The sequence below is a fragment of the Polynucleobacter sp. AP-Latsch-80-C2 genome (genome assembly GCF_018882185.1).
Taxonomy (GTDB): Bacteria; Pseudomonadota; Gammaproteobacteria; order Burkholderiales; family Burkholderiaceae; genus Polynucleobacter.
The window spans coordinates 1-113,867 of record NZ_JACVOY010000003.1 but is presented as its reverse complement, the minus strand read 5'-3'; the positions used below and the strand labels follow the sequence as shown (position 1 = coordinate 113,867).

123 protein-coding genes, 1 other RNA gene and 2 pseudogenes (1 of these 126 running past the window's edge) are annotated in these 113,867 nt (G+C 46.6%); 41 read left to right on the top strand and 85 right to left on the bottom strand.

Annotation, left to right across the window (positions count from 1 at the left end; translation table 11 throughout):
• The 10 genes from lepA to ICN47_RS04865 form a co-directional block, all read right to left on the bottom strand.
• Positions 1-39, bottom strand: the 5' portion of a protein-coding gene (lepA, locus tag ICN47_RS04910; RefSeq protein ID WP_216218780.1) for a translation elongation factor 4. 1,767 nt of this gene lie to the left of the window's left edge; the window shows 39 of its 1,806 coding nt (coding positions 1-39); its start codon is at positions 37-39; its stop codon lies off the left edge, out of view.
• 136 nt (positions 40-175) lie between these two features.
• Complete coding sequence (locus tag ICN47_RS04905) at positions 176-1,624, bottom strand: DegQ family serine endoprotease (protein ID WP_216218779.1); 1,449 nt, start codon at positions 1,622-1,624, stop codon at positions 176-178.
• Positions 1,625-1,674: 50 nt separating this feature from the next.
• The gene (fabF, locus tag ICN47_RS04900; RefSeq protein ID WP_216218778.1) at positions 1,675-2,922 is read right to left on the bottom strand and encodes a beta-ketoacyl-ACP synthase II; all 1,248 of its coding nucleotides are present in this window, start codon (positions 2,920-2,922) and stop codon (positions 1,675-1,677) included.
• A 21-nt stretch (positions 2,923-2,943) separates the two neighbouring features.
• Positions 2,944-3,183: an acyl carrier protein gene (gene acpP / locus ICN47_RS04895; RefSeq protein WP_028819177.1), complete on the bottom strand. Its 240-nt coding sequence runs from the start codon at positions 3,181-3,183 to the stop codon at positions 2,944-2,946.
• A 101-nt stretch (positions 3,184-3,284) separates the two neighbouring features.
• Entirely contained in the window at positions 3,285-4,028 is a 744-nt protein-coding gene (gene fabG, locus ICN47_RS04890; RefSeq protein WP_216218777.1) for a 3-oxoacyl-ACP reductase FabG, read from the bottom strand.
• Positions 4,029-4,061: 33 nt separating this feature from the next.
• Positions 4,062-4,997: an ACP S-malonyltransferase gene (gene fabD / locus ICN47_RS04885; RefSeq protein ID WP_216218776.1), complete on the bottom strand. Its 936-nt coding sequence runs from the start codon at positions 4,995-4,997 to the stop codon at positions 4,062-4,064.
• 26 nt (positions 4,998-5,023) lie between these two features.
• Positions 5,024-6,010, bottom strand: a complete 987-nt coding sequence (locus tag ICN47_RS04880) for a beta-ketoacyl-ACP synthase III (RefSeq protein WP_216218775.1) — start codon at positions 6,008-6,010, stop codon at positions 5,024-5,026.
• Positions 6,007-7,020 carry a phosphate acyltransferase PlsX gene (plsX, locus tag ICN47_RS04875; protein ID WP_216218774.1) on the bottom strand — a complete coding sequence of 338 codons (1,014 nt, stop codon included), beginning with the start codon at positions 7,018-7,020 and terminating at the stop codon, positions 6,007-6,009. The genes ICN47_RS04880 and plsX overlap by 4 nt, the downstream gene beginning before the upstream one ends.
• Before the next feature lie 83 nt (positions 7,021-7,103).
• Positions 7,104-7,283: a 50S ribosomal protein L32 gene (gene rpmF, locus ICN47_RS04870; RefSeq protein ID WP_011902241.1), complete on the bottom strand. Its 180-nt coding sequence runs from the start codon at positions 7,281-7,283 to the stop codon at positions 7,104-7,106.
• 105 nt (positions 7,284-7,388) lie between these two features.
• Positions 7,389-7,964, bottom strand: coding sequence for a DUF177 domain-containing protein (locus ICN47_RS04865; protein WP_216218773.1), 576 nt, complete (start codon positions 7,962-7,964; stop codon positions 7,389-7,391).
• A gap of 43 nt (positions 7,965-8,007) precedes the next feature.
• Between ICN47_RS04865 and ICN47_RS04860 the strand changes: the two genes are divergently transcribed.
• Positions 8,008-8,610, top strand: coding sequence for a Maf family nucleotide pyrophosphatase (locus ICN47_RS04860; RefSeq protein ID WP_216218772.1), 603 nt, complete (start codon positions 8,008-8,010; stop codon positions 8,608-8,610).
• A gap of 3 nt (positions 8,611-8,613) precedes the next feature.
• The gene (locus ICN47_RS04855; RefSeq protein WP_216218771.1) at positions 8,614-9,384 is read left to right on the top strand and encodes an SAM-dependent methyltransferase; all 771 of its coding nucleotides are present in this window, start codon (positions 8,614-8,616) and stop codon (positions 9,382-9,384) included.
• Between the two features lie 37 nt (positions 9,385-9,421).
• Here the strand turns inward: ICN47_RS04855 and sppA are convergent, their stop codons facing one another.
• The 3 genes from sppA to ICN47_RS04840 are packed head-to-tail and all read right to left on the bottom strand — an operon-like array spanning position 9,422 to position 12,139.
• Positions 9,422-10,369 carry a signal peptide peptidase SppA gene (sppA, locus tag ICN47_RS04850; RefSeq protein ID WP_216218770.1) on the bottom strand — a complete coding sequence of 316 codons (948 nt, stop codon included), beginning with the start codon at positions 10,367-10,369 and terminating at the stop codon, positions 9,422-9,424.
• Between the two features lie 55 nt (positions 10,370-10,424).
• Positions 10,425-11,111: an HAD-IA family hydrolase gene (locus tag ICN47_RS04845; RefSeq protein WP_216218769.1), complete on the bottom strand. Its 687-nt coding sequence runs from the start codon at positions 11,109-11,111 to the stop codon at positions 10,425-10,427.
• Between the two features lie 8 nt (positions 11,112-11,119).
• The gene (locus tag ICN47_RS04840) at positions 11,120-12,139 is read right to left on the bottom strand and encodes an RluA family pseudouridine synthase (protein ID WP_216218884.1); all 1,020 of its coding nucleotides are present in this window, start codon (positions 12,137-12,139) and stop codon (positions 11,120-11,122) included.
• A gap of 454 nt (positions 12,140-12,593) precedes the next feature.
• Here ICN47_RS04840 and ICN47_RS04835 point away from each other — a divergent pair, with 454 nt between their 5' ends.
• The 5 genes from ICN47_RS04835 to ICN47_RS04815 all read left to right on the top strand — a co-directional run bounded on the left by ICN47_RS04835 (position 12,594) and on the right by ICN47_RS04815 (position 18,615).
• Positions 12,594-15,191 (top strand): Rne/Rng family ribonuclease, encoded by a 2,598-nt coding sequence (locus tag ICN47_RS04835; protein WP_216218768.1) that lies wholly within the window; start codon positions 12,594-12,596, stop codon positions 15,189-15,191.
• Between the two features lie 84 nt (positions 15,192-15,275).
• Complete coding sequence (gene moaA, locus ICN47_RS04830; protein WP_216218767.1) at positions 15,276-16,391, top strand: GTP 3',8-cyclase MoaA; 1,116 nt, start codon at positions 15,276-15,278, stop codon at positions 16,389-16,391.
• Positions 16,391-16,996, top strand: coding sequence for a molybdenum cofactor guanylyltransferase MobA (gene mobA / locus ICN47_RS04825; protein WP_216218766.1), 606 nt, complete (start codon positions 16,391-16,393; stop codon positions 16,994-16,996). The genes moaA and mobA overlap by 1 nt, the downstream gene beginning before the upstream one ends.
• 74 nt (positions 16,997-17,070) lie before the next feature.
• Positions 17,071-18,309: a gephyrin-like molybdotransferase Glp gene (glp, locus tag ICN47_RS04820; protein ID WP_370626267.1), complete on the top strand. Its 1,239-nt coding sequence runs from the start codon at positions 17,071-17,073 to the stop codon at positions 18,307-18,309.
• Positions 18,310-18,321: 12 nt separating this feature from the next.
• Positions 18,322-18,615 (top strand): hypothetical protein, encoded by a 294-nt coding sequence (locus ICN47_RS04815; protein WP_216175275.1) that lies wholly within the window; start codon positions 18,322-18,324, stop codon positions 18,613-18,615.
• Positions 18,616-18,709: 94 nt separating this feature from the next.
• On the opposite strand, the gene ICN47_RS04810 is transcribed toward ICN47_RS04815, so the two are convergent.
• On the bottom strand, positions 18,710-19,702 hold the full coding sequence (locus tag ICN47_RS04810) for a D-glycerate dehydrogenase (RefSeq protein ID WP_216218764.1): 993 nt from the start codon (positions 19,700-19,702) through the stop codon (positions 18,710-18,712).
• A gap of 117 nt (positions 19,703-19,819) precedes the next feature.
• On the opposite strand from ICN47_RS04810, the gene fdxA reads away from it, so the two are divergent.
• The 4 genes from fdxA to ICN47_RS04790 are packed head-to-tail and all read left to right on the top strand — an operon-like array spanning position 19,820 to position 22,548.
• Positions 19,820-20,143 carry a ferredoxin FdxA gene (fdxA, locus tag ICN47_RS04805; RefSeq protein WP_216218763.1) on the top strand — a complete coding sequence of 108 codons (324 nt, stop codon included), beginning with the start codon at positions 19,820-19,822 and terminating at the stop codon, positions 20,141-20,143.
• A 26-nt stretch (positions 20,144-20,169) separates the two neighbouring features.
• Positions 20,170-21,216 carry an FAD-dependent oxidoreductase gene (locus ICN47_RS04800; RefSeq protein WP_216218762.1) on the top strand — a complete coding sequence of 349 codons (1,047 nt, stop codon included), beginning with the start codon at positions 20,170-20,172 and terminating at the stop codon, positions 21,214-21,216.
• Positions 21,217-21,253: 37 nt separating this feature from the next.
• On the top strand, positions 21,254-22,048 hold the full coding sequence (locus ICN47_RS04795; protein ID WP_216218761.1) for a thymidylate synthase: 795 nt from the start codon (positions 21,254-21,256) through the stop codon (positions 22,046-22,048).
• Between the two features lie 11 nt (positions 22,049-22,059).
• Positions 22,060-22,548: a dihydrofolate reductase gene (locus tag ICN47_RS04790; protein WP_216218760.1), complete on the top strand. Its 489-nt coding sequence runs from the start codon at positions 22,060-22,062 to the stop codon at positions 22,546-22,548.
• Positions 22,549-22,611: 63 nt separating this feature from the next.
• Here the strand turns inward: ICN47_RS04790 and ICN47_RS04785 are convergent, their stop codons facing one another.
• Positions 22,612-23,694: a TRAP transporter substrate-binding protein gene (locus tag ICN47_RS04785; RefSeq protein WP_216218759.1), complete on the bottom strand. Its 1,083-nt coding sequence runs from the start codon at positions 23,692-23,694 to the stop codon at positions 22,612-22,614.
• Between the two features lie 33 nt (positions 23,695-23,727).
• The gene (gene pmbA, locus ICN47_RS04780; RefSeq protein WP_370626266.1) at positions 23,728-25,029 is read right to left on the bottom strand and encodes a metalloprotease PmbA; all 1,302 of its coding nucleotides are present in this window, start codon (positions 25,027-25,029) and stop codon (positions 23,728-23,730) included.
• A gap of 71 nt (positions 25,030-25,100) precedes the next feature.
• Between pmbA and mog the strand changes: the two genes are divergently transcribed.
• Positions 25,101-25,724 (top strand): molybdopterin adenylyltransferase, encoded by a 624-nt coding sequence (mog, locus tag ICN47_RS04775; RefSeq protein ID WP_216218757.1) that lies wholly within the window; start codon positions 25,101-25,103, stop codon positions 25,722-25,724.
• 8 nt (positions 25,725-25,732) lie between these two features.
• On the opposite strand, the gene orn is transcribed toward mog, so the two are convergent.
• The gene (gene orn, locus ICN47_RS04770) at positions 25,733-26,329 is read right to left on the bottom strand and encodes an oligoribonuclease (protein WP_216218756.1); all 597 of its coding nucleotides are present in this window, start codon (positions 26,327-26,329) and stop codon (positions 25,733-25,735) included.
• A 15-nt stretch (positions 26,330-26,344) separates the two neighbouring features.
• Between orn and ICN47_RS04765 the strand changes: the two genes are divergently transcribed.
• On the top strand, positions 26,345-27,595 hold the full coding sequence (locus ICN47_RS04765) for a M48 family metallopeptidase (protein WP_216218755.1): 1,251 nt from the start codon (positions 26,345-26,347) through the stop codon (positions 27,593-27,595).
• Positions 27,596-27,599: 4 nt separating this feature from the next.
• Positions 27,600-28,613 (top strand): ribosome small subunit-dependent GTPase A, encoded by a 1,014-nt coding sequence (gene rsgA, locus ICN47_RS04760; protein ID WP_216218754.1) that lies wholly within the window; start codon positions 27,600-27,602, stop codon positions 28,611-28,613.
• On the opposite strand, the gene ICN47_RS04755 is transcribed toward rsgA, so the two are convergent.
• From ICN47_RS04755 to rpsP, 6 genes are all read right to left on the bottom strand, one after another.
• Positions 28,558-29,517: a CobD/CbiB family protein gene (locus ICN47_RS04755; RefSeq protein WP_216218753.1), complete on the bottom strand. Its 960-nt coding sequence runs from the start codon at positions 29,515-29,517 to the stop codon at positions 28,558-28,560. The genes rsgA and ICN47_RS04755 overlap by 56 nt on opposite strands.
• Entirely contained in the window at positions 29,514-30,251 is a 738-nt protein-coding gene (locus tag ICN47_RS04750; RefSeq protein ID WP_216218752.1) for a CoA pyrophosphatase, read from the bottom strand. The genes ICN47_RS04755 and ICN47_RS04750 overlap by 4 nt, the downstream gene beginning before the upstream one ends.
• 65 nt (positions 30,252-30,316) lie before the next feature.
• Entirely contained in the window at positions 30,317-30,712 is a 396-nt protein-coding gene (gene rplS / locus ICN47_RS04745) for a 50S ribosomal protein L19 (protein WP_216218751.1), read from the bottom strand.
• Positions 30,713-30,848: 136 nt separating this feature from the next.
• A complete protein-coding gene (gene trmD, locus ICN47_RS04740) occupies positions 30,849-31,595 on the bottom strand; it encodes a tRNA (guanosine(37)-N1)-methyltransferase TrmD (protein WP_216218750.1) in 747 nt (248 codons plus the stop codon).
• Positions 31,596-31,615: 20 nt separating this feature from the next.
• A complete protein-coding gene (rimM, locus tag ICN47_RS04735) occupies positions 31,616-32,182 on the bottom strand; it encodes a ribosome maturation factor RimM (protein WP_216218749.1) in 567 nt (188 codons plus the stop codon).
• A 94-nt stretch (positions 32,183-32,276) separates the two neighbouring features.
• A complete protein-coding gene (rpsP, locus tag ICN47_RS04730; RefSeq protein ID WP_072583652.1) occupies positions 32,277-32,522 on the bottom strand; it encodes a 30S ribosomal protein S16 in 246 nt (81 codons plus the stop codon).
• 221 nt (positions 32,523-32,743) lie between these two features.
• On the opposite strand from rpsP, the gene ICN47_RS04725 reads away from it, so the two are divergent.
• Positions 32,744-33,274, top strand: a complete 531-nt coding sequence (locus tag ICN47_RS04725; RefSeq protein WP_216218748.1) for an META domain-containing protein — start codon at positions 32,744-32,746, stop codon at positions 33,272-33,274.
• Between the two features lie 135 nt (positions 33,275-33,409).
• Positions 33,410-33,748, top strand: coding sequence for a hypothetical protein (locus tag ICN47_RS04720; RefSeq protein WP_255538923.1), 339 nt, complete (start codon positions 33,410-33,412; stop codon positions 33,746-33,748).
• Positions 33,749-33,785: 37 nt separating this feature from the next.
• Here the strand turns inward: ICN47_RS04720 and ICN47_RS04715 are convergent, their stop codons facing one another.
• The 5 genes from ICN47_RS04715 to ICN47_RS04695 form a co-directional block, all read right to left on the bottom strand.
• A complete protein-coding gene (locus ICN47_RS04715; protein ID WP_216218746.1) occupies positions 33,786-35,573 on the bottom strand; it encodes an acyl-CoA dehydrogenase in 1,788 nt (595 codons plus the stop codon).
• Between the two features lie 52 nt (positions 35,574-35,625).
• Positions 35,626-36,561, bottom strand: coding sequence for an electron transfer flavoprotein subunit alpha/FixB family protein (locus ICN47_RS04710; protein WP_216218745.1), 936 nt, complete (start codon positions 36,559-36,561; stop codon positions 35,626-35,628).
• Entirely contained in the window at positions 36,562-37,311 is a 750-nt protein-coding gene (locus tag ICN47_RS04705) for an electron transfer flavoprotein subunit beta/FixA family protein (RefSeq protein ID WP_216218744.1), read from the bottom strand. It abuts the gene before it with no gap.
• Positions 37,312-37,443: 132 nt separating this feature from the next.
• Positions 37,444-39,096, bottom strand: coding sequence for an acyl-CoA synthetase (locus ICN47_RS04700; RefSeq protein ID WP_216218883.1), 1,653 nt, complete (start codon positions 39,094-39,096; stop codon positions 37,444-37,446).
• 23 nt (positions 39,097-39,119) lie between these two features.
• The gene (locus ICN47_RS04695) at positions 39,120-40,040 is read right to left on the bottom strand and encodes a histone deacetylase family protein (RefSeq protein ID WP_216218743.1); all 921 of its coding nucleotides are present in this window, start codon (positions 40,038-40,040) and stop codon (positions 39,120-39,122) included.
• 51 nt (positions 40,041-40,091) lie between these two features.
• Here ICN47_RS04695 and ICN47_RS04690 point away from each other — a divergent pair, with 51 nt between their 5' ends.
• The gene (locus tag ICN47_RS04690) at positions 40,092-41,345 is read left to right on the top strand and encodes a lytic transglycosylase domain-containing protein (RefSeq protein WP_216218742.1); all 1,254 of its coding nucleotides are present in this window, start codon (positions 40,092-40,094) and stop codon (positions 41,343-41,345) included.
• A 4-nt stretch (positions 41,346-41,349) separates the two neighbouring features.
• Here ICN47_RS04690 and cysM read toward each other — a convergent pair whose 3' ends face one another.
• The 16 genes and pseudogenes from cysM to gyrA form a co-directional block, all read right to left on the bottom strand.
• Entirely contained in the window at positions 41,350-42,261 is a 912-nt protein-coding gene (gene cysM / locus ICN47_RS04685) for a cysteine synthase CysM (RefSeq protein WP_216218741.1), read from the bottom strand.
• Positions 42,262-42,302: 41 nt separating this feature from the next.
• Positions 42,303-42,725, bottom strand: coding sequence for a helix-hairpin-helix domain-containing protein (locus ICN47_RS04680; protein ID WP_216218740.1), 423 nt, complete (start codon positions 42,723-42,725; stop codon positions 42,303-42,305).
• A gap of 112 nt (positions 42,726-42,837) precedes the next feature.
• On the bottom strand, positions 42,838-43,581 hold the full coding sequence (locus ICN47_RS04675; RefSeq protein WP_216218739.1) for an alpha/beta hydrolase: 744 nt from the start codon (positions 43,579-43,581) through the stop codon (positions 42,838-42,840).
• 5 nt (positions 43,582-43,586) lie between these two features.
• Positions 43,587-44,615, bottom strand: a complete 1,029-nt coding sequence (gene rfaD, locus ICN47_RS04670; protein WP_216218738.1) for an ADP-glyceromanno-heptose 6-epimerase — start codon at positions 44,613-44,615, stop codon at positions 43,587-43,589.
• Positions 44,612-45,541, bottom strand: coding sequence for a D-glycero-beta-D-manno-heptose-7-phosphate kinase (gene rfaE1 / locus ICN47_RS04665; protein ID WP_216218737.1), 930 nt, complete (start codon positions 45,539-45,541; stop codon positions 44,612-44,614). Before rfaE1 ends, rfaD begins: the two co-directional genes overlap by 4 nt.
• A gap of 43 nt (positions 45,542-45,584) precedes the next feature.
• On the bottom strand, positions 45,585-46,949 hold the full coding sequence (locus tag ICN47_RS04660) for a UDP-glucose/GDP-mannose dehydrogenase family protein (RefSeq protein WP_216218736.1): 1,365 nt from the start codon (positions 46,947-46,949) through the stop codon (positions 45,585-45,587).
• A 36-nt stretch (positions 46,950-46,985) separates the two neighbouring features.
• Positions 46,986-48,197, bottom strand: a complete 1,212-nt coding sequence (gene lapB / locus ICN47_RS04655) for a lipopolysaccharide assembly protein LapB (protein ID WP_216218735.1) — start codon at positions 48,195-48,197, stop codon at positions 46,986-46,988.
• Positions 48,198-48,263: 66 nt separating this feature from the next.
• A pseudogene (locus ICN47_RS04650) lies at positions 48,264-48,602 on the bottom strand (integration host factor subunit beta); the annotation flags it as partial.
• Positions 48,603-48,653: 51 nt separating this feature from the next.
• Positions 48,654-50,327, bottom strand: a complete 1,674-nt coding sequence (gene rpsA / locus ICN47_RS04645) for a 30S ribosomal protein S1 (protein WP_068324328.1) — start codon at positions 50,325-50,327, stop codon at positions 48,654-48,656.
• 142 nt (positions 50,328-50,469) lie between these two features.
• Complete coding sequence (cmk, locus tag ICN47_RS04640; protein WP_216218734.1) at positions 50,470-51,132, bottom strand: (d)CMP kinase; 663 nt, start codon at positions 51,130-51,132, stop codon at positions 50,470-50,472.
• A 22-nt stretch (positions 51,133-51,154) separates the two neighbouring features.
• On the bottom strand, positions 51,155-52,483 hold the full coding sequence (gene aroA, locus ICN47_RS04635; protein ID WP_370626262.1) for a 3-phosphoshikimate 1-carboxyvinyltransferase: 1,329 nt from the start codon (positions 52,481-52,483) through the stop codon (positions 51,155-51,157).
• The gene (locus ICN47_RS04630) at positions 52,483-53,364 is read right to left on the bottom strand and encodes a prephenate dehydrogenase/arogenate dehydrogenase family protein (protein WP_216218733.1); all 882 of its coding nucleotides are present in this window, start codon (positions 53,362-53,364) and stop codon (positions 52,483-52,485) included. Before ICN47_RS04630 ends, aroA begins: the two co-directional genes overlap by 1 nt.
• Before the next feature lie 31 nt (positions 53,365-53,395).
• Positions 53,396-54,523, bottom strand: a complete 1,128-nt coding sequence (gene hisC, locus ICN47_RS04625) for a histidinol-phosphate transaminase (protein ID WP_216218732.1) — start codon at positions 54,521-54,523, stop codon at positions 53,396-53,398.
• A 31-nt stretch (positions 54,524-54,554) separates the two neighbouring features.
• Complete coding sequence (pheA, locus tag ICN47_RS04620) at positions 54,555-55,634, bottom strand: prephenate dehydratase (protein WP_216218731.1); 1,080 nt, start codon at positions 55,632-55,634, stop codon at positions 54,555-54,557.
• The gene (serC, locus tag ICN47_RS04615; protein ID WP_216218730.1) at positions 55,634-56,731 is read right to left on the bottom strand and encodes a 3-phosphoserine/phosphohydroxythreonine transaminase; all 1,098 of its coding nucleotides are present in this window, start codon (positions 56,729-56,731) and stop codon (positions 55,634-55,636) included. Before serC ends, pheA begins: the two co-directional genes overlap by 1 nt.
• Before the next feature lie 30 nt (positions 56,732-56,761).
• Positions 56,762-59,476: a DNA gyrase subunit A gene (gene gyrA, locus ICN47_RS04610; RefSeq protein WP_216218729.1), complete on the bottom strand. Its 2,715-nt coding sequence runs from the start codon at positions 59,474-59,476 to the stop codon at positions 56,762-56,764.
• A gap of 160 nt (positions 59,477-59,636) precedes the next feature.
• Between gyrA and ompA the strand changes: the two genes are divergently transcribed.
• The 4 genes from ompA to ssrA all read left to right on the top strand — a co-directional run bounded on the left by ompA (position 59,637) and on the right by ssrA (position 62,114).
• Positions 59,637-60,209, top strand: coding sequence for an outer membrane protein OmpA (ompA, locus tag ICN47_RS04605; protein WP_216218728.1), 573 nt, complete (start codon positions 59,637-59,639; stop codon positions 60,207-60,209).
• 95 nt (positions 60,210-60,304) lie between these two features.
• Positions 60,305-60,994: a bifunctional 2-polyprenyl-6-hydroxyphenol methylase/3-demethylubiquinol 3-O-methyltransferase UbiG gene (ubiG, locus tag ICN47_RS04600; RefSeq protein WP_216218727.1), complete on the top strand. Its 690-nt coding sequence runs from the start codon at positions 60,305-60,307 to the stop codon at positions 60,992-60,994.
• Positions 60,995-61,002: 8 nt separating this feature from the next.
• Positions 61,003-61,683, top strand: a complete 681-nt coding sequence (locus tag ICN47_RS04595; protein ID WP_370626261.1) for an HAD family hydrolase — start codon at positions 61,003-61,005, stop codon at positions 61,681-61,683.
• A gap of 72 nt (positions 61,684-61,755) precedes the next feature.
• Positions 61,756-62,114, top strand: a transfer-messenger RNA (tmRNA) gene (gene ssrA / locus ICN47_RS04590).
• A gap of 67 nt (positions 62,115-62,181) precedes the next feature.
• Here the strand turns inward: ssrA and ICN47_RS04585 are convergent.
• The 4 genes from ICN47_RS04585 to ICN47_RS04570 are packed head-to-tail and all read right to left on the bottom strand — an operon-like array spanning position 62,182 to position 65,782.
• Positions 62,182-63,339, bottom strand: a complete 1,158-nt coding sequence (locus ICN47_RS04585; protein WP_216218726.1) for a class I SAM-dependent methyltransferase — start codon at positions 63,337-63,339, stop codon at positions 62,182-62,184.
• Positions 63,340-63,342: 3 nt separating this feature from the next.
• The gene (locus tag ICN47_RS04580) at positions 63,343-64,251 is read right to left on the bottom strand and encodes a pirin family protein (RefSeq protein WP_255538922.1); all 909 of its coding nucleotides are present in this window, start codon (positions 64,249-64,251) and stop codon (positions 63,343-63,345) included.
• Positions 64,220-64,771 carry a carboxymuconolactone decarboxylase family protein gene (locus ICN47_RS04575; RefSeq protein ID WP_216218725.1) on the bottom strand — a complete coding sequence of 184 codons (552 nt, stop codon included), beginning with the start codon at positions 64,769-64,771 and terminating at the stop codon, positions 64,220-64,222. The genes ICN47_RS04580 and ICN47_RS04575 overlap by 32 nt, the downstream gene beginning before the upstream one ends.
• A 9-nt stretch (positions 64,772-64,780) precedes the next feature.
• Complete coding sequence (locus tag ICN47_RS04570) at positions 64,781-65,782, bottom strand: tripartite tricarboxylate transporter substrate binding protein (protein ID WP_216218724.1); 1,002 nt, start codon at positions 65,780-65,782, stop codon at positions 64,781-64,783.
• Between the two features lie 72 nt (positions 65,783-65,854).
• Here ICN47_RS04570 and ICN47_RS04565 point away from each other — a divergent pair, with 72 nt between their 5' ends.
• The gene (locus tag ICN47_RS04565) at positions 65,855-66,625 is read left to right on the top strand and encodes a sulfurtransferase (RefSeq protein ID WP_216218723.1); all 771 of its coding nucleotides are present in this window, start codon (positions 65,855-65,857) and stop codon (positions 66,623-66,625) included.
• On the opposite strand, the gene ICN47_RS04560 is transcribed toward ICN47_RS04565, so the two are convergent.
• On the bottom strand, positions 66,622-66,924 hold the full coding sequence (locus ICN47_RS04560) for an antibiotic biosynthesis monooxygenase (protein ID WP_216218722.1): 303 nt from the start codon (positions 66,922-66,924) through the stop codon (positions 66,622-66,624). The two genes, ICN47_RS04565 and ICN47_RS04560, sit on opposite strands and share 4 nt — an antisense overlap.
• An 87-nt stretch (positions 66,925-67,011) precedes the next feature.
• On the opposite strand from ICN47_RS04560, the gene ICN47_RS04555 reads away from it, so the two are divergent.
• From ICN47_RS04555 to ICN47_RS04530, 6 genes are read left to right on the top strand one after another with little or no spacing between them, the layout of a single operon-like run.
• Positions 67,012-68,019, top strand: a complete 1,008-nt coding sequence (locus ICN47_RS04555) for a tripartite tricarboxylate transporter substrate binding protein (RefSeq protein ID WP_216218721.1) — start codon at positions 67,012-67,014, stop codon at positions 68,017-68,019.
• Positions 68,020-68,044: 25 nt separating this feature from the next.
• Positions 68,045-69,418 (top strand): MmgE/PrpD family protein, encoded by a 1,374-nt coding sequence (locus ICN47_RS04550; protein ID WP_216218720.1) that lies wholly within the window; start codon positions 68,045-68,047, stop codon positions 69,416-69,418.
• A gap of 22 nt (positions 69,419-69,440) precedes the next feature.
• On the top strand, positions 69,441-70,415 hold the full coding sequence (locus ICN47_RS04545; RefSeq protein WP_216218719.1) for a D-2-hydroxyacid dehydrogenase family protein: 975 nt from the start codon (positions 69,441-69,443) through the stop codon (positions 70,413-70,415).
• Between the two features lie 15 nt (positions 70,416-70,430).
• Complete coding sequence (locus ICN47_RS04540) at positions 70,431-70,970, top strand: chromate transporter (protein WP_216218718.1); 540 nt, start codon at positions 70,431-70,433, stop codon at positions 70,968-70,970.
• The gene (locus ICN47_RS04535) at positions 70,967-71,488 is read left to right on the top strand and encodes a chromate transporter (protein WP_216218717.1); all 522 of its coding nucleotides are present in this window, start codon (positions 70,967-70,969) and stop codon (positions 71,486-71,488) included. Before ICN47_RS04540 ends, ICN47_RS04535 begins: the two co-directional genes overlap by 4 nt.
• Before the next feature lie 12 nt (positions 71,489-71,500).
• Positions 71,501-72,484, top strand: a complete 984-nt coding sequence (locus tag ICN47_RS04530; protein WP_216218716.1) for a tripartite tricarboxylate transporter substrate binding protein — start codon at positions 71,501-71,503, stop codon at positions 72,482-72,484.
• A 49-nt stretch (positions 72,485-72,533) separates the two neighbouring features.
• Here the strand turns inward: ICN47_RS04530 and crcB are convergent, their stop codons facing one another.
• Genes crcB through ICN47_RS04510 form a run of 4 tightly spaced genes read right to left on the bottom strand, consistent with a single transcriptional unit; the run spans position 72,534 to position 74,060 of the window.
• The gene (gene crcB, locus ICN47_RS04525; RefSeq protein WP_216218715.1) at positions 72,534-72,911 is read right to left on the bottom strand and encodes a fluoride efflux transporter CrcB; all 378 of its coding nucleotides are present in this window, start codon (positions 72,909-72,911) and stop codon (positions 72,534-72,536) included.
• A 10-nt stretch (positions 72,912-72,921) separates the two neighbouring features.
• The gene (gene ygiD, locus ICN47_RS04520) at positions 72,922-73,701 is read right to left on the bottom strand and encodes a 4,5-DOPA dioxygenase extradiol (RefSeq protein WP_216218714.1); all 780 of its coding nucleotides are present in this window, start codon (positions 73,699-73,701) and stop codon (positions 72,922-72,924) included.
• Between the two features lie 9 nt (positions 73,702-73,710).
• On the bottom strand, positions 73,711-73,848 hold the full coding sequence (locus ICN47_RS04515; RefSeq protein WP_216218713.1) for a hypothetical protein: 138 nt from the start codon (positions 73,846-73,848) through the stop codon (positions 73,711-73,713).
• A 44-nt stretch (positions 73,849-73,892) separates the two neighbouring features.
• The gene (locus ICN47_RS04510; protein ID WP_216218712.1) at positions 73,893-74,060 is read right to left on the bottom strand and encodes a hypothetical protein; all 168 of its coding nucleotides are present in this window, start codon (positions 74,058-74,060) and stop codon (positions 73,893-73,895) included.
• Between the two features lie 28 nt (positions 74,061-74,088).
• Here ICN47_RS04510 and ICN47_RS04505 point away from each other — a divergent pair, with 28 nt between their 5' ends.
• Together ICN47_RS04505 and ICN47_RS04500 are read left to right on the top strand one after the other, a co-directional pair.
• A complete protein-coding gene (locus tag ICN47_RS04505; RefSeq protein WP_216218711.1) occupies positions 74,089-74,751 on the top strand; it encodes a site-2 protease family protein in 663 nt (220 codons plus the stop codon).
• Between the two features lie 93 nt (positions 74,752-74,844).
• Positions 74,845-75,297 (top strand): cytochrome c, encoded by a 453-nt coding sequence (locus tag ICN47_RS04500; RefSeq protein ID WP_216218710.1) that lies wholly within the window; start codon positions 74,845-74,847, stop codon positions 75,295-75,297.
• Here the strand turns inward: ICN47_RS04500 and ICN47_RS04495 are convergent.
• Positions 75,284-75,967 (bottom strand): cytochrome b/b6 domain-containing protein, encoded by a 684-nt coding sequence (locus ICN47_RS04495; protein ID WP_216218709.1) that lies wholly within the window; start codon positions 75,965-75,967, stop codon positions 75,284-75,286. The two genes, ICN47_RS04500 and ICN47_RS04495, sit on opposite strands and share 14 nt — an antisense overlap.
• A gap of 44 nt (positions 75,968-76,011) precedes the next feature.
• Between ICN47_RS04495 and ICN47_RS04490 the strand changes: the two genes are divergently transcribed.
• A complete protein-coding gene (locus tag ICN47_RS04490) occupies positions 76,012-77,217 on the top strand; it encodes an MFS transporter (RefSeq protein WP_216218708.1) in 1,206 nt (401 codons plus the stop codon).
• Between the two features lie 11 nt (positions 77,218-77,228).
• On the opposite strand, the gene ICN47_RS04485 is transcribed toward ICN47_RS04490, so the two are convergent.
• Positions 77,229-78,170 (bottom strand): 3-hydroxyacyl-CoA dehydrogenase family protein, encoded by a 942-nt coding sequence (locus tag ICN47_RS04485; RefSeq protein ID WP_216218707.1) that lies wholly within the window; start codon positions 78,168-78,170, stop codon positions 77,229-77,231.
• 84 nt (positions 78,171-78,254) lie between these two features.
• On the opposite strand from ICN47_RS04485, the gene ICN47_RS04480 reads away from it, so the two are divergent.
• The 4 genes from ICN47_RS04480 (at position 78,255) to ICN47_RS04465 (ending at position 83,196) form a co-directional block, all read left to right on the top strand.
• Positions 78,255-79,184 carry a 2-hydroxyacid dehydrogenase gene (locus ICN47_RS04480; RefSeq protein ID WP_216218706.1) on the top strand — a complete coding sequence of 310 codons (930 nt, stop codon included), beginning with the start codon at positions 78,255-78,257 and terminating at the stop codon, positions 79,182-79,184.
• Between the two features lie 12 nt (positions 79,185-79,196).
• On the top strand, positions 79,197-80,123 hold the full coding sequence (locus tag ICN47_RS04475; RefSeq protein WP_216218705.1) for a dihydrodipicolinate synthase family protein: 927 nt from the start codon (positions 79,197-79,199) through the stop codon (positions 80,121-80,123).
• 22 nt (positions 80,124-80,145) lie between these two features.
• A complete protein-coding gene (locus tag ICN47_RS04470) occupies positions 80,146-81,096 on the top strand; it encodes a TAXI family TRAP transporter solute-binding subunit (protein WP_216218704.1) in 951 nt (316 codons plus the stop codon).
• A gap of 84 nt (positions 81,097-81,180) precedes the next feature.
• A complete protein-coding gene (locus ICN47_RS04465; RefSeq protein WP_216218703.1) occupies positions 81,181-83,196 on the top strand; it encodes a TRAP transporter fused permease subunit in 2,016 nt (671 codons plus the stop codon).
• A 77-nt stretch (positions 83,197-83,273) separates the two neighbouring features.
• Here the strand turns inward: ICN47_RS04465 and ICN47_RS04460 are convergent, their stop codons facing one another.
• The gene (locus ICN47_RS04460; protein WP_216218702.1) at positions 83,274-84,407 is read right to left on the bottom strand and encodes a mandelate racemase/muconate lactonizing enzyme family protein; all 1,134 of its coding nucleotides are present in this window, start codon (positions 84,405-84,407) and stop codon (positions 83,274-83,276) included.
• A gap of 82 nt (positions 84,408-84,489) precedes the next feature.
• Here ICN47_RS04460 and ICN47_RS04455 point away from each other — a divergent pair, with 82 nt between their 5' ends.
• The gene (locus ICN47_RS04455) at positions 84,490-86,022 is read left to right on the top strand and encodes a M23 family metallopeptidase (RefSeq protein ID WP_216218701.1); all 1,533 of its coding nucleotides are present in this window, start codon (positions 84,490-84,492) and stop codon (positions 86,020-86,022) included.
• A gap of 59 nt (positions 86,023-86,081) precedes the next feature.
• Here ICN47_RS04455 and ICN47_RS04450 read toward each other — a convergent pair whose 3' ends face one another.
• A complete protein-coding gene (locus tag ICN47_RS04450; RefSeq protein WP_216218700.1) occupies positions 86,082-86,522 on the bottom strand; it encodes a universal stress protein in 441 nt (146 codons plus the stop codon).
• Between the two features lie 87 nt (positions 86,523-86,609).
• Between ICN47_RS04450 and ICN47_RS04445 the strand changes: the two genes are divergently transcribed.
• Positions 86,610-87,014, top strand: a complete 405-nt coding sequence (locus ICN47_RS04445) for a DUF2177 family protein (protein WP_216218699.1) — start codon at positions 86,610-86,612, stop codon at positions 87,012-87,014.
• 26 nt (positions 87,015-87,040) lie between these two features.
• A complete protein-coding gene (locus ICN47_RS04440; protein WP_216218698.1) occupies positions 87,041-88,669 on the top strand; it encodes a SulP family inorganic anion transporter in 1,629 nt (542 codons plus the stop codon).
• Between the two features lie 11 nt (positions 88,670-88,680).
• On the opposite strand, the gene ICN47_RS04435 is transcribed toward ICN47_RS04440, so the two are convergent.
• Positions 88,681-89,400 (bottom strand): sulfite exporter TauE/SafE family protein, encoded by a 720-nt coding sequence (locus tag ICN47_RS04435; RefSeq protein ID WP_216218697.1) that lies wholly within the window; start codon positions 89,398-89,400, stop codon positions 88,681-88,683.
• 78 nt (positions 89,401-89,478) lie between these two features.
• Here ICN47_RS04435 and ICN47_RS04430 point away from each other — a divergent pair, with 78 nt between their 5' ends.
• Positions 89,479-90,246 carry a helix-turn-helix domain-containing protein gene (locus ICN47_RS04430; RefSeq protein WP_216218696.1) on the top strand — a complete coding sequence of 256 codons (768 nt, stop codon included), beginning with the start codon at positions 89,479-89,481 and terminating at the stop codon, positions 90,244-90,246.
• On the opposite strand, the gene ICN47_RS04425 is transcribed toward ICN47_RS04430, so the two are convergent.
• The 10 genes from ICN47_RS04425 to ICN47_RS04380 all read right to left on the bottom strand — a co-directional run bounded on the left by ICN47_RS04425 (position 90,243) and on the right by ICN47_RS04380 (position 99,419).
• On the bottom strand, positions 90,243-90,503 hold the full coding sequence (locus ICN47_RS04425) for a hypothetical protein (protein WP_216218695.1): 261 nt from the start codon (positions 90,501-90,503) through the stop codon (positions 90,243-90,245). The two genes, ICN47_RS04430 and ICN47_RS04425, sit on opposite strands and share 4 nt — an antisense overlap.
• A complete protein-coding gene (locus ICN47_RS04420; RefSeq protein ID WP_216218694.1) occupies positions 90,500-90,703 on the bottom strand; it encodes a FixH family protein in 204 nt (67 codons plus the stop codon). Before ICN47_RS04420 ends, ICN47_RS04425 begins: the two co-directional genes overlap by 4 nt.
• Before the next feature lie 30 nt (positions 90,704-90,733).
• Positions 90,734-92,191: a cytochrome c oxidase accessory protein CcoG gene (ccoG, locus tag ICN47_RS04415; RefSeq protein WP_216218693.1), complete on the bottom strand. Its 1,458-nt coding sequence runs from the start codon at positions 92,189-92,191 to the stop codon at positions 90,734-90,736.
• Positions 92,192-92,194: 3 nt separating this feature from the next.
• Positions 92,195-93,118: a cytochrome-c oxidase, cbb3-type subunit III gene (ccoP, locus tag ICN47_RS04410; RefSeq protein WP_216218692.1), complete on the bottom strand. Its 924-nt coding sequence runs from the start codon at positions 93,116-93,118 to the stop codon at positions 92,195-92,197.
• Positions 93,115-93,282, bottom strand: a complete 168-nt coding sequence (locus ICN47_RS04405) for a cbb3-type cytochrome C oxidase subunit 3 (protein ID WP_072583709.1) — start codon at positions 93,280-93,282, stop codon at positions 93,115-93,117. The genes ccoP and ICN47_RS04405 overlap by 4 nt, the downstream gene beginning before the upstream one ends.
• Before the next feature lie 19 nt (positions 93,283-93,301).
• Positions 93,302-93,949, bottom strand: a complete 648-nt coding sequence (gene ccoO, locus ICN47_RS04400) for a cytochrome-c oxidase, cbb3-type subunit II (protein WP_216218691.1) — start codon at positions 93,947-93,949, stop codon at positions 93,302-93,304.
• 10 nt (positions 93,950-93,959) lie between these two features.
• Positions 93,960-95,402, bottom strand: a complete 1,443-nt coding sequence (gene ccoN, locus ICN47_RS04395; RefSeq protein ID WP_216218690.1) for a cytochrome-c oxidase, cbb3-type subunit I — start codon at positions 95,400-95,402, stop codon at positions 93,960-93,962.
• A 166-nt stretch (positions 95,403-95,568) separates the two neighbouring features.
• Entirely contained in the window at positions 95,569-95,748 is a 180-nt protein-coding gene (ccoS, locus tag ICN47_RS04390) for a cbb3-type cytochrome oxidase assembly protein CcoS (RefSeq protein ID WP_216218689.1), read from the bottom strand.
• A 9-nt stretch (positions 95,749-95,757) separates the two neighbouring features.
• A complete protein-coding gene (locus ICN47_RS04385) occupies positions 95,758-98,187 on the bottom strand; it encodes a heavy metal translocating P-type ATPase (protein WP_216218688.1) in 2,430 nt (809 codons plus the stop codon).
• Positions 98,187-99,419: a nitrate/nitrite transporter gene (locus tag ICN47_RS04380; RefSeq protein WP_216218687.1), complete on the bottom strand. Its 1,233-nt coding sequence runs from the start codon at positions 99,417-99,419 to the stop codon at positions 98,187-98,189. The genes ICN47_RS04385 and ICN47_RS04380 overlap by 1 nt, the downstream gene beginning before the upstream one ends.
• An 84-nt stretch (positions 99,420-99,503) precedes the next feature.
• Here ICN47_RS04380 and ICN47_RS04375 point away from each other — a divergent pair, with 84 nt between their 5' ends.
• Complete coding sequence (locus ICN47_RS04375; RefSeq protein WP_216218686.1) at positions 99,504-100,487, top strand: tripartite tricarboxylate transporter substrate binding protein; 984 nt, start codon at positions 99,504-99,506, stop codon at positions 100,485-100,487.
• Positions 100,488-100,498: 11 nt separating this feature from the next.
• Here ICN47_RS04375 and ICN47_RS04370 read toward each other — a convergent pair whose 3' ends face one another.
• From ICN47_RS04370 to ICN47_RS04360, 3 genes are read right to left on the bottom strand one after another with little or no spacing between them, the layout of a single operon-like run.
• Positions 100,499-101,254 (bottom strand): 2OG-Fe dioxygenase family protein, encoded by a 756-nt coding sequence (locus ICN47_RS04370; RefSeq protein WP_216218685.1) that lies wholly within the window; start codon positions 101,252-101,254, stop codon positions 100,499-100,501.
• 36 nt (positions 101,255-101,290) lie between these two features.
• A complete protein-coding gene (locus ICN47_RS04365) occupies positions 101,291-102,265 on the bottom strand; it encodes a tripartite tricarboxylate transporter substrate binding protein (RefSeq protein ID WP_216218684.1) in 975 nt (324 codons plus the stop codon).
• 10 nt (positions 102,266-102,275) lie between these two features.
• Positions 102,276-103,577 (bottom strand): TAXI family TRAP transporter solute-binding subunit, encoded by a 1,302-nt coding sequence (locus tag ICN47_RS04360; RefSeq protein WP_216218683.1) that lies wholly within the window; start codon positions 103,575-103,577, stop codon positions 102,276-102,278.
• A gap of 113 nt (positions 103,578-103,690) precedes the next feature.
• Between ICN47_RS04360 and ICN47_RS04355 the strand changes: the two genes are divergently transcribed.
• On the top strand, positions 103,691-104,446 hold the full coding sequence (locus ICN47_RS04355) for an SDR family oxidoreductase (RefSeq protein ID WP_216218682.1): 756 nt from the start codon (positions 103,691-103,693) through the stop codon (positions 104,444-104,446).
• Between the two features lie 9 nt (positions 104,447-104,455).
• On the opposite strand, the gene ccmI is transcribed toward ICN47_RS04355, so the two are convergent.
• The 14 genes and pseudogenes from ccmI to ICN47_RS12935 all read right to left on the bottom strand — a co-directional run.
• Positions 104,456-105,646, bottom strand: coding sequence for a c-type cytochrome biogenesis protein CcmI (gene ccmI, locus ICN47_RS04350; RefSeq protein ID WP_216218681.1), 1,191 nt, complete (start codon positions 105,644-105,646; stop codon positions 104,456-104,458).
• Positions 105,643-106,113, bottom strand: coding sequence for a cytochrome c-type biogenesis protein (locus tag ICN47_RS04345; protein ID WP_216218680.1), 471 nt, complete (start codon positions 106,111-106,113; stop codon positions 105,643-105,645). The genes ccmI and ICN47_RS04345 overlap by 4 nt, the downstream gene beginning before the upstream one ends.
• Positions 106,110-106,640 (bottom strand): DsbE family thiol:disulfide interchange protein, encoded by a 531-nt coding sequence (locus ICN47_RS04340; protein ID WP_216218679.1) that lies wholly within the window; start codon positions 106,638-106,640, stop codon positions 106,110-106,112. The genes ICN47_RS04345 and ICN47_RS04340 overlap by 4 nt, the downstream gene beginning before the upstream one ends.
• Positions 106,637-108,556 carry a heme lyase CcmF/NrfE family subunit gene (locus ICN47_RS04335; protein ID WP_216218678.1) on the bottom strand — a complete coding sequence of 640 codons (1,920 nt, stop codon included), beginning with the start codon at positions 108,554-108,556 and terminating at the stop codon, positions 106,637-106,639. The genes ICN47_RS04340 and ICN47_RS04335 overlap by 4 nt, the downstream gene beginning before the upstream one ends.
• On the bottom strand, positions 108,553-108,987 hold the full coding sequence (ccmE, locus tag ICN47_RS04330) for a cytochrome c maturation protein CcmE (protein ID WP_216218677.1): 435 nt from the start codon (positions 108,985-108,987) through the stop codon (positions 108,553-108,555). Before ccmE ends, ICN47_RS04335 begins: the two co-directional genes overlap by 4 nt.
• Positions 108,984-109,172 (bottom strand): heme exporter protein CcmD, encoded by a 189-nt coding sequence (gene ccmD, locus ICN47_RS04325; protein WP_216218676.1) that lies wholly within the window; start codon positions 109,170-109,172, stop codon positions 108,984-108,986. The genes ccmE and ccmD overlap by 4 nt, the downstream gene beginning before the upstream one ends.
• On the bottom strand, positions 109,172-109,948 hold the full coding sequence (locus ICN47_RS04320; RefSeq protein ID WP_216218675.1) for a heme ABC transporter permease: 777 nt from the start codon (positions 109,946-109,948) through the stop codon (positions 109,172-109,174). Before ICN47_RS04320 ends, ccmD begins: the two co-directional genes overlap by 1 nt.
• Entirely contained in the window at positions 109,945-110,610 is a 666-nt protein-coding gene (gene ccmB / locus ICN47_RS04315) for a heme exporter protein CcmB (RefSeq protein ID WP_216218674.1), read from the bottom strand. Before ccmB ends, ICN47_RS04320 begins: the two co-directional genes overlap by 4 nt.
• On the bottom strand, positions 110,607-111,254 hold the full coding sequence (ccmA, locus tag ICN47_RS04310; protein ID WP_216218673.1) for a cytochrome c biogenesis heme-transporting ATPase CcmA: 648 nt from the start codon (positions 111,252-111,254) through the stop codon (positions 110,607-110,609). Before ccmA ends, ccmB begins: the two co-directional genes overlap by 4 nt.
• A 193-nt stretch (positions 111,255-111,447) precedes the next feature.
• Positions 111,448-112,023, bottom strand: coding sequence for a YceI family protein (locus ICN47_RS04305; protein ID WP_216218672.1), 576 nt, complete (start codon positions 112,021-112,023; stop codon positions 111,448-111,450).
• A gap of 19 nt (positions 112,024-112,042) precedes the next feature.
• Positions 112,043-112,615, bottom strand: coding sequence for a YceI family protein (locus ICN47_RS04300; RefSeq protein ID WP_216218671.1), 573 nt, complete (start codon positions 112,613-112,615; stop codon positions 112,043-112,045).
• Between the two features lie 2 nt (positions 112,616-112,617).
• Positions 112,618-113,166 carry a cytochrome b gene (locus ICN47_RS04295; RefSeq protein WP_216218670.1) on the bottom strand — a complete coding sequence of 183 codons (549 nt, stop codon included), beginning with the start codon at positions 113,164-113,166 and terminating at the stop codon, positions 112,618-112,620.
• Positions 113,166-113,720, bottom strand: coding sequence for a flavodoxin family protein (locus ICN47_RS04290; protein WP_216218669.1), 555 nt, complete (start codon positions 113,718-113,720; stop codon positions 113,166-113,168). Before ICN47_RS04290 ends, ICN47_RS04295 begins: the two co-directional genes overlap by 1 nt.
• 27 nt (positions 113,721-113,747) lie before the next feature.
• Positions 113,748-113,867: pseudogene (locus ICN47_RS12935) on the bottom strand (IS30 family transposase); the annotation flags it as partial.

The following is a 113,867-nucleotide window of genomic DNA, read 5'->3' as shown; positions in this document are numbered from 1 at the left end:
GATGTGGGCGATGATAGAAAAATTGCGGATTAAATCCATAGCGTCTTATTAGGTCATTCAAAAAACGCCTTGTCAGAACGCACCACGATGATGCGCTGCAAAAAGTCGTCTTAAAGGGATTGTAATGGGTGGCGCTGTTTTAGCGCCGAACCCCATTTTTAGGCCTAAATTGGCCTTATTTTGGTCTTACTGGGATGACTAGAGTGCTATCTGCCCGGCGAATAAAGACCGGTACAGCCTTATTGGCATCCAAGCCCTTCACCAGGGTCTCAAACTGCTTAACGCCCGTAATATCAGCATCCCCAATACGAATAATGACATCTCCAGGCCGAATACCCGCCCTAGCTAAAGCGCCATCGCCAAGACCGGTAACTTCAATACCCCCTTTGACACTGAGCTCTTTCTTTTTAGCATCGGATAACTCTGTCACGGCTACGCCCAGGACATTAGAGCCGGCTCCATTGGTGGTCGGCGCATCTGCCTTTTTGGCTGCCGCTTGATTTGATTCGCTATCGCCAACAGTCACTGACAGATCTCGAGTAGCGCCCTTACGCCAAACTTGCACAGTAGCGCTGGTACCTGGCTTCATCTCCCCAACCAAACGAGGCAGATCCGTTGACTTGGTAATATCACGGCCATTAAAGCTCAAGATAACATCGCCAGATTCAATTCCACCAATAGCAGCTGGGCCACCTGGATCAACGTTACGCACATATGCGCCACGCGGCTTACCAAGACCCAAACTCTCCGCAACTTCTTTGGTCATCTCACCTAGAGCAACCCCAATACGACCACGCGTCATTTTTCCATTGGTACGTAATTGATCAGCAACTCGCATTGCCTCATCAATTGGAATAGCAAACGAGATTCCCATATAACCACCAGAGCGGCTAAAAATTTGGGAGTTAATGCCAATCACTTGACCAGCAGTATTCAGAAGTGGACCGCCTGAGTTTCCAGGGTTCACTGCAACGTCCGTCTGAATAAAAGGAAGGTAGTCACCGGTATCACGACTCTTGGCAGAAACAATCCCTGCAGTCACGGTGTTCTCAAGGCCAAAAGGCGAGCCAATAGCCAGAACCCACTCACCCACTCTCACGCGTGATGAATCACCTAAAGGCAACTTTGGCAAATCGCGGGCTTCAATTTTCACTACTGCCACATCAGTGCGTTTATCCATTCCCAAGAGTTTGGCTTTGAATTCGCGCTTATCAGTCAGCGTGACATAAATCGTTGTCGCACCTTCGACCACGTGTGCATTAGTCAAAATCAAACCATTCGATTCGATAATGAAACCCGAACCAACGCCCCGATCTGCTTCTTGTGGTTTGCCGGGGTTAGGTTGCGCTTGCTTTGGTGCATTAGGCGCGCTCGGGATAGGCACCCCAAAGAAGCGGCGGAAAAATTCTGCTTGATCTTCAGGCATTCCCGGAATACCGCCTTGAGTCTGTTGAACGGCGACTTTTTCAGTCGTTCGAATATTGACTACTGCGGGACTAGCTCTTTCGACCAAGTCTGCAAAATCAGGAATGGTGACTCTGGGAGCTTGCGCAGAGGCAACCGGAATAAATGAAAGCTGACCCAGGCTCAAAATAGCCAAGAGCGCAATAAAGTACTTTTTCATAATGCTAGGCCTACTTGGTAAAAACCAAAAAAGTGGAGATAAAGAGAATATTAGGTCAACTTGCCAAAAATCAAGGTGCCGTTAGTACCACCAAAGCCAAAGTTGTTTTTAACCGCATGGTCAATCTTCACGTCCCGGGCAGTATTGGCGCAGTAGTCCAAGTCGCATTCTGGGTCTTGATTGAAGATATTGATGGTTGGTGGGGATTTCTGGTTATGTAGCGCCAGAATAGTGAAAACAGATTCCAAGCCGCCCGCACCACCCAAAAGGTGACCGGTCATCGACTTGGTGGAGTTAATTAAGGCCTTTTTAGCGTGATCGCCCAAAGCTGCCTTGATAGCCTCGGTTTCATTCTTGTCGCCCAAAGGTGTAGAAGTGCCATGGGCATTTAAGTACTGAATTTGATCTGGATTTAAGTGCGCATCGCGCATGGCATTAACCATACAACGACGTGGACCATCCATATTCGGCGCCGTCATGTGATACGCATCACCACTCATACCAAAGCCTAGCAATTCACAATAAATTTTTGCGCCACGGGCTTTAGCATGCTCATACTCTTCGAGCACAACAACACCAGCACCCTCACCCAGAACAAAACCATCGCGGTCTTTATCCCAAGGACGTGATGCTGTTGCTGGATCATCATTACGTGTTGAGAGCGCTCTAGCGGATGCAAAGCCACCAACACCTAATGCAGAAATAGTTGACTCAGCACCGCCAGCAACCATGACATCTGCGTCACCGTACTGAATTAAACGTGCAGCCAAACCGATGCTGTGTAGGCCGGTTGTACAAGCAGTCACCGCAGCAACGTTTGGACCTTTGAGTCCAAACAAAATACTGAGATGGCCAGAGATCATATTAATGATCGAGCCTGGGACAAAGAAAGGTGAGATGCGACGAGGGCCGCGAGCTAACAGCTCAGCGCCGGTTTCCTCAATCATTGGCAAGCCACCGATACCGGAACCCACCATCACACCAACTCGCTCGGCGTTTTGCTCAGTAATCTCTAAACCACTGTCACGAATCGCTTGCGTACCAGCAGCAATGCCGTAATGGATAAAAGTATCCATATGGCGCGCTTCTTTGGCAGAAACATATTCTTCGACATTGAAATCTTTCACCTCTCCAGCAAAATGAACGCTAAGCGGAGTGTGGTCAAACTTAGTGATAGTAGCGATGCCTGATTTGCCCGCAAGCAAATTAGACCAAGCTACATCAACTGAGTTACCAACAGGTGAGATGAGGCCAAGGCCGGTGACCACTACCCGGCGTCGGCCATTTGATGCTGACACAGTAATACCTAGGCTAGGGAATTAACCCTGAGCTTTTGATTTAGCGAAATCGATTGCGAGCTGAACGGTAGTGATCTTTTCAGCTTCCTCATCAGGAATTTCAATGCCGAATTCATCCTCCAAAGCCATTACAAGCTCAACAGTGTCAAGAGAGTCAGCGCCCAGGTCGTTCACGAAAGAAGATTCATTCTTGATATCTCCTTCTGCGACGCCCAATTGCTCAGCGACGATTTTCTTAACGCGTTGTTCGATGTTGTCCATTAATTTCCCCAGGGGTTGTAAAAAACGATGGAAGGATTTTATCAGTTTGGCGGATCGAATTAGTAAATTCGCCTAAAAATGACCAAATCCTTGCTTTGCCGTTAGGCTAAATATAGTCCGCCATTGACGTGTAGGGTATTACCCGTAATGTATCCAGCTGCCGGAGAGGCCAAAAAAGCCACTGCCTGAGCCACATCCTCAGGACTGCCAAGGCGAGCCAAAGGAATGTTCACTTTTAGTGCATTTTGCTGCTCTTCACTCAAAGCACGAGTCATATCAGTATCAATAAAGCCTGGTGCAACGCAATTCACGGTGATATTACGGCTACCAATTTCGCGTGCCAAAGCACGTGTCATCCCAGAAACGCCTGCTTTTGCAGCAGCGTAGTTTGCTTGGCCAGCGTTACCCATATGGCCAACGATGGAGGTGATGTTAATAATGCGACCAGCGCGCGCCTTCATCATTGGGCGCAAAACCGCTTGTGACAAACGAAATACTGAACTTAAGTTGGTATCGATCACATCGGTCCACTCGTCACCCTTCATCCGCATTGCTAAGTTATCGCGAGTAATGCCGGCATTGTTTACCAAAATATTGATGCCGTCAAAATCCTTCACGATCAGATCGATGATGTTTTCACAAGCATTGGGTTCAGTAACATTCAATACCAAACCACGACCGCCTGAAGCTTTCAAACGATCATCAATAGCCTTAGCACCATCAGCAGACGTTGCAGTACCAATCACTTTGGCTCCAGATTTCACCAGCTCATCTGCAATTGCTTGGCCAATACCGCGCGAGGCGCCGGTTACTAAGGCAATTTGTCCGCTTAAGTCGAGATTCATATTTGTCTTTCGCTCTTTTCTCTATTGCTATTTTTATTTCACACTAGCCAAGGCTTCATTTAAGCTGGCTTCATCGAATACTGGAATACCAGTTACTTGATCATTGATACGTTTAGTAAGGCCAGCTAAGACCTTGCCTGGTCCGCATTCAACAACCTGCGTAACACCCTGCTGCGCCATTGCCTGAATGGTCTCCTGCCAACGAACAGGCTTTGCTGCTTGACGCACTAAAGCGTCTTTAATGGCGACAGGGTCATTCAAAATTTCAACATCGACATTGTTAATGACGGCAATTGTTGGTGCTTTAAATTCAATGTTGGCTAAATAGCCTTTGAGCTGTTCAGATGCAGGCTGTAATAAAGAAGAGTGAAATGGCGCTGAAACTGGCAAAGGTAAAGCACGTTTAGCGCCAGCCGCTTTGAGTAACTCACAAGCTTTCGTAACAGCATCACTTGCACCAGCAATGACTACCTGGCCAGGTGCATTAAAGTTCACCGCTTCAACAACACCGCCAGATGCAGCACTTGCCTCAGCACAAACCTTGATCACAGTAGCATCATCCAAACCTAGAATTGCAGCCATACCGCCTGTGCCTACTGGGACTGCACTTTGCATGGCCTGCGCACGAAAACGCACTAATGGCACTGCATCCTTAAAAGAAATAACACCGGCAGCAACCAATGCGGAATATTCACCAAGGCTATGGCCAGCCATCACTTTAGGAACAGCGCCACCGGCAGCTAACCAGGCGCGATAGAACGCAACGCCAGCAGTCAGCATCACCGGCTGTGTATTGGTAGTTAATGACAATGCCTCGGCAGGGCCTTCAGCAATTAATTTAGTGACATCCTCGCCCAAGGCATCAGAAGCTTCTTCCAAGGTTGCACGAACTTCGGGACGCTGCGCTACAGAGTTCAACATGCCAACCGATTGGGAGCCTTGACCAGGAAATACAAATGCAAATGTCATGTGATGATTTTTCGAAAGTTAAAGAATTAGTACTTGAGTGCTACTGCACCCCAAGCAAATCCGCCGCCAACACCTTCCAATAAGAGGTATTGACCACGCTGAATTTGACCTGATCGCACACCAGAATCCAAAGCAAGCGGAATCGATGCAGCCGAAGTATTGCCGTGCTCATGCACAGTCACAATGACTTTATCCATGGACATGCCCATCTTCTTGGCAGTGCCTTCCATGATGCGAATGTTGGCCTGATGCGGCACCAACCAGTCAATTTGTTCTGGCTTGAGGTTTGCTTTTTCTAGCGCCTCGTGCGCCACTTGTTCCAATACCTTAACGGCCAATTTAAAGACCGCCTGACCATCCATGGTCATGAAAGGTGAGCCGTGAACCTCACCATTACCTGCGCGACCTGGGACGCACAAAATATCACGTTGACTGCCATCCGCATGCAATGCAGTCGACAAAATACCAGCCTCTGAAGAAGCCTCGAGCACTACCGCGCCTGCACCATCACCAAACAATACGCATGTGCCACGATCTTGAAAATCCAAAATGCGAGAGAAAGTCTCAGCACCAATCACCAATACTTTTTTATAAGTTCCGCAACGGATAAATGCGTCTGCAGTGGCCAAGGCATAAGTAAAGCCCGCGCATACCGCCTGAATATCAAAGGCTGCACAAGCAGTATGAGCGCCTAATTTATCCTGCACAACACAAGCTGTACTAGGAAACCCGCCCAAGTGATCCGGGGTCGAGGTTGCCAAAATAATGAGGTCTAAATCTGCCGAAGTTATGCCAGCACTAGTGAGCGCCGCTTGAGCAGCCTTGACGGCAAGGTCACTAGTAAGTTCATTTTCAGCAGCAAAGTGTCGTGCAGAAATTCCGCTACGGGTGGTGATCCACTCGTCACTAGTCTCTAAGCCATTTTTAGCCAAGCGCTCTACTAAATCTTGATTACTTAAGCGTAGTTCTGGAAGATAACTTCCTGTACCAGCCACTCTTGCAAAAATACTCATTCTTTTGTCTCCGCCACAAAGGCACCAGCAATACGCTCAACCATCCGATTCTTGGCCGCCTCGTATGCGCGATCTAAGGCAAAGCCAAATGCAAAACGATCTGCAGAGCCATGGCTCTTAATGACACATCCACGTAGACCCAACAATACCGCACCGTTGTAACGACGATGGTCAACACGCTTACGTACCCTCAATAAAGGCACCATCGCGCAGACTGCCATTAATTTAGTTAGCCATGAGCGGTTAAATTCTTCGCGAATCATGCCGCTCATCATTTTTGCCAGACCTTCGCTCGCTTTCAAAACGACGTTGCCAACAAATCCATCGCACACTACGATATCGGTAGTGCCTTTGAAAATATCGTTACCCTCTACGTTGCCATAAAAGTTTAAATTGGTTTGACGCAATAGCTCGCTAGTCTGCTTAACGACCTCATTACCTTTAATCACTTCTTCGCCAATATTCAAAAGGCCGATTGAAGGATTTTTTTTGCCATCCACAACCTGAACCATCACATTAGCCATTTGTGCAAACTGCACTAAATGCATAGGCTCGCAGTCAGCATTCGCGCCCAGATCAAGCATGGTTGTACCGCCGCCCAATTCATTGGGGATGGCAGTAGCGATCGCTGGACGATCAACGCCTTCGAGGGTTTTGAGGATGTAGCGTGAAATAGCCATAAGCGCACCAGTATTACCAGAAGAGATCACCGCATCAGCTGCACCCTCTTTTACTTGCTCAATGGCAATACGCATGGAAGAATCTTTTTTCCGACGTAAGGCAATTTCAATGGGATCATCCATTAAAACCACTTCACTAGCGGGAATAATTTGAATGCGCTCAGTTAGCGCTCTAGGAAACTTACTTAAGGTTTTTTGGATGAGATTGGAATCACCCACCAATGCAATTTTGACATCAGCATGTTTTTCCAAAAAATCGCAGGCGGCTGGAACCGTCACAACGACTCCATGATCTCCGCCCATGGCATCAATAGCTAGAGTAACGCTCATAAACTCATTGATTGCTGCAAGTGATTTATCCAAGAAAAAAGCGGCTTTAAATGGAGCCGCTTCGATCTGTTTCGACTAAAAAATTAGTCGTTTTTAGTTTTAACCACTTTACGACCACGATAGTAGCCGTTAGGTGAAATGTGGTGGCGCAAATGAGCCTCACCAGTTGTGGCTTCAACAGCCGTAGCAGGTGCGGTCAGAAAGTCGTGCGCACGGTGCATGCCACGTTTGGAAGGTGATTTTTTGTTTTGTTGAACGGCCATATTGAACTCCTAAGCAAGGCAATATTCTAGCATGGAAAAGCGTCTAAATGCTTGATTTGTCTGTAGAGGGCTCCTAAAACAACAGACCCTAAAATATCGGTCTTTTTAATTTTTCTTCATATTTTTCAATATGTTAAAGGGATTTTCCGGCTTTTCAGAGACGTCCTCACCCCCTTCCGCCCCAAAGGTAGAGGCATGAGGTTCACAAAAACCATCAGGGTGCTTAGGAATGAGGGGGAGGGATAGCAAAATCTCATCCTCAATGGTCTCCAGGAGGTTGAAATGCTGGTCAGCCACCAAGGGCTCCTGCTCTTCATCCTCCATGGGGTAGTCATCCGCCTCGGATTCAGAGGCCAAAAGAACAAAACGGCGGGTCTCAGCCAAATCTACTGCGCAATCTTGCAGGCAGCGCTGACAAACCAGGTGAAGACGCCCTTTTAAGCCCATATCCAGAATTTGGCGGGGCTCGGAGCCTGGGGAATCCTCAAAATGAGTCCTGATTTCCCAATCAAATCCATCACCCGACTGAACTACGGAAGCTTCCTCAGCGAGTCTAGGCAAATCTGAGATGCTTAAAAAACCAGCACCTTGATAGGTCTGGGGAGCGCATAAATCCACCCTTTTTAAAGCACTAGGGTCTGCCGATAACTGAACTTGAGGTAAAACTTGATTACGATTCATGGCATCAGTCTAAATCAAGCCCACTTTGAAAGTACATGCAGCAATGAGTATTTCGACAAATCCCCCGCTCATCTTGGCATCGACCTCGGTCTATCGCCGTGAACTTTTAGAGCGACTGCGCATTCCATTTGAAGTCATTTCTCCCAGGGTGGATGAAACTCCGTTAACCGGGGAAAGTACCCTCGACTTAGCATTGCGACTTGCCTATGCAAAAGCAAAGGCCGTTGCCGATCAACATCCAGAGGCTTGGGTCATTGGTTCAGATCAAGTGGCAGATCTTTGTGGCGCCGCTATTGGTAAGCCTGGTAATTTCGAAAGAGCATTGGCGCAATTACAGCTGATGCGTGGAGCAACGGTTACCTTTCAGACGGCACTTTGCCTGATGAAGGGTGATGTACAAACTACTTTGAATGTGCCCACCGAAGTAACTTTTCGCAAACTATCGGATGAAGCACTAGAAGCATATTTGCTCGCTGAGGAACCTTATGATTGCGCCGGCAGCGCCAAGTCAGAAGGCTTAGGCATCAGCCTGTTGGAGTCCATCAAAAGCGAGGATCCTACCGCCCTGATTGGCTTGCCGCTCATCGCATTAACTGGTTTGTTGCACGACGCAGGTTTTGTCATTCCATCTAAAAGCGGCAAGTAATTTATGAGCAAACTTGGCACTCTTTTTTTAGTTCCCAACACTTTGGGTGATGATGCGCGTACTGCACAGTTGCCATGGGTACTGCCGAACGAAACGATCTCTCAAGCTGCCAAACTCAAACACTGGATTGTTGAGGATGCAAAAACAGCGCGCGCCCTTCTTAAGGCAATCGATAGTGTCTCCCCGTTAATTTGCACTATCCAAGAAATGCAAATGGGCGAATGGCGTGGTGCCGCTCGTAACGCTAAGTATGGCGATGCCATAAAACCAGCCGATCTTCTTAAACCATTGCTAGCAGGCAATGACATGGGGTTGATGTCTGAAGCAGGCGTGCCAGGGGTTGCTGATCCTGGCGCAGAACTGGTATTGGCTGCCCACAAATTAGGAGCCAAGGTAAAACCTTTGATTGGACCGAGCTCCATTCTGTTGGGCTTGATGGCAAGCGGACTCAATGGTCAACGCTTTGCCTTTCAAGGGTATTTGCCGCATGACATGCATGAGCGTAGTGCCAAACTCAAGCAACTTGAAGTGGAGTCTAGAAAGCTTCAGCAGACTCAAATTTGGATTGAGACACCCTATCGCAATACTGCGATGCTCATGGCTTGCATCAACACTTTAGCGCCACAGTCATTGCTTTGTCTCGGAGTGGATTTAAGTTTACCCTCTGAAATGATCGCCACACTCTCAATTGCAGACTGGCGTAAGCGCTACCCGAATGAAGCTGCATGCGTCCCATTACAAAATAGGCCAACAGTATTTCTACTGCTGGCCTAAATAGGTTTTTTAAGTCTTCTTATTAATTGGTATTGTTTTACTTCAAATCGGGAGTCTTAATTAAAGCCTTTCCCGCAGCAGCGCCAGCTTCAGCACCAAAGCGCTTAGCAACACGCTCCGCAAAGTTTTCTTTCATGGTGTAGTCCAAGATATCCGGCGCTTTAAAGACATCACGCGCTACAGAGTCTACGGTGCCGTAGCCATCCACTAGGCCGATCTTAATGGCCTGTTCACCATTCCAAACACGTCCCGAAAATAAGTCTGGTGTTTCTTTTAAGCGAGATCCGCGACCCTCTTTCACCACGGCAATAAATTGCTGATGGATTTCATCGATCATGGTTTTAATCATTTCCACTTGCTGTGGATTTTCTTTACTAAACGGATCCATCATGCCCTTATTGGATCCCGCTGTAATCATGCGACGGGTTACACCCAATTTGTCCATGAGGCCTGTAAATCCAAAGCCTTCCATAATGACGCCAATGGAACCTACCAAGCTTGCTTTATCTACCAAGATTTGATCTGCAGCAACAGCAACGTAATAACCACCCGAAGCGCAAATATCCTCAACCACGACATAAAAAGGCTTCTTCGGATAGAGCTTGCGTAAGCGATGAATCTCATCATTGATCATGCCAGCTTGTACAGGTGATCCGCCAGGGCTATTGATGCGCAAAACTACACCAGCACTATGTTCATTTTCAAAAGCCGACACGAGTGAAGAATTAATATCCATCGCGTTAGCCATTGAGCTGGAAGAAATTTCCCCATCCAAAGTCACCATCGCAGTATGCTTTTCCACTCCCATGCCGCGCCCTGGAAGATGAAAATCGAATACGGCAATGACTACGGCCACAATGACTAATAGCGTCAGTACGCGCAACACTGCTTTCCAACGCCGCGCTTTACGAGTTTCTTTTAGATTCTCGAGCAATAAATGCTCAAGTGCCTGACGTTCCCAATTAGGGTTTGGATTGTTTTCCATTTTTCAAATTCCTTAGTAATTCTTTTTTAAATTCAAAGTCTTTAAAACGCTTGCTTTAAGCGGGTGTAGTGAGATTTTCTTTTAGCCAATGCGATAGCTGAGTAACGTTATCCACATGAGCCAAAGAAGGTGACTCCTTCAATGTCTCGGGAGGATGGGCCCCATAAGTCACTGCTACAGCATCCACACCAGCATTGGCAGCCATATCTAAGTCATGAGTTGTGTCACCAATCATCAAGATTCGGCGTGTAGGCACCTGAGTGACATCAGATAATTCCAGTAGCATGCCAGGATGGGGTTTAGAAAAAGACTCATCAGCAGTGCGCGTTTCATGGAATAAGTGCCCTATTTGGTGATGCTTCAAAGAGCGATCTAAACCAACGCGGGATTTACCAGTAGCGACGCCTAATAAGTATTTATCTGCGCGCAAACTTTCCAGCAATTCACGAATGCCAACAAACAAATCTAGTTCATGATCTTTGACTAAGTAGTGAAAGCGAAAACGATCTGTAAGCTTTTGAAAGTGCGCCGGATCAACCCAGGGAACTGCCCTGCGTAAGGAATCATGAATACCAAGACCAATTACCGAACTGGCTAAAGCATCGTCGGGCACTTTAAAACCTAAGTCACGACACGACTGCTGAATACAGTGAACAATCGTAGGAGTGGAATCCATAATGGTTCCATCCCAGTCCCACACAATCAGGTCATAGCGGCGGTTAGAGTGATTAGCTGAGTTCATCTACAGTGTTATTCGTCTTCTTTAATTATTTTAGGCGCTTGATCAAACGTGTTCATCATCGCCGCAAACTCTGCAGGCAATGGCGATTCAATGCGCATCTTTTCACCTGTACGAGGATGTGTAAAACCTGCCAAGTGGGCATGTAAATACAGACGCTTGGATTTAATTTGCTTGTCTATATCCTCAAATCCATACTTGTCATCACCCAATATAGCGTGGCCCAACTTTAGCAAATGCACGCGGATTTGATGGGTGCGCCCTGTTTTTAACTGTGCCTCCGCCAAGGTGATGGCTGCATCCTCACGCTGAAAGGTTTTGGTCACTCGCAAAGCGGTATGACTTGGCAGGCCATCGGGATCAACGCGTACACGGCGCTCACCATTCGCCAACAAATACTTATGAAGAGGATATTTGAGTTGCATGACTTGGGCGCCCTGAGCGATGGCGCCATGTGCCAGCAAGTAATAGCGCTTATCAGTCTGGCCTTCGCGAATCTGCCGATGCAATTCCACCAGAGCACTACGTTTTTTAGCCAACAGCAATACACCGGAAGTATCGCGGTCTAGGCGGTGCACTAATTCTAAGAATTTGAGTTCAGGGCGCGTAATCCGCAGGGTTTCGATAACCCCTAGCGCAATCCCAGAGCCGCCATGGACTGCCAGACCAGCAGGTTTATCCACAATTAATAAGGCCTCATCCTCAAAGAGAATTGGCATTTTGTCTGAATAGCCTTGCGCCCGAGATTTGGTTTGAGCGGTATTGACTGCCGCCATTTGAGCAGGCTCAGCGATCCTTACGGGTGGGACCCGTACTAAATCTCCCTCAATCAATCGGGTAGTGGGCTCAGCCCGCTTCTTATTCACTCGCACCTCTCCCGAGCGAATAATCCGATAAACGTGACTTTTGGGCACGCCTTTGGCCCAGCGCAGTAAATAGTTATCTAAGCGCTGCCCCGCCTCTTCTGGACCAATGGTCTGCAAATGGACTGTGGGGGCTGCTTTTGGCTTGGATACTGGGTCAGATTTCATCATTTATCTCTCTCGCCACCTCGGCGAGGGACTCAACAATACCCCATTGTCATTCAACTTGTGCCGTATAATCAACGCTCTAGCCAATTTATTGGCCCGAGACCAGCCTGAAGTCAGGTTTGAATCGTGGAGCTTGGAGTCGCCCTTTAAAAGACTCCCGGGGTTGCCCCTCCCCCGTTGTAATGAGGCGCAGGGTTGGTGTGCCGTATGCCGCGACCCGCGATTAGAAGACAGTTTTCAGGCGCGCGCCTGCATTGATGACCTAAAGGAGGTCTCTGCGGCGATCGTCAAGTGTGGCACTGATTTAACTGACCGTTATTTTGGTGAACTAGGCAAAAGAGGCCTAGATTGGCATGATCCACACTCATAAACCGCCTTGGGCTTAGTCCCAAGTGGTATCTAACCTGTCCCCTAACGCAGCGCGCAGCGACGCCCTCCCCCATAGGAGAGTGTTATGAAACGCATGTTGTTTAATGCAACTCAACAAGAAGAGTTGCGAGTTGCCATCGTAGATGGTCAAAAACTCATTGATATCGATATCGAAGCTGCCGGCCGTGAACAACGCAAAGGCAATATCTACAAAGGTGTCATTACCCGCATTGAGCCCTCGCTTGAGGCTTGCTTTGTTAATTACGGCGAAGAGCGTCATGGCTTCCTGCCTTTCAAAGAAGTAGCGCGTACCTATTTCAAAGAAGGCGTAGACGTTCGCAATGCTTCCATTAAAGAAGCTTTGCGTGAAGGCCAAGAAATTATTGTTCAGGTTGAAAAAGAAGAGCGTGGCCAAAAAGGTGCCGCACTCACCTCCTTTATCTCTCTGGCAGGACGTTATTTGGTATTAATGCCAAATAATCCACGCGGAGGCGGTGTTTCTCGTCGCATTGAAGGCGAAGATCGCCAAGAGCTCCGTGAAGCCATGTCCCAATTAGAAGTGCCCGATGGCATGAGCATCATTGCACGTACCGCTGGTATTGGCCGCGATGCTACTGAATTGCAGTGGGACTTAAGCTATTTAATGCAGTTATGGAAGGCGATTGATGAAGCCGCTAAAGGCAATTCAGCGCCATTACTGATCTACCTAGAATCTAGCCTCGTCATTCGCGCAATCCGCGATTACTTCCAGCCAGATATTGGTGAGATCCTCATCGATACCGATGACATTTACGAACAAGCTGCTGCCTTTATGTCAGTGGTGATGCCGGATAACTTGCCAAGAGTAAAGCGCTATCAAGATGATGTGCCTTTGTTCTCCCGTTTCCAAATTGAGCACCAGATTGAAACTGCTTATTCACGCACAGTGCCCTTGCCATCAGGCGGCGCTATCGTGATTGACCATACTGAAGCCTTGGTTTCAGTAGACGTGAACTCTGCACGCGCAACCCGCGGCTCTGATATTGAAGAGACTGCAACTCGTACGAACTTAGAAGCTGCGGATGAAATCGCTCGTCAAGCGCGTTTACGTGACTTGGGTGGCTTGATCGTGATCGACTTTATCGACATGGAATCGAGCAAAGCTCAAAAGGATGTAGAGAATCGTTTGCGCGATGCTTTGCGTCATGATCGTGCTCGCGTACAAATGGGCAAGATCTCGAAGTTTGGCTTAATGGAAATGTCACGCCAACGTTTGCGCCCTGCGCTTTCTGAAGGCAGTCATGTCACTTGCCCACGTTGTAACGGCACAGGCCATATTCGCGATACCGAATCTTCTGCATTGCAAGTGCTTCGTATTATTCAAGAAGAGGCAATGAAAGAGAATACGGCCGCTATTCATACTCAAGTACCGGTTGAAGTAGCCGCATTCCTCTTGAACGAAAAACGTGCTGAAGTAATTAAGATTGAGTCACGCTTCAAAGTGAACGTCTTAATGGTTCCAAACAAGCACTTAGAAACACCACATTACAAACTAGAGCGTTTGCGTCATGACGATCCACGTCTTGATGACCAAAAAGCAAGTTATGTGATGGCTGAAGAAGCAGCTCGTGAACTTGAGACCGACACAACAGTAAGCAAAAAAGATGCTGATGTGAAAGTGCGTCCTGAGGCAGCTGTCAAAGGCATTACACCAACTCAGCCTGCGCCTATTAGCCAACCACGCCCTGCTCGTACTGAAAAAGTGGCTGTAGAAAGCACTGGTGGTTTATTTGGCTTTATTAAGCGCCTCTTCTCCGCTGCGCCTGCAGTAGAAGAGAAACCAGCACCAAGTAATGCTCGTGGTCGCAATCAAGGTCGGACTGGTGATCGCAACAACCGTAACCGCGGTCGTCGCGGCGACAGAGGTGATCGTGCTGAACGTCCAGCAGCGAATGCAGCTGAAGGTGCGCCTACTGAAGGTGGTAATAACAACCGCAATCGCAATAACCGTAACGGCAATCACAATAATCTAAATGGTCCTAAGCCAGAACGCCAAGAAGGCGCTCGCAATCAAGCTACTCCAGCTGCTGTAACGCCGGCAACGGAAGCCGCTCCTGGTAGCGAAGCTGCTGTAGGAGCTGATGGTGAAGAGCGTCGTGGTCGTAGTCGCAATCGTCGTGGTCGTGGTCGCGGTCAACATGGCGAGCGTACCGAGGCAACTGGTGATGCACCTGCAGTTGTAGCGACAAGCACTCCCACTTTCTCAGGACCTCCTGTTGGAATGGCTGGCGCTTCCGCAACAATGCCAATGCAAAATCTTGCTAATAGTTTTGGTAATGCTAAGCCTGCGGCTGAAAAGCAAGAGCGAGCACCACGTGCACCGCGCGCTCCACGCCCTGCTCAATCAGCAACACCAGCTCCAGTAAAAGCTGTTGCTGCAGCGATTGAAGTCATTGCAAAACCGATGCCAGAACTTCCTAAGGTAGCCTTCCAGGCGCTTAAAGAAACACCATTGCATAGCGTGGTGCAATCTGCAGGAATGATTTGGGTAGCAACGGACTCGAGCAAGCATGCAGAAGTTCAAGGCCAGATTCAGGCAGAGCCATTAAAAGAAAACTTGGGCAGAGCCCCAAAACCGGCAGCTAGCCTGCCAGATGGTCCAATGGTTTTAGTTGAAACCGGCGGCCAAGAAAAAACGGTCTAAAGCTTTTTCTCCAGACTGCCATTTATCCCACAAGGATATTTGGCGGTTTGGCAGAAACCCCGTTTCACAGCCATAATTAAGAATATGGTTGAAAAAGTAATCCCCATTCGTATCGATGAAGGCAGAGGCCTTACACCGTCTATTCCTGGACAGTTGATGGCACCTCATGGAAATACCCAAGATTCTCGTGGTCGCAAACTACGCGACCTTCGTATCTCGGTGACTGATCGCTGCAACTTTCGCTGCACTTATTGCATGCCCAAAGAAGTATTTGATAAAAATTATCCGTATCTATCGCATCAAGAACTCCTGAGCTTTGAAGAAATTACTCGCTTAAGTTCAATCTTTGCGAGCATGGGTGTAGAAAAAATCCGGCTGACTGGTGGCGAACCCCTACTTCGTAAAAACTTAGAAGTGCTGATTGGCATGCTGGCGCAACTTCGCACACCAGATGACAAACCTTTAGATCTCACCCTCACTACGAATGGCAGCATCTTGCGCAAGAAAGCTGCTGCTCTCAAAGCTGCTGGTTTACAAAGACTTACTGTGAGTCTGGATGGCCTGGATGATGCAATATTTAAGAAAATGAATGATGTGGATTTTCCGGTTGCCGATGTATTGGATGGCATCTTGGCAGCACATGAAGTTGGCTTTGAAAATATCAAGGTCAATATGGTTGTCAAAAAAGGAACGAATGATCATGAGATTGTTTCCATGGCGAAACATTTCAAGGGTACTGGTGTCATTCTGCGATTTATTGAGTTCATGGATGTAGGTAGCTCGAATGGCTGGAATATGGCTGAAGTTCTCCCTTCTAAAGAAGTCATTGCACGCATCAATGAGGTCTTCCCACTAGAACCTGTAGAGGCAAATTACTCCGGTGAAGTTGCTCAGCGCTGGCGCTATCTTGATGGATCAGGAGAAGTCGGTGTGATCTCCAGCGTGACCCAAACCTTCTGCCACGAATGTACTCGTGCTCGTATCTCTACTGATGGGCAAATGTACCAATGCTTATTTGCTAATCAAGGTTATGACTTTAAAACCATGTTGCGCTCCGGACGCAGTGATTTAGAAATCGCCAATGCCGTTATGAACACTTGGGCAGGGCGAGATGATCACTATTCTGAAATTCGGGGGTCCAATACCGCCAACCTATCGACTGGAAATCGCAAGGTCGAAATGTCTTATATCGGCGGCTAATGATTGCAACAGGCGACATTACTGGACTAATTCTTGCTGGTGGAAGAGCGCAACGCATGGGTGGTATTGATAAGGGACTGATTCCCTTCCTGGAAAAACCACTGATTGCCTCAGCTATTGGGCGCTTACAAAATCAAGTTGGGCCTATCCTGATTAATGCCAATCGGAACATCACTCAATACGCTACTTACGGCTACCCCGTTATCTTGGATGAAACTCCAGATTTTTCTGGGCCGCTAGCCGGTTTTTCCGCCGGACTCAAAGCCTGTAAAACGCCTTATATGCTGACATCCCCTTGCGACTCACCCCTACTTCCACTAGACCTTGCATCGCAACTTGCGAATGAAATGGAACGTGGAAATTTTCAACTTGTCTATGCTTCAAGCCAAGAGGCTGATGGCAAGGTTTGGGCGCAACCTGTTTTCTGCTTAATACGCACCGATTTATTAGGGTCGCTTGAGCGCTTTTTGCAAAAGGGTGATCTGAAAATCGATCGCTGGTTCAAAGAGCTACGTTCGGGTACAGTGATCTTTAATGATGCTAATGCCTTTGCAAACGTCAATACCCCTGAAGAGTTGCAGAACTTAGAGAAAATATCGAGATGAAACAGTCTCCTAATAACCCCATTCTTCTGAGCTCATCTTTGCATGTCGATGAAGCCCGCAAAGCCATTGCAAAAATGGTAGATGAGCTTATTGCAGAATCAAAAGCCCTCAATGATCCTGCTGATATTGAAACCGTTTCCCTCGATCAAGCGATCAACCGAATTTTGGCAGAGGATATCTTATCTCCAATTGACGTTCCATCCGCGGATAATTCTGCGATGGATGGCTTTGCTTTTAATAGCAAATGTCTTGAGACAAATGCTCCTGAAATTACCCTGACGGTTGTTGGCACTGCGTTTGCTGGCAAGCCTTATGAAGGCAGTGTTGGCGAGGGGCAATGCCTGAAAATCATGACTGGTGCACTGATGCCAGCCGACTGCGATACGGTGATACCGCAAGAGTTCACAGAGTCTGGCGATAACATCCTGATTCGCTTTAAACAAAATCAAGTGAAGTCTGGAGAAAATCGTCGCCTGCGTGGTGAAGACTTACAAAAGGGTAAGCCTGCGATTGCTGCTGGACGTCTTTTGCGCCCCTCCGATTTAGGCTTAGCAGCTTCCCTTGGTATTGCAACACTCAAGGTCAACCGCAAACTGAAGGTGGCAATTCTATCTTCAGGAGATGAGCTTCGTTCATTGGGCCAAGCCCTTGAAAATGGCAGCATCTACGATAGCAACCGCTATAGCCTCACGGGACTTTTGAATCGCCTCAACTTAGAGATTATTGATTGCGGCATTGTGCGAGATGACCCTGCCTCACTGAAAGCGGCTTTTTGCGAAGCTGCCAAGCACGCTGACGTACTCATCTCTTCTGGAGGGGTATCGGTAGGCGAGGCGGATTTCACTAAGCAAATCATGCAAGAGTTGGGGGATGTAGGATTTTGGAAAATTGCCATGAGGCCAGGTCGCCCCATGGCATTTGGCATGCTAAGACCCGTCCCTGGAAAATCTCCAGCACGCAAAACACTATTCTTTGGACTACCCGGCAATCCTGTAGCAGTGATGGTGACTTTCTATCAGTTTGTACGGGCAGCCTTATTGCAGCTCAACGGCGCCAAGCAAACCGAGCCCGTTCTGACCCAAGCGATTTCCGAGTTTCCGATTCGGAAAAAGCCTGGTCGCACGGAGTTCCAACGTGCCATCTTGGGGCGCAGTCCAGACGGTAAGCCCGCTGTGAAACTGACGGGTAGCCAAGGTGCAGGCATTTTGCGCTCGATGAGTGAGGCAAATTGCTTTGTTATTCTTCAACATGATCAAGGAAATATTGCTGCTGGTGAATGGGTAGATATAGCGCTTTTTGATGGACTGCTTTAAGATTGCGTCATCATGAAACTTAGCAAAAAAGAACTCGTCTTCCTCGATCCCATGCATACAGCCAAAACCTTAGTGTTGGTTTACCTATGCTTCTCAGTCCCAATCGTTTTATTGGCCCTCTTTGTGGCCTTCATCCGTGATGGTGCAATCCCCGGTTTTACGGTGCTCTCAGCGCTTATTCTGAATGCCTTACTTGGTTTTGGTCTACTGTGGATTGCTTGTAAAGTGTATAACTGGGTAGCCGGTAAATTTGGTGGCATTGAACTGGCGCTGCGTGAACTCCCGGAAGAAATTGAAGCCGAATAAGCTGCTTCTAAAAAACATAAAGCCGAACTCAGTAGTTGCTCAGTTCGGCTTTTTTGTTTTCTGAATTCTGATGTTTTATTTTTAATCTAATATATTAGGCTTTAAACAATTCAGAATTAATTAAGCTCGGTGGTTTCTTACCTGACAATGCAGCACGCAAGTTTTCGACCGCCAGATCCACCATCGCCCTGCGCGTCTTTTCTGTTGCGCTTGCAATATGAGGAGCTAAGACCACATTGCTCAATTTCAGCAGCTCTGAATGAACACCTGGCTCACCCTCAAATACATCGAGACCTGCAGCAAAGATTTTGTTTGCTTTAAGCGCATGCGCTAAAGCGGCATCGTCCACAATACCCCCGCGGGCAATGTTTACCAGGGTTGCCGTCGGTTTCATTAAGGCGATTTCTTTAGCGCCGATGGTGTGATGATTCTCTGCCGTATAAGGCAATACCAACACAACATGGTCCGCAGTTTTTAGCAACTCTTCTTTTGATACATACTTTGCTCCGCAAGCTTTTTCATCCGCTTCAGATAAACGGCTGCGATTGTGATAAATCACATTCATACCAAAACCCAAGGCACGCTTAGCAATACCCTGACCAATACGGCCCATACCAATAATGCCGATCGTAGTGTGATGCAGATCCATACCAAGCGGGTTGTGCACAATCGACCACTTATCCCAGTGACCATTTCTCACCCAATGCTCTGATTCTGTAATACGGCGTGCAGTGGCCATCAATAACGCAAAACCAAAATCTGCCGTGGTATCAGTTAATACATCCGGTGTATTGGTTGCCATGACTCCAGCCGCAGTCATTGCTGGCACATCAAAATTGTTGTAGCCCACAGAAATATTGGCAACGACCTTCAAATCTTTTGCATTCGCTAAGGCATTGGCGTCAATACGTTCGCTACCAGCAACCAATGCCCCCACTACGCTTGCGAGCTCTTTTTGTAGTTCTGCTGAGCTAAAGATCCGATCTTCCTGATTCGAGCGAACCTCGAAAGACTCCTCTAATTTAGCCAAAGCCTCAGGGAATATGGCTCTTGCGACAAGAATTTTAGGTTTTGACTGTGTATTCATAGGGGAGACTTTACCTCAACTAAATTGAGCTATTTGCCTGAAAAATAGGCCATTTAAGCTAAAATTGGGTTTTTATCACTTACCGCCCCATTTCTGGGGCTCTTGAAATAGAACACCATGACTTACGTTGTTACCGAATCTTGTATCCGCTGCAAATACACCGACTGCGTTGACGTTTGCCCAGTAGATTGCTTTCGCGAAGGCCCGAACTTCTTAGTAATCGATCCTGATGAATGTATTGACTGTGCTGTCTGCGTACCAGAGTGCCCAGTAAATGCAATCTACGCTGAGGATGATGTGCCAGGTGACCAACAAGCATTTATCAAATTGAATGCTGAACTTTCTCCTAGCTGGACATCGATCACCAAATCTAAAGCCGCTCTTCCAGATGCTGAAGAATGGAAAGATGTGAAGAGCAAGCTTGATCAGTTGGTGAAGTAAACCTTACTTCACACTTTCGAGAATTTGTGTTGCACACGCCCATCCAAACCGACGCTGTCATTATTGGCGCCGGACCGGTGGGCCTCTTTCAGGTCTTTGAACTAGGTCTACTTGAAATCAAAGCGCACGTGATTGACTCGCTGCCGGAAGTTGGCGGTCAATGTATCGAGCTGTATCCTGATAAACCCATTTATGACATCCCCGCAATACCCGTATGCACCGGGCGGGAGCTGACTAATAATTTACTCAAGCAAATTGAACCGTTTGGCGCTCAGTTTCATTTGGATCAAGAGGTCACGGAACTCAAGCAACAAGCGGATGGGCGCTTTTTAATCAGCACCTCGAAAGATGAACACTTTCTGACTAAGACTGTATTCATTGCCGCCGGAGTAGGCGCCTTTCAGCCACGCATCCTCAATCTTGAGGGCCTATCAGCCTTTGATAACCAACAAGTTTTTTATCGCGTCAAACATCCAGAACAGTTCTCCAATAAAAAATTGGTGATTTGCGGAGGTGGCGATGCAGCCCTAGATTGGGCGCTGCACTTTGCCGATAAAGCTACTAGCGTCACCCTCATTCATCGTCGTGATGAATTTAAGGCCGCACCCCTGGCCATTAAAAAAATGCGTGCGCTTTGCGTGGCCCAAAAAATGCAATTGCTGATTGGTCAAATTACCGCTTATGAAACTATTGATAAACGCCTGGCTGAAATTACAGTCACCGATATTGATGGCAATACACAATTACTTCCTTTGGATGATCTATTGGTCTTCTTTGGTCTTTCACCAAAGCTAGGCCCCATTGCTGACTGGGGTCTGGAGATCGACCGCAAACAAATTGCTGTAGATACTCAAAATTTTGAGACTAGCATCCCCGGAATTTATGCAGTAGGCGATATCAATGTCTATCCCGGTAAGAAAAAACTCATTCTGTCGGGCTTTCATGAGGCTGCATTAGCCGCCTTTGCCGCCGCCGCATACCTCAACCCCGAAAAGCAGATTCAGCTTCAATACACCACCACCTCCCCTAAGCTGCATAAGGTTCTTGGGGTAAAGCCAAACACACCCGAGTAAGTTATCCTATAGCTATTCATTTTTAGCGAATTTTTGTATGCGCCAATATCACGATCTCATGAAAGAAGTCCTAGCCAAGGGCGTTCAAAAGTCCGACAGGACCGGCACAGGAACTATCTCGGTATTTGGGCACCAGATGCGCTTTAATTTGGCAGACGGCTTTCCGATGGTGACTACAAAAAAACTGCACCTCAAGTCCATCATTTATGAATTACTGTGGTTCCTCAAAGGAAGCACTAATAACAATTGGCTTAAAGAGCGCGGAGTTTCCATCTGGAATGAATGGGCTGCACCGGATGGTGAGTTAGGCCCAATTTATGGCTATCAATGGCGTTCATGGCCAGCGCCCAATGGTCAGCACATTGATCAAATTGCTGAAGTCATTGAAACCATCAAGAAAAATCCGGATTCCCGTCGAATTATTGTTTCGGCTTGGAACGTAGCAGATATTCCACGCATGGCTTTAGCCCCGTGTCATGCTTTCTTTCAGTTCTACGTTGCTGATGGCAAGCTTTCCTGCCAACTCTACCAACGTAGCGCAGATATTTTCTTAGGCGTACCTTTTAACATTGCCAGCTATGCACTACTCACCCATATGGTGGCGCAGCAATGTAACCTAGAGGTCGGAGATTTCATCTGGACAGGCGGTGACTGCCATCTATATAGCAATCACCTTGAGCAAGTAGACCTGCAGCTCTCCAGAGATTTTTTTCCATTACCAAAACTGAATATTCTGCGCAAACCAGACTCCATCTTTGACTATGAATTCGAAGACTTTGAAATTACTGGTTACGAATGTCATCCCCACATTAAAGCTCCAGTAGCTATTTAAGAGAGCATCCGATGACTCAACCCGCCATTTCTATGATTGTTGCGCGCTCGCGCAATCACGTCATTGGCCGTGACAACCAAATGCCCTGGAAGATTTCTGCTGACCTGCAATTCTTCAAACGCGTCACTATGGGATTCCCGGTCATCATGGGCCGTAAAACCTGGGAGTCGATTGGTCGCCCACTTCCTGGTCGTCGCAATATTGTTGTGAGTCGCAACGCGGACTTGACCCTCACTGGCGCAGAAGTTGCCGGATCCCTGGATGAAGCACTGAATCGACTCAGCGACACTCCTCGCGTCTTTGTCATTGGCGGAGAACAACTCTTTACACAAGCCTTCGATAAAGCCGATCGTTTATTTATTACAGAAATCGATCTAGATATTGAAGGTGGCGATACCTTCTTTGAGGTTCCAAACCCAAGTCAATGGCAAGAGATAGAGCGAACCTCGGGTTCAGAGGGTGACATCAGCTTTAACTTCATTACGCTAGAGCGTCAATAAATAAGGGCTCCGAGGAGCCCTTATTTACAACAAAATTAATTCAAATATATCTAGCATTGTTCATTAAAGCTTTTTAGCAAAACTATATTGGGCAAAAGCCTCTTCTGCCAAACCAAACCATTGCGCTTCCATGTTCCTGAAAACGCGATAGTCTTCAAAGATCTTTTTAAATTGCGGGTTCTTCGCAGATTCTTCTACATAAGTCTCTTCGGCCGCCTTAAAGCAGGCATCCAGCACAGAAGAGTTAAATTTACGTAATACGGCCCCGTTTTGCACTAAACGCTGAAGCGCTGGAGGATTGAGGGCATCGTACTTAGCGCACATATCGGTATGCGCCAAAACCGTAGCAGCCTCCCATGCAGCCTGGTAGGAAGGAGGTAAGGCATCCCACTGCTTTTTATTGACCAAAAATGACAATGCCGCAGCACCCTCCCAGAAAGCTGGGTAGTAGTAATTTTTAGCTACCTTAGCTAGGCCTAATTTTTCATCGTCATATGGCCCTACAAATTCCGCCGCATCGATAGTCCCTTTTTCTAGGGCGGAGTAAATCTCGCCCGCAGGAAGTTGCTGAGGTACTACACCCAACTTCGCTAATACCTGTCCAGCGAATCCAGCGATACGAAATTTTAGACCCTTTAAATCCGCTGGTGATTTAATTTCCTTACGAAACCAACCACCCATTTGGGTACCGGTTTGGCCGCCTAGGAAATTGACAATGTTGTACGTAGCGTAGAGCTCGCGCATTAACTTCATGCCATTACCTTGCAGCATCCAAGCAGACTGCTGGCGCGCCGTCATTCCAAACGGAGCAGCGGTGTCAAAAATAAAAGCGCTGTTCTTACCAAGATAGTAATAACTGGCTGTATGTCCGCATTCCACAGTGCCATTTTGAACAGCATCTAATACCTGGAGGGCGGGAACAACTTCTCCTGCAGCAAATACTTTGACGTTGAATTTGCCATCTGTGGCCTTACGCAAGGCGTTGGCAAACACTTCCGGCGTGCCATATAAAGTATCTAAAGATTTAGGAAAGCTAGAAACAAGACGCCAGTTTAAGGTCGGCAAACTTTGACTAATGGCTGGGGCAGCAAGAGCGGCAGCGCCAGCACCTAGAGTGGCTTTCTTTAAAAAGGAACGTCTTTGCATTGTCATCTCCTCCCAATATCTTAGATTTAATTATTATTTACCGCCAACCGTCATCGATCCAATCAAGATCGAACCTGTTTCTTTTGTACCCCGAATTAAGGTGTCACTTCCAATCATTTGAATATCGAGAAGCATGTCGCGTAAATTACCTGCAATGGTGACCTCTTCTACCGGGTACTGAATTTCACCATTTTCCACCCAGTAACCAAATGCTCCACGTGAGTAGTCGCCGGTAACGTAGTTCACGCCCTGGCCCATCAATTCTGTTACCAATAAACCAGTGCCCATCTCTTTTAGCAGAGCAGGTAAACCGCCCTTAGGTGTTTTTTTGCTTTGCAAAGTGAGGTGATGAGAGCCACCTGCATTGCCAGTAGTCTGCATCCCTAATTTACGAGCAGAGTAAGTTGATAAAAAGTAACCTTCTAATATGCCTTTATTGACGACTGTTCTTGCTGAAGTTTTGACGCCCTCTTCATCAAAAGGTGCACTGCCCGTCATCGACTTCAAATGCGGATCTTCAAACAAACTGATATGTTTTGGAAGAACTTGCTTGCCTAAACTATCTAGCAAAAAGCTAGAGCGGCGATACAAGGCACCACCCGACACAGCTTGTACCAAGCCCCCCAATAAACCAGCGGCTAGAGGTGCTTCAAAAATCACAGGGCAACGTCGCGTAGTAATCGATCTTGCTTTGAGACGAGATAAAGCGCGTTCTGCAGCGTACTTACCTATCGCAGCAGGATCTGCTAACTCTTGCGGAATACGGGAGCTGGAGTACCAGTCATCACGCTGCATACGCGCTTGCTTACCCTTCTCAGTCGCAATCGGTGCGCAAGAAATATAGTGCCTAGAAAAAGGATAGCCGCCCATGAAACCATGCGAGGTTCCCATCATGAAATGTGCATGATGTGCCGAGACTGAAGCGCCATCACTATTTTGAATTTGCTTACTGACAGAAAAAGCACTGCCCTCAGCGATACGCGCAATGTCAACTGCATGCGCTGCATCAATATCCCATGGATGGAATAAATCCAAATCCAAAGGATTTTTTTCTAAAAGTTTGCGCTCCGCAGGACCCGCGCAATTATCTTCAGCAGTATGTTGGGCAATATGGTACGCGGCCTCTACAGTTGCCTTGAGTGATTCCTTGGAAAAATCACTCGTACTGGCATTGCCGCGGCGTTGACCTAAAAATACGGTTACCCCAACCTGTTTATCCAGACTTTGCTCAATGGTCTCTACCTCACCTTTACGGACGGTGACCGAGAGGCCCTGACCCTCAGAAATCTCCGCAATGGCATCTGAGGCACCCCTTCTTTTGGCCTCTTTAAGCATGAAATCCACGATTTCTTGAAACTGGTTTGATGTATATGTAAACATGCCCTAATAATAGCTAGAATAGAAACATGAAGCATACCGAAGCTCTGAAAAGAAACTCCCCAAACGAAATCAAAATTGGCTTGATCTCGGTCTCTGATCGCGCCAGCAAGGGCATCTACCAAGACGAGGGAATTCCAGCCCTACAAACCTGGCTAATGAAAGCGATTAGCAACCCCTGCACCTTCCACGAAAGACTCATCGCAGATGAAGCCGAGGTGGTTACTGAAACCATTGTGGAGCTGGTAGATGACCTAGGATGTGATTTAGTCCTCACCACAGGCGGCACAGGCCCTTCTCGACGGGATGTCACCCCAGAAGCCACCCTAGACGCAGGAACCCGTGAAATGCCTGGATTTGGTGAGCAAATGCGCCAAATTAGCCTCAGCTTTGTCCCCACGGCAATACTCTCGCGACAAACCGCCGTACTTCGGGAAATTGATGGACATGCCGCCTTGGTAATTAATTTGCCAGGCCAGCCCAAAGCGATCGCAGAAACTTTAGAAGGCCTAAAAGATGCAGACGGCAAATCCATTGTTCCGGGGATCTTTGCAGCGGTTCCTTACTGCATCGATTTGATCGGTGGTCCGTATATTGAAACAAATGAGGCAATCATCAAGGTCTTTAGACCTAAAAGCGCCATTAAAAAATAGTTGGGGTTTTACTCCGGCAGAGGAACTATAAATTTCTCGCGGTAATACTTGAGCTCTTCAATCGATTCCTGAATATCAGCCAAAGCAGTATGCGCTTGATTCTTGGTAAAACCTTTTACCAACTCTGGATGCCAGCGCTTGCACAACTCTTTCAGGGTGGATACATCGATATTCCGATAGTGAAAATAGGCTTCTAGCTTTGGCATGTACTTAGCCATAAAGCGCCTATCCTGACCAATAGTATTGCCGCACATCGGTGCAATTCCTGCCTTGATGTATTTCTTTAAGAAAGCAATACATTCCGCTTCGACAGTGGCCTCATCCTGCGTTGATGCCTTCACTTTATCAATCAAGCCAGAGCGTCCATGAGTCCCTTTATTCCAAGCATCCATGGCATCTAACAAGGCATCTTCTTGATGAACTACCCATACCGGAGCGGTAGCAATGACATTGAGATGGGCGTCCGTGACAATAATGGCAATTTCCAGAATACGCTCCGTTTCAGGGTTTAAACCTGACATTTCCATATCCACCCAGATCAGGTGTTCGTTGGCTGGCGCCGCCTTTGCGGCCGGAGGATTCGTGGGGTTAGTTTGTTCGCTCATAACTATAATGATCTCATGACATTCACAATTGTTTTTCTAATCGCATTTATCGCCAGCTTTGGCTTACGCCACTGGCTCTCCCAACGCCAAATACGCTTCGTTGCGCAACATCGCGATCGGGTGCCAGCCGAATTTTCTGAAAAAGTCACTTTGGAAGAACATCAAAAAGCCGCTGATTACACGATTGCTAAATTACGCCTAGGCATTTTGGAAAATGGGGTCAGCGCCATCATTTTAATTGGCTTCACTTTATTGGGCGGCCTCCAAATCCTAAATCTTGCTTTATTGCAATTACTAGGTGAAGGCATCCCCCAGCAAATTGCTCTCCTTGTCTCTATCGTCGTTATCTCCGGAATTATTGATATCCCCTTTTCTTGGTATAAACAATTTCACCTAGAAGAGCGCTTTGGTTTTAATCGAATGACTAAGAAATTATTCTTCAGCGACATGCTCAAAGGCATGGGTGTTGGTAGCGCAATTGGGGTCCCCCTGCTTTGGGTCATTCTCTCCTTAATGGCTAAGGCTGGTGATCTTTGGTGGCTTTGGGCTTGGGGTGTTCTGACAGTGTTTAGTTTGCTAATGCAATGGATTTTCCCTACCTTTATTGCACCGATCTTTAATAAGTTCGTTGCACTCGACGATGGTCCACTCAAAACCCAAATTGAAGCATTATTAAAGCGCTGTGATTTTGCAAGCCAAGGATTATTTGTGATGGATGGCAGCAAACGCAGCGCCCATGGAAATGCCTTTTTTGCAGGCATGGGCAAAGCAAAGCGCATTGTCTTTTTCGATACTCTCATTGAGAAACTCAATCCGGGTGAAGTTGAGGCAGTACTCGCACACGAGCTTGGGCATTTCAAATTCAACCATATTCGTAAGCGCCTCCTAGTTTCCTTTCTACTAAGTTTTGGAATGTTTGCTTTATTGGGATGGATCAGCACCAAAGTTTGGTTCTATACCGATCTAGGTGTGATGCCTAACCTTAATGGGTATAACGGCGGGCTGGCCTTGGCATTATTTATGCTCGTCTCACCAGTGTTTAGCTTTTTCTTCACCCCGCTTGCTAGCCTAGCTTCACGTAAACATGAATACGAGGCTGATGGATTCGCGGCTGAGAAGTCCTCCGCAAAAGATTTGATCTCTGCTTTGGTGAAGTTATATCAAGACAATGCGTCGACCTTAACGCCTGATCCAATCTACACCGCTTTCTATAGCTCTCATCCTCCAGCGCCATTGCGTATTGCTAACTTACAGCGCTTTAACTAAGTCCATGGAACAGTTTCTTGCGCTACTAACTGCTTCTTACGGAAGACATTATTTAGCGCAGCGTATTACAAAAGATGCATTGGGTAATCAAGCATTAGGGGATGAGCTCATCCAGGTGAGCACCCCTGCCAAGCAGCATATTGGTGCAGTGGGCGATAAGCTCATGCTGGAGAGTACCTCAGCAGATCAGGCGCGCATTCTGGAGATTGAGCCCAGAGAAAATTTACTCTATCGTTCTGACGCGTTCAAAAGCAAACTGATTGCTTCTAACGTTGATCAAATTCTGGTTGTTCTGGCAACTCAGCCGGCCTTCTCGCCCGATCTTTTGGGAAGAGCGGTGGTAGCCGCTGAAACCAACCAAATTGGTTTACATATTTTGCTCAACAAAAGTGACCTCAAAAATAACTTGGCGCATGCGCGCAAAATCATTGAGCCCTATGTTCGCATGGGCTACCCAGTAAGCGAAGTATCGGCTAAGTTTGACTCTGCCTCTATTGAGGCTCTCCGTCCCGCTCTTCAAGGCAAGGTCTCTGTTTTTGTGGGTCAATCGGGTATGGGTAAATCGAGCTTACTGAATGCCTGGGTACCCAATGCAGCAGCACTCACCCAAGAATATTCAGTACGCTTAGATACCGGAAAACATACCACTACAGCCTGTCGATATTTTGAGTTGCCAGAGTCATGGGGTAGAGATGTTAATGGGAAATTAGGCGCCCTAATTGATTCCCCAGGATTTCAGGAATTTGGTTTGGCACATATGTCAGTCAGCGAACTGCAGCATGCCTTTAGAGAATTCAAAGATCTTTTAGGTAAATGCCGCTTTCATAATTGCGCTCATCAAGCAGAGCCAGATTGCGCAGTACGAGAAGCAGTAGAAAGAAATGAAATAGCGCCAGAAAGACTAGCGCTATTTAGACAACTGCGTTCGGATTCAAAAACTGCGGATACGCAGTTACAAGGAATTACCCAAGCCAAACAGCGATGGTCAGCATTAGCAACAAAGCCATCCAAGCGATAACTAAGCGCCATACCAAACCTACTGCAGAGCGCATCGTACGCTCAGTAGGCTCCATTCCTACTTCGTAGACCAAAGGCTCACCGGCCTCAGCCATACGTAAAGCCTCATCACTATCGGGCTCGCTTAATGGTTCACCCAAACGCACACCTAAGGCACCACTTCCAGATGCGAGAATGACGCTGGATAAAGAGTCCGGCCACTTCCGAGTGAGGTAACGCCAACCGTAGGCAGCCCCTTCGAAGTTACCCACAATCGCAAAGCCCATCGCAGTGATGCGAGCCGGAATCCAATCGAGTACATAGAAGAAGTGACGGGCTGCTTCACTCAAGTTAAAGTCTCCGCGCTCAGACCAGCGCTGCGCAGCAATATCGGCCAAGCGATATAGGACCACGCCGGCAGGACCCATCGGCATTAAGAACCAAAAGAGCACGCCAAAGACATGACGATGAGAGCCAATGATGGCGCGCTCTAACGCTAAAGAAATCACTTCGGTTTCTGTCAGGTTAGAAGTGTCTAACTCAGGACCATGCCACTCACCTAAAGCAGCACGTGCTGCTGGTAAGTCATGACTTTCAATCGCCTCATGAACTGCAGTAAACGAATGGCTAAACTGTCTAAATCCAAAGAAGAGATACGCAATGATGATGTTCCAGATGAAACCCAAGATAGGGTAGGTCACCATGCAAACAACATAGATTACAAAGACTAAAAAGGTCGGGAGTATGAATGCTACCAAGCAAGCCATGCGCGCACCTACTGGGCTTGCACCTTCCTCTGTCTTGCCACCGAATTCACCAGCTACCCAATCCAACCAGCGAGCGCTAACACGCGCAATCCAATGGGTAGAAGTTACTGGGCGATATTGCTCAGCAATGAGGGCGAAGAGGATAGAAAAGAAAGTCATACTTTTAATAGATGATAAAGGTTACGTAACATTCCGGCAGTAGCGCCCCAAATAAAGCGATTCTCATACGGCATTGCATAAAAACGGCGGCTACCCTGCTCACTTTGCCACATCCGCACCTGATGGTTTGCTGGATCCATCAAAAACTGCAGGGGCACCTCAAAGACATCCGCCACTTCAAATTCGTCTAGTACGTATTCTGCCTGAGCTTGAACCAAGCCAACCACTGGAGTAACGCTATATCCAGAAACCGTGAGGTATTGGGGCATATGGCCAATAATCTCGACCCGATTTCGGTCTAGGCCAATCTCTTCTTCGCTTTCTCGCAAAGCCGTTTCATTGGGGTTGCCATCCTCAGGATCCATCCTGCCGCCCGGAAAGCTAATCTGCCCAGCATGATCACGTAAATGATTTGTTCTTTGGGTTAATAAAACAGATAAGCCCTCTGCCTTGAGTAATAGAGGAACCAATACTGCCGCTCGCGTCACCTTTCCTGCAGCTTCGCGTTTAGCAATAATGTCGGCAGCAATCACCTGGCGATTTTCATCAGTAATTTCTGGCTGCCAAATTGGCGGCGCCTGAAAGCGCTCTCTGAGTGCATTCACTTGTAACGCCAATGGAGAGACTTTTTCCTGATCAGAACAAAGCGCATGAATTGGCACTGCTCGAGCATCAAAACCAGGAGGTGCTGCGACATTAATCGCATGTTCTTCTGGCTTTGGAATCTTGGTCATGGATACATTCTAAGGCAACAAAAAAGGCGACCTAGGCCGCCTTTCTGTTTGCATCAAAGCAGCGATTACTCAGCAGCTACTGCAGCTGTTGGCTTTACACGTGCCTGGAGCTTTTCTTTAATACGTGCTGACTTACCAGAACGATCACGCAAGTAGTACAACTTGGCGCGACGTACATCACCGCGACGCTTCACTTCAACGCTAGCGATCAATGGTGAATATGTTTGGAAAGTACGCTCAACGCCTTCACCAGAAGAAATCTTACGCACGATAAAGCTGGAATTGAGTCCGCGATTACGCTTAGCAATCACAACACCTTCAAAGGCCTGGGCACGCTTACGTGTACCCTCAACAACGTTCACGCTAACAATGACAGTATCGCCAGGAGCAAAGCTTGGCAAAGTTTTGTTAGCACTTAAGCGAGCAATTTCTTCTTGCTCAATTTTTTCGATCAAATTCATTTTTAATCCTTAAACATCTTGTTAGCGTTTAATCCCGAGATTTAAATCAACGGACCTGACAGAGGATGCAGTTAAAACAATTTCACTAAACCAAAAACCAAACTACCCATTCACTACTGCGCATTACTAAAAGTATTTACAGAGAGCGAAGAAATTGTTCATCTTCTCGGGTTAGCAACCCATTAGCTCTGGCCGAATCAATTAAGTCCGGCCTAAGCCTAAACGTCAGCTCTAAAGACTTCTGCCGACGCCAATCCGCTATTTTAGCGTGATGTCCGCCCAAAAGCACGTCTGGGACGGATAAATTTTCATATATTTCTGGGCGGGTGTAGTGCGGATAGTCCAAAAGACCATTCATAAAGCTATCCTGGGCCGCTGATTCGCCATCTCCAAGGGCTCCCGGGATAAGGCGAATCACCGCATCCATCATGGCCATAGCGGGGATTTCACCGCCAGAAAGCACAAAATCCCCTATAGAAAGCTGTAAATCGACGTTTCGATCAACAAACCGTTGGTCTACGGCCTCATATCGACCACAAATAAAGCTTAAATTCCCATAATTAAGGATATCTTTTGCCGTCTTCTGAGAAAAACGCTCCCCCTGGGGTGCCAAAAGGCAAATGGGGCCACTTTGAATGCCTGCCGCCTGATGAGTCGCCTTAATTCCAGCGACGGTATCTTCCAAAGGTTTAGCCATCATGACCATCCCAGGACCGCCACCATAAGCGCGATCATCTACCGTCTTACGGGCATCGACGCAAAAATCCCTGGGATTCCAGAGATGCACACTGGCAAGAGATTGTTCACATGCGCGACCAGTAACGCCCCACTGCGTTAAAGCAGAGAACATTTCTGGAAATAAGGTCACAACATCAAAGCGCATATCTCAATTTCTGAAGAAGCTTATTGCCAGTCAGACTGCCAATCTAGCGTAATCTTTTTATTTAGTAAGTCCACATTGTGTACAACTTCTTTTACAAAGGGCACGAGATACTTGATCTCTTTAGTGGCTGCATCACCAATAGCAATCACACCATGCGCGCCATTTTCAGTGACATCAATCACTTCGCCGAGTGTTTCATTTTGCAAGTTGACAGCTTGGCAAGCAATCAGATCAACCCAATAGTAAGAATCGCTTTCTGCTTTTGGAAAAGCATCGCGACCAACTAAGATACGGGCACCTTTTAAGGCTAGCGCCTGATCACGATCAGTAATGCCATCAAGCGCCAGCACAACGTTGCCGCTGTGCATCTTAGCGCTCTTCACTTTGTATTGTGTTAACGAAGCTTGTTCAACAGACGCAGCAACGCCAGCCTCCCTACGTAGGATCAGGGAAAGCCAAATTACTTTTGAAGATAGAAGTGCTACAGGTTCTGATGAGTGAGGTCTTACCTTCACTTGACCCTGCAATCCTTGCGCCTCAGAGATGGCGCCAAGTTCAATTAAATCATTTAGGGAAGGCGTACTCATTTGAAAGACACCTTATTTTCCCGAAATAGAACTACTGATAAATCCTGCTTCTAAAAACTCCATCGCAGGGATGAAGTTTTTAGCTAAACAATATTTAAACAGCAGGATTGTTTTTGATCAAACGAACCACTGTTGGAGATACTTGCGCGCCAACACCAGTCCAGTAAGTCAAACGGTCTTGAGCAATGCGCATAGCTTGCTCAGTCGCGGCTGCTTGTGGATTGAAATAACCAATGCGCTCGATAAAGTTCGAATCACGACGGTTGCGCTTATCAGTAGCAACGATGCTGTAAAAAGGGCGCTTCTTAGAACCGCCGCGTGCCAGTCGAATGACGACCATACTTATTCCTTAAAATCTAAAATGAAAACAGGTTGATTACAACCCAATGAAATTACTACAAAATCTTGGGCTCCAGCTCACCAAGCAAATGCACGGTAGAGCGGAAAACCTCATATTCTAGACGAAAACCCCTACTTCTTCCACCTATTTAAGCGTTTAAGCCATTAGAATAGAAAACCAAGATTCAAAAAATATACTTATAAATCAATAACTTATAAAAAATGACTGTCAAATTCGTGATTTCTACCCCCTTCAGAAGCAGCTTAAATAGCCTATTGATGACGATTTCTTGCCTAGGTTTGTCTCTTTTGACGGCCTGCGCCAATGTAATCCCTCCTTGTGGTGCAAAAACCAGCCCACCTAGCAGTGAACTCCGCAATACCAAGTGGGAATTAACCCGTTGGAACTTACCGCCCAATACCAATGGTAAGGTTCGAACACGCCAGATCCCTCAAGGCGAGAGCAGCAACCCCATTCAAATTACCTTTGATAGCAAAGGTGAGCGAGTAAGCGGTTCGACTGGCTGCAATCGCTTTACCGCCAGCCTTGATGAAGATGCGAAAGGTTTCACCTTTAAGCAAATTACAAGCACCAAAATGTCCTGCTCACCTGCTCGCATGGAACTTGAGAATGATTTTCTCTATGAGCTCAATGACTATCGCAACATTGTGCGCAACGGCGATCAATTGCTGATGATCGGAACCGATCGTGAAGTATTGAGTTTTACGCAACGCAGCAATACTGCTAAATAAAAACACGACATTGTTACCGAAAGATTCATGAAAAACTCTAAACTTATTTTTTGCGCGCTGGGCTTATTTTTTCCAGGCACAGGATTAAATTGCTTTTACTTACAAGGGTTCAAATCTTTTTGGGCTTGGATTCAATTGTTAGCATTTCTTGGTGGGCTTGCAGGCTGGAGTCTTCTTAAAGCAGCCCACTTTCATTCGGCTCCAGGATGGGTATTGATTACCTTTGGTTTTATTGCAGTGGAAGCGAGCTGGTTAACCACGATTGCTTTTGGTTTACGTCTTGATGAAAAATGGGATGCCCAATTTAATCCCGGAATTGAAGAGGCTAAACGCACTCGGTCTGGCTGGCCAGCAGTCTTAACGGTGATTTTCTCTTTAGTATTTGGGGCTGGCGTGATGATGACCTTCTTAGCCATCTCTTTTGAGCAATTCTTTATTTCTCAAATCTATGAAGCAAAAAAGCTATCCCAATAATTGCGGATAGCTTTTAGATACGCATTAGGCGGAAGACTTAGAACTGCTCGACCTCTAATGCATTAGTAGAGTGCCCACTTTCTACAATCGATACTGCCAAAGCTTGTGCTTGAGGCAATAAGTTTTCAGCAAAGAAACGAGCCGTTGCAATCTTCGCGTCATAGAAACTCGGATCACCATCGCGCAAACGCTGAGCTGCCAAAAGCGCTCGGGCTAATTGCCATGCACCCAGGACTAAGCCACATAGACGCAAGTAAGCAACGCTGCCTGCATAGACTGCCTTAATATCGGTTTTAGCATTAGCCAAAATATAAGCAACAGCCTCTTCAAAAGCCACGCGCCCAGCACTAAGTTGCTTCAAGACCGCTTTAGCATCATCTGTTCCGCTAGCTGCCAAATCTTTTTCAGTTTGGGCAATTCTTTGAGCCAATACTTTTGCTGTTGCGCCACCATCACGCACTGTTTTTCTACCAATCAAATCATTTGCCTGAATAGCAGTGGTGCCTTCATAGATCGTCAAGATACGGGCATCACGGTAATGCTGGGCTGCACCCGTCTCTTCAATAAATCCCATGCCGCCATGAACTTGCACGCCTAAGCTTGCAACCTCAATAGACATCTCGGTAGAGAAACCTTTCACGATAGGCACCAAAAACTCATAGATCGCTTGATTGGCTTTCTGATCTACTTCGCTGGGAGCAGCATGCTGCGCATCGTAAGCTGCTGCTGCGTAATAAGCCAAGGCACGGCAAGCTTCAGTGTAGGCGCGCATTGTCATCAACATCCGCTTGACATCCGGTTGATGAATAATTGCGACCGGACCAGGTGAGCCAGCTAAGTCACGACTTTGCACGCGATCCTTTGCGTACTGCACCGCCTTTTGATAGGCGCGCTCTGCAACTGCAATGCCTTGCATGCCTACCGCAAAGCGAGCGGCATTCATCATCACGAACATGTATTCCAAACCACGATTTTCTTCACCGACTAAATAGCCGATTGCGCCACCATGATCGCCAAATTGCAAGACGGCAGTCGGGCTCGCCTTAATACCAAGCTTATGCTCAATCGATACGCAATGCACATCATTGCGCTCGCCAAGGGTGCCATCAGCATTGACTAAAAACTTCGGAACAACAAATAAGGAGATGCCTTTCACGCCTTCAGGAGCATCAGGCGTTCTAGCCAGCACTAAGTGGACAATATTCTTTGCCATGTCGTGCTCACCATAGGTGATATAGATCTTGGTACCAAAGATTTTGTAGGTGCCATCACCCTCGGGTACAGCTTTAGAGCGCACCATGGATAAATCAGAACCTGCTTGCGGCTCTGTTAAACACATTGAGCCAGTCCACTCGCCAGAAATCATATTAGGCACAAACTTCTCTTGGAGTTCAGGACTTGCGGCTGTGAGTAAAGCTTCGATCGCGCCATCGGTCAACATCGGACAGAGTGCAAAAGAAAGGCTTGCTGAGTGAACCATCTCAAAGCAAGCGGTAGCAATCAGTTTTGGCAAACCTTGACCACCAAATTCAGCAGGATGAACTACGCCCTGCCAACCAGCTGCACCAAATTGCGCGAATGCATCTTTAAAACCAGGAGAGGTAGTAACTACGCCATCTTTCAGAGAGCAGGGCGCTTGGTCACCTGGCCAATTGAGTGGTGCAACGACATCTTGATTAAATTTTGCCGACTCTTCCAAAATGGCAGGAGCCAAATCAACATCTGCTCCTGCTTCTGCGTAAGCCGGATAGGCAACCACATCTGACAGCCCCGCTAACTCGTTCATCACAAACAACATGTCTTTTACCGGGGCTACATATGGCATTACAACTCCTCTGTATTTAAATCAAACTGCAATCACAATTCACTTGGCGCTATTAACTAAGTGCTTTCGTGAGCTCTGGGACCGAAGTAAACAAATCGGCTACCAAACCGTAATCAGCAACACTGAAAATAGGCGCTTCCGGATCTTTATTAATCGCCACAATTACCTTGGAATCTTTCATTCCAGCTAAATGCTGAATCGCACCGGAGATGCCAACAGCAACGTATAACTGTGGCGCAACAATCTTGCCGGTTTGACCCACTTGATAATCATTAGGAACATAGCCAGCATCAACCGCAGCGCGCGATGCACCCAAGGCAGCGCCTAACTTATCAGCTAGTGGCACAACCAATTCCTGATACTTTTCACCAGAACCTAAACCACGACCACCCGAAACAATAATTTTGGCAGCAGTCAGCTCTGGGCGATCAGATTTAGTGAGTTCACGACCTACAAAAGCAGATTTGCCAGCGCTATCAGCGGCCGCTTGTTTCTCCACTGCAGCAGAACCTCCAGTTGCAGCAACAGGATCAAATCCAGTAGTGCGAACAGTAATGACTTTTACAGGATCGGCGGATTGCACAGTCGCAATGGCATTACCAGCGTAGATAGGACGCTCAAAAGTATCAGCGCTCACCACCTTAGTTACATCCGATAACTGCGCCACATCTAACTTTGCAGCTACGCGTGGCATCACATTTTTACCGTTGGCAGTAGCAGGAGCGAGAATATGGCTATACCCATTTGCAATAGAGAGAATTTGAGCAGCCAAAGGTTCAGCTAACTGATCGGCTAAAGCAGGAGCGTCAATTTGAATGACTTTGCGTACACCTGCGATTTGAACAGCGGCTCCTGCAGCAACATCGGCGCCACTACCGGCCACCAAAATATCGACTTCTGGGGAGCACTGCAGGGCAGCGGCTACCGCATTGAGCGTTGCCGCTTTTAAGGATTGATTGTCGTGTTCAGCTATAACAAGTGCGGCCATTTAGATCACCTTCGCTTCATTTTTTAATTTTTCAACCAGGGCTGCTACATCAGCAACCATGACACCAGCGGTGCGCTTTGGTGGCTCTTCAACCTTAAGAGTCTTCAATCGCGGGGCAATATCTACACCGAGTTCCTCGGGTTTGATGATATCGAGTGGCTTTTTCTTAGCCTTCATGATGTTTGGCAAAGTCACATAACGTGGCTCATTGAGACGCAAGTCAGTAGTGATCACCGCTGGCAAAGTTAATGCAATGGTTTCTAAACCACCATCAACCTCACGCGTCACCGTTGCTTTGCCATCGGCCACAACGACTTTAGAGGCAAAGGTTGCCTGAGGAATATCTAAAAGACTAGCCAACATCTGACCTGTTTGGTTGCTATCGTCATCAATCGCTTGTTTACCCAAGATGATGATTTGAGCGGCCTCCTTTTCTGAGAGCGCTTTGAGAATCTTGGCGACTGCCAAAGGCTGTAAGTCAGCATCAGTCTCTACCAAAATGGCGCGATCTGCACCAATCGCTAAAGCAGTACGCAGCGTTTCTTGGCACTGAGTCACGCCGGCAGTAACAACTACCACTTCAGTTGCAACGCCTGCTTCTTTAAGGCGCACCGCTTCTTCAACAGCGATCTCGTCAAATGGATTCATACTCATTTTGACATTCGCAATATCCACGCCCGAGTTATCCGACTTGACGCGTACTTTGACGTTGTAATCCACAACGCGTTTAACAGCTACTAAGATTTTCATCTGGAATTCTCAATGTTTATAAAACGTTTACAAAAGCAATGCTGGTTTATCTCATTACCGCCCCAAGGACGGATCCATAGCTATTTTATCCGTCTATGAGGGCTTCAACCTGGCTCATTCCATTTGGTGGAATTAAACGTCGATCGCCGCTGCTGACCCAGCCTGCTTACGAAGCTCGAACTTCTGGATTTTCCCGGTAGAAGTCTTTGGCAGCTCGCCGAAGACAATGGCTTTGGGGACCTTAAAGCCTGCCAAATGCTGCTTGCAATGGGCAATGATATCGGCCGGCGTGACCTCTACCCCAGGCTTAATTTCCAAGAAAGCGCATGGGGTCTCACCCCATTTTGGATCTGGTTTGGCCACAACTGCCGCAGCAATCACAGCAGGGTGTCGATACAGAACATCCTCAACCTCAATAGAAGAAATATTCTCCCCACCAGAAATAATGATGTCCTTGCTGCGATCTTTAATCTTGACGTAACCATCTGGGTTCATCACAGCCAAATCCCCAGAATGGAACCAACCACCATCAAAGGCCTCTTTGGTTGCCTTTTCATTCTTGAGGTAGCCTTTCATCGCAATATTGCCCTTGAACATGATCTCGCCCATAGTTTCGCCATCAGCAGGCACAGGCTCCATCGTCTCGGGATTTAATACGGTAATGGCTTGTTGCATGTGATATCGAACGCCTTGACGTGCATTCAAACGTGCGCGTTCACCAATATCCAAATCATTCCATTCATCTTGTTTGACACAAACTGCAGCTGGTCCATAGACCTCAGTTAAGCCATAGACATGCGTCAAATCAAATCCTAACTTTTCCATTCCTTCAATAATGGAAGCAGGAGGAGCAGCACCCGCTATCAAACCCTTAACGCCTGCTGGTACACCCACCTTTAATTCATCAGGCGCATTTACCAATAGGTTGTGCACAATTGGTGCCGCGCAGTAATGTGTCACGCCGTACTCTTTAATGGCTGCAAAAATATGCTGGGCATCAACACGGCGCAAGCACACATTCACGCCCGCACGCGCTGCGATAGTCCATGGAAAACACCAACCATTGCAATGGAACATTGGCAGCGTCCATAAATACACTGGATGTTTATTAATATCCCAATCCAGTACATTGGATACCGCATTAATTGCAGCACCTCGATGGTGATAGACCACGCCCTTAGGATTGCCAGTAGTACCGGAGGTATAGTTCAAGCAAATGGCTTGCCATTCATCGGCCGGGACCTGCCAGGCAAAATGAGGGTCTCCTTCGGAGAGTAATTTCTCGTAAGTCAGCTTACCCAATTTCTCGCCAGGCACATCAAATTCTTTTTCTTCAACATCAACCACTAAGATATCGCGACCACTTTCTTTCTTAGCAATGGCTAAGGCTTGTTTCATCACCCCAGAAAACTCTGGGTCCACAATCACGACCTTTGCCTCACCATGATTCAGCATGAAAGCGATGGACTCAGGGTCCATGCGTGTGTTCAGCGCATTTAATACCGCGCCTGCCATCGGAATACCAAAGTGAGCCTCGACCATCGGCGGTGTATTGGGCAGCATGACAGCAACGGTATCGCCCAAACCAATCCCATGCTTTTGTAAAGCACTAGCAAGACGGCGGCAGCGCTCATAAGTCTGCATCCAGGTTTGGCGAAACTTTCCATGAATGATCGCCACACGATTGGGATAAATCTCTGCTGATCGCTCTAAAAATAGCAGCGGGGTAATAGGAGTGAAGTTCGCAGAATTACGATCTAAGCCTTGTTCATAAATATTGGCCATCATTTACTTTCAGTTTTTATTTTTTAAATATCAGCTAGAGCTTTAACATGGGCAACTACGCTACGGCCCAATGCGGAGAGGTTATAACCACCCTCTAAGCAACTTACGATGCGACCTTGCGCATACTCTTTAGCAATTTCCTTGAGGCGCTGAGTAATCCATACATAGTCATCTTCGACCAATCCCATTTGGCCTAGGTCATCCTCACGATGCGCATCAAATCCCGCCGAAATAATAATCAGCTCAGGCTCAAAATTACGCAAAGCTGGCAGCCAACGCTCTTCCACAATGGAGCGCACCACATCGCCACGGGTAGAGGCTGGCAACGGAACATTCACCATATTGTTGGCATGATCTAAACCGCTATAGGGATAGAACGGATGCTGAAAGAAGCTGCACATCATGACATTAGGGTCGTTGAAAAATGCAGCTTCAGTGCCATTACCGTGATGCACATCAAAGTCAATAATGGCAACGCGTTCTATGCCATAGTTCTCCATAGCATAGCGAGCAGCAATCGCCACATTATCAAATAAACAAAAACCCATAGAACGGGTTGGCTCAGCATGGTGCCCTGGTGGACGCACTGCGCAGAAGACGTTTTCTACCTCACCCTTCATCACTGCATCCACGCCAGCAATAGCAGCACCAGCAGCGCGCAAGGCAGCTCGATAAGTATGGGGATTCATGATGGTATCGCCATCCAACATGAAGTAACCACTCTCGGGGGCACGATCGCGTACGAAGCTAACGTGTTCGGGGCTATGCACTAACTCGAGCTGATCCTCAGTTGCCAAGGGTGCATCCAAATGATGAAGAAAGCGATCAACGCCGCTACGAATCATCTGATCATTGATGGCCTGAATTCTTTCGGGGCACTCTGGATGATGGCTGCCCATCTCATGTTTCAGAAAGTCCGGATGAGTTATGTATCCTGTTGTCATTACTCGAAATCCTTAATAGCAAAACTGTAATTTTTATAATCTAATCTAGTCATGAATATTCGCGTCTCCTACCTACTTCTTATTCTGCTTTTAGGAGCATGTACTAGCACCCCCCTGACTAGCAATAATCAAGCCAATACTGCTCAACAACCCATCGTAAACCAAGCCGACGATGCAGCCACTGAGGCCCGTTTTATCCAGAATCTCAATGACTTGATGACCCAGGTCGCCCAAACCCAACAAATCCCCCTGGCCAGCATCGAAGCGGGCTTGCTAGATGCTAAAACGATTCCGTCCATTCGCAAATTGGTATTACCCCCATCGGCTACATTTAAAAAGAACTGGGTGGTGTATCGCCAGCGCTTTATTGAACCTGTGCGCCTGAAGGCTGGGAGAGCCTTTTGGGAACAAAATCAGGCCTTTTTAAGCCAAACAGAACAAGCCACAGGGGTTCCAGCAGAGCTGATCGTCGCCATTATTGGTATTGAAACCATCTATGGACGCCAAACCGGCACCTTCAGGGTGAAGGATGTTCTTTCTACCCTAGCCTTTAGTTACCCGGATGCCCCAAATAAAGCCGCACGTGAACAGCTATTTAAGGATCAACTCAAAGAACTCATCCTGATGTGCTGGAGCGATGCTGGCGGAAAGCTCCCCGCAAATAATCATTCTCAGGGCGTAAATCAGGTGCGATTGAATGCTTGCTTGAATCAAAACAGCTCCTATGCGGGCGCCATTGGCTTACCCCAATTTATGCCAAGCAGTATTCGCAGCTTCGCAGTGGATGGAGATGGGGATGGCCGCATCGACTTAAGACTCAGCGCAAAAGATGCTATTGCGAGCGTGGCCAACTTTATGAAGATGCATGGCTGGCAAACAGGAATGCCAATCTATTTCCCGGTACAAGAAAAAGCGATACCAGCGGCAAAAGCCTTAGCAGATGGTGAGCCTCAACTTAAATACACCGTTCAAGAATTGATTGAAAAAGGAATTCTGACTGCGCAACAGGGCGACTTACAAAATGGTGGGGTTGAGCCACAAAGTAAAGCCATGATTGTTGATCTTCCCTACCCCGATAAGGATGGCAATGATCAAGTGCACTACGTGGTGGGATTAAATAATTTTTTAACGATTGTGCAATACAACCGCAGTTACTTTTATGCGCAAAGCGTTGCTGAGTTTGCGCAAGAGCTTGGTTACAAAAACCAAAGCGTAGTTCCTATTTTGGGCTCAAGTAAATCCTTAGAACACGGTAGCGCTAAATCTAAGCCCAAGAAAACGAAAGCAAAGAAAAAGACTAAGTAGTCTCTTAAGCTGGAAAGACACCAGTGGATAAGTAACGATCGCCACGATCACAAACGATAAAGACAATCGTGGCATTTTCTACTTGACGGGCCACCCGCAAGGCCACAACTAGAGCGCCGCCGGCAGATATTCCGCAAAAGATTCCCTCTTCAGCTGCTAAACGACGCGCCATCTCTTCGGCATCCGCTTGACTGACATACTCAATACGATCGACCTTATCGCCCTCATAAATCTTCGGCAGATACTCAGGCGCCCATTTACGAATTCCTGGAATTTGTGAACCTTCTTCAGGTTGCGCACCAATAATTTGAATGTTAGGATTCATCGATTTGAGATACGTTGAGACCCCAGTAATCGTTCCAGTAGTTCCCATAGCTGAAATGAAATGCGTGACTTTTCCATCGGTATCACGCCAAATTTCTGGGCCAGTCGTTTCAATATGCGCACGGGGATTGTCAGGATTTGCAAATTGATCAAGCAACCTGCCGCGCCCTTCTCTTTGCAGTTGTAGTGCATAGTCTCTAGCAAACTCCATGCCACCAGATGCCGCAGTCAGAATCAGCTCAGCACCATAAGCCGCCATACTTTGTCGACGCTCAATGCTTTGATTTTCTGGCATCACCAAGATCATCTTGTAGCCCAACATTGCTGCAGTCATTGCCAGAGCGATACCAGTATTACCGCTGGTTGCTTCAATGAGGGTATCGCCAGGAGTAATTTCACCGCGCTCTTGTGCGCGCATGATCATCGAAAGCGCAGGTCGATCTTTGACCGACCCGGCTGGATTGTTACCCTCCAATTTTCCTAATATCACGTTATTGCGTGCGGCATTCTCTTTCCCAGGAATGCGCTGTAAGCGCACTAAGGGGGTATTACCCACGGTTTGTGAAATAGTTAAATAGGTTGGTGTGCTCATAAGGCCATTTTAGCCATAAGCACCCCTAAATACGAAAGGGCTTAATTTCTGCGGCCTGTTCCCGTACGATCCGCCTGATTGCGAGCACCCGCTTGACCGCGTGCATTACGTCTTCCAGAGCCCTCTTTCTTGGTTTTACCGTTTGGCTCCCGAAAGGACCCTGGAGCCTCAATCGTAAGACCGTTATCCACCATCTTCTCAACCGACTTCATACCAATGCCGCGAACACGCTTTTGCAAATCGTTAGCATCCTGAAAATGGCCCCCATCCAAACGCTCCGCAATGATCGTCTTCGCCTTGGCAGGACCAATACCCTTAATACTTTCAAGCTCCGATTGGGTGGCAGTATTGACATTGACTGGCTCGGCTACCGCAATCCCTAAACCACCAAGTGCCAATAACGCAGAAAATGCTAAAGCCTTAGCAAAACTAAGGACTGTATTGAAACCAAAGTATTGAGTCATTCTTTCTCCTAAAGTAAATAAAATATCCACACAAGAAGCTTGGGTGGATCACTTACAACGAAGAGAAAAAACAGAGGTTGACTCGATTGCTTGGATTACAAGTAAATCAGTATTAATGACTTAAGATGAAATTTGCCGCTCTTTTAACAAATTCAGCTTCAGTTTGATTAAAGCCATGGTAGGCAAAGGATTGGCAGGCATCACCCTCAGTAACGCCGCCCTCAATCAACTCCAGCTTTGAGATCAGTTTTGGCGATCTACTATCAATGATTTTGGCTGAGGCTGAGATAGGGGTGCCAGCACAAGCATCATTCAGGTGGTGGATTGCCAGCACTGGCAAGGTGACTTCATCATCCAAGCTAGCCGCACGAATTGTTCCGGCAACGATGATCCCTGCAAGATTCTTTTTAGTTTGGTCTATTTCATTTGCATAATAAGTGGCTGTTGAGCTTCCCATGCTGTGGCCAAAGATCCAAATAGGCAACTTTAACTTTGACTTATAAAAGCTCACCACTTCATCGACGCGAGTAAGGTGATCTTTACGGCTGCGCAAATTGCCGCGTCTTAGGTCGCCCAAATCATAAGGAGTGTCTACCAAGACCGCATCAATTCCATATTGGGCCCACATATCCATTGAGCGAATAAAGGTATGTTTACTTCTGACTGAACCGTTATCAAAAATACCGGCCATTCCTCCACCACCAGGAAAGAGCAGCACCACAGCACGGGGCTTGGCAACTTCAATCAATAGGGTTCTGGTGGGAGCTTCCTCTGCGTGAGGAATATCAAAAGCCTGCGCTACTGCAAAGGTATTGAAAAACCATAAAGCAAGCGCAAGGAAGAACTTGCTTGCCATGGGAATTATTTGGCGTCTAAAGGGCTAGCCAAGAATCCAGCATTGGCTTCTAACCATTCTATATAGCGGCCAACACCCTGCTCCACATTCAGGAATGGCTCTTTGTAACCAGCCGCACGCAGCTTGGTTAAATCTGCCTGGGTGAAGCACTGATATTTACCTTTAAGCGCCTCCGGAAAAGCAATGTACTCAATCGCTTTTTCTTTAACCAATTCTGCAAGCGTTGCTGGCTGCGCTTTATCCAATTTACGCATGGCATTGGCGACAGCAAAAGCGACATCATTAAACGGTTGCGCTTGACCAGTACCCAAGTTGAAGATACCGCTAATTTCTGGATGATCCAAGAAGAAAAGATTTACCTTTACTACATCCTCTACCGATACAAAGTCACGACTTTGCTCGCCTGGGCCATAACCACCATACTCGCCAAATAATTTCACATGGCCATTTGCCTTGTATTGGTGATATTGATGAAAAGCAACTGATGCCATACGACCCTTATGGGACTCGCGCGGACCATACACATTGAAGTAACGGAAACCGACTACCTGAGCTGTGTTTGCATTTTCTGCAAAGCGCTTACGCATGACTTGATCAAATAAAAACTTGGAGTAGCCATAGATATTGAGCGGCTTCTCATGCTCTCGGCTTTCTTCAAATACATCAGAACCGCCATAGGTAGCAGCAGAGGATGCATATAAAAGCTGAACTTTTTGAGCAGTGCAAATATCGAGCAAATCCATGGTGTAGCGATAATTGTTGGCCATCATAAAGATGCCATCAGTTTCCATGGTGTCTGAACAAGCCCCCTCATGAAACACCGCCTTGACCTTACCAAAGCGACCGCTTCTGAAAGCTTCTAAAAATTCGTCTTTATCGAGGTAGTCAATGATGTCTAAATCAGCAAGATTGCGATATTTATCCGCAGGGCGAAGATCATCAACAGCAATGATATTTTTCTCACCCCGGGCATTGAGTGCTTGAACAATATTGGCGCCAATAAAACCGGCTGCACCAGTTACGATAATAGTCACTGTAATTCCTCTGAAGTCACGGTTGCAGTACCCAACTTACCAACCACAATACCACCAGCACGATTGGCCAATGCCATTGCCCTTTCGAGTGGCCAGCCAGCGGCTAGTGCAACTGCAAGGGTAGCAATCACTGTATCGCCAGCACCTGAAACATCAAACACTTCTCTGGCTTGTGCTTTAACGTGGCTAACACCCTGTTCTGTAAATAAACTCATACCTTCTTCTGAGCGCGTTAAAAGAAGTGCCTTAAGATTTAAAGACTTTCTGAGGTCTTGGGCTCTCTTAGTGAGATCTTCTTCACTAGTCCATTGACCAACAACCTGACGCAGCTCACTGCGGTTAGGCGTTAAGACTGTTGCCCCACGATACTTCTCATAATCTTCGCCTTTGGGATCCACTAATACCACTTTGTTCTGAGCTCGCGCCTGTTCAATCATATGAGCCACTTGACCTAAGGCGCCCTTACCGTAATCAGATAGGATGACGACGTCAGCACCACCAACGAGTTTTTCAAAACGCTCTAATTTATGTGCCAAGGCCTTTTCACTAGGCGTTTCTTCAAAATCCAAACGAATGAGTTGCTGTTGACGTGCAATCACGCGCAACTTCACAATCGTTGGCACTTTGGCATCAATTTCTAATTGGCTATCAACGCCGCTCTCTTTGAGCAGCTCAATTACTCGCTTACCAGGTTCATCATCACCTGCAATTCCCAAAATAGTGGTTTGCGCTCCTAGGGCAGCTACGTTACGGGCCACGTTAGCAGCCCCACCAAGACGCTCATCAATCTTGCCGACTTGAACCACTGGTACAGGTGCTTCAGGTGAAATGCGGTTAGTGTCGCCAAACCAGTAGCGATCAAGCATGACATCACCCACTACGAGTAAACGTGTTTTAGAGAATTGTTCTCGGTTTGCTTTTTCCACAGAAGACTTTTCTATTGATTGATATTAGTAGGGGTCAATACTTTTAAGTGTGTCGTCCAATGCCGTGGTACTCAATACCCAATTCTTTCATAGAAGCAGGCTCATACAAATTGCGACCATCAAAGATGATGGCGCGTTTGAGTTTTTGCATCAGCTGGTCAAAATCAGGCGTATGAAATGCTTTCCATTCTGTCACGATCACCAAGGCATCTGCACCATCTAATGCCGCCATAGGATCAGCACTCAAGGAAACTTGCTTAAGACCCTCTGGATTACTCTTAAAGTCGAGCTCTAGAGCATGCTGAGCTTCTGGCATAGCAACTGGATCATAGGCAACTACCTGGGCGCCACGCTTTACCAACTCGGCAATAATGACACGGCTTGGAGCCTCACGCATATCGTCGGTATTGGGCTTAAATGCCAATCCCCACAGAGCAAACTTCATGTTCTTTAAATCTTTGCCAAAACGCTTCTCGATCTTCTGAACCAGCGTGTACTTTTGTAATTCATTCACGGCTTCTACGGCATCTAAGATCTTCAGTTCTCTGCCATGCTCCTTAGCCGTCTTCGATAGCGCTGAGACATCTTTTGGAAAGCAAGAGCCACCATAGCCTGTACCCGGATACAAGAAACCAAAGCCAATGCGGGAATCCGAACCAATACCTTGACGCACGTGTTCAATATCAGCGCCAACCAAGTCAGCTAAATTTGCCAACTCATTCATAAAGGAGATGCGGGTTGCTAACATTGCGTTAGCAGCATATTTTGTGAGCTCGGCACTCTTCACATCCATGTAATAAGTACGTTCATGGTTACGGTTAAAGGGCGCATAGAGCTTGCGCATTTGCTCCTTAGCGCGCAAACCTGCTGGGCTACTCTCCGTACCAATCACGATACGATCAGGCCGCATAAAGTCTTCTACTGCAGCACCTTCTTTTAGGAACTCAGGGTTAGAGACCACCGAGCAAAGATCAGGTGATAGCTGACGCTTTTCTAATTCTTCAGTAATTGCTGCAGTTACCTTATCCGCAGTACCAACCGGCACAGTAGATTTATCCACAATCACTTTTGGAGAAGTAGCGTGACGACCGATATTGCGAGCGGCAGCAACAACATACTGAAGATCAGCGGAGCCGTCTTCGTCAGGAGGTGTGCCTACGGCAATAAATTGAATATCACCGTGGGCAACCGATGCTGCGATGTCAGTAGAGAACTGTAAACGACCAGCAGCACGATTACGTTCAATCATTTCTTTCAATCCGGGCTCGTAAATAGGAACGCCGCCGGAATTTAAAATCTCGATCTTTTTAGGGTCAAGGTCAAGGCAGAAAACGTTATTACCCTGCTCAGCCAGACAAGCGCCTGTCACCAAGCCTACGTAACCGCTGCCAATGATAGTAACTTTCAAAATAGATCCCTATAAAAACACATGCAGTAAATAGTATTACATTGAAGGGCCGCTTGGAGCGACGCCTTCACTTCGCCTTGGGGAGTATGCCTCCCAATTGTTACATCCTGGGCACTGCCAATAAAACCGTCTCGCTCTAAAGCCGCAATTGCCGCAGGTATAGCGCGCCAAGCTCGTAGTCCGCTGACGCAAGAGATGCAGAATAGATTTCAATTCCTGCTCACGCTCTGGGTTTCCATTGCCCTCTTCAAGAGCTAAACGGGTTTCTGCCAACTTGGACAATGCACTCAAGCTTGGTGAATGCTGCATGACTTCAGAGAGCATGGCATTGGCTGCCTGCATACCCCGAATCTGCACCGTTTGCTTATGAACCAAATCCAATAATTCTCCGGAAGCTTGAGTCTTCAATAATTCACATAAACGATCTAGACCTACTTCAGCTTTACCGATAGCGGCATGCGCTAGCATCCATCGATCTGCAATCAAATGCATATAGGCAGGATGTGAGCTTGCCACTACACCCCATGCCTCAATCGCCTGCGCTGGTTCGCCAATGGCCATCAGATAATCGCCCTGCAAAATCAAGGCACGTGTGTGATTGGGAACTGCATGCAATGCCTGCTGAATAGAATGCTCAGCACCATTCAAATCTTTAGCAAGCAAAGCTTCTTGACTCAGCTCACAATAAAACTGAGCAATTTCCGTGTGATGGGATTTACCTTGAAGTGTTTCTAGTTCAGTAGCGGCAATAATGGCTTTTTTCCAATCGCGTTCTATCTGATACATCTCCAAAAGGCTTTCTTTGGCGGGCGCGGCAAACTTGCCTTGACCTACTCGAATCAATGAAGCTTCGGCACGATCTAGCAAGCCAGCCCGTAAGAAATCTCGTCCTAATTCATAGGCAGCATGATCGCGATCGCGTGGCTTTAAATCATCACGATTTGCCAAATGTTGGTGTACACGAATAGCGCGCTCAGTCTCACCGCGACGACGAAATAAATTGCCTAGTGAAAAATGGAGTTCAATAGTTTCTGGATCTAACTGGGCAATCTTGACCAGGGTCTCAATGGCCTGATCAGGCTGTTCATTGAGTAATAAACTTAATCCTTTAAAGGTGGAGCGCTGCTGTCGCATACGCTCGCGCTCATCCATCCGATTCTCAAGACGCAAGTCCCAGCGCGAAGCTAGCCAGCCAATACCGAACATGACTGGTAAAAGTAATAACCAAGAGGTGGCTATCTGAATCATGATGTACAGACTTTAAATAAAAAAATGGTCCCGATGGACCACTGAGGATGAGCCTGAATATTAGGCACCAGAACCCTCTTTAGGGCCCGCCTGCTTCAACGGCTTGTAATCGACACGCTCACGCAACTCTTTGCCTGGCTTAAAGTGAGGAACACGCTTTTCTGGAATCAATACCTTCTCACCTGACTTGGGATTGCGACCAGTGCGCGCAGGACGATGATGAAGCACAAAGCTTCCAACGCCACGCAACTCGATACGCTTACCTTCAGCCAAAGCTTGGGTCATCGTGTCCAGCAAGGTTTTTACTGCCAACTCCACATCCCTAGGTAGAAGCTGCGGAAACTGTTCCGCCAGGCTCTCCACGAGTTCGGAGCGAGTAATAGCTTGTTGCTCTTGATCTGTCATGATCTATCAATAAAAATCGCCACCCTCCTCATGGAGAGCGGCGATATTGATTTAGCCTTGATTGTCCAATTTTGCTTTTAACAAAGCGCCCAAATTAGTTGTGCCAGACTGCGCATCACCTTGGAGCTTGCTCATTGCATCTTGTTGATCAGAGCTGTCTTTTGCTTTGATTGAAAGATTGATTACGCGTGACTTACGATCAATGTTGATGATCATGGCAGTGACGCTATCGCCTTCTTTCAATACGTTACGTGCATCTTCAACGCGATCTGTTGAGATCTCAGAAGCACGTAAGTAAGCTTCAACTTCATCAGCCAAGTGAATTGTTGCACCCTTAGCATCAACCGCTTTCACAGTACCAGTAACGAGGCTACCCTTGTCGCTGACAGATGTGTAGTTGTTGAATGGGTCGCCAGACAATTGCTTAATCCCGAGAGAGATACGCTCTTTCTCAACATCGATTGCCAATACAGTGGCTTCAACTTCATCACCTTTTTTGTATTTCTTAACAGCTTCTTCGCCTGGCTCATTCCATGAAAGGTCTGAGAGGTGAACTAAACCGTCGATACCGCCAGGCAAGCCAATGAACACACCAAAGTCAGTAATAGACTTGATTGCGCCAGTCAGCTTGTCGCCTTTTTGTTGCGCACGTGAGAACTCTTCCCATGGATTTGCTTTGCACTGCTTGATGCCCAAGCTAATACGACGCTTGTCTTCATCAATATCCAGAACCATGACCTCAACTTCGGTTCCTAATGCAGTAGCTTTGCTTGGAGCAACGTTCTTGTTGGTCCAGTCCATTTCAGAAACGTGTACCAAACCTTCGATACCAGATTCAATTTCAACGAACGCGCCGTAGTCAGTCAGGTTGGTTACCTTACCGAATAAACGGGTGTTTGGTGGGTAACGACGAGCGATACCAACCCATGGATCATCACCAAGTTGTTTCACGCCAAGTGAAACACGGTTCTTTTCTTGATCGAACTTCAAAATCTTCGCGGTAACTTCTTGACCAACAGTCAACATCTCGCTTGGGTGACGCACACGACGCCATGCCAAGTCAGTGATGTGCAAGAGGCCATCGATACCACCGAGGTCAACGAACGCGCCGTAATCAGTGATGTTCTTAACGAGGCCAGTAACCACTGCGCCTTCTTTAAGGTTAGACATCAACTTAGCACGCTCTTCACCTTGGCTAGCTTCAACCACTGCACGACGTGACAACACTACGTTGTTACGCTTACGGTCAAGTTTGATAACCTTGAACTCCATCGTCTTACCTTCGTAAGGGCTGGTGTCTTTGATTGGACGTGTATCAACGAGTGATCCAGGCAAGAATGCGCGGATACCGTTAACCATTACAGTCAAGCCGCCTTTAACCTTACCAGTAACAGTACCGGTAACGATCTCAGCTTGCTCGAGCGCTTTTTCCAAATTCATCCATGATGCCAAGCGCTTCGCTTTATCACGGGAGAGGATGGTGTCGCCATAGCCGTTTTCAAGGGCATCGATAGCAACAGAAACGAAATCGCCAGGAGCTACTTCAATCTCGCCAGCGTCGTTATGGAATTCTTCAACAGGAATAAACGCTTCAGACTTTAAGCCAGCGTTAACAACGACGAAGTTATGGTCGATGCGAAGAACTTCAGCCGAAATAACTTGGCCGGTCTTCATATTCGATCGGGTTAATGATTCTTCAAATAATTCTGCAAATGATTCAGACATGTGTATTCACTTTGTGCCGCCAGAAGGCCTGACGGGTTAGATTAAAAAAGCCTCAAGAAACACGCTAATGAAATGATCGCGTTGTGAAGTTCCTTAAGACACCAAAACTACTCCTTACAGCTAACTTCTACTTCTAACAAAACTAGGTAATAGCAGATTGATACCAATCTAAAACTTCCCTAACTGCTTGATCTATCGATAAATCTGACGTTTCGAGCACTTTTGCACCGTCTGCAATCATTAAAGGGGCTGCGCCTCGGCTACTATCTCTGGCATCTCGCTCCTGCAAATCTTGCAGCAAGTCCTCAAGTTTAGCAGAAATTCCCTTAGCTATCAATTGCTTATAGCGTCGCTCAGCTCTGGCAGAGGCAGTTGCCGTCAAGAAAACCTTCAAAACTGCATCTGGAAATATGACACTGGCCATGTCCCTTCCATCGGCAACTAGGCCTGGAAACTGTCGAAAACTGTGCTGGAGATCAACCAAAGCCAATCTGACCTCGGGATGAATGGCCAAAGCAGATGCTCTTAAACCGATATTTTCAGTGCGAATTGCCTCGCTCACATCCTCACCATCGAGGAAAATCTGACTATTTTTGAATGAAATCAATAACTTAGGAACTAAAAGTCCTAATTCTGGACCATTTTTGACTTCAATTCCGTGTTTTTCGCTAGCTAAGGCAACCAATCGGTAAAGCGCGCCACTATCCAAATAGTGAAAGCCGAGCTGTTGAGCAACCAAAGAAGCGACAGTCCCCTTGCCTGAGGCAGTCGGTCCATCAATCGCGATAACGGGAGGAAGACTCATAAAGGGCAAAAATATTGAGGGCTTAGCTCACAACCTTCGCAAACTCAGCGAAGTAAGTCGGAAAGGTTTTAGCGACGCAATTAGGATCATTAATCTTTAAAGCGTTCAGCCCAAAGGTGGCAAGGGAGAAACACATTGCCATGCGATGGTCATCGTAAGTGTCAATACCTTCACTTGGCGACTTCCAGTCGGCGTGTGATGGTGGAGCCTGCACAACAATGTAGTCAGCGCCCTCTTCAATGATAGCGCCAACCTTCTTTAACTCTTTTGCCATTGCCGCAATGCGATCTGTTTCCTTTACGCGCCAACTAGCAATACTATTTAACCGCGTTGGTCCCTCGGCAAATAATGCGGCCACTGCCAATGTCATTGCTGCATCTGGAATTTCAGCGCAATCGATCGTGATGCCATTCAATTTTCCATTGGTATGTTTTACGCCAGCAACTTCAATCCAATCTTCACCAGCAGTAATGTTAGCCCCCATCAAAGCAAGCGCATCTGCAAACGCTACATCGCCTTGAATGCTATCGCGACCAACACCCAGTACCCGCACAGGGCCGCCACCAATAGCGCCTAGAGCCAAGAAATAAGAGGCTGAAGAAGCATCGCCCTCAACAGACAATTGACCTGGAGTTTTATAAACAGCATCGGATGTTTTTGCAGGGATAACAAATGATTGCGTATCGGGACAAGCTACGTTGACGCCGAAACGCGCCATCAATTTCAAGGTGATGTCGATATATGGTCTAGAAATCAACTCGCCAATCACTTCAATACGTACCGGCTCAGTGGCAACCAGAGGTAAAGCCATGAGCAGTGCCGTTAAGAACTGGCTAGAAACATCGCCGCGCACTTTAACGATATCTTTAATTTGAATATCTGCAGCAGAAATCTGAATTGGTGGATAACCCTCTTGCAACTCGTAATCGATCTTGGCACCTACTTGACGCAAGCCATCCACCAAATCGCGAATGGGTCTTTCATGCATGCGAGCTACACCCGATAGGCGGTAGTTACCACCCTGCATTGCTAGTGCTGCAGTCAAAGGACGAATCGCGGTGCCTGCATTTCCCATAAAAAGATCAGCATCTCTCACTGGGAATTTGCCGCCACAACCCTCCACTACGCAAACATGATTCTCTTTATCTGTCACCGATAGACCCAGTTGACGCAAGGCATTACGCATCACTTGCGTGTCATCGGCATCGAGTAAATTTTTAAGGGTAGTTGTGCCAGAAGAAAGTGCAGCCAGCAAAAGTGCGCGATTCGAAATACTCTTAGAGCCCGGCAAAATAATCGAGCCTTGCGCTCGCGTAAACGGGCCAATCTCAATATCGGGCAAACCACTCATCAAAGCACATCCAAATCTTGGCGCGCTTTACTAGCCTTGTTAAATAATTTCTCTAAACCTGCACCATCATTTTCTGAGATGAGTTTACGCATGTGATTCACGATCAATAAATACTGATCGAGCTCTTTCAAAATAGCGGTGCGATTACCCAGACAAATGTCACGCCACATTTCTGGGCTTGAGGCAGCGATGCGTGTGAAATCCTTAAAGCCTGCACCGACATGGCCAAGCTTTTGCTCAGCATCTTCAGAGTTCACTACGCTTGCCATCAATGCATAAGACAGGAGATGAGGTAAATGGGAGACTGCAGCGTAAATAGCATCATGCTGCACATTTCCGATCTTCTTCACGATGGAGCCAACGGACTCCCAAAAGCCGGTAATCAACGCCGTGTCTTGGGGTGAGTTTTCTTGCAAAGGACAAATAATGGTTTGCTTTCCTACAAACAGATCAGCCTGAGCGGCGCTAGCGCCATGTTGCGCACCGCCGGCGATAGGATGTGCAGGCACAAATTGGCAGGCTTTTTTACCCAAGACTTCTTTTGCCGCCAAGATGACATCACCTTTGGTGCTACCAGCATCTGTAACCATGGTTCTAGGTTCAAGATGAGGCTCAATGATTTCAAACGCAGCACGCATCTGCGCAACCGGCACACACAAAACAATCACATCTGATTTTTTGGCGGCCTCGACCAAGTCCACTACGCCATCAATCGCACCCATCTTTAGCGCTTGATCTAAATTCTCTTTACTGCGACCAACGCCCAATACAGTCTTTACAACGCCAGCCTGCTTCAGAGCCAAACCAAGGGATGCACCAATCAAACCAACACCAACAATAGTGACAGTTCCGTAATTGCTCGCAGGATTAATGATGGTCATCGGCTGGGTAATTTTTTCTAGTTCGTAAGATTTACTTACTCTGCGCCAAGATCTCGCGGAGTGCGGAAATAAACGCCGCATTCTCTTCAGGCAAGCCAATAGAAATTCGGAGCCACTGAGGCAAGCCGTAATTTCCAACAGGGCGAACAATAATGCCGCGTTTGAGTAAGGCCAAGTTAATTCGGCCGCCTGCCTCATCATCATCACCCACTTTGACGAGTACAAAGTTACCTGCAGAAGGTAGATAAGAAAGCTTTAATTCATCAAACGCTTTAGTCAATTGACTGTAACCGGCACGGTTTAATTCAAAGCCTTTTTGCAAGAAAGCCGTATCTTGAAATGCTGCAATTGCTGCTGCCTGAGCCAAGCTATTCACATTGAAAGGCTGACGAATACGATTGAGAAGATCTGTCAAATGCGCTTGAGCAACACCATAACCAATCCGCAGACCCGCCAGGCCATATGCTTTTGAGAAGCTACGGGACAAAATCATATTTGGGAAACGCTTTACCCAAGCAATGGCGTCGTAGCGCTGCTCTGGGGCGAGGTATTCGTTATAGGCCTCATCCAATACCACCACGATATGGCTCGGTACTGCCAATAAGAAATCTTCAATCTCTTTTGCGGTGAGATAGCTGCCAGTAGGATTATTGGGATTAGCAACAAAAACCAGTTTTGCTTTATCACCGGACGCTTTAATCGCAGCCAACATTGCTGGCAAATCATGACCATAAAGACTCGTTGGGGCAACCTCAATGGATTTCGCTCCAACAGCTTGAGTGGCCAAGGGATATACAGCAAATGCATGACGAGAGAAAATGATTTCATCACCCGCCTGCGCAACAGCACGAGCAGCCAACTCCAAAATGTCATTGCTACCGTTGCCCAAGGTAACCCAGTCAGCAGGAACACCTAGACGCTCAGAGAGCACTTTCTTTAATTCAAAACCATTTGAATCTGGATAACGACCAAGATCGGCTGCTGCTTTGATCATGGCGTCTTGCGCAGACTGCGGCATACCCAATGGATTTTCATTGGAGGCCAACTTCACAATCTTGCTCTCATCTAAACCATAGTCACGCGCAACTTCACTAATTGGGCGTCCACCTACATAGGGTGCAATGGCATGAATATGTTTTAAACCAATTTTTGAAGTCATTCTGGCTGCTTTAATTTAGCTTTGGAGACACTTAAGCGGAGTGCGGATAAGAACCAAGTTTTTTATAGAAGGCGGCTGTTTCTTTTAACTCTTCTAAGGCCTTCACAACTTTTGCATCAGAAGAATGGCCTGAGATATCAATGTAAAAATGATATTCCCAAGTACCTTTTCTTGCAGGTCGTGACTCAAAGCGATTCATCGATACCCCATGCTTCGCAAGAGGCTCTAGTAAGCGATACACAGCACCAGGCTGGTTATCTACCGATAACACCAATGAGGTTTGATCATGCCCTGTAGGCTGACATTCGTAACTACCAATCACGACAAAACGCGTACGGTTATGGGGATCATCTTGAACTTGTGCTGCCACTACTTGCAGACCATAAGCCAATTGAGCGGGATCACCTGCGATAGCAGCTAGGGCTGGGTCACCAGCAGCCATGCGTGCTGCTTCAGCGTTACTGCTTACTGCTTGACGCTTTAATTGAGGTGCATGCTGACTTAACCACTGCTGACATTGCGCTAAAGCTTGGGCATGAGCACAAACGGTCGTGATACCATCTAAGTTACCGCTCTTCGTTAAGAGATGATGATGAATTGGTAATACCACTTCACCGCTAATATGCATCGGCGAATCCAATAACAAATCTAATGTACGAGAGATGGCGCCTTCGCTAGAATTTTCTACAGGTACTACGCCAAATTGTGCGGAACCTTTTTCCACTGCTTTAAAAACTTCATCCAGACTATTACAAGGCAAGCCCGCAATAGAACTACCAAAATAAGTGTGTGCCGCTTGCTCTGAAAAAGTACCTACAGGACCCAGATAGGCGATCGTCTGACGCGCTTCTAAAGCTCTACAGGCTGACATGACTTCACGCCAAATCGCTGCAATACCATCGGGCAACAATGGACCGCGATTAATTTCCTGAAGTTTGGCAACCACTTGACGCTCACGTTCAGGACGAAATACTGGGGAAGCAAATCCGCCTTTAATGTGCCCCACTTCTTGAGCAGCTTTAGCACGCTGTGACAGCAGATCTAAGATCTGCGCATCTAAGGAGTCAATTTTTTCTCGCAAGGGAGCCAAGCGCTGTTCTTCAGTACTCATTAAGCCCGCCTTTCAAAGTCACTCATAAATTCAACGAGCGCTTTAACGCCCTCTAAAGGCATGGCGTTATAGATACTGGCACGCATACCGCCTGCAGCTTTATGACCGCGCAAGGCAACCAAACCAGCAGCATTCGATTCTTCCAAGAACTTTGCATTGAATGCCTCGTCCTTTAGGAAGAAAGTCACATTCATTCGTGAACGATATTCTTTGTTCACGCGATTTTCATAAAAACCACTTTGATCCAAATAGTTGTAGAGCAAAGCGGATTTTTCTTGATTACGCTTTTGAATTGCTTTGACGCCGCCCTGCTTTAACAACCACTGAAAGCCTAAGCCAGCCATGTAGATGGCAAAGGTAGGTGGAGTATTAATCATCGACTGAGTATTTGCCTGAACAGCCCAATCCCAAATGGTTGGCGTAATGCCCATGCTGTGCCCGATTAAATCTTTACGGATGATCACAATGGTGACACCCGAAGGACCAATATTCTTTTGGGCACCAGCAAACCATACGGCACACTTATTCACATCCATCTCTTTGGAGAGAATGTTGCTAGAAATATCTGCTACCAAGGGCGTATTGCCTACATCTGGAATGTCTGCGAATTCAACACCACCAATGGTTTCATTCGCACAGTAATGAACATATGCAGCATCATCAGATAACTGCCAAGTGGATCTCGCCGGAATCGTATTAAATTTTTCTGCGACTGAAGATGCGGCTAAGTTTGCAGTGCCGTACTTCTGCGCTTCTTTGAATGATTTCTCAGACCAAACACCCGTAACAATGAAATCGGCCTTCGGGCCATGCTTCGCCAAAGGCATTAAGTTCATTGGAATAGCGGCGTTTTGACCAAGGCCACCACCCTGCAACAGCAAAATTTCATAGCTGCCGGGAATGTTCATTAGAGTACGCAAGTCCTGCAAAGTTTCTTCATACACTGCCATGAACTCTTTGCTGCGATGGCTAATCTCCATCACACTCGTACCAAGACCTTGCCAATTCAGCATTTCATCAGCAGCCTGCTTCAATACCTCTTCAGGCAAAGTAGCAGGCCCCGCAGCGAAATTAAAAATGCGGCGGTCAAAGGTCATGATATTTAGCTGTCCTTAAGTGATACCAAGTTAGGCATCACCTGCCGCATCAGTATTGGAATCGGTTGCTGGATCAGCAGATACATCACCTTCTTCTGCGTCATCAATCTCACCCTCGTCATCAGAATCACTTTCAGCAATTCGTTGCAAGCCAGACAAGCGAGTACCTTCATCCACGTTAATCAAAGTAACGCCTTGAGTTGCGCGACCCATCTCACGAATTTCAGAAACGCGAGTGCGAACCAAGACGCCGCCAGTAGTGATCAACATAATTTGATCTTCTGGTGACACCAAAGCAGCCGCAACTACTTTGCCGTTACGCTCAGAGGTCTGAATCGCAATCATGCCCTTAGTGCCACGACCATGTCGTGTGTATTCAGCGATTGGAGTGCGCTTACCGTAACCATTTTCAGTAGCAGTTAATACGCTACTTGGAATAGCCATACCGCTAGCGTCTACCACTGCAGCCTCAGCACCTTCAGCAGCTTCCGCAGGAGCAACCAGCATCGCAATCACTTGGTGACCTTCACCCAAATTCATGCCGCGCACACCACGTGCTGTACGACCCATTGGACGAACATCATTCTCATCAAAGCGAACAGCTTTACCTGCATCAGAGAACAACATCACATCATGCTGACCATCAGTAATTGCAGCGCCAACCAAGAAGTCGCCTTCGTTTAAGTCAACCGCAATAATTCCGGCCTTACGCGGATTAGAGAAGTCAGACAAACGGGTCTTCTTGACTGTACCCAAGCTTGTTGCCATGAAGACATATTGATCATCCTGATATCCCTTGATTGGGAGAATCACAGTGATCTTTTCGCCTTCAATCAATGGGAACATATTGACGATCGGCTTACCGCGGGAATTACGACTGCCTTGCGGCACTTCCCAAACTTTCAACCAATACATGCGACCACGATCAGAGAAGCACAAGATTGCGTCATGCGTATTCGCTACAAATAAAGTGTCAATCCAATCTTCATCTTTAGTTGCTGCAGCTTGTTTGCCGCGACCACCACGTTTTTGTGCGCGGTACTCGCTCAATGGCTGGCTCTTCATGTAACCAGTATGAGAAAGAGTAACCACCATATCTTGCGGAGTAATTAAGTCTTCCGTGAAGAGTTCGGTTGCATTCATTTCAATAAATGAACGACGGCCTGTATCACCACCAGCAATACCAAACTCTGCTTGTACTTCTTTCAGCTCACTCTCGATTACTGAAGTGACGCGCTCTGGCTTTGCTAATAGATCCAACAAATCAGAAATTTCTGACATCACCTCTTTGTACTCATTCACAATCTTGTCTTGCTCAAGACCAGTCAAGCGTTGTAAACGCATCTGCAAAATTTCTTGCGCCTGACTGTCTGACAAGCGATACAAGCCAGTGCTTTGCATACCGTACTCAGGCAACAAACCTTCTGGACGATACGCATTGCGACCGCCAGGGGTATCCGTCTCAGCACGTGCCAACATCTCACGCACCATCGATGAATCCCAAGCCTTGCCCATTAATTCTTGTTTAGCAATCACTGGGTTTGCAGCAGCTTTAATAATGGCAATGAACTCATCAATGTTTGCCAACGCAACTGCTAAACCTTCCAATACGTGACCACGCTCGCGCGCTTTACGCAATTCAAAAATCGTACGACGCGTGACCACTTCGCGACGATGCTGCAGGAAGTACTCCAGCATTTGTTTCAAGTTCAACAAGCGTGGTTGGTTATCTACCAAGGCCACCATGTTCATACCGAAGTTATCTTGAAGTTGAGTGCTCTTATACAAATTGTTAAGAACAACCTCGGGCACTTCACCGCGCTTCAATTCAATCACTACGCGCATACCGGATTTATCTGACTCATCACGCAAATCAGAAATGCCTTCAACTTTTTTCTCATTTACGAGCTCAGCAATACGCTCGAGCAAGTTCTTTTTGTTTACCTGATATGGCAACTCATCGACGATGATCGCCTGACGCGCACCCTTATCAAGATCTTCAAAGTGCGTTTTGGCGCGCATCACTACACGCCCACGACCAGTGCGATAGCCTTCACGGACCCCCTGAACACCGTAAATAATGCCGGCGGTCGGGAAATCTGGGGCTGGAATAATCTCAATCAGTTCATCAATCGTGCATTCTGGGTTGTGAAGCACGTGTAAACAGGCTGTAACGACCTCATCCAGGTTGTGAGGGGGGATATTGGTAGCCATACCCACCGCAATGCCAGAACTACCGTTAATCAGCAAATTAGGCACTTTTGCAGGAAGAATGAGGGGTTCTTTCTCGCTACCATCGTAATTTGGCCCGAAATCAACGGTTTCCTTATCCAAATCGGCCAAAAGCTCATGGGCGATCTTGCGGAGGCGGATCTCGGTATAACGCATCGCAGCTGCGTTATCGCCGTCTACGGAGCCGAAATTGCCCTGTCCGTCAACCAGCATATAGCGCAGAGAGAAATCCTGGGCCATACGAACGATCGTGTCATACACCGCAGAATCACCGTGCGGATGGTATTTACCGATTACATCGCCAACTATACGGGCAGATTTTTTGTAAGCTCGGTTCCAATCGTTGTTTAATTCATACATAGCGAATAAGACCCGGCGGTGAACCGGTTTGAGGCCATCGCGCACGTCTGGCAGGGCTCTGCCGACGATGACGCTCATTGCGTAGTCCAAATAGGACCGCCGCATTTCGTCTTCGAGGGATATTGGTAGTGTTTCTTTAGCGGCTTGTTCCATCTGGAAATAATATCATTTTGATGACAGGAGCCCCCTATGCTAAGATTCTGTCAGTTTGTACGAAATTGAGATGTGTCGCTTTGCGGTTTTTTGCTTCAAAGTAGGGCGAATTACATTTAAGTTTGACTTTAATTAAAAAAGAGATTTTTGAGGACTAAAAATGAACAAAACCCTAAAACTGTTGATCGCTTCTGTTGTTACTGTTTCTGCTACTGCAGCAATGGCTACTGACAACTGGGAAAACAGCACTGGCACCAACTGGCGTAATGGCGACGGCACACTGTGCTGGCGTGATAACAACTGGACACCTGCAACTGCCGCTAATGGTTGTGATGGTGCTTTAGTAGCTGCTCCTGCTGCTGCTGCTGGTGTAAGCCAAAGCAAAATCACTTTGCAAGCTGACACACTTTATGACTTCGACAAAGCTACATTGAAGCCAGAAGGTAAAGCTACTTTGGACAAAATCGCTGCTGATTTGTCTATGATCAAATTGGAAGTCATCATCGCTGTTGGTAATACAGACAGCGTAGGTACAGATGCATACAACATGGCTCTCGGTCAGCGTCGTGCGCAATCCGTTAAAGCTTACCTCGTAGCTAAGGGTGTTGACGGTAGCCGTATCTACACAGAATCAAAAGGCAAGAGCAATCCAGTTGCAAGCAATGCAACTGCTGAAGGCCGCGCTAAGAACCGCCGTACTGACATCGAAGTTGTTGGTACAGCAGCTAAGTAATTCGCTTTACTTGTAAAAAAGCCCGCTGATGCGGGCTTTTTTATTTCCGCTATATTCGTAATATCCCCATTAGCACCCCAACTGTCTGAATCCATATGAACGTCGACCAATCTGAAATCGCTAAATTTAGCGCCCTAGCCCATCGCTGGTGGGATCCCAATAGCGAATTCAAGCCTTTGCATGCCATTAACCCTCTGCGCCTATCATGGATCAAATCCTCTGTGAATCTAGATGGCAAGAAAGTTGTTGATATTGGATGTGGTGGTGGCATCCTAGCTGAATCCATTGCCCAATCTGGCGCTGATACCACTGGTATTGATTTGTCAGAAAAAGCACTCAAGGTTGCTGAATTGCACGCCTTAGAGGTTGGCGCAAACCTCACCTATCGCGCCATTTCTGCAGAAGATTTAGCGCAAGAGCAACCAGAGCAATACGACGTAGTCACTTGCATGGAGATGCTTGAGCACGTTCCAGACCCTGCTTCTGTCGTTCGCGCTTGTGCTGTTTTATGCAAACCAGGCGGAACATTATTTTTTAGCACCCTCAACCGCAGCACAAAGTCCTACCTATTTGCCATTATTGGAGCTGAATACATTCTGCGACTGCTCCCAAAAGGGACTCATGAATACGCAAAATTCATTAAACCCTCTGAATTGCTTGCCTTTACCAGAGCTGCCGGATTAGAACTCTTGGGCATGAAAGGTTTGAGCTACAACCCCCTTACTCAGGTTTACAGCTTGAATGATGACGTCGACGTTAATTACATGATTGCCGTAAGGAAGTAATTTAAAGCGTGAGCAATTTATTGAGTCCCTATCATGGCGTTTTCTTTGATCTTGATGGCACCCTAGCCGATACGGCGCCTGATTTGGTGGCTGCCACCAATAAATTATTAGTGGCCCGCAATCTTGCGCCTAAGCCATATACGGAATTACGTCCATGTGCCTCTGCTGGTGCACGCGGCTTAATTGGTGGCGCCTTTGGTATTGGCACGGATCACCCTGATTTCATTGAGCTACGCGATGAGTTTTTCATCAACTACGAAAAAGCCTTGCTCGTTGATAGCAAATTATTTGACGGCATTGATCATCTATTGCAGCAAATGGATGAAGCCAATCTCCCCTGGGGAATTGTCACCAATAAAAGTGAGCGATTTACAAACCCACTAGTAGATTTGATGGGGCTACGACAAAGATCCGCCTCAACTGTTTCTGGTGATACAACGCCACATTCCAAGCCCCATCCAGAACCCATACTGCATGCAGCTCGGGTAGCCAATATCGATCCCACCAAATCAATCTATGTGGGCGATGACATTCGAGACATTGTGGCGGGTAAGGCAGCTGGAATGCATACCGTGGCAGCTGCTTATGGCTACTGTGGCTGCAATGAACCTCCAGAGTCTTGGGGCGCTGATTTCATCATCAATAATCCACTCGATTTATTGAAAATCATCTTTCCCAGTAGGGCTTAGATACCCTCGTAAAAGATATTGGGCAATTTAAAGCTGACGGCCTTAAAATAGAGGTTCTTATGCATGAACTCCGGGGTCGACATGGTTTCGACGTGGATTACAAAGCATCAAGGGCATACCGAGGACCCGTTATCTCGTAAATCAATGGGAATGTAATAACTGCAAACGACGAACGTTTCGCACTAGCCGCTTAATTGCGGTTGCCCCTGAACTGATTCTCTCTTGGGTCAGCTAGCGAAAGCTAGATCAGGGTCATATACAAGAGATAAGACTATTTCGTGTCACGAGGAATAGTTCGAAAACTTAGTGAATCGTCAGCGTGGAACATGTCAATCTGTGACTAGCCGATTAAATTAAATGATATGACTAAGTATGTAGAACTTGTTGTAGAGGATTTGCGGACGCGGGTTCGATTCCCGCCGACTCCACCATTAATGACAAACCCCTCTGATTTTTAGAGGGGTTTTGTTTTTCCAACTGATTACTTTCTAATCTTCCCTATTTCGCTGCCAGGCGCCACAGCGAAGTAATTTCTTTTGATCTTGCCGCATGCAAGGCATCCGTTTTATCAAATGCTTTGGGATGATGGGGCTCAGTGTCTCGACGCTCGATGACTTTTAAGTCTGCCGCATCAATCCACTCTAGCAGTGCCTCTCTAGTGCGCAAGCCAAGGTGCTCTGCCAAATCAGAAAGAATGAGCCAACCCTCGCCGCCTGGTAATAAATGGTCTTTCAGTCCACCAAGGAAGCCTTTGAGCATTTGACTCTCTGGGTCATATACAGCGTGCTCTAAAGCGGAACTCGGTCTTGCAGGTAACCAAGGTGGGTTACACACAATCAAGGCTGCCTTACTCTGCGGAAATAAATCTACATTCAAGACGTCCACAACATCCTCCAAACCAAGATCTGCGATATTTTCGAGTGCGCATGCCAAGGCTCGCTCACTCTGATCTGTTGCAAGAATCTTTTGCACCCCCCGCATCGCCAATACCACCGACAACACTCCTGCACCAACGCCGACATCAAAAGCTATTGAGTCCTTCTGAATGACAGCGGGCAAGGGGGTCTTCAATACCAGCTCGATATACTCCCCGCGAACCGGAGAAAACACGCCGTAGTGTGGATGAATGCGGATCTCTTCATCATCTCTAGTTAAAACCTGAACGCCCTTCTTGCGCCACTCATGAGCGCTGATAACACCAAGCAATTCTCTCAGGGAGATGACATAAGGCTCGGTCTGATTGCCATAAGCCTCTAGACAGGCCTGGACGACCTCAGGAGCCCTTCGCAAAGAAATACTATGGTCAGCATTCACGGGAATAAGCAACATCCCCAAAATGCGCGCACGCTGCGACTGAGAGAGACGGTGAAGATTAAAAGCCTCTAAGGGGCTTTTGCCTTTTTCCTTTTCAACGCGGTCGGCTCTATGGGATTTCTTAGAAGGTTTATCAACCCTTCTAACGAGAGCCTGCAGTAATTGGCGGGCATTCTGAAAATCACCCTGATATAGCATCGCTGTGCCTTCGCAAGCCATGCGATAGGCAAGATCCGCAGTAAGCGTGTCGTCAGCCAGGACTACCTTTTGGTGGGGTCTGATGCCATTTTCAGAATGCCATCGAGCGCTAAATTGCTCGCCGCCCTCCTCCCAGTGAATCATCGCTTAAGCAATCACAAAGCGATTATTTTGATAATCGTCAATTGCTTGCTCTATTTCAGCACGCGTATTCATAACAAAAGGGCCGTATTGCGCAATCGGCTCATGCAAAGGTAATGCAGCTAGAACAATAAATTGAGCGCCAGCGGCTCCCGCCTTTACTTTAAAACGATCACCATCACCCAGCACAATCGCAGCCTGCTTTGGTGCTGCGCGCATCGGGCCACCGACCTCTAAATCACCTTCATAAATATAAATAAAGGCATTTTGTTCTTTGGGTATGCGGTGCTCGAACTCGGCATTAGCTGGCAAATGCACATCTAAAAATAATGGCGCGGTCGTAATGCCTTGGATTGGCCCGTTAGTCACTTTTTCGCCACCTTCAAAACTACCTGCGATAACCTTAACTGATCCCCCGTTATCTAAAGAGACTTTGGGTATATCTTCCACCTGAATATCTTTGTAGCCAGCAGGCTTCATTTTTTCTATTGCAGGTAAATTGATCCACAACTGAAAACCCCGCATCGCACCGCTGACCTGTTGCGGCATTTCAGAATGGATAATGCCGCGCCCAGCCGTCATCCATTGCACGCCACCCGTCTTGAGATGTCCCTGATTGCCCAAATGATCCTCATGGAGCATATGACCTTCAAGCATATACGTGACTGTCTCAAAACCTCTGTGAGGATGCGCAGGAAAACCAGCAACATAATCATTGGGATCATTCGATGAAAACTCATCGAGCATTAAAAAAGGATCCAAGCGAACTTGCTGCTGGCCACCTAAACTGCGACGCAACTTCACGCCCGCACCATCAGAGGTAGCGATACCAGGAATAACAGTTTGAATATTGCGAATCATACTTTTTGAGTCATGCTTTCCATTAGGCTGGCGGGTGATCTTCAGGATTGACATCTAAGGCAATTAAGAAACGGGACACCATGTTGTAAGCCGCAATCACGGTTACTAACTCAACCGTATCGGTGCTACCCAGTTCTTTTTGCAGACGCCCCATGAGCGCTCCATCAACCTGAATATTGCGCGTCATTTGAAACGTTAAATCTGCCGCATCATTTTCCACTTGGCTAAATAGATTCTTCGGGAAATTGGCTTGCCCGATTAAACGCAAAGCTTGAACTTGCTCTTCGGTACCGCCTGCCTTTTTAAATGGTGGTGCATGATGAAAAAATTCATACTCGGCGCCATTGAGGACGGCCACTCCACACATGGCTAACTCGCGTAATTTAGGATCCAAAGACAAGTTGTTACGAATCTCTCCGATAAAATGATTCCAACCCTCGGCAATCGGTACGCTATGCAATAGCATGCGATCAAGATTAATAAATTGACCGCCGCGTCTTTTGCGAATCGCGGCAACCAGTTCAGCTGGCTCGGCCAAATCCATTGGCTGATAAGGAATTAAACGTTCAGACATAGTAACTTTCTATTGACCAGTTTCTTTAATATTGTTCTCAATCACAAACTTGCCCCATACCGCAATTTGCTTACCAATAAAGTCGCGCAGTGTTTCAGTTGTGCCACCCACAATATCAATCCCTTGGGCTTTGAACTTATCTGCTACAGCAGGTGTTTTCAATACTTTATTTAAAGCCTTATTCATTGCATCCACCACGGCAGGAGGTGTCTTCGCTGGCGCTAAAACACCCCACCAAGCAGGAGCACTAAAGCCCGGGAAACCACTTTCAGAAATAGTCGGGACATTAGGCAACGCTGCAGATCTTTTAGCCGTAGTAATTACCAATGGGATCACTCCACCACTATCAATATGCGGCTTTACTAAAAACTCAGATCCGACTGCCAACTCGACCTGTCCACCTAGAACGTCCTGCATTAAAGGACCTCCCCCACGATAGGGAATGTGATTCCAATCAAATCCTGCTTGCTTAGCGAGGCGTGCCATGGCTAAGTGACCTAAGCTACCAATACCAATCGAGCCATAACTAAATTGCTTGCCGGTTTTAGACATATCAACCAATTGCTTAAAGCTGGTGATGCCAGATTTTTTACTCGCAACCAACACCATTGGTGAGGTACCCACCAAAATGACAGGCGCAATATCTTTAATGGTGTCATAGGGTAGCTTGTCTTTGAGACTTGGATTAACGCCATGGGTATCAAAGACCACTGCAAATGCGTAACCATCAGCATCGGATCTTGTCATTGCAGAAGTACCGATAACGCCCGATGCACCCCCAATATTTTCAACAATCACATTTTGTTTTAATTCAGACTGCAAAGCAGGAGCCAAGACACGGGCAACCTGGTCCACAGATCCACCAGGCGGAAATACGGCAATTAAGCGAATAGGCTTTTGGGTAGGCCAAGCCCCGGCGCTCCCAGATTGAGCATTTACAAGACTGCTAGCGCCCAAGGCCAAGAAAGCGAATAGAACAGCTCTTTTGGCTATTTTTTGCAAAAGCATCATGGATCATCTCCTCCCAATTGAAGCCCCAAGATTACCACCCCCTTGGTCAGCTTGCTTGATAATAGGGGGACTATGAAGCCGATTTTGAACATTGCCGCCTATTTATTTGTCAGCCTAGAGGACTTATCTACGCTCCGAGCAAAAATGCTCGATGAATGCAATGTTCGCGAGCTTAAAGGCACCATTTTATTGACGGGCGAAGGCATTAATATGTTCCTCGCTGGTCAGACGGCAGAGTTACGTAGCTTTTTGGACTGGCTCAGAAGCGATGCTCGTTTTAGCCCTTTAGAAGCTAAAGAAAGTTGGTCAGAGCACCAACCTTTTAAAAAGATGCTGATCAAGCTGAAAGCGGAAATCATTCGGATGAACCATCCGAGTATTCGCCCCGAGTCTGGTCGAGCAAATTTCATTACCCCAAAAAAATTACAAGAATGGCTTGATCGCGGCACAGATGATTTAGGTCGACCAGTCGTAATGCTTGATACGCGTAATGCGTTTGAAGTGGACTATGGCACTTTTGAGAATGCCTTGCACTTTAATATCCAAAAGTTCACTGAATTTCCGGAGGCCATTACCGCCCACAAGGAACAACTGGCCGACAAAACGGTAGTGAGTTTTTGCACTGGCGGAATTCGTTGTGAAAAATCAGGGCTCTTCATGCGCGAAATTGGTATGGAGCATAGCTACCAACTCGAAGGTGGCATTCTGAAATATTTTGAGGAAGTAGGCTCAGCCCACTACCAAGGCACTTGCTTTGTCTTTGATCAGCGGGAAGCCTTGGAGCCAAATCTAGACTCCATCCCTTTTGAAGCATCCAATCGCAAAAAGATCAAAGTCAGTTAAGCAGACTTACCCACTAAAGTCATATGCTCGACCATGGGCGGTTTTACAAAATAAGGCCCTACGATAGCGCGCCAATCAGCGAAGGCGGCTGAGCCTCGAAAATCCACTGTGTGGTTCTCTATAGTCTCCCAGTAGATCAACAGCACATAGCGCTCCGGGCTTTCCACACTGTGGTTTACCTTGTACCCCCGAAATCCCTTTGAGTGCGCTATCACCGTCTCGACGCCGCGAATAATAGCTTCCTCGAACGCAGGGCTCTTTTGGGGATCAATTTCAATATCACAGTGTTCCAAAATCACGCTTTTCTCCTCAGAAAATCTTTGCCATAAATAGTAGAATTACATAGCTCCACAAGATTAATCCAAAAAATAACCTGGGCCAGAGACATGTTCAATACCCCCAATCGGCAATTGCCGATTTTTTTATCCTCCCTGACGCTTGCTGCGCTCACTGTATTCACTAGTTTTAGTGCGCAAGCGCAAGCATCTGCAGCTACTCCTTATCCCGTAAAACCAATCAAATTAATTGCACCAGTTGCTGCGGGTGGAGGCTTGGACAACATTGCACGTGCGTTAGCAGAAAAACTATCCCGCTCTATTGGCCAACCTATCATTGTTGAAAATATGGGTGGTGGGGGCGGCTCTATTGCATCCCAAGCAGTAGTAAAAGCACCGGCTGATGGATACACACTCATGATCGCTTATGTTGGTACCCACGGCACCAACCCTGCGGTGCGCAAACTACCTTACGATGCCATCAAAGATTTCACCCCAGTAGGCATGATTGGCGCGACTCCAAACGTACTCATCATCAATCCTGATTTGCCAATTAAAAACTTCAAAGAGTTTGTAGACTTTGCGAAAAAGAATCCAGCAAAACTCAGTTACGGTTCAGCTGGCCCTGGCACGCTAACCCACCTTGGTATGGAACAACTTAAATTAGCTGCTGGTATTTTCATGGTGCACGTTCCCTATCGTGGCGTGGGTCCTGCCTATACGGATTTACTCGCTGGCCAAACTCAGGCAATGTTCCCAACCCTATTTGCAGCACTTCCATACATCAACACTAATCGCGTGCGTGGCTTAGCCGTGACGGGCTCCAAGCGTAGTAGCGCAGCACCCAATATCCCAACCTTTAAAGAGCTTGGTTTTAATGGCTTTGACGGACAGCAGTGGTATGGCGTTGTTGGTCCAGCCAACCTTCCCCCAGCCATTACCACCAAGCTGAACGCTGAACTCAACAAAGTATTAGCGCTCCCTGAGTTTTCCGAAAAGATGAGCAGCGAAGCGATGACCTTAATGCCGATGACATCACAACAATTTGGCAACTACATCAAAGAAGATATTGCACGCTGGGCTAAGGTAGCCAAAGACCGCAATATTGAAATCGAATAAATCAACACAATCAATAGGAAATCATATGTCACACGCTATTGCAGCAGCAGCCGATCTGAACGCACCACCAGTAACTAAAATATTGGCCGAGTTTGTTACTTCCCATCCCAGTCAAGGCTGGACTCCAGAAGTTGAACATGAAGCCCATCGCACATTTTTAAATTGGCTAGGTTGCGCTATCGGCGCAGCAAATCATGAGAGCGTTGAATCTTCGCTGGCTGCTATCCGTGAATTTCAGCCAGCCCCACAAGCGAGTATCTTGGGGCGTAAAGATAAAGTGGATATGGGTGGAGCAGCTTTAATTAACGGTATCAGCTCACACACTTTTGACTTTGATGACACTCACCTCAAGACAGTGATTCATCCTGCAGGTCCAGTTGCGTCAGCAATCTTGGCTCTAGGTGAGCACATGAATGCCAATGGTCGTCAAATGATTGACTCACTCATCCTCGGTATTGATGTAGCTTGCCGCGTCGGTAATGCCATGTATCCCGATCACTATCATCGCGGTTGGCATATTACCGGCTCTACCGGTATGTTGGGTTCAGCTGCAGCTTGCTCACGCTTGATGAGTCTAGATTTACAAAAAACCACCATGGCTTTAGGTATTGCGGCTTCTCAGCCTGTAGGTATGCGTGAGCAGTTTGGCACCATGACCAAACCATTCCACCCAGGTGGTGCAGCCCGTGCAGGCCAACTGTCTGCACTCTTAGCAAAGCATGGCTTTACTGCAAGTCCAAAAGCGCTTGAAGCGGGTCGTGGCTATATGCAAACTGTTTCTACCAAATGTGACTGGTCAGAAATTGATCGCGCGCTTGGTAAATCATTTGAAATTTCTTTAAACACATACAAACCATTTGCTTGTGGAATCGTGATTCACCCCGCTATCGATGCTTGTGCCCAGTTGCGCGCCCAAGGCGTGAAAGCGGAAGATGTCGAGCGCATTGAATTACGCGTACATCCATTGGTACTGGAATTAACTGGTAAGAAAACACCAAAAGATGGACTAGAAGGTAAGTTCAGCGTCTATCACGGATGTGCTGTTGGATTAATCTTTGGACAAGCTGGCGAAGGCGAATACGCTGACGATATCGTCAATCGTGCTGACGTTGTAGCGCTACGCGCAAAAGTAAATGCGACAACAGATACTTCCATTAGCGAGGCTTCGGTAGATGTCAAAGCATTCCTAAAAGATGGTAAAGAAGTACATGTGTTCGTGAAGAACGCCATTGGTTCAGTAGAAAACCCCATGAGCGATGCCAACCTAGAACAAAAGTTCACTAGCTTGGCTGAGCCTATTATTGGCAAGGAAAAGACCCGTCAACTGATTGCTGCATTATGGAAATTAGGACAAGCATCCGATCTCAAGCAAATCATTAGTCTTTGCACTCCAGACTAATTAACTCAGAAAGCGCGCGACTATGACTCAGCCTAATATTGTCATTCTGGGAGATTACGAGCGCGCTCTTCGTCGCTTTTCAAAATGGGATAAGTTGGATGCCCTAGCGAAGGTCACCATTCATCATGAGCCATTGCGTGACGAAGCCTTATATGAGGCGGTGAAGGATGCCGATGGGATCGCCATTGTGCGTGATCGATCGCCCTTTAATGAAGCAATGATTGCACGCTTACCCAAGCTGAAGTTTCTGATGTTTACGGGTGAACGTAATGGCACCCTAGATTCTGCAGCTTTAATTGCCCGCAATATTCCGATTGGAGTAACGCCTGGTGGACCCTCTAAAGAAACCACTGCTGAACTGACTTGGGCCCTAATCCTAGGAGCCTCCAAGCGCTTGGTAGAAGAAAACAAACTCATCTCCTCCGGAGGCTGGCGCGATGAATTATCGGTGCTCCCGATGCTTGCAGGGGAACGTCTTGGCGTCATGGGTTTAGGGTCTATTGGCAGTCGTGTAGCGCGTGTTGGCGCAGCCTTTGGCATGAAAGTAGTTACCTGGAGTCCGCGCATGACTCCCGAACGCGCTGCCGCAGAAAATGCAAAGTCAGTCAGCCTAGAAGAATTACTCAATACCTCGAAGATTGTCACGATGCATTTAGTTGCAGGGCCCGGCACCAAAGGTCTTATCTCAGCAGATCAACTTGCCCTCATGCGCCCCGATGCCATCTTGGTGAATACCTCACGCTCGGCCTTAATTAACATGACTGATCTTCAAAAAGCATTAAAAGCCGGAAGACCTGGTCAAGCAGCAGTTGACGTCTTTGATGTTGAGCCACTCCCAGAAAATGATTCGCTGCGTAATACACCTAACTTACTAGTGACCCCTCATTTAGGATTTATTGCGGAGCCTATTTTTGAAACCTTCTCCAAAGGCATCACACAAACATTAGAAGCGTGGCTAGAAAATAGATCCATTCCACATCCTTTTAAGTCTCAATAAAAAGCTTTTTTCATCTTGAATCAGTTAACACCCTTACAGCTCTTCATTAGCTTTAGCAAAATTGGTATGTCTGGTTTTGGTGGAGTACTACCATGGGCACGGCGCACCTTAGTAGAACGCGACAAGATTCTGACTTCAGAAGAATTTAGTGCAATTCTAGGTATCTGCCAAATCGTTCCCGGGCCCAACATTGTCAACGTTGCTGTATGCGTAGGCTCACGCTTTGCTGGAGCCAAGGGCGCCTTTGCCTCAGTATTAGGACTCACTCTAGGACCCATCTCTCTGGTCATGCTACTGGCAGTCTTATACGACCATTACAGCTATCTAGATTCTGTAAAAGGCGTTTTGCGTGGAATCTCTGCGGTCGGCGTTGGCTTGATTGCCTCGACTGGATTTAAGATGCTGCGGGATGAGTTTCGTTACCCAGCGATGCTATTGGTAGTCATCGTAACGATTTTGTGCGCAAGCTATTTTCATCTTGGCTTAGGTTGGGTAGTGCTGATCGCCTCACCACTAGCCATAGTGTTGGCTTGGAAGAAAGCATATAAAGGATGAGCATCCTTCTTAGCTTATTTTTAAAGCTTTCTGCTTTCTCCCTGGTCGCCTTTGGTGGCGTAAATGCGCTACTCCCCGTACTCTTTAATCTTGCCGTCAATCAAGAACACTGGATCGACGTTCAAACATTTTCTGATTATTTTGCGATAGCGCAAGCAGCGCCCGGTCCAAACTTTATGACGGTAACCTTATTGGGCTGGCATATTTATGGGGTTATTGGGGCACTCATCGCCACACTGGCCATTGCATGGCCTTCCTCTATTTTGATCTTTTACCTACAACGCCTGATTTTGGGAATTAAAGATCCTCACAAGAAAAAATCCATCCAATATGCAGCTGCGGCATTAGCCATTGGCCTCGTTCTCTCATCCGCCTGGCAAATTGCGCTTCAAATCAATCATAGCCCCGCTGCTTACGCCTTGACCCTAGCCACAATTGCTTTTACATTATTCACACGTTGGCACCCTTTGTATTTAATTGTTGTGGGTGCTGTTTTAGGCTTGTTTGGTTTTATCTAAACTGGATCCATTATGAAATTTGCAAAATCATTCGCACCTGCTCTGTTAGCGCTGGCTATGCTGAGTATCTTCCAAGGCACAGCGCAAGCACAGGCCGGCTACCCAAATAAACCGATTAACTTCATCGTTCCTTATGGCGCTGGTGGCGGAGCAGATTCTCGTAGTCGCCAAATTGCTCAAAAAATGAGTGTCATCCTCAAACAACCGATCATTGTTGATAACAAGCCAGGTGCTGGCGGCAATATTGGAACGGAATATATTGCAAGAGCGACTCCAGATGGTTACACCATTGGCATGGGCAACTTTGCTCCAATGGCAGTAAACAAAACTCTGTTTGGTAATTTACGCTATGACCCTGAGGTTGATTTAACGCCGATCGCATTGATTGAAAAAGGCCCACTAGTCTTAGTAGTTAATCCAAACTCCCCTTATAAGACAGTTAAAGATATTGTGGATGCAGCCAAAGCAAAACCTGGTGTGTTGACATTCTCTTCAGGTGGTATTGGTGGTAGCCATCAATTATCTGCAGAAATTTTTGAGCAAAATGCCGGCATTGAAATGATTCATGTACCTTACAAGAGTGGCTCAGCTGGACTCACTGATTTGATGGCGGGCAATGTCACGATGATGTTCGATCAAATGTACTCAGCAATGCCCAGTATTAAGGCTGATAAGCTTCGTCCTATTGCCATCACCAGCAAGAAGCGCTCACCACTACTGCCAAACGTGCCTAGCTTTGCGGAAGTTGGCTACCCTAAAGTTGAAGTGTTGAATTGGCAGGGGCTGATCGCTCCTAAAGGGACGCCGAAGGCCATTATCGATAAACTCAATGCTGCGGCTAATGAGGCATTAAAAGATCCGCAATTGCGTGAATTGATGCTCTCCCAAGGAAATGAAATTGGCGGCGGAACTCCAGCTGATTTTGCCGCTCTCATTAAATCAGAATCAAGCAAATGGGGAGCAGTCGTGAAGATTGCCAATATCAAACCAGAGTAAATTATTCTGAGGAAGATTAAGGGAAGTCTCTGACGAGGCTTCCTTTTTTTTATTTGAGAGCTTGGTAAGTCAAGATACCCAAGAAAGTGAGCACGAGAGAACCAATGAGATGCAATAGAGCGGTGCCTAAAGCCCAAGTAAACTCTCCACGCTGTATAAAGCCTACTACCTCAGCAGAGAAGCTCGAGAAGGTAGTGAGCCCCCCTAAGAATCCCGTGATCACAAACAACTTCCACTCCGGCGAAAGGCTGGGGTTGTTACCAAAAAACGCCACCGCTATTCCGACTAGGTAGCCACCAACCATATTAGCTAACAAAGTTCCAAGCGGAATAATCGAAGCAGTACCAACGGTCAATAAATTAAAGCCTGCTCGCAATAAAGCGCCGAGACCTGCACCACAAAATATTGCTAGAAAGGATAACCACATAATTAGCGTTCTATTGAATTGAAAAGCCCAACATACTGATTGAGCTCATCTCAATACCATCGATGTAAATCTGAGCTTGCTCATCATCTTGCTGTAGCGCCAAAGTATATAAAGCTGGCCAGTAATGCTCTGGCGTTGGAATGGATAAATGGGCAGCATCACCATAAGCCTGCCAATTGATCAGCGGCTCATGATGATTGGCGCGCATTTCTGAACTAAAAAATGCATTGAAATCTTTTGCCCAATGAGCAGGCTCAGCATTGTCATGCCAATCGATGGTGCGCAGGTTATGAACCACATTACCGCTAGAGAGAATCAAAATATTCTCATCTCGCAAAGGTCTTAACTGTTTAGCTAACTCGTAGTGCTCATGAGCAGACATTGAGCCATCTAGACTGAGCTGCACAATTGGAACGTCCGCGTCTGGATACATGTACTTCAATACAGACCAAGCACCATGATCAATACCCCATTCATTCTCTTCGAGAACAACTGGGACATTTAATAATTCTTTAACGCGATCTGCAAGCGCAGGGCTCCCAGGTGCTGGATATTGAATATCAAAAAGGGGCTGCGGAAATCCGCCAAAGTCGTGAATCGTTTTAGGCTTTGCCATTGCAGTAACCCAAACCCCGCGGGTTACCCAATGTGCCGAGATGACAAGAACTGCATCTGGGCGTTTCAATGATTTACCAAGCTGAGCCCATGCCGCTGTAAAGCGATTGGGTTCTAAGGCATACATCGGACTGCCATGGCCAGCGAATACTGCAGGTTGGCGATGGCTCGTCATGAATTCAAATTAACCGAATACGTAACCAATATGAGCAGCTACTAATGCAAACAAAATAGCCAAGCTAGTCGCAGCGGCCAACATCACGATCAAAGTAATGATCTTTTTGTTAATTTCTTCTTTAGATTCGTTATGCCATTCGTTCATGCTAAATCCTCTGTAAACACATTAAATAATTGCTTAATTATCCACTATCGACCGCGGCCGGCCTTGCGCATCATGCCTTTTCCGCCACCAAAGCCTGCCTGAGGCCTTCCGGCTGGGCCTGATGGACCCTTAGGAACTGGGGGGCGTGCTGGGGGCTTAGCGACTACGGGCTTTGCTGGGGTCTTTGGGTCGGGTTTTTTATCGTCAGTCAATTTTTGCTCCTATGGATATCATATTGCCATGATTACTGACTATTCTATCCAAGCCGTCGCCATTAATGCGATTCCCTTGATTTTCGCCATTACGATTCATGAGGCTGCCCATGGGTATGCTGCTCGAAAGTTTGGTGACAATACCGCCTACATGCTCGGCCGTGTCAGCCTGAACCCGGCAAAACATATAGACCCTGTGGGCACCATTCTGATCCCTCTAGCCCTTCTGCTTACTGGATCTCCATTTTTAGTAGGTTATGCCAAGCCTGTACCCGTGAACTTTGGACGCCTAAGAAACCCCCGAATAGACTCGATCTGGGTTGCCCTGGCTGGACCAGGCTCTAACTTCATTCAGGCAATCATTTGGGCAATTTTGCTCATCTGCCTTCTGGGTTTTGGGCTTGATGAAAAATTCTTTATCTCCATGGCTCAAGGTGGTATCACCTGGAATCTTGGTCTTTTGGTATTTAATCTCTTTCCCCTGCCACCCTTGGATGGGGGCCGCATTTTGTCGAGCTTGCTTCCTGCGCGTCAGTCTATCGCCCTGGGAAAACTGGAGCCATGGGGATTTTTCATTGTGCTAGCCCTGGTATTTACTGGAATCATTGGTAGCCTATGGATGGAACCCCTTATGGCATTTTTTAAGTGGCTGCTCTATCTCATCACGTTGCCCCTGCAAATGATTCTCTAGTTGGTTGCAGCGGCAAAAGACAACATTCTGGAGTATGCTCAATTTACAGTTGGTTTTGCCCCTTCTCAACCGCCTAATCAATAGAGGTCCCATATGAAACTAGAGAAAATTATTTTAGCGAGTGCCGCGACTGTTTTAGCAATTGGCGCAGGTTCGGCATTTGCTCAATTTCAAAATGCAGAAAAAGCAATTGAATATCGTCAAAGTGTCATGACGATCATTAACACTCATTTCGGAAGAATTGGTTCTGTGGTTAAAGGTACAGCACCCTACAACAAAGACGATGTGAGCAAAAATGCAGAGATCGTAGTAATGATGTCTACCTTACCTTGGCAAGCTTTTGGTCCTGGCACTGAAGGCGGCAAAGCAAAACCAGAAATTTGGTCTGATAACGCGAAGTTCAAAGCAGCTGCTGACAAAATGCAAGTTGCTGTTGCTAATCTCAATACTGCCGCTCAATCAGGTGATCTTGAAAGTATTAAGAAGGCCTTTGGTGCTGCAGGGCAAACCTGTAAAGGTTGCCATGACGACTTTAAGAAGAAGTAATGAAGTAACCCACTACCACCGCGATCACGCTTAATAGAATCAACGCAAGCGTGCGCTGAATAAAACCATCTTTGGATGGTCGGCCCAAGTCAGCAGGTGAATAATTCGCCTCCTCGCTTGGATCTATTTCTTTATCGCCACTCAACATTGGTGTAATCAGATCTTCGCCTTTGATTTTTTTGTAAAAAAGAATGGCTGCAATATGAATGGTAATTAATGTATAGATCACCACCTGATTGCCCTCATGAATTTCCGAGAAGAATGACACTAAAAAGTTGGGGACGTATTTTGCTAACGGACCCTGGAAAGTCACCTCATCATCTACAAATAAACCCGTGAACACCTGAACACATAAAACAAATAGCAAAGCAAAAACAGAGAGGGCGCCGAGAGGGTTGTGCCCTAATACGCGAGGAGACTTTCCGCTCAAGTAATTAAATATTCCTGCCTTGGTTGGAAAGAAGGTAGAAAAGCGGGCATGTGTGGATCCTATAAAACCCCAAAAAATGCGGAAAATTAATAAGACCAAAATACTGTAGCCAAAATACGCATGCCATTGAATGGCGTAATCGCCTAAGTTGATCGTCACCAAGCTACCAACGATGCAAACCACCAATAGCCAATGAAATACTCGGATTGGCAAGTCCCATACGCGAATGATTTTCTTCATACCTTAAGAATAAAGCACGATCTGTCTTAAACTAAAGAACATTCATGAATCCCAGTAAAGCCTTCAGAACCCTACTGCTCTACCGCATTGGTGCAACACTCAGTTATCAAATTACGATGGTAGCCGTAGGCTGGCATCTTTACGAAATCACCAATAGCGTCGTTTCTCTTGGCTTAATTGGTCTTGCAGAGCTCATTCCCTACTTCACGCTTGCCCTATATTCGGGGCATGCAGTTGACCATTACTCTCGAACACGAATCGCAGCCATCGCCTGTGTCATCCATATGTTGGTGGGCTTATTTCTGGCAGCGGTTGCTATGGGTTGGCTTACCCCACCAGTACCCCTGATTTATAGCGCTGTAGCCTTTATCGGTGTTGGTCGAGCTCTATTGCGCCCCTCCTACCAAGCATTATTTGGTCAAATTATTCCCAGGGACCAGCTGCCACGCTATACCGCCTATGCCTCATCCGCCTTCCAAATTTGTGTAGTCGCAGGACCAGGGCTCGGCGGCTTAATGATCGGCTTTGCAGGTCTAGAGTGGACCTATTTGCTCGCTGCATGCTGTGGCGCCTTTGGTCTATATGGCATTACCTTTATTAAAGTGGCACAAGAAAAGAGTAGCACCCTCTCCAATCAATTTTTAAAGAGTTTTCTAGAGGGCTTTCATTACGTCCGAAAGCATGAACTGATTCTGAGTGTGATGGCGCTAGATATGTTTGCAGTGCTCTTTGGTGGTGCCGTGTCTATTCTTCCAGCCTTTGTTAAAGAGGTGCTGAATTCCGGCCCAGAAACCCTTGGAATTTTGCGAGCCGCACCAGCAGCAGGCGCCGTACTGACTGGTATTTATCTCGCAAGACGACCCTTGCTAAATGACTCTGGTAGATACCTGTTCTTATCAGTTGCTGGATTTGGTTTGGCGATTATTGCCTTCGGAATCTCAAACAATCTTTGGCTATGTGCATTCTTCTTGTTTATCTCTGGATGCTGCGACTCGATATCGGTAGTCATCCGAGGCAGCGTGATGCAACTCAAGACACCAGATCATATGCGCGGCAGAATCAGCGCCATCAATGGCATCTTCATCGGCTCCTCAAATGAATTGGGCGCACTCGAATCGGGACTGGCTGCTAGCGTGATGGGCTTAGTGCCCTCGATTGTGTTTGGTGGAGCCGCTACGATTGCCGTTGTACTGCTAACCTATCGCCTCGCACCCCACCTGCGCAAATTACACCTTAAAGATATTTCTTAAGACTACCGAAATTATTTAATCTCGGGCAGCTCTTTCTGAATAATTTTTAAGCCGTCACGTAATGCATTTTGATAACGTTTACGCTCTGCCGCAATGGATTCTGCAGTCCAAGAATAAAATCCCTCACCTGTTTTCATACCAAACTTGCCGCTATCTACTCGCTCACTCAAACATTTCGCAATGGTTGCAGAGTTATTGAGAGACGGATAAATCGTAGCGCCTCCTGCAGCATGAATTTCAAGACCAGCATGATCACGCTGCATTGCAGGACCAGCAGCAATGTATCGGAATCCAAAACCAAAACGTACTGCCTTATCAATATCTTCTGGCGTGCAAATACCAGCATCCACCATCGCAAAAGCTTCTCTGGATAAAGCATGCTGCAAACGATTGGCCAAAAAACCTGGTAAATCTTTTTTCACGGTCACCGGCATCATGCCGCACGCTGTCATTAGCTTCGTAAGGCTTTCACCAACCATTGGTGAAGTTTTTTCACCATAAACAACTTCTACGCAGGGAATTAAATGGGCAGGCATAAAAAAGTGAAGGCCAATCATTCGGGCGGAGGTTTTTAAGCCATCTGCAATCTGGCTAATAGGAAAACTAGTGCTGTTACTCGCTAAGACGGCCTCTGGTTTTGCATACTTTTCAAGTTTTGCAAATAACTCTTGTTTGATATCGAGACGCTCAGGCACACATTCAATGACCAGATCAACATCAGCCCAATCCACTTCTTCTAGAGATCCCGCAACACTCAAAAGATGAATGCGGTTTTCGTAGCCGAGCTCGGTCAGGGTATTTGCAAAGTAATCCGGCAACAGGGCGCGACGCTCAGTGGTGGGTTCAACCACCTGCACCGCACATCCACCGCGTGCGCAGACGGCGGCAACGTCTGCACCCATCGTGCCACCTCCAACGACTATTACTTTAGTTTCGGCTGGGGTAAACAACATAATATTTCTCCTAAAGGGGGAGGACTTTTCAGGAAAAATCCTCTTACAATGGAATCATTATTCCAATAAAAAAGTTAGTGAGACATGATCCCCGTCAATTCGGTGCTACAGGTCGGCTATTTCCCTGAAATTATGCAGGCAGAAATTGATCGACGCTTTAAACCAACATGCCATTTAGATCCTGCAGCCCCTCCGCCTGCTGGAGACTTTGAGGCCATCCTCATTCGCTCCAATACCAAACTACCCGAAGCCCTGGTAAAGCAGCTCCCCAAGGTCCGCATGGTTGCCACCTGCGGGGTTGGCTACGACAACCTCCCGCTAAGTCATCTTCGGGAACGTGGCATCAAGGCAAGCAACACCCCAGGCGTCCTCAATGATGCCGTATGTGAATTGGCGATTGGCATGTTGTTCGGACTACTTCGACGCATTCCAGAAGCTCAGGACTTTGTTAAAAGCACCGAATGGTCAAAGGGCTTATTCAAGATCACTACTACCCTGGCGGGTAAGCGCGTTGGGATTGCTGGGATGGGCAGAATTGGCCAGGACTTGGCTGAGCGACTTCTGCCCTTCAAGGTAGAGATCGCTTATAGCGGCCCTAACCCTAAAAATTTGCCTTACACCTATTTCAAAAACGTCAAAGATTTAGCGGCTGCATGTGATGTGCTGTTTTTAGCGTGCCCAGCCACTCCCGATACCGACAAAATGATTAATGCGGAAGTATTGAATGCTCTTGGACCCAATGGCTATTTAATCAATATTGCTCGCGGCAGTGTCGTCGATGAGACTGCACTTTTATATGCACTGCAGCATAAAAAGATTGCTGGCGCAGCTCTAGATGTCTTTGAAAATGAGCCAAATCCCAACGCTGACTTTTTAAATCTAGATAATGTGCTCTTAACACCCCATATTGGAAGTGCTACCTCGGAAACACGGATAGCAATGACGAATTTAGCAGTAGATAATTTAGAAGCCTTTTTTAACCAACAGCCACTTCTCACAGAAGTTAAAAATTAAATCGGAGCAAGAATGACCATCACCTTACATCCATCCACATTGCCTGCGGTGCTATCACCTGTATTAACACCGTTCAAAGCAGATGGTAGCCCTGATGCACAAAAATTATTAAAACAATGCAAATGGTTAGACGCCAATGGTGTTGGTCAAGCAATCTTTGGTACAAACTCTGAAGCGAACTCTATGTCTGCCCCGCAAAAGATGAGCACGTTAACTGCGCTTATTGAAGGCGGTTTAAATCCTGAGCATATGATGCCGGGTACTGGCGCCACCTCTATTGATGCCACTGTCAATATGACACGTCATGCCGTAGCCCATAAGTGCGCAGGCGTTCTGATGCTGCCGCCTTTCTATTACAAAGATGTCACCGATGATGGTTTGTTTGCTTACTACTCTGAGGTCATTCAAAAAGTCGGTAGCGATGGATTGCAAATTTATATCTACAACATTCCACCGGTAACCAAAATCAACTTAAGTCTGTCCTTACTTGAGCGCCTAGCCAAAGAATATCCAAAAACTGTCGTCGGTATGAAAGATAGTTCTGGCGACTGGGCTTACACCGAATCCGTTATCAAATTACTAGCACCTTCCGGTTTCCGTGTTTATGCTGGTAGCGAAGTATTCCTCATGCGCACCTTACGTGCGGGCGGTGTTGGCTGTATCTCTGCAACTGCAAACGTAAATCCAAAAGCACTAGCCGAGCTAGCAGCACATTGGAGAGAGTCGAATGCCGATGAACGTCAGGCTGAGATGGATAAACTACGCGCCATCTTTGCGCAGTACCAAATGATTGCCGGCATGAAAACGGCTGTCGCGCATTACAGCAAAGATCCAGACTGGTTAAGAGTACGCCCACCCCTCATGCAGTTAACTGCAGAGCAACAAGCAAAACTCTTAGGTGAATTACAAAATGCTAATTTTTCTATGCCGGGTCTTTAATTAAAAACGACAGGAGACAAACATGAAATTACTAAAAATCATTGCGCTCTCACTCAGCTTTTTATGGGTAAGTGCACAAGCTCAAAATATTTCTATTGCCACTGGTGGAACGGGTGGTGTTTATTACCCTATGGGCGGCGGCTTAGCGGCCGTTCTTTCTAGCAAGGTACCAGGCATGTCTGCAACTGCAGAGGTGACTGGCGGCTCAGTGGATAACCTGAATCTCATCGGCACTGGCAAACCGTATATTGGCTTCTCTATGGCAGATGCTGCTAAAGATGCTCAAGTCGGTGAAGGCAAGTTCACTGGGAAAAAAGTAGACTTACGTACCCTCTTGATTCTCTATCCAAACTTGATGCACGTAGCAACCGTGGAATCTACCGGTATTAAGTCTATGAAAGATCTCAAAGGTAAGCGTATTAGTACTGGCGCACCTGGAAGCGCTACTGAAGTGATGGCATTTCGTTTGCTAGAAGCTGCTGGCATAGACAAAGATAAGGACGTTAAGCGCGAGCGCCTCAGCGTTGCTGAATCAGTGAATGCCGTTAAAGATCGCAAGATTGATGCCTTCTTCTGGGTTGGTGGCTTACCAACAGCTGCTGTTACTGACTTAGCCAACAGCCCTGGTATGAAAATCGTGATGGTGGATACCACCGACGAATTACCTGCGATGAATAAAAAATATGGCAACCTCTACTTCCCAACAGTCATTCCGAAAGCAACCTATAGCGGCATGACAAAAGATAACAAAGTAGCTGCTGTAGCGAATATTTTGGTAGTAAATGCCAATATGACCAATGAAGAAGTCTACAAAATTGTGAAGGCTGTCTTTGATAACAAATTAGATTTAGTCCGTACTCACCAGGAATACATGAACGTTAGCTTGGAAAATCAAAAGGCAAAATCAACGCCGATTGAATTTCACCCTGGCGCTTTAAAGTATTTCAAAGAGAAAAATATTAAAGTTAACTAAGCTTCACGAATCCGAGGGGTGAGTCAAACTCACCTCTTTTGCTTTATTGCTGTCATAAATATAAATAGATAAATAGGTTGAGACATGAGCCAAAACGTAATCGATAACGAAACCCAGGAAAAACTAGACGCCTTTATCAAGCAGGAGGAAGGCGATTCAAATGACTACAAAGGTTTACTGGCAAAGTTCATCACCTTAGTGGCCGTTGGCATGTCTTTGTTTCATCTCTATGCAGCCTATTCCATTGTTCCTACGCAACAGCTTCGAGTAATCCACGTTGGCTTAGTTCTATTCTTAGTATTTTTAAGCTTCCCGATTACCGCCCGCTTTAAGAATCGGTTAATGCTGTGGGATGTCCTCTTTGCCATAGGTTCTGTTGCTATTGCTTATTACATCCTCAGTGGTGGAGATGATTTCTCTGATCGCAATACCGCACCTAACCCAACGGATGTCATGGTGGGCATTGGTTTAATCCTTTTGATACTAGAGAGCGTGCGCCGTACTAACGGCATGGTACTTGTGACAGTCACCGTTCTCTTTTTGCTCTATGCCTTATTTGGAAACTATTTGCCCGCTCCTTGGACTCACAAAGGGTATGGCCTCGATCGTCTTGTCGGGTATATGTATATGACACTTGAAGGCATCTACGGCACTGCTGTAGACGTTTCCGCTACCCTGATCATTCTGTTCACCATCTTTGGCGCCTTCTTGCAATTCACCGGCGCTGGAAAATTCTTCATCGATTTCTCCTTTGCGGCCATGGGTGGAAAATCCTCTGGTGTTGGTAGAACGATTGTGCTGTCCTCATTCTTAATGGGTGGCCCTTCTGGTTCTGGTGTCGCCACTACCGTAACCGTAGGCTCTGTAGCTGCTCCAATGTTGGAGAAAGTCGGCTACGAAAGAAACGCTGCAGGTGGTTTGTTAGCTGCAGGCGGCTTGGGTGCCATCATCTCGCCGCCCGTCCTTGGTGCAGCAGCATTCTTGATTGCAGACTTCCTCAAAATTTCTTATTTGGATGTTTTGCTTATGGCAACCATCCCGACCATTCTTTTCTACCTTGGCTTATTTGTCATGGTAGAGATTGATGTACGTAAATATGGCATGAAGCATATTCACTTTGCATCTGCTGAAAGTGCTTGGCAGTTAACCAAAAAATATTGGTTCCACTTCTTCTCCCTCATCTCGATCGTAGTCTTTATGATGATGGGCTTTTCACCAGTCATGTCAGTATTTTGGGCCACAGTAGTCTCGGCATTTTCAAGTATGTTGCGTGAAGATACCGCCATCATTCCTTGGGCCTGGTTTAAAGGTAAAGAACCCATTCTTTCAGGGCTCTATAACTCCAACCTTACCAAAGCTTTGGCCTCTGGCTCAACTGGCGTTTTGGCTATTGCAGCAACCTGTGCGGGCGCTGGTTTGATTGTTGGTACGGTTACGCTGACTGGCTTAGGTCTTAAATTTAGCTCCATCGTGATTCAGTACGCAGGTGGTTCTTTATTGCTTACCGCCATCTTTACTGCATTGATCGTCTGGATCGTCGGTCTTGCGGTTCCCGTAACGGCGTCATACATTATTTGCGCCGTGATTGCTGCTCCAGCATTGATTAACTTAGATGTTCCGCCGTTTGCAGCCCACATGTTCATCTTCTATTACGCTGTGCTTTCAGAGGTATCCCCTCCAACAGCGCTTTCACCCTTTGCAGCTGCGGCGATTTGTAAGGGCAATCCATATAAAACAACGCTACAAACTTGGAAATATGTTGCGCCTGCAATCCTGGTACCGTTCATGTTCGTACTTGATAAATCGGGTGTTAGCCTCTTACTCATGGGCTCTACCAACGCGCTTGAGCAAGCAGACTGGATGCAGATTGCTTGGATCTCCTTTACCGCTGTAGTTGGCATTATCTGTTTGGCTGGCGGCCTACAAGGATGGTTTATTGAAAAAACCAAAGTGTTTGAGCGCATCATTATGGTGATTTCTGGCGTTGCTCTAGCCTATCCATCTACTGAAGCAGACTTGGTTGGCTTTATTGGATTTGGTTTGGTTCTGGTGACGCAAACTATTACCCACTTCAAACTCAATCCAAGATCATCTACGTAATCGATGCGTTTCAATAATAATAAAGCCCGCAGTTGCGGGCTTTATTATTTGTATTGAGGCATTACCTCAGCATTGATCTAAGCAATTTTTGTCCACGCATCTTTGCCAGCGTACTTTTTAATTGCAGCTTCATCAAACTCAAAACCAAGACCAGGTGTTTGGTGCAATATTAAGTCGCCATTCTTAAAGGTGAGCTGCTTATTAATCAGTCTACGGAAATTTAATACCTGATCATCTAAGAAAAATTCTACGAAGCGTGCATTCGGAGTAGCTGCTACCAATGGCGCATGAAGATCATGCATCCAATGTGGACAGACGATTACCCCTTTTAGGTCTGCGTAGGCAGAGATCCGTCGCCATTCTGTAATGCCACCACATACAGCAGCATCCGATTGCAAAATCGCTGCACCGCCTGCATCAATCAATTCTCTAAAGCGCCAACGACCTGCCTCCATTTCCCCAGTAGCAACATTGATGGTAGTTTGACGTGCTAGTGCAGCATGCAAATCAATCGCATCAGGAGAAAAAGGTTCTTCAATCCAATATGGGTTGTAGGCCTCAAAGCGACGAACATATTCCAAAGCGGTAGGCAAATCACGCCAGGCATTGTTCGCATCTAAGGTTAACAACACATCATCGCCAATCGCTTTGCGAGCCGCTTTAACCCTCGCCTCTTCTTCCGTAGGAGAGAGACGACCTACTTTCATCTTGACAGCTTTAAAGCCCTGTTTAACGTAAGATTCCATTTCCTTACCCAGCTTGGCAGGTGTTTTGCCGTCTAAGTAGTACCCCCCGCTGGCATAGGCTGGAACGCGGTCATTCACAACAGCGCCCAAATAGTGATGCAAAGGCAGCCCAACAGAGCGCGCATTTAAATCCCACAAGGCTGTATCTAATATGGAGATGCCGCGCATTACAGCGCCTGCACGACCCTGCAAGATGGATTCGTTATACATATCCATCCATAAGCCCTCACTGCGATGACTATTCTGGCCAATCAGCTTAGGTGCCAGCAATTGCTCAACAGCGATTTTGGCAATATCGCCACCAGCGCTACCAACATAACAAAATCCAATTCCTTCGTTACCATCCTTGCCCCGGACCTTAACGATGCAATAGTGGCGCTCAGATACGGTGCGAGTAGAAAATGAAGTGACTTTATCTAGAGGCACTGCCAACGAAGCGACCTGCACGGATTCAATAATGGGCATCTGAACTCCTTAATCAAAAAAATATTGTATCGATTATTTACTTTTTGAGAGGGGGTCAATCTTAGCCTTTGCCCTCAGGAGCATGTCATTTTTGGCAATTACACATTCAGAGAGGGGTATTTGCTGCGCCACAACAAAAATATCAGACCTTGACCTCGCATTATTAGATAATGTCACTGTGAATAAAAAAGTATCTCAAAGCACCAGGACTTCTCCTTGGGCGCTCCTCCTTTTTAGCTTTGCTCTAGCAAGTCTGACCTTGGTCTTAGCGCCTACAGCACACGCACAAACCCAACTAACTCCGAAGACGTCTAAGGCTACTCAAAAGGTCATTATTCAAAGCTCAGGTCAGCGCGGCTTTAAAGACAATTCCGCCAATAGCGGGGCTAAGTCGAACAGCCTGAACCCCGCCCTTTTCCAGCGCAAAGATCCCGATGAGCTGATTCTGGATAGCGCAGGTAATTTGGACTATCGCATTAGTCAAGGTTGTCTCAGAAGAAACTTCAATGAAGACAATCTGCCAGTCAATATCGGTATCGATAACCGCGCCTTTTCTGAGTTCTTTAAAACCCAAACCAAAACCTTCTTTGATCGCATGCGTGGCGACTGTATTCCATATGCGGTTGCTTTTGGTACGCGCAACCGCTTTGATTCTCTGAGCATAATGAATGGCCCTATTCAGGATGTTAGAACTGAAGTGTGGACATTTACTCCCTCTGCCTTTGGTGGCTTTTTAGTGCAGCAGGATTATTTAAGAAACGAATCGAAAGACCTGACGGAAATTCGCTTGCCACTACAGGAGGTTTTATATGACCCTTCCAAAGTAGGCGATAAGCTACCGGTGGAATTGGTCTGGGAACTCAATTCCCTCATCAAGCAAATTTATCCTGAAGACAATAATTCACTTGAAAACACCAATAGTGTCGTTCGCTTAATTGTAGATTTTGGTGATCGCGAGCGCTGGGCGCAAATCTGGGCCGTAGAAATTATTGATCCTACCAATAAAGAAGTATTTGCAAGTGCGTATTGGGTTGAGCGCAGTGACATACCGGGCGGATTCTTCACTGGCAGCGGTGAATCACTGGAGCGTTCTTTCTGGACCAACCCCCTCAGCTATCGCCGTATCTCTCGCGGAGTAGGAAGTGTGCGCGCATCATCTGGCAAACGCCCTAGTAGCAAAGCCTCCACGACTCAAACAGCGCCCCCTAAACAACGCTATCGCACCCATATGGGTATTGATTATGCAGCGCCAACGGGCACGCCTATTTTTAGCGTAGCTAATGGCAAAGTCGTTCATCTTGGATTTAATGGTGCATTTGGCAACCTGATTGTTTTAGAGCATCCCGGCAACTACCATACCTACTACGCGCACTTGAGCAACTACAACGTAGAACTAGAGCTAGGCAATGAAGTGCGCCGTGGTTTTGAAATCGGCTATGTAGGAACTACTGGAAGATCAACAGGTCCACACCTCCATTTTGAATTGCGAAAGAATGGAATTTATGTTGACCCTTACGGCGCGAAGACCCAATTAGATTTATGGTCTATGAGGGATAACGAGAGCGGTCAACTCACTCGAGAAATCTTATTGCTCGGTAGTCCAATAAAAAATTGAGTTAGTGAAGAAGCAAAAAAGGGTCCCGAGGACCCTTTTTCTATTGAAACAAGAATGCCTTAAGCAAGTACTAATACTGGTAATGCTGCATGCACGATCACTTCGTGTGTCTCGCTACCAAGCAACATTCCCTTGATTCCTGTGCGCTTGTGTGAAGCCATCACGATCACATCTGCTTTGGCTTTCTTTGCCGCATCCAAAATGCCCGCTGACAAATTAGCATTACCAATATGAAGGGTTTTTGCTTTAATGCCAGCACCCAGAATAGTAGCCGCCTTTTTGAAGACCTCTTTTGCATAATCATCAGTGGCTTGCTTATGCTCTTTTTGAGAAATCCCATAGGCCATGGTGCTATCGGCATATACCGAAGGTGGCGTAGGATCAGACACATAAACTAAAGTTACCGCAGCTTTATCCGCATTCGCGAGCTGCGCCACTTTCTTGAGGCCTTTTTTGCTTACGTCCGAGCCGTCAACCGGTACTAATAAATGCTTAAACATATCAACTCCCTTTAAATTGAACTACTAATCTACTCTTTCCATCATAATACTTATTATTGACGTATCAAAGCTCAAGGGGTAACTAAATTGCTCAAATATTTCGGCGTCTATCTTGTCTTTCTCATTACGCTCGTTGCCATCGATTTAGTTTGGCTTCTCGGTATTGCTAGAAACCTCTATCAGCAGCAAATGGGTGAACTCATGGCGACCGAGCCTAAGCTTATTGCCGGCTTGGCTTTTTATGTTCTGTACGCCCTAGGGGTTTGTATTTTCGTTATCGTACCCGCCCTGTCAAAACAGTCCTGGATATATGCAGTGCAATATGGTGCCTTATTTGGCTTTTTTTGCTACATGACTTATGACCTCACCAATTTAGCCGTCATTCGCAATTTCCCCACAGGACTCGCTTTTATTGATATTGCCTGGGGTAGCGCTGTAACCGCTGTCACTGCAGGTTTTGCCTACTGGGTAGTTAATCGATTTTTTGAATGACTTGGGTGATTCGCTAAACTCTATCCATGTTTTTCCACCCCAGAATTCTTGATTCTTTTGCGGGCTACAACCGCAAGTTATTTACCAAAGATATTCTTGCCGGCCTCACGGTTGGTATTGTGGCTCTACCTCTGGCAATGGCCTTTGCAATCGCTAGCGGCCTAAAACCAGAAGCTGGTATTTTTACAGCCATTATTGCTGGCGGACTGATTTCCCTCCTAGGGGGAAGCAAGGTTCAAATCGGTGGGCCAGCAGGCGCATTCATTGTGATTGTCTATGGCATTGTTGAGCGCTATGGCATACCCAATCTTTTGCTAGCCACTGCCATGTCTGGTGTCTTTTTATTTTTGATGGGCATATTCCGTCTTGGGACGCTTGTTCGGTTTATACCGATCGCCGTCATTATTGGCTTCACCAACGGCATTGCATTCTTAATTGGACTGTCTCAAATAAAAGATTTCTTTGGCCTGCAGATTGAAAAAATGCCTGCACAATTTTTTCAATCAGTACAGACTTTGTATATGGCTGCGGATACCTTCAATCCGATAGCCTTAGCACTCGCCTGTGGCAGCCTTGCCATATTGATTGCCTGGAAAATGGCTCAGCGCCGGCTTGGTTGGTTAGGGCATATTCCAGGTACGGTAATCGCCATGGTTCTTGCCACTATTGCTACTACTCTATTTAACTTACCAGTAGACACGATCGGTAGTCGTTTCGGCGGCATTCCTGCGGGGCTGCCCCATTTTGAGTGGTTCCCCATTAGTTGGGATACCGCTCAATTCATGGTGACCCCAGCCCTCACGCTAGCTTTGCTTGGCGCTATTGAATCCTTACTTTGTGCACGAATCGCAGATGGCTTAATACACGATCGCCATGACTCCAATCAAGAGCTGATGGCACAAGGTGTAGCTAACCTAATAACTCCATTTTTTGGCGGCATGCCAGCGACAGGAACTATTGCTCGTACAGTAACCAATATAGAAAGCGGAGGTAACACACCTCTCTCCGGACTTATTCACGCCATGACTTTATTGGTCATTGTGTTATTTGCAGCGCCACTCGCTCAGAATATTCCCCTAGCAAGTTTGGCGGCGATCCTGATGTATGTTGCTTGGAATATGGGTGAATGGAAAAAGTTTGTTGAGTTAAAACAATTCCGCATACCTTATCGCATCACCATTTTGAGTGTCTTTCTACTAACGGTCATTCTCGATCTCACGGTTGCAGTGCAAGTTGGCCTCTTACTTGCTTTCATTACCTTCATTTATAGAATCTCCAGCCTGTCGCGCTGCGAGCGCGCAGAAGGCAAGGATTTTCCAAAGCTGGCAAATCTCCAAGGCAGCATTGATGCCTATCGAATTTATGGCGCCATCTTTTTTGGAGCCGTCAAACTGCTCGAAAAAATTGAAGTCAATTTACCTACCCAAACTTTATTGCTCGATTTAAAGAATGTGATCTATGTCGATACCTCGGGTATGGATACGATCATGGAACTTGCTCACCTTTGCAAAATCCGCAATATCAAACTCATCATTTGCGGCTTAGATCATCAGCCACTAGAAATGGCAGAGCGTAGTGGCTTTATAGAAAAACTTCCTAGGGAATGTTTTTGCCCAGACCTGTATAGCGGTATTGAATTAGCAACCCACTTGTAAGACTTGCTTACTCAAGTAATACAGAAGCCGCCTTTAAGCAATGCTTCGGGTAACACCCAGGCACGATACAAACCAAAACCACCGGCGGTAAACAGCAAGGCAGCTGCAAAATAGCGCACCCAAAGATATTGGCCAAACTGAGTGAGCATTGCTGAAAATTTCGAGATGAGCAACAGATTTGGCAAGGTACCTAAACCAAAAGCAAACATGAGTGCAGCTCCTGTCCAAATATCCCCTGATAAAAAAGCCAGTGGCAAAACGCTATAGACCAAGCCACATGGAACTAAACCCCAGAGCATTCCACTGAACCAACGCGAAGGACCGCTCGCCATACTGCCGAGGTATTTTGCCCAGAAGCCTGCAATCTTAGAGCTGAGCCATTTTCCACCCAACAAACCCTGGCTTTTACCCATGCGAAGCAATCGAAAGCCCATAAAGATCAAAATGAAGGAGGTGAGAGCAAACAGCGGTCTTTGGATGGGAATCAGATTTTGCTGCCATACGACCACCCCAACTCCAGCCGCCGCTGCCCCCAATAATGCATAAGTAAAGATGCGACCTAAGTGCATGACTAATTGCAGGTAAAAAAGCTCAGTCTTGGGCCTTAATGGACTCTCCAAGGCGCTTGGCCGCTCAATGGCTGCCGCTATGCCACCACACATTAAAGCGCAGTGCCAGCCGCTGACTAAGGCGCCCAAAAACACGGCCACGAGCAAACTGATGGTTAGCATTGAACTGGGGGAAATGAGGGTAAAAGAAGCCGTTTCATTATCTATATAGAATAAACTGTCTATCAGAGAAGCCTCAAGATGAATTACAAACCTACCGACTCCCCAAACAGTAAATGCTCTGTCTGCGTTTTGGGACAGTTTTGTCTACCCGTTGGACTTAGCTCCAGTGATGTCAGTAGAGTCGATACCTTAGTCAAGGAGCGAGTTCACCTCCAAAAGGGAGAGAGCCTATATCGTCATGGCGACCCGCTCAGTTCAGTCTACAGCGTGCGCTTTGGAACCCTTAAAACAGAATATTGTCTGCAAGATGGTCGTCAACAAGTGATTGGCTTTCATCTTCCAGGAGAAATTTTAGGCTTGGATGGTATTGGCGATGGTCACTATCAATCGGACGCTATAGCGCTGGAAGAAAGTGAAGTTTGTATCATTCGCTATGATGCCTTTGAAGATCTCGCAAGACAGATTCCTGTTCTGCAAAATCAATTTCATAAGATCATGAGTCGAGAACTCACTCAAGATCAGCGTCACCTACTTTCTCTTGGCACTATGCGTGCTGAAGAAAGATTGGCAGCATTTTTACTAAGCCTCTCACAACGCCTTGCAGCACGCGGCTATCTCAATAATGAATTCGATTTAAGAATGAGTCGTGTTGAGATTGGAAGTTACTTAGGCATCCAGATTGAGACCGTTAGCCGCATGCTCTCGCGCTTTGCGGAGTCTGGCCTGATACAGATTAAGCAACGCCATATCAAACTCATTGATATGGATGGCTTGTATGAGTTAGCTGGTATTCCAAACCCCGATAGACACGGCTGTCATACCGAAATTCCCATTAAGCAAGCTTAAAGTAGGCCGCGGTCAATCTCTTTACTATCGGGCGCTTCAATACCAGGCAAGATATACGCAGTAAGCGCACTAGAGACTGCGCAAAAAATCCAAATCACAAAGAATCCAATGGTATAGATTCCCTCATCAGAAATATCGGGATGATAGCCAAAGAATAGAAGGTCCTGTGGATGTATCACAGTAAAGAGCAAGCCTTCTGCCATACCGGCAACCAAAAACGATGGCCACAAAATCCAGATGAGGAGGCGATACTTCATTTATTAGCCTGCGCTTCTTTTAATTGCTCAACTTTGAGACCTTGCTTTACAACACCCTCACGCAAAGGTTTATCAGCGTGCAGATTAACTGCTAAATAAATCGTAATGATGCAGCCGATCATCGCCACGGCTGGTCCACTGATCAGTAGCCAAGGCCACAACTGCTTCCACCAGGGCTTCATTGTTTCTAGTTCGTTCATACACATCCTCTCCATTTGGTGCCAGCTAGCTTAACGGGGAATAATAAAACTGGATTTTTCTTCACGAGCTCTGATGATTGCTTTATCACCATCCATCTCCTGAGCAATCACATCAAAATGAATCGGGTAATTTCCTGAATCATTCTGGCCGATCGCCGTACTCACTTTTATTGGCAGCAATTGATTGCTTGCTGGACCAACATCAATCTGGGTAATCTCTTTTCCTTGAGAATTCAAAATCATTAAATTCTCTAAGCCGGTAGCCTTTACTTGCACCTTCATAGCATGCTCTGAGGCATTCATGATTTGAATCCGGTAAATATTCTCGATCCGAACGCCATCTACCTCTCGAGCCAAAGCACCACGATCACGCATGACATCGACACGTAAAGGATTACGAGTTGCCAATGAAACTAAGAACGCAGAAGCGAGGACGGTAATGAATGCGGTATAGATTAATACTCGAGGACGCAGAATATGTCGAATGGCGCTTTGATTGGATTCTTTATCCTCAATCGCGCGCTCCGTTGTATAGCGAATCAGCCCTTTAGGGTAATCCACCTTCTCCATGACTTGGTTGCAAGCATCAATACAGGCACCACATCCAATACACATATATTGCAAGCCATCTCGAATATCAATCCCCGTTGGACAAACCTGAACACAAATACTGCAATCTACGCAATCGCCTAAGCCAAGAGAACCATGATCAGCTGACTTGCTGCGGCTTCCTCTTGGCTCACCACGAACTTTGTCATAGGTCACCAAGAAGGTATCTTTATCCACCATCACACTTTGGAAGCGTGCATAAGGGCACATATATTTACAGACTTGCTCACGCATAAAGCCTGCATTACCCCAAGTTGCAAAACTATAAAAGCACAGCCAGAAAGTCTGCCAGGGGCCTAAAGATAAATGCAAAATGGCTGAACCTAAAGTTTCAATTGGGGTGAAGTAACCAATAAAAGTAAAGCCAGTCCAGAATGCAATCAGCAACCACAGTAAATGCTTCGTGATCTTCAGGCGCCATTTCTTGAAACCCCAGGGCCACTCTTCCCCATCTAAGCGGATACGGGCAAAGCGATCGCCCTCGACCTTGCGCTCAATCCACATGAAGATTTCGGTATAGACCGTTTGTGGACAGGCGTAGCCACAAAATAGACGGCCAGCAACCGCTGTAAACAGAAACAGGGCCAATGCAGAAAGAATGAGTAAAAGCGTGAGATAAATCACGTCTTGTGGCCAGAGTACTAGGCCAAAGATATAAAACTTACGCTGAACGAGATCAAACAATACTGCTTGACGATCGTTCCAGCTAAGCCATGGCAAGCCATAAAACAGTAACTGCGTTGCAAAAACGAGGATGAAGCGCCAGCGGGCAAACAATCCCGATACAGAGCGTGGGTAAATCTTTCGCCGGACCTCGTAAAGAGATTCCTCGATTACTTCAATAGGAACTGGTTTCCCACCCGGCGAATTACTTGGCACTGATTACTTAGCGGCTGCTTGTTTATTGTTCGATAAGCCCCAAACATAGGCAGTCAACAATTGAATCTTTTCAGGACTAAGGACTTTATCTTGAGCAGGCATCATTGCCATACGACCTTTTGTTACTGTCTCAACAATCGTTGCTTCTGAGCCACCATACAACCATGTCTTATCTGTCAAGTTAGGCGCACCCAATGCAATATTGCCTTTACCATCTGCACCATGACAGGCTACGCAATTGGATTTGAATACTTCAGCACCACGCGCTGCTTTTAAATCATCGGCAGGTAAACCAGACAAACTGCGGACATAGTTTGCTACATCGACAATCTGCTTACCATCTAGCTGTGGGAATGGAGGCATTACTCCGCCACGACCATTGACGATAGTTGTCTTAATGTTTTCTGGTGAACCACCGTAGAGCCAGTCGCCATCAGTTAAGTTTGGAAAGCCCTTGGCACCACCAGCATCAGAGCCGTGACATTGTGCGCACGAGTTTAAGAACAAGCGCTGTCCCATTTCACGGGCTTTTGGATCAGCTGCGACTTGCTCAATATCCATCTTCACGTATTTTGCGTAGACAGGCTTTAACTCATCATTGGCTGTCGTCATCGATTTCATCAATGCACCGTCAGTGCTGTAACCCAAAATTCCTGGGTATGCCCCTAATCCTGGATAGAGCACTAAGTAAACCAAAGCAAAGATACAAGAGATCAGGAACATCCACATCCACCAACGTGGCAATGGATTATTCAACTCGCGTAAATCGCCGTCCCAAACGTGACCAGTATCAGCAACCTCACCATCCGGCTTCAGCTTTACCTTAACTTTAAGTTGAGAAAATAATAACCAGACGCACCAAACGATACCGACCAATGTTACTAAGGCGATATAGGTACTCCAACCGGCACCAAGAAAGTCACTCATGATTTATCCTTACTGAATTCATCGGGAAGATCGAACGGAAGTTCGGCGGATTCTTGATTGGCAGGCTGTCTTTTTGCAGACCAGGCCCACCAAACGATTCCAATAAAAACTACCAAGCCAAGCACGGTAGAAATTGCTGAGAGATAAGGAGCAATATTTTGCATATCTTCTCTTTGCTAAGAATTACTTAGCAACTACCTCGTCAACAATGATGTATCTACGATTCACACCAAGACCCTGAAGGTAGGCGATTAACGCATCTTCTTCAGTCTTGCCTTCCAACTCTTTAGGTGCATTGGCAATTTGCTCATCGGTGTACTGCACACCTAAGCGCTTCATTGCAAGCATATGAGAAGAAATGGTGTCAGCAGCAGCTGGCTTTTGCAAATAGGGATAAGCAGGCATATTGGACTCAGGCACCACATCACGCGGGTTGCGCAAGTGAATACGATGCCAGTCATCCGAGTAACGACCGCCTACACGCGCTAGATCTGGACCAGTACGCTTGCTGCCCCATAAGAATGGATGATCATATACAGACTCACCAGCCAAGGAGTAAGGACCATAACGCTCAACCTCTGAGCGTAGTGTACGAATCTGCTGTGAATGACAGCCCATGCAACCTTCACGCTGATAGATATCGCGGCCTGCTAAACGCAGAGCTGAGTAAGGAGCAACTCCTGGACTGGGCTCAGTTGTGGAGTGCTGGAAAAATAAAGGCACGATCTGCACCAAACCAGCAACCGAAATTGCTGCAATGGTGGCAATGATCAACCAGCCAACATTACGCTCAAGCGTTTCGTGGGAGAAAAATCGACGTTGTTCTGACATGTTCTTATCCTTAGTGAGCCGCGATAGACGCTTGTGGAATCTGTGCGTCAATGAATTTTTTGTTAATCACTGTTTTGTAAACGTTGTAAGCCATCAACAACATACCGCTGAGGTAGCACACACCGCCCAACAAACGAATGACATAGAAAGGATAGGTAGCTTTAACGGACTCAACGAAGCTATAAGTCAATGTACCGTCTGGCTCAAATGCTCTCCACATTAAACCTTGCATTACACCTGCAATCCACATAGCAGCAATGTAAATCACCACACCGATAGTTGCGATCCAGAAATGCAGTTCCACTAACTTAGTGCTGTACATATCTCTCTGACCAACTAAACGTGGAATGAGGTAGTACAAGGAGCCAATCGTAATCATCGCAACCCAGCCTAATGCACCAGAGTGCACGTGACCGATAGTCCAATCTGTGTAATGTGACAAGCTGTTTACTGTCTTGATCGACATCATGGAACCTTCGAAGGTAGACATACCGTAGAAGGACAACGCTACTACCAAGAATTTCAGGATAGGATCACGACGTAATTTATACCAAGCACCTGACAGAGTCATGATGCCGTTGATCATGCCGCCCCATGATGGCGCCAACAAAATCAATGAGAACACCATACCTAAGGACTGAGTCCAATCAGGAAGTGAGGTGTGTTGTAAATGGTGAGGACCAGCCCACATATACGTAAAGTTCAAAGCCCAGAAGTGGACGATAGACAAACGATAAGAGTAGATTGGACGCTCAGCCTGCTTAGGAATGAAGTAATACATCATGCCCAAGAAGCTAGTAGTCAAGAAGAAGCCTACAGCGTTATGACCATACCACCACTGAATCATCGCATCTTGTGCACCAGCATATGCAGAGTAAGACTTAAAGAGACTTGCTGGCATTTCAATGTTATTAACGATATGCAATACCGCAATCGTCAAAATATAAGCACCGAAGAACCAGTTAGATACATAGATGTGTTTCGTCTTACGCTTCAGAAGCGTTCCAAAGAACACGACTGCATAAGCTACCCACACTACAGTGATTAGTAAATCAATTGGCCACTCTAATTCTGCGTATTCTTTTGAAGTGGTGATACCCAATGGCAATGTGATGGCTGCAGAAACAATGACTGCCTGCCAACCCCAAAAGGTAAATGCCGCTAATTTGTCACAGAACAAACGTACTTGACACGTGCGCTGCACGATGTAGTACGAAGTAGCAAAGAGCGCAGATCCACCAAAAGCAAAAATCACCGCATTGGTATGCAATGGACGCAAACGACCATAGCTAAGCCAAGGAATATTAAAAGTGATTTCCGGCCAGATGAGCTGAGCGGCGAGGATGACCCCCACGAGCATGCCAACAATTCCCCAAAGTACAGTAACAATGGCAAATTGGCTGACTACCTTGTAATTGAAGGTATCTTGATTACTCCCCACGGTAATTCCCATGGTTTCTCCTTTTTTGTGACCAAACAACGACATAATCCAAATAGACTGAATTGATTATCAAAGTAAGGCCCTAAGGCGGATTTGATCTATATCAAAAAGGGAGGGTCAAAATGAGGCCTGATGCATTATGTAAACCCGAACCCATTTAAACCTATATTCTGTATGGCTATTTTTGAGAGTGTTCACTAACTTTATGAGACGATGGAGTGTCATCATCCATCAAGATAGACTGCCCTGGACCATCTAAGTCGTCGAATTGGCCGCTCTTTACGGACCAATGCAAAATCCAGGCCAGTAAACCAACGAGCACCAGAGATAAAGGAATGAGCAAAAATAAACTTTCCATCCCTACAGTCTAAGCCTTTCGTAATCTCCACGCGTTTAAGGTGACTGCTAGCGAAGATAAGGACATGCCGATGCCAGCGACCCAAGGATTGACCCAACCCATCATCGCCGCCGGAATAGCCAGCAAGTTATAGACCAAAGCCCACAGTAAGTTCTCTTTAATAATGGTCGCCGTCTTGTCCGCTAACAGCAAAGTCTTGGCAAGCGGCTCTAAAGACACTGCCGTCAAAATAGCATCCGCACCAGCTGCAGCTAAAGGAGCGCCCGCACCAACTGCAATGGACACATCTGCACGCGCCAATAATGGTGCGTCATTAACACCATCGCCAATCGCCCAAACAAAGCGTCCGGTCTTTTGCAATCGCTCGATGTAGTCATATTTATCTTCTGGAGTACATGCACCTGCATAACTAGCTATACCAACATGATTTGCCCACCAGGCAACGGTTGCGGGATCATCACCTGAGACCAGATGTACAGCAATATTTCTGCGCTTGCAGGCATTTAATAAATCTTTCAATCCACTTCTTGGAGTGTCTAAGAAAACAAAGCTGGCAATCAAACCTGCATCATCTGCTAAATGCACTTGACCATATTGACCCGCTTGCGCATGCGCTTGAATGCCAAGCCATGTTGCACTACCCAGACGATAAACGCCTGAGCTCAAGCCCTTGCCCAATAGGTTTATCACCGGATCAGATAAATGCGGAATGCTGATGCCATCACCCTGTGCTGCGCGCATTAATGAAAGTGCTAGCGGATGCTTTTGCCCGGCTTCCATTGCTACAGCAAGCGCTAAGGCATCCTCGGAGCAAAAGTCTGCTCGAATCTTGACGATCTCTTGTAGCTCTGGCTGACCCATGGTGAGCGTTCCGGTTTTATCTAGCACCAAATCATTTGCTTTAACTAAACCCTCCATCACATGCCCGCGTAAGATCAATAAACCGAGTTTCGTGACGGCGCCTTGAGCCGCTGCCATCGCCGTCGGCACCGCAAGTGATAAGGCACAAGGACAACTAGCTACCAGCACAGAAACCAATACAGTCCATGCACGACTTGGATCAAAGTAGAGCCAAATTGCTGATGATGCAAAGGCAGCAAGCAATAAAAATGCGACAAAGTAAGCAGCCCATTTTTCTGCAAGACTAACCATGACTGGTTTTGCCAATAACGCTTGATCTAATAAAGAAGCAATCCCCGCAATCCGCGTAGATTGCCCCACTGCTTCAATTCTCATGAGTAAGGGATTGAGAATATTGTGTGTTCCGGCATAAACCCGATCGCCTACTTTTTTCTCAACTGGTTTTGATTCGCCAGTCAATAAAGATTCATCTAGTGCGCTGGCATTTTCAATCAGAATGCCGTCAGCTGGAATGACTTCGCCGGGAGAAACGCGTAACACCTCTCCAGGACTACAATTCACTACAGGGACTAATGCGACTGCTTGTGAATTTGGGTAATCCATTAAGCGCTCACAAGTCGCCGGCAATTGCTTTGCCAATGCTTCAGCACCGCCTTGCGCATCTTGCCTTGCCAATAACTCCACGTAACGTGCCGCTAAGATAAATGCAACAAACATCGTAATAGAATCAAAATAACTTTGACCCGATCCTGTCACTAAATTAATAGTGCCCGCAATAAATGCCAGCGCCAATGCAAGCGCAATGGGAACATCCATTCCCAACATATGCGTTTGCTTAAAAGACTGTGCACTTCGCCAAGCCGCCTGAAATATCGGTCCAGCGGAATACACCATGACAGGCACAGTTAATGCCCAACTAGTCCAGCCTAATAACAAATCGTATTCGGCGGTAATGTCATTAGCACCAACATAAGAGGGCCACGCATACATCATGACCTGCATCATTCCGAGCAATGCAACACCCAATCGAGTAAGGAGCTGCCTTCTTTCTTTTTTAGCACGATCTAAAGATAAGGATGGTTCAAAAGGCCATGCCTCATACCCGACTCTCTCAATTTCAAATAACAATCTTGCTAAGCTCGTTTGGTCTGGAGAAAAGCGCACAATCACTTTTTGAGTGACGTAATTGATTTGCACATCCTTTACTCCAGGAATGCGTCGCAGATGTTGCTCGCATAACCAAACGCAAGCAGCACAACGAATCTTTTCTAGACGTAGGGTAGTTTCTAAATCTCCAGCATCTCCATACGGACGAGTAAATCGTCCACGCAGAGAAAGATCATCATAAGGTTTAAGTTTTTCTGGAATTTCATTGGAAGCAAGATACGCTGCAGGTCTTTCACAGGACTGCGCCCTTCTTGCATAAAACACTTCCAGACCTTCACCATGAATGGTTTGGGCAATCGCCATACATCCTGGACAGCAAAATGGGCGGATGACCCCGCCCAACTCTGCCTCAATGAGTTCATCAGGAAGAATGGTGCTAGAACAGTGATAACAGGTGAGACGCTGGTTCATCAGTTAGCTTTACTACCCCAGCCATTGCGGCGCTCATAAATTACAAATAGCACACCCCAAACAACTACAGAGGCATAAGCCCATACCCAGGAAGCCTGGGAAGAGCGGGAGCCTGAAATATCCAAAACAAAGCCAAAAATAGCTGGGCCTAATAAGCCGCCGCCAAAACCCATTAAGGAATGTAAGCCCATTGCTGCGCCTTTGATATTTTCTTTTGCACTAATGACCAATCCCGCGGTCAAGGTAGAAGAGTCTGCCATGATGAAGATGGCATGCCCTGCAGCTAAAGCAAAAATGAGCCACCATGATTGGCCGGTAGATCTTGCCAATGCAATCCCCATGACTGCACTTGTAATCATCACAATGCATACCCATTTTTGTCGCCCAATTCGTAGTGCAATTTCATTTCCTAAGATTGATGAAGGCACCCCAAAGAAATTAATCACACCAGCTAAAGTAGTTGCAGCCAAAAAGAAAGTTTCGCCAGTCGCTGCCGTACATATTGCAAAGAAGGCCACAATCCAACTTCTAGATGCAAACAACTCTAATGAGTGTGCGGTATAGCCAAAGATAAATCCAGAGGCATTTTTATCTTGCAAGACGAGTTTCCATTTATCTACTGGAAAAAGATCATGCAGTCGAATACTGATCGGCCCCTTCCACTTCTCATGTTGCAGTGGGGGCATGAGCAATAAGACAATCAGAAATGCACTAAAGGGACCGAGAGCAATAATGCCAAAGACGTAGTGCCACCCCAGTCCATTGAGAATCCAACCGGAGCAAAGGTAGGAGAAGCCAGTGCCAATTCCAAAAAAGGCTGTATAGAAAGCAATATGCCTGGTGAGCTCGCCCGTCTGAATACGATCAGACAAAATTTTGAGTCCCGGCATGTAGGTACCAGCGAGTCCAGCGCCATTAATGGCCATAAATATCAGGGCAGTCCAAAAATTAAAAGCAAAAAATGCCATCCCCAACAGTCCACAAGTTGCAGAGAGTCCGCCAATGAGATACACCTTGCGAGCATCTACTCGATCAGTTAGGGCAGTGGCTAAAGGAACCGCCAACATATAGCCAAAGAAAAAAGCGCTGGCAATTAAACCGGATTGCAAATTGGATAGATGCCACTCCTCTTGCAAGGTGGTTAAAACAACGGCATAACAAGCAAAGCCCAATAAAGCACAGGTTTGTGCCATGAGCATAAGTGGGGTGTAGCCAGCTGATCGGAAGCGCATAAAGACTCAGTAAAAACGTGAACTTATTCTACTCGCCCACGTCCTGAAGACCCGCTACACTATGAAAAACAAGCTGGAGACACTATGAAAACCAAACCCCCTTTACGTCGCATTACCCTTCTCTGCTCTGGCTTATTGCTGGCGCTAACGAGTACGCTTGTGATAGCGGATAACTACCCCTCAAAGCCCATTAAGGCAATTGTTCCTTTTGCTGCTGGAAGTGCTACCGATCAAATTGGTCGTGCCTTTGCAGCCAAAATGGCAGAGTCCTTAGGACAACCCGTAGTGATCGAGAATCGCCCCGGCGCAAACGGGATGATCGGTGCTGATCAGGTTGCCAAATCTCCAGCCGATGGATACACCCTACTCTTTGGCACCAATAGCACTAATGCAGCTCTCAAAAGCCTAGTGAAGAATCTTCCCTATAACCAAGATACGGCCTTTACGCCAATTGGCTACTTTGGTTCAGTGCCACTCATTGTTGCAATCAACAATGATGTACCTGCTAAATCACTCAATGGTTTTGTTTCACTTGCCAAGGCTGATCCAGGAAAAATGACCTTTGCTTATGCTAGTACGTCTCAGCGCGTTTCTTCAGAAATGCTTGCCAATGTTGCTGGCATCAAAATGACAGGGGTTTCCTATAAGAGTGGTCCTAATGCAATGACCGATTTGATTGGTGGCCAAGTCAATATGTTTACTTCGGACTTTGCCGTTAGCTTGCCTCAAGTACAGGCTGGGAAAATTCGCGGACTTGCAGTGACATCACTGAAGCGCTCACCCGCAATCCCAGAGTTACCGACCGTTAATGAAGCACTAGGAATTAAGGGCTATGAATTGATTGCCTTTTTTGCCGCCTTTGGACCAGCAGGCATGCCTAAGGAAACTGTCTTGAAGCTCAATAAAGCCATCAATGACGCCGCTAAATCAAAAGACTTGGTTGAACGTTTTTCTGCGATGGGCTTTGAGTCACAACCAGGCACTCCAGAAGCATTAGGTCAGAAAATTAGATTAGAAACTGTGAAGTGGGCAAAAGCGATTAAAGAAGCTGGGATGGAGCCAGAGTAATTTACTCTGCTTTATTGCTGACTGCGATTCGGTGAGTCCTGAAAACCGCTAGATCGATAAGTCAGCACGAGAGTGTCGCGATAGCCATAGTCTCCTGAGGGCTGTATTGGAGTAGATTCATGAATCATCTTCTCGTCATTCATCAGCAATACAGACCAAGGTTGCGTGAGTGTGAAACGTAAACCAGCCGAACCTTGAGCATCAAAGATTCTGGTTTCGCCGCCTTTAATGCCCACACGATCCAATAAGAAAACTGCGACAAAATCTACGCCATCGCGATGTGCACCCTCAGGCGTTGGTCGCCCGATGCCATCCGTAGTATCAATCCGAAATTGGTGGGCCTCTATGAACCAGGTATTGACTGGTTTTAAACCGTTCAGTAATTGACCTAATCCCAGCAGCAAGGATTGCCATACAGGATTACCGATCAACTGACTCTGCATCGGCTCAAACCAACGCTCGATGCCACCATGCAATGCGTTGTAGTTAAGCGATTGCCAATGCGCACGATGCGGAACCAAGGACAACGCATCCCCCTTCATCTCATAACTCGCATGACGACGAAAGCGATAGCGTCCACCATCCTTTAAGTAAGGATCACGAGGTAAACCTTCCCAATATTGAGATAAGTCCTCTAAACCAGATAAAGGAATATGAGCAAGCTCTGCAACCGTTTCTGCCGAAGCCACCACATATCCATTGGTACGCAGGGACTCAGCAAGCTCTTTTGTCTGCGTTAAAGGCGGCGTTAATGGCAAGATTGTCATGAACTCATTTTATGGCAATGCTGAAAAATAGTTTTTTCAGTCTAATTGGGCACCAGAGACCTTAACAATCCTCACCCACTTGGCCAACTCATCCTTTAGCAAAGCAGGTAGTTTTGACGGGGGCACAGGATTAAGATCCAAACCTTGGGCAGCCAGCTTATCTCTGACATCTGGTCTAGCCATCACCTTATCCATGGCAGCTTGGGTTTTCTTAATCACATCAGCACTCACACCTACCGGTGCAAAGATCGCTACCCATACTTCCCCTACACAATCGGGATAGGTTTCTGCAATCGTTGGAATGTCTGGTGCAGCACTAGAGCGCTTAGCCGAGCTAATCGCAATCGCCTGTAATTTCCCTGCTTTGATGTAATTCAAAGCTGAAGGTAGGCTTGCAAATGCCAAAGGCACTTGACCGCCAAGAACATCATTGATTGCTGGCGCAACCCCTTTATAGGGAATATGTTGCATCTCAATCCCCGCGCTGGTATTGAGCATCGCCCCAAGCAAATGACTAATGGTGCCGTTACCGGCTGAGGCATAAGCAAGCTCACCAGGTCTTTTCTTAGCAGCTGCAACGACATCCGCCAAGGTCTTATATGGAGAGCCTGGTGGAGAGACAAGAACATAAGGTGTCGCACCAATGTAATACAGTGGTACAAAATCATTAATGGGATCAAAGCCGGGATTCTTATAAAGCGCAGGATTAATCGCTTGAGCACTATTGATTGTTAGCAATAAGGTGTAACCATCTTTGGCCGAACGTGCCACACCTTGTGTGCCAATATTCCCGCCAGCACCTGGCTTATTTTCTACTACGACTGAAGCGCCGATTGCCTCACCAAACGCAGGTGCTACTAAGCGGGCTACGATATCGTTAGTGCCCCCAGCAGTTTGTGGCACCACTAAAGAAATCGGTTTATTAGGATAAGACTGGGACTGCGCTGCTAGTGGCAATGCAAGCAATCCCAATACTGCGACTAATGCGTAGTGGTGTAGATTTTTGATCATTATTGCCTTGTTATTTAATGTGATTTAAGCGGTTACGCACATCTCCAACGTGCCCCTTTAAGTCATATAACTCTTTGGCATCTAACCTGGATACCTTGATATTACCCACCCGTTTCTCAATGGAATCCAAATCCTTAAAGTTCTTTTCTCTCATATCGGGATTCAGTGCATTTTTCTCAATCACCTTGAGCTCTTCATAGACCCGAGCAAGCTTTAGTTTGAGCAGTAAATTAGTAGCGGCTGGAAGATAGGTGAAAAAAGGAATCAGAATGACCAAAAGAGGAATCACGATCTTCATAAAACGACCTACCCATACAGCCGTCCAGAAAGGCAGATTACGATGCAAAAATGAAGGGCCATCCTTGAGATAGATTTCAGCATCGACCTGCAATGGAAAGTCCAAGCCAACATTCGAAGGAAACTCGCCTATTTTTTGCAAGCGAGAATAGGATTTCAAAATGTCGTAAGACGCGCCCAATATCAGCGACACCATCGCAGGGTTAATATTGTTATGAGCTACCAAAGTTGCTGTTGGTGCAAGCACCTGTATATCCTGACGCGGCAAGTCATATTCAATACTCAATAAGCCCCTGGGAACGCTGACCTTTGAGAGATATGGAAAATTACGCGCATAGGCATCCGCCTGATCAAAATTCATTAAGCGAATACCAGGAATCGTATAAAACTTTTCTAAGACGGGTGCTTCTGCTGCAGCCACAATAAATGCTGCATCTAGCTCACCGCTAATAAGATTCTTAATCGCTTCATCGGGTTTTAATTTTTGAGCTTGAATGGCATTGTCAGGAATCCCACTTGCCTTTAGCAGCGTCTGACTTAAGGCCAAGGTACCACTACCCTCGTTACCAATCGAGACATGCTTACCTTTTAATTGACTCAGCACTCGTAATTGACCGCCCTCATTTTTAAAAGCAGATTCGCGATACCAAACCCATACCGGCTCATAAAACATTCCAGCAATAGAAACTAAATTGGGATAATTTTTAGTATCGGCGACACCACCCTGAACCATTGCAAAGTCGATGCCAGATTTGGGATCGCTCAGCAAGGCTAGGTTGTCTGAGGTTCCGCCGGTTGCTTTTACTTGGAGCGCTACACCTTCTTGGCTCAATTCAGACTTTAGACGTTCGCCAAACTGGTAATACAAACCTGTAGGAAACCCAGTCGCCATCTCGATGGTCTTGGGCGGAGGTGGAACCAAAATCCACAAAACCCCAAAAAGGATGGCTAAGAGTGTGCAAAAACCAAGAGCAATAGCCCAAGGGTTATATAGGTATTTTTTTAAGGAGCGCATCGTATTCTCTATTCTTTTTTGCATTATGCCCCGACCCTAGAAATTGCTAAAAGAATCAAAACGAATTAAATAAATCGAGATAAGATGAGGTTTTAGACCCTCTAGAGAACACCATGAATCAAGCAAAAGTAGCCCTAGTGACCGGTGCCGGTACTGGTATTGGCAAAGCGGTCGCAAAAGCCCTCCTTAAAGGCGGATTTCATGTGGTACTGACTGGACGCAACCTGGAGAGGCTTCAAAAGGCCGTCTTAGATATTGGCGGCAACGATGAGAGCTGCCTCGCAGTTTCTTGTGATGTCGGCAAACCTGAAGAGGTCAAAGGCTTATTTGCAGCCCTGAAAAATAAATTCGGTCGTATTGATGTGCTCTTTAATAATGCAGGAATGGGTGCTCCTGCCATCCCTATGGAAGACCTCACTTACGAGCAATGGATGAATGTCGTCAACGCTAATCTTTGCGGCGCATTCTTATGCTCACAAGAGGCAATCCGTATGATGAAAGCACAATCTCCGCAAGGCGGCAGAATTATTAATAACGGTTCAATTTCTGCGCACGCGCCAAGACCCATGTCTGCCCCCTACACCTCAACTAAGCACGCCATTAGCGGATTGACCAAAACGATTGCCCTCGATGGTCGCCCGTTTAATATTGCTTGCGGACAAATTGATATCGGTAATGCCGCTACTGAAATGACTGAACGTATGGCCAACGGAATATTACAAGCTGATCAATCCATCAAGATTGAGCCGCGCATGGATGTCACTCATGTGGGTGAAGCAGTGCTTCATATGGCCCAACTGCCACTAGAGAGCAATATTCTGTCGATGACCATTATGGCCACGAAGATGCCTTTTGTTGGTAGAGGCTAATCCTTAGTGTTACTGGCGAACCTGATCTATTAAGAGCTGGATATTCTCGGAACCAACTTTAACCGTTTTCACAGCAGAAATTAAATCACCTGCTTCAGGTTTTGCCATTCCCGTTCTAGAGATTCTGACCTCAATAGATGCTTCAGAAAGCTTCGATAGTGGAGCGCTAGGATTCATTGCCAGGGAGTCATTTAATACAAACTGCATCGGAAATTGTCCGGCAGGCACTCTCAATACCGCTACCGGCATCCGCTCACCCACCTGACGTGCAATCACCATCACGACATCGCCTGGCTTCACGTTAGATTTCAGCTCATTTGATAGCTCAACTTGTCCGCTAATGCCTTTACTACTGATAACTACTGGCGCCTTAGCAGCCAAACCGCCTTTAGATCGAGCCTCAGCAATCGATCCCTCGATTGCTCGTGATTCATCAGAGTTTGGCGGCAATTGTGCTGCAAGCTTTTCCCAAGTCTGCACAGCCGCTTTATAGTTAGCCGCGCTAAACGAAGCAGTGCCTGACAGCCAAAGCGCCATCAAGTTATTAGGGTCAAGTTTTAGGGCTTGATTGATTAAGAGCAATGGCTTTCCAGCAAAGCTGCCATTGGCATTGCTAGCTAAAACATCCGCATAGTCAGCCAATAATTGCGGATCGGTATCTACAAAATTACCTGCACGAGCATACGCCTTAGCCGCGTCTTCATTGCGCCCCAAAATACGATAGGAGCGCGCCAACATCGCCCAGCCCTTCAGATTGCCTGGATCTTTTTCCATCTTGAGGGCAAATTCAGAAACCATCTTCTCAACATTCTCTTGAGTAATAGGCTTCTCATTATTTTTCTGAGCTACTCGATAGACATCGCCCAGGGAAAAATACAAACCAGACGATAGCAGCACAATAAAAATACAAAGGCTAATGGCAGTTTTTTTCGTTGAACCTAAACGGGATTGATCGTCTTCTTCATTCGTATCTTGAAAGAGACGCTGACGCATCTCAGCATGGGATATCTCGTAGTCTGCAGAATTGATCAAACCTGCGACCCGCTCTGCCTCTAATTTATCCAACTCCTCGCGATAAATTGCAGCATTCATCTGCCGACGCGAAGTAGCCTGCGTTTTACCTGGAAATAAAAATGGACGCAACAGTAACACTAGTACCAGCACCAGCAATAGAAAGGCTGCGATGAAAAAACTAGTCATTGAAGATCTCTTTTCTCTTGATTGAGCAGAGCATCAATCTTTTGATTGTCCGCCTCTGAAAGCGCTGTACTTGGCATTGCTTGATTTCTACGACGGAGATATCTCAGCAAACCCACTATCCCAATGACCAAAATGACAAACGGTCCAATCCAAAGTAACCAGGTAATAGGTTTGACCGGCGGACGATAAAGCACAAAATCACCATAGCGCTCAACCATAAAGGTCCTAATTTGATCATCACTTTTTCCCTCTTGGATGAGAGTACGAATTTCTCTGCGCAAGTCATTTGCCAAATCAGAGCGGGATCCAGCTAAAGATTCGTTCTGACATACCAAGCAACGCATCTCCTCGGAAATGCTAATGAGTCGCTGCTCAATAACAGGATCATCTGCGAGCGGAGCTGCATCCTTCGCAAAAGATGCGTTTAAGCAAAGACAAGCAAACAGAATCCCCAGCAGTGATTTCATGATTTTTTAAGCTCACTCACTAAAGGGTAGATCTTCTGACTTAAGAGTTCGGTGGTGATGGGGCCAATATGCTTGAAGCGAATCACGCCTGCCTTATCAATGATGTAAGTCTCTGGCACACCGTATACACCGTAGTCAATACCGACACGACCATTTCCATCAAATGCGGATAAGGTATAGGGATTGCCTTGTCTACTCAACATGGCCAAAGCATCTTCCCGCTTGTCTTTGTAGTCCAAACCAATCACTGGGGCAATTTGGGATTTTGCTAGCTCTACGAGCACAGGATGCTCTTCACGACAGGCAACACACCATGAAGCCCAGACATTCAATATCCAAACTTGGCCTTTCATACTGGCTGGTGAAAAGATTTTATTGGGTTGCTCTAATTGAGCGATCTCAAAAGCTGGTGCTGGCTTATTAATCAGTGGTGATGGCACTTCGTGCGGGTCGCGATTCAAACCAATCGCCAGAAAGACCACCAGAATAATAAAGATCACCAGAGGAATTAAAAACTTGGCCTTCATGATGCTTGTCTCTTAAGCTTCATGCGATATCGTTTATCAGAGATCGCCAAGATGCCTCCCAAAGCCATCAATAAACAACCACCCCAAATCCAGTCTACAAAAGGCTTGTAGTAAACCCGAACCGCCCAAGACTTATCTTCCAACTCTTCACCTAGAGAGACGTAAATATCCCGCGTCAATCCAACGTCGATCGCCGCCTCCGTCATTGGCATGGTTGAAGAGAAGTAACTACGCTTTTCTGGATACAGCATGGTTGGGCTTGCACCATTCTTGCTGAGTACAAAGATGCCTCGCATTGCATCATAGTTAGGGCCTGGGACAGCTTTCACACCCTCTAATTGAATTTGATAGCCGCCAACTTGAACAGTCTCGCCAGCCGACATTCGAACATCTTTTTCTTCTTGATAGGCGCCAACCATAGTCACGCCGATCACGAATACCGCAATACCTAAATGCGCAACCTGCATTCCAATAAAAGAACGGGTTGGTTTACCCGCTTTCGCTTGCCGAATAATTTGTAAGCAGCCGGAGCCTATGACCCAGAATGCTAATAGGAAACCAACACTAGCTAACCAAGTGAACTCGCCCATGATCAAAGGAATAGCAATACCTGCCAGCACAGCAATCAAACCTGCAATCCACAAACGCTTCACAACAGCTATCAGATCTGTGTTTTTCCAGTTAGCCCATGGACCAATACCCATCAAGACCAATAAAGGAATCATGATGGGAACAAAAACGCTATTGAAGTAAGGAGGCCCAACCGAAATCTTCCCTAAGTGAAGAGCATCGATTAGCAAAGGATATAAGGTGCCAAGTAATACTGAGCCAGCCGAAACCACCAAGAAGACATTTCCTAGCAAGATGAGAGTCTCGCGTGAACTCAAACTAAACTTGCCACCCATAGTGCTCTTGGGAGCGCGCCAAGCATAGAGGGTTAAAGATGATCCAACCACAAGAGACAAGAAGATCAAAATAAAAATACCGCGCTTAGGATCAGTTGCAAATGCGTGCACTGAGGTGAGCACCCCAGAGCGAACCAAGAAAGTTCCTAGAAGCGATAAAGAAAATGCGGTGATCGCTAGCAACACAGTCCAGCTTTTAAAACCACCACGCTTCTCAGTAACCGCTAAAGAATGAAGTAGCGCTGTACCTACTAACCAAGGAATGAAGGAAGCATTCTCTACTGGATCCCAAAACCACCAGCCTCCCCAACCAAGCTCGTAATAGGCCCACCAAGATCCGAGCGCAATACCTAAAGTTAAAAAGATCCATGCAGCAGTTGTCCAAGGGCGTGACCAGCGCGCCCATGCGGCATCTAATCTTCCAGATAACAGGGATGCGATTGCAAAAGCAAAAGCGACAGAGAAACCAACATAGCCCATGTACAACATCGGCGGGTGAAATACCAATCCCGGATCTTGTAACAAAGGATTCAGAGAGCGTCCGTCTGGAGCGGCTGGAAGCAATCTCGTAAACGGATTAGAAGTGGACAGAACGAATAAGAGCAAACCACTGCTGACCAATCCCAAAACACCAATCACACGCGCCACCATGAATTCATCGAGTGCCTTGGAGAGTTGGGCAACCAAAATAGTCCAAGTACTTAGTAAAAAAATCCACAGCAAGAGTGAACCTTCATGGCCACCCCAAACGGCACCCAAACGATAAACAACAGGCAATTGGGAATTGGAGTGCTCAGCTACGTAGAGTACAGAAAAATCATTGACGTAAAAACTCCATGCCAAACAGATAAACGCAATCAAGAGCAAAAGAAAAACGGTTTGCGCAGCGGGCCGCGCTAGCATTAACCATTCACGCCGACCTTGATGTGCACCGAGGAGGGGTAATACGCCCTGAATGATTGCAATACAAAGCGCCAGTACTAATGCGTAATGCCCAAATTCAGGAATCATTTAGTACTTCCATTTTTTTGAGCTTGCTCCAAGGCATGCTTTGCCTCTGGAGGCATATAGTTTTCATCATGCTTAGCAAGCACTTCACTGGCAATGAACTGACCATCAGCTTCGAGTCGCCCTTGAATCACTGCACCTTTACCCTCTTTGAATAAATCTGGGAGGATGCCGGTATAGGCTACAGAAATATCTTTCACTAAATCAGTAATCACAAAGTGCACTGTTAAACCATCCCGTTTTAAGGAACCATCTTTTACCATCCCACCGATGCGGAATGCTTGTCCACGTGGCGCCTTACCTGCAGCAACTTCACTTGGGGTAACGTATAAAGCGATGTTGCTATTGAGCGCATTGAGAATCAACATCGCGGCGATTCCAATCACTGCTAATGCAGCAACAATTAATAAGGCACGCTTATATCTAGGCTTCACTGACCACTTTCTTTATCAAACTGCTCTGCTAATAATTGTTGATGCAACCTACGTATCACCGCCTGATTACGCGCTCGAATCACGAGCGGCTCCAACAATAAAACCAGTGCACACATGCCAAAACTACTCCATACATAGAGTGCGTATCCACCCATAGCGAAGAATTCTGAAGGACTATTCCACATTAGCGTTTTACCCCATTCAATTGTCGCACCCAATCTGTATGAGATTCGCGCTCAAGAATGAGCGTTCTGACGCGCATCAAGCCTACTGCAATGGAGTACATCCAAAAACACAATGACATTAATAACATACCCCAGAGCATGGTCTGTGCCATCGCCGGAGCCTTTGTTAGGGAAACGGACGCACCTTGATGTAAGGTATTCCACCATTTCACTGAGAAATAAATAATAGGTACATTGACAGCACCTACCAAAGCCAGAATCGCTCCGGCTTTATCTGCACGACGGGGATTATCAATAGAAGCTTGGAGTGCAATGAACCCCAAATACAGAAACAACAAAATCAGCTCTGAGGTGAGGCGTGCATCCCACACCCACCAAGCACCCCACATGGGTTTTCCCCAAAAGGCACCAGTCCACAAAGATAGAAATGCCATCCACGCACCCACGGGAGCTAAAGCTTGAGCCATCATGGCAGAAAGGCGGGTATTAAAAATTAAACCGAGCCCCGCCCATGCTGCCATAACAAGATAGATGAACATCGACATCCATGATGCAGGCACATGAATAAAAATAATGCGATAGCCCTGACCCTGCACTGCATCGACAGGGGCGACAAAAAAACTAATCCATAAACCTGCAATACCAAATGCTGCAGCAAGCACCCAAAAAATTGGGATAAGCTTTCCAGCTACTGGATAGAAAGTACTCGGGCTAGATAACTTAAACCAGTTAATCAAGCGGTTATTAGAAAAAGAGGAATTATTTTGCTTACTCATTCAATCGCAATCTTTAGGGCAGCGGCGCTCACCCAAGGTACAAATGCTAAAGCCAAAATCAATAAGGCGCTCAAGAGTGAAAAATGCCCTGTGATATCCAATCCCACGCTATTGGCATAAACCGCTCCAGCGCCAAAAATTAGCACAGGAATATAGAGCGGCAAGATCAATAAACTCATCAATACGCTGCCGCCTCGAACACCTAAGGTTAGTGCGGCGCCAATGGAGCCCAGCAAGGATAGTACTGGCGTTCCCAGCAGAAGGGTTCCCATCAGAACATAGAGCGAGCTCGCATCCAAGTCAAACTGAATACCAATAATGGGCGCTATTAAGACCAAAGGTAAACCGCACACCAACCAATGGGCCACAATCTTCCCGGCAACTAATACCACTAGCGGCTGTGGGGATAAGACCAACTGTTCCAAGGCGCTATCCAGATAATCTGCCGCAAACATTCTTTGCAAACCTAATAGCGTTGAAAGTAATGCGGCCACCCACAAAACACCTGGCGCAATCTTCCGCAGCAGGGCCGCATCTGCGCCGATACCCAGTGGAAATAAACTGGTTACCACCACAAAGAAGAAAAGCGCTGTCAGCACCTCGCTCTTACGGCGCATCACTAACAGTAGATCTCGATGAATGATTGCTAAGAAGGCGCTCATAACTCCAACACCTTCATATTCGGAATATCTATCTCCTGATGACTCGTTAAAATCACCAAGCCACCGCCCTCTAAGTGCTCAATAATTAAAGCTTGTAAAGCATGGATGGCATTCACATCAAGAGCATTAAATGGCTCATCCAATATCCACAACCTGGCTTGACGTGTAAGCATGCGCGCCATCAAGACGCGACGCTTTTGACCTGCGGACAAACAACTCACTGGCAAATGTTCTCGACCACGCAATCCAAAGCGCCATAAAGAAGACAGCGCCTGCTCCTGGGAAAGGACAACGTCATCAATTGCTGCATACATTTCTAGATTTTCTAAAGCAGTGAGATCCTCTTTTAAGGCATCACGATGACCAAGAAATAATAGTTGGCGGTGATACTGCGCAGGCTCCACAGCAATCGCCTGCTGTTTCCAAAAAATCTCGCCTGACTCAGGCTTTGATAAACCGGTTAAGAGACGTAATAAACTGGTTTTACCCACCCCATTCTCGCCCCGCACATGCAAACACTCGCCCGCATGTACCACCAAATCCAGACCAGTAAATAACTGTCGCTCACCCCGCACACAGCTCAGTGCGCGCGCTTGAAGTACATCATTCGATGTATTGGAGGTCTGTGAAAGAGTGGCTGTCATGAAATATCGTAGGCTTGAATCAAACCACTACAGGCATTGTCCAAGACCCCATGAAGTGTGTCAAACCAACGGGAATCGCAAAAAGATGAATTTTATCTTTAAATTCATGAGTTTATAGAATTATAAGGGGTCTTAAGGACAATAAAAAACCACCCGAAGGTGGTCTTTTATTCAATTACGTGACTAATTACTCTTAGTCTTTATGAGCAGCCTCAATCGCAATCATGATTGTGACGTCATCACCTACATTAGGTGCATATTTGCCCATGTTGAATTCGGTACGCTTGACTAAGGCCTCGGCATTTGCGCCACAATAATCGGCGCCAGTCATTGGGTGCTTTTTGCACTCAAAATGCGTGATCTTCAAAGTCACAGGTTTGCTAACGCCCTTAAGTGTCAGCACACCCTTCAATGCTACCGGCTTTTCGCCTTTAAAAATCATATCGTTTGACTGAAAAGTAGCAGTAGGAAATTGAGTGGTAGCTAAAAAATCCTCGCCCTGAATATGACCATTAAAAAACGTGGATCCAGTATCAACAGACTTAGTATCAATTGTGATGTCAGCGCTGCCTTTTTTTGCAGCTTGATCCAAAGTCACTGTACCAGCTACATTATTAAAACGACTGGTTTGTTTTGAGAATCCCAAATGATTATATTCAAACTGGGCAAAGGTATGATTGGCATCAGTTGTGTAAGTAACTGGCGCTGCAAATGCAGCTGCACTCAAACCAATAGTGGCAAGTAAAGCGATAAGTAATTTAGATTTCATGTATTTCTCCGTTAAAAAATTATTTTTGATTTAAAACTAAGTGAACTTTGACAGGGACCTCATTTGCAACAGCATTGGTATCTGACCAGTTGCCTGCACCTAAACCATATTCCAATCTCAATATTTGAAATCCAGAATCAAAAACGATTTGTTTGCCTTGCTGCTGATAATTTGCCGTCATGGTTAGTGGCATCGCCTTTCCTTTGATTGCCAGTACACCATGAATCTCAAGGCGACCAGCGCCAAGGCTCTTTACCGAATCAGTCACAAAAGTAGCGTTTGGAAAAAGCTTGGTATTGAACCAATCCTTACCTTTAGCCTCCTCTTGCAAGTCGTCACCTCCGGCTTTGAAGCTTGCAATCTCAATCACAAGATTTGCCTTTGCCTTTTCAGGCTCCTCGGGATTGAAATTCAACTTTCCTGAAAATTTGCCAAAAGAGCCATTAAGATTAGAACCCATCAATTTGCTACTAAAACTAATCTTACTTTGAGCGGTATCGATTACGGAATACTCGACAGCATAGACTGGGATTAGCAAAAGAGAAAGTGTAGCTAAAAGAAAACTTCTCAATATGATTCGTTGTATTTTCATTTTTAATCCCTTTTTTTACCCCGATGAAATGACATGCGAGTGAGTAAATTGTCCTTGTCAATTAATTGATGCTTCAGCGCTGCTAAAAAATGCAGTCCTACCAAGATCATTAATGTGTTTGCAAGCGTTTCATGAATCTCTTTTAGCAAATGTCCTAATGCCTTGTCCTGAGTCACTAAATCGGGCAGCTCAAATAGTCCAAAGTAATTGACCGTATAGCCTTTAGCAGAGCTCATTAACCATCCCACCACTGGAATAATGAGCATTAACAAGTACAGGGCAACATGAGTCAAGTGCATTATTTTTTCTTGCCAAAAAGGCATGGCCAGAACTAATTTTGGTGCCGGGTGAGTTGCTCGCCACAAAATACGAATCATCACCAAGAAAAAGACAGAGGTCCCAAGCCACTTATGCCAACTAATCCCAGCAATTCTGGCGGGACTGATCGGTAAGTCACTCACGGCAATGGCAATGGTCCAGGTTGCAAAAATCAACAAGGCCATTACCCAATGCAACAAGATCGCAACTGCAGAGTATCGAGCCTGATTCATTAGCCGCGTAACTGCTTCGTAATTTTTCCAATACGCTCTCCGTACAAACGAGCTGTCTCTAAGTCTCCCGCATTCACTTCATCTGCACTAGCATCTGAAGGGGTTTGCATCATCGCGCCAGCAGAGGAGCCAACGTAATTAATATCATCACGTTTAGCCGCCTTAGAGTTTGATGGCATTAAGCCAGTGCTAACCCATAAACCAGAATGTTGCATCGCTAATGTGAAGAAATAATGCAATGTAGAGTGCTTATCACCATTCATTGTTGCCGAGTTCGTAAAGCCTCCGAATACCTTATCTTTCCACTGCTGAGAAAACCATTGCTTAGAACTAGCATCAGCAAACTTTTTAAATTGCCAGCTCACAGTTCCCATGTATGTTGGTGAACCAAAAACAATCGCGTCAGCCTCATTCAGGGTTGTCCACTGAGCATCGGTAATATTGCCCTCTGCATCAATTGCCACCAAAGTACCGTTAGCACCCTTAGCAACTGCTTCCGCTTGTTTTACGGTATGGCCATAGCCACTATGAAATACCACTGCAACTTTAGTCATATCAATCTTCCTTTTAAAAACGTAGATTCAAACACGAAGTGCAACACGGTTTAAGGACTGCATAAATACTTCATTGGGGGTTTTAAATCCTAATCGTTTTCTAGGTCGGTTGTTTAAACGGTCTTGGATCATTCTAAGCTCCTTATC

Bases quoted from the DNA above. Each gene is read 5' to 3' on its own strand.
- ICN47_RS04905 (WP_216218779.1), bottom strand. From the start codon at position 1,624: ATGAAAAAGTACTTTATTGCGCTCTTGGCTATTTTGAGCCTGGGTCAG.
- acpP (WP_028819177.1), bottom strand. From the start codon at position 3,183: ATGGACAACATCGAACAACGCGTTAAGAAAATCGTCGCTGAGCAATTG.
- fabG (WP_216218777.1), bottom strand. From the start codon at position 4,028: ATGAATCTCGACTTAAGCGGACAAATTGCCTTAGTAACCGGCGCCTCG.
- fabD (WP_216218776.1), bottom strand. From the start codon at position 4,997: ATGACATTTGCATTTGTATTTCCTGGTCAAGGCTCCCAATCGGTTGGC.
- ICN47_RS04880 (WP_216218775.1), bottom strand. From the start codon at position 6,010: ATGAGTATTTTTGCAAGAGTGGCTGGTACAGGAAGTTATCTTCCAGAA.
- plsX (WP_216218774.1), bottom strand. From the start codon at position 7,020: ATGAGCGTTACTCTAGCTATTGATGCCATGGGCGGAGATCATGGAGTC.
- rpmF (WP_011902241.1), bottom strand. From the start codon at position 7,283: ATGGCCGTTCAACAAAACAAAAAATCACCTTCCAAACGTGGCATGCAC.
- ICN47_RS04865 (WP_216218773.1), bottom strand. From the start codon at position 7,964: ATGAATCGTAATCAAGTTTTACCTCAAGTTCAGTTATCGGCAGACCCT.
- ICN47_RS04860 (WP_216218772.1), top strand. From the start codon at position 8,008: ATGAGTATTTCGACAAATCCCCCGCTCATCTTGGCATCGACCTCGGTC.
- ICN47_RS04855 (WP_216218771.1), top strand. From the start codon at position 8,614: ATGAGCAAACTTGGCACTCTTTTTTTAGTTCCCAACACTTTGGGTGAT.
- sppA (WP_216218770.1), bottom strand. From the start codon at position 10,369: ATGGAAAACAATCCAAACCCTAATTGGGAACGTCAGGCACTTGAGCAT.
- ICN47_RS04845 (WP_216218769.1), bottom strand. From the start codon at position 11,111: ATGAACTCAGCTAATCACTCTAACCGCCGCTATGACCTGATTGTGTGG.
- ICN47_RS04840 (WP_216218884.1), bottom strand. From the start codon at position 12,139: ATGAAATCTGACCCAGTATCCAAGCCAAAAGCAGCCCCCACAGTCCAT.
- ICN47_RS04835 (WP_216218768.1), top strand. From the start codon at position 12,594: ATGAAACGCATGTTGTTTAATGCAACTCAACAAGAAGAGTTGCGAGTT.
- moaA (WP_216218767.1), top strand. From the start codon at position 15,276: ATGGTTGAAAAAGTAATCCCCATTCGTATCGATGAAGGCAGAGGCCTT.
- mobA (WP_216218766.1), top strand. From the start codon at position 16,391: ATGATTGCAACAGGCGACATTACTGGACTAATTCTTGCTGGTGGAAGA.
- glp (WP_370626267.1), top strand. From the start codon at position 17,071: ATGGTAGATGAGCTTATTGCAGAATCAAAAGCCCTCAATGATCCTGCT.
- ICN47_RS04815 (WP_216175275.1), top strand. From the start codon at position 18,322: ATGAAACTTAGCAAAAAAGAACTCGTCTTCCTCGATCCCATGCATACA.
- ICN47_RS04810 (WP_216218764.1), bottom strand. From the start codon at position 19,702: ATGAATACACAGTCAAAACCTAAAATTCTTGTCGCAAGAGCCATATTC.
- fdxA (WP_216218763.1), top strand. From the start codon at position 19,820: ATGACTTACGTTGTTACCGAATCTTGTATCCGCTGCAAATACACCGAC.
- ICN47_RS04795 (WP_216218761.1), top strand. From the start codon at position 21,254: ATGCGCCAATATCACGATCTCATGAAAGAAGTCCTAGCCAAGGGCGTT.
- ICN47_RS04790 (WP_216218760.1), top strand. From the start codon at position 22,060: ATGACTCAACCCGCCATTTCTATGATTGTTGCGCGCTCGCGCAATCAC.
- ICN47_RS04785 (WP_216218759.1), bottom strand. From the start codon at position 23,694: ATGCAAAGACGTTCCTTTTTAAAGAAAGCCACTCTAGGTGCTGGCGCT.
- pmbA (WP_370626266.1), bottom strand. From the start codon at position 25,029: ATGCTTAAAGAGGCCAAAAGAAGGGGTGCCTCAGATGCCATTGCGGAG.
- mog (WP_216218757.1), top strand. From the start codon at position 25,101: ATGAAGCATACCGAAGCTCTGAAAAGAAACTCCCCAAACGAAATCAAA.
- orn (WP_216218756.1), bottom strand. From the start codon at position 26,329: ATGAGCGAACAAACTAACCCCACGAATCCTCCGGCCGCAAAGGCGGCG.
- ICN47_RS04765 (WP_216218755.1), top strand. From the start codon at position 26,345: ATGACATTCACAATTGTTTTTCTAATCGCATTTATCGCCAGCTTTGGC.
- rsgA (WP_216218754.1), top strand. From the start codon at position 27,600: ATGGAACAGTTTCTTGCGCTACTAACTGCTTCTTACGGAAGACATTAT.
- ICN47_RS04755 (WP_216218753.1), bottom strand. From the start codon at position 29,517: ATGACTTTCTTTTCTATCCTCTTCGCCCTCATTGCTGAGCAATATCGC.
- ICN47_RS04750 (WP_216218752.1), bottom strand. From the start codon at position 30,251: ATGACCAAGATTCCAAAGCCAGAAGAACATGCGATTAATGTCGCAGCA.
- rplS (WP_216218751.1), bottom strand. From the start codon at position 30,712: ATGAATTTGATCGAAAAAATTGAGCAAGAAGAAATTGCTCGCTTAAGT.
- trmD (WP_216218750.1), bottom strand. From the start codon at position 31,595: ATGCGCTTTGATGTTGTGACCTTATTTCCAGAAATGTTCTCTGCTTTA.
- rimM (WP_216218749.1), bottom strand. From the start codon at position 32,182: ATGAGTACGCCTTCCCTAAATGATTTAATTGAACTTGGCGCCATCTCT.
- rpsP (WP_072583652.1), bottom strand. From the start codon at position 32,522: ATGGTCGTCATTCGACTGGCACGCGGCGGTTCTAAGAAGCGCCCTTTT.
- ICN47_RS04725 (WP_216218748.1), top strand. From the start codon at position 32,744: ATGACTGTCAAATTCGTGATTTCTACCCCCTTCAGAAGCAGCTTAAAT.
- ICN47_RS04715 (WP_216218746.1), bottom strand. From the start codon at position 35,573: ATGCCATATGTAGCCCCGGTAAAAGACATGTTGTTTGTGATGAACGAG.
- ICN47_RS04710 (WP_216218745.1), bottom strand. From the start codon at position 36,561: ATGGCCGCACTTGTTATAGCTGAACACGACAATCAATCCTTAAAAGCG.
- ICN47_RS04705 (WP_216218744.1), bottom strand. From the start codon at position 37,311: ATGAAAATCTTAGTAGCTGTTAAACGCGTTGTGGATTACAACGTCAAA.
- ICN47_RS04700 (WP_216218883.1), bottom strand. From the start codon at position 39,096: ATGGCCAATATTTATGAACAAGGCTTAGATCGTAATTCTGCGAACTTC.
- ICN47_RS04695 (WP_216218743.1), bottom strand. From the start codon at position 40,040: ATGACAACAGGATACATAACTCATCCGGACTTTCTGAAACATGAGATG.
- ICN47_RS04690 (WP_216218742.1), top strand. From the start codon at position 40,092: ATGAATATTCGCGTCTCCTACCTACTTCTTATTCTGCTTTTAGGAGCA.
- cysM (WP_216218741.1), bottom strand. From the start codon at position 42,261: ATGAGCACACCAACCTATTTAACTATTTCACAAACCGTGGGTAATACC.
- ICN47_RS04680 (WP_216218740.1), bottom strand. From the start codon at position 42,725: ATGACTCAATACTTTGGTTTCAATACAGTCCTTAGTTTTGCTAAGGCT.
- ICN47_RS04675 (WP_216218739.1), bottom strand. From the start codon at position 43,581: ATGGCAAGCAAGTTCTTCCTTGCGCTTGCTTTATGGTTTTTCAATACC.
- lapB (WP_216218735.1), bottom strand. From the start codon at position 48,197: ATGATTCAGATAGCCACCTCTTGGTTATTACTTTTACCAGTCATGTTC.
- rpsA (WP_068324328.1), bottom strand. From the start codon at position 50,327: ATGTCTGAATCATTTGCAGAATTATTTGAAGAATCATTAACCCGATCG.
- cmk (WP_216218734.1), bottom strand. From the start codon at position 51,132: ATGAGTCTTCCTCCCGTTATCGCGATTGATGGACCGACTGCCTCAGGC.
- aroA (WP_370626262.1), bottom strand. From the start codon at position 52,483: ATGAGTGGTTTGCCCGATATTGAGATTGGCCCGTTTACGCGAGCGCAA.
- ICN47_RS04630 (WP_216218733.1), bottom strand. From the start codon at position 53,364: ATGACCATCATTAATCCTGCGAGCAATTACGGAACTGTCACTATTGTT.
- hisC (WP_216218732.1), bottom strand. From the start codon at position 54,523: ATGACTTCAAAAATTGGTTTAAAACATATTCATGCCATTGCACCCTAT.
- pheA (WP_216218731.1), bottom strand. From the start codon at position 55,634: ATGAGTACTGAAGAACAGCGCTTGGCTCCCTTGCGAGAAAAAATTGAC.
- serC (WP_216218730.1), bottom strand. From the start codon at position 56,731: ATGACCTTTGACCGCCGCATTTTTAATTTCGCTGCGGGGCCTGCTACT.
- gyrA (WP_216218729.1), bottom strand. From the start codon at position 59,476: ATGGAACAAGCCGCTAAAGAAACACTACCAATATCCCTCGAAGACGAA.
- ompA (WP_216218728.1), top strand. From the start codon at position 59,637: ATGAACAAAACCCTAAAACTGTTGATCGCTTCTGTTGTTACTGTTTCT.
- ubiG (WP_216218727.1), top strand. From the start codon at position 60,305: ATGAACGTCGACCAATCTGAAATCGCTAAATTTAGCGCCCTAGCCCAT.
- ICN47_RS04585 (WP_216218726.1), bottom strand. From the start codon at position 63,339: ATGATTCACTGGGAGGAGGGCGGCGAGCAATTTAGCGCTCGATGGCAT.
- ICN47_RS04580 (WP_255538922.1), bottom strand. From the start codon at position 64,251: ATGTCAATCCTGAAGATCACCCGCCAGCCTAATGGAAAGCATGACTCA.
- ICN47_RS04575 (WP_216218725.1), bottom strand. From the start codon at position 64,771: ATGTCTGAACGTTTAATTCCTTATCAGCCAATGGATTTGGCCGAGCCA.
- ICN47_RS04570 (WP_216218724.1), bottom strand. From the start codon at position 65,782: ATGATGCTTTTGCAAAAAATAGCCAAAAGAGCTGTTCTATTCGCTTTC.
- ICN47_RS04565 (WP_216218723.1), top strand. From the start codon at position 65,855: ATGAAGCCGATTTTGAACATTGCCGCCTATTTATTTGTCAGCCTAGAG.
- ICN47_RS04555 (WP_216218721.1), top strand. From the start codon at position 67,012: ATGTTCAATACCCCCAATCGGCAATTGCCGATTTTTTTATCCTCCCTG.
- ICN47_RS04550 (WP_216218720.1), top strand. From the start codon at position 68,045: ATGTCACACGCTATTGCAGCAGCAGCCGATCTGAACGCACCACCAGTA.
- ICN47_RS04545 (WP_216218719.1), top strand. From the start codon at position 69,441: ATGACTCAGCCTAATATTGTCATTCTGGGAGATTACGAGCGCGCTCTT.
- ICN47_RS04535 (WP_216218717.1), top strand. From the start codon at position 70,967: ATGAGCATCCTTCTTAGCTTATTTTTAAAGCTTTCTGCTTTCTCCCTG.
- ICN47_RS04530 (WP_216218716.1), top strand. From the start codon at position 71,501: ATGAAATTTGCAAAATCATTCGCACCTGCTCTGTTAGCGCTGGCTATG.
- crcB (WP_216218715.1), bottom strand. From the start codon at position 72,911: ATGTGGTTATCCTTTCTAGCAATATTTTGTGGTGCAGGTCTCGGCGCT.
- ygiD (WP_216218714.1), bottom strand. From the start codon at position 73,701: ATGACGAGCCATCGCCAACCTGCAGTATTCGCTGGCCATGGCAGTCCG.
- ICN47_RS04515 (WP_216218713.1), bottom strand. From the start codon at position 73,848: ATGAACGAATGGCATAACGAATCTAAAGAAGAAATTAACAAAAAGATC.
- ICN47_RS04505 (WP_216218711.1), top strand. From the start codon at position 74,089: ATGATTACTGACTATTCTATCCAAGCCGTCGCCATTAATGCGATTCCC.
- ICN47_RS04500 (WP_216218710.1), top strand. From the start codon at position 74,845: ATGAAACTAGAGAAAATTATTTTAGCGAGTGCCGCGACTGTTTTAGCA.
- ICN47_RS04495 (WP_216218709.1), bottom strand. From the start codon at position 75,967: ATGAAGAAAATCATTCGCGTATGGGACTTGCCAATCCGAGTATTTCAT.
- ICN47_RS04490 (WP_216218708.1), top strand. From the start codon at position 76,012: ATGAATCCCAGTAAAGCCTTCAGAACCCTACTGCTCTACCGCATTGGT.
- ICN47_RS04485 (WP_216218707.1), bottom strand. From the start codon at position 78,170: ATGTTGTTTACCCCAGCCGAAACTAAAGTAATAGTCGTTGGAGGTGGC.
- ICN47_RS04480 (WP_216218706.1), top strand. From the start codon at position 78,255: ATGATCCCCGTCAATTCGGTGCTACAGGTCGGCTATTTCCCTGAAATT.
- ICN47_RS04475 (WP_216218705.1), top strand. From the start codon at position 79,197: ATGACCATCACCTTACATCCATCCACATTGCCTGCGGTGCTATCACCT.
- ICN47_RS04470 (WP_216218704.1), top strand. From the start codon at position 80,146: ATGAAATTACTAAAAATCATTGCGCTCTCACTCAGCTTTTTATGGGTA.
- ICN47_RS04465 (WP_216218703.1), top strand. From the start codon at position 81,181: ATGAGCCAAAACGTAATCGATAACGAAACCCAGGAAAAACTAGACGCC.
- ICN47_RS04460 (WP_216218702.1), bottom strand. From the start codon at position 84,407: ATGCCCATTATTGAATCCGTGCAGGTCGCTTCGTTGGCAGTGCCTCTA.
- ICN47_RS04455 (WP_216218701.1), top strand. From the start codon at position 84,490: ATGTCATTTTTGGCAATTACACATTCAGAGAGGGGTATTTGCTGCGCC.
- ICN47_RS04450 (WP_216218700.1), bottom strand. From the start codon at position 86,522: ATGTTTAAGCATTTATTAGTACCGGTTGACGGCTCGGACGTAAGCAAA.
- ICN47_RS04440 (WP_216218698.1), top strand. From the start codon at position 87,041: ATGTTTTTCCACCCCAGAATTCTTGATTCTTTTGCGGGCTACAACCGC.
- ICN47_RS04435 (WP_216218697.1), bottom strand. From the start codon at position 89,400: ATGCTAACCATCAGTTTGCTCGTGGCCGTGTTTTTGGGCGCCTTAGTC.
- ICN47_RS04430 (WP_216218696.1), top strand. From the start codon at position 89,479: ATGAATTACAAACCTACCGACTCCCCAAACAGTAAATGCTCTGTCTGC.
- ICN47_RS04425 (WP_216218695.1), bottom strand. From the start codon at position 90,503: ATGAAGTATCGCCTCCTCATCTGGATTTTGTGGCCATCGTTTTTGGTT.
- ICN47_RS04420 (WP_216218694.1), bottom strand. From the start codon at position 90,703: ATGAACGAACTAGAAACAATGAAGCCCTGGTGGAAGCAGTTGTGGCCT.
- ccoP (WP_216218692.1), bottom strand. From the start codon at position 93,118: ATGAGTGACTTTCTTGGTGCCGGTTGGAGTACCTATATCGCCTTAGTA.
- ICN47_RS04405 (WP_072583709.1), bottom strand. From the start codon at position 93,282: ATGCAAAATATTGCTCCTTATCTCTCAGCAATTTCTACCGTGCTTGGC.
- ccoO (WP_216218691.1), bottom strand. From the start codon at position 93,949: ATGTCAGAACAACGTCGATTTTTCTCCCACGAAACGCTTGAGCGTAAT.
- ccoN (WP_216218690.1), bottom strand. From the start codon at position 95,402: ATGGGAATTACCGTGGGGAGTAATCAAGATACCTTCAATTACAAGGTA.
- ccoS (WP_216218689.1), bottom strand. From the start codon at position 95,748: ATGGAAAGTTTATTTTTGCTCATTCCTTTATCTCTGGTGCTCGTTGGT.
- ICN47_RS04385 (WP_216218688.1), bottom strand. From the start codon at position 98,187: ATGAACCAGCGTCTCACCTGTTATCACTGTTCTAGCACCATTCTTCCT.
- ICN47_RS04380 (WP_216218687.1), bottom strand. From the start codon at position 99,419: ATGCGCTTCCGATCAGCTGGCTACACCCCACTTATGCTCATGGCACAA.
- ICN47_RS04375 (WP_216218686.1), top strand. From the start codon at position 99,504: ATGAAAACCAAACCCCCTTTACGTCGCATTACCCTTCTCTGCTCTGGC.
- ICN47_RS04370 (WP_216218685.1), bottom strand. From the start codon at position 101,254: ATGACAATCTTGCCATTAACGCCGCCTTTAACGCAGACAAAAGAGCTT.
- ICN47_RS04365 (WP_216218684.1), bottom strand. From the start codon at position 102,265: ATGATCAAAAATCTACACCACTACGCATTAGTCGCAGTATTGGGATTG.
- ICN47_RS04360 (WP_216218683.1), bottom strand. From the start codon at position 103,577: ATGCGCTCCTTAAAAAAATACCTATATAACCCTTGGGCTATTGCTCTT.
- ICN47_RS04355 (WP_216218682.1), top strand. From the start codon at position 103,691: ATGAATCAAGCAAAAGTAGCCCTAGTGACCGGTGCCGGTACTGGTATT.
- ccmI (WP_216218681.1), bottom strand. From the start codon at position 105,646: ATGACTAGTTTTTTCATCGCAGCCTTTCTATTGCTGGTGCTGGTACTA.
- ICN47_RS04345 (WP_216218680.1), bottom strand. From the start codon at position 106,113: ATGAAATCACTGCTGGGGATTCTGTTTGCTTGTCTTTGCTTAAACGCA.
- ICN47_RS04340 (WP_216218679.1), bottom strand. From the start codon at position 106,640: ATGAAGGCCAAGTTTTTAATTCCTCTGGTGATCTTTATTATTCTGGTG.
- ICN47_RS04335 (WP_216218678.1), bottom strand. From the start codon at position 108,556: ATGATTCCTGAATTTGGGCATTACGCATTAGTACTGGCGCTTTGTATT.
- ccmD (WP_216218676.1), bottom strand. From the start codon at position 109,172: ATGTGGAATAGTCCTTCAGAATTCTTCGCTATGGGTGGATACGCACTC.
- ICN47_RS04320 (WP_216218675.1), bottom strand. From the start codon at position 109,948: ATGAGTAAGCAAAATAATTCCTCTTTTTCTAATAACCGCTTGATTAAC.
- ccmB (WP_216218674.1), bottom strand. From the start codon at position 110,610: ATGAGCGCCTTCTTAGCAATCATTCATCGAGATCTACTGTTAGTGATG.
- ccmA (WP_216218673.1), bottom strand. From the start codon at position 111,254: ATGACAGCCACTCTTTCACAGACCTCCAATACATCGAATGATGTACTT.
- ICN47_RS04305 (WP_216218672.1), bottom strand. From the start codon at position 112,023: ATGAAATCTAAATTACTTATCGCTTTACTTGCCACTATTGGTTTGAGT.
- ICN47_RS04300 (WP_216218671.1), bottom strand. From the start codon at position 112,615: ATGAAAATACAACGAATCATATTGAGAAGTTTTCTTTTAGCTACACTT.
- ICN47_RS04295 (WP_216218670.1), bottom strand. From the start codon at position 113,166: ATGAATCAGGCTCGATACTCTGCAGTTGCGATCTTGTTGCATTGGGTA.
- ICN47_RS04290 (WP_216218669.1), bottom strand. From the start codon at position 113,720: ATGACTAAAGTTGCAGTGGTATTTCATAGTGGCTATGGCCATACCGTA.